Here is a 113,075-nt window from a genome sequence, read left to right as displayed (position 1 = left end):
CCGATGCGGGCGACGCATGGACGGGCCGCACGGGCTTCGTGCATCGCGCGGTGATCGAGGATGTGCCCGATCTGTCGGCCTACCAGGTGTACGCATGCGGCGCGCCGGTGATGGTCGAATCGGCGCTGCGCGACTTCACGCAGCATCACCAGCTGCCGGAAGACGAGTTCTACGCGGACTCGTTCACGAGCGCGGCCGATCTCGTGAACGCGGTCTGATTGCACGCCGGCAATTTCGCCCCGATGCAGCACCAGTGCAAATTCATGGTTTACACCGGTGCTTTTCTTATCGTATTCTTTCGCGCATGAACCGCATCCAGTCCGAACTCCGGCGTCGCCGCTCGCCGCTCCCCTAGGGACGCCGCTGGCTTCGTCACGGACTCGCGCCACACACAAACCTGGGCGCAAGCTGTTCGAATCATGAAAGCCACGGCATGCCGTGGCTTTTCTGTTTTTCCGGCCGCCGTTTTTATTGGCCAAACCGTCACCGTTTCTTCACCCTGCTCTTACCCTTTGCCCGGAGCCTGCCGACATGAATTTCAATGAGTATCCAATCGATTCGCTGATGTACATCACGAACCGGCCCGAAATCGTTTTCACGCACGGCAAAGGCTCGTGGATTTACGACAACAACGGCAAGCGCTACCTGGATTTCATTCAGGGCTGGGCAGTCAACAGCCTCGGCCACTGCAACGACGGCATGATCGAAGCGCTGAACAGCCAGGCCAAGCTGCTGATCAACCCGTCGCCGGCGTTCTACAACGAGCCGATGGCGAAGCTCGCGGGTCTGCTCACCCAGCACAGCTGCTTCGACAAGGTGTTCTTCGCGAACAGCGGCGCCGAGGCGAACGAAGGCGCGATCAAGCTCGCGCGCAAGTGGGGCAGGAAGTTCAAGGACGGCGCGTTCGAGATCATCACGTTCGACCACAGCTTCCACGGCCGCACGCTCGCGACGATGTCGGCCAGCGGCAAGCCGGGCTGGGACACGATCTATGCACCGCAGGTGCCGGGCTTCCCGAAGGCGGACCTGAACGACATCGCGTCAGTGGAAAAGCTGATCAACGCGAAGACCGTCGCGGTGATGCTCGAGCCGATCCAGGGCGAAGGCGGCGTGATCCCAGCAACCCGCGAATTCATGCAGCAACTGCGCGAGCTGACGAAAAAGCACAACATTCTGCTGATCGTCGATGAAGTGCAAAGCGGCTGCGGTCGCGCCGGCACGCTGTTCGCGTATCAGCTGTCGGGCATCGAGCCGGACATCATGACGCTCGGCAAGGGCATCGGCGGCGGCGTGCCGCTCGCGGCGCTGCTGTCAAAGGCGGAAATCGCCGTGTTCGAAGCGGGCGACCAGGGTGGCACCTACAACGGCAATCCGCTGATGACGGCGGTCGGCTACTCGGTGATCTCGCAGCTGACGGCGCCGGGCTTCCTCGAAGGCGTGCGCTCGCGCGGCGAATATCTGCGCACGAAGCTGCTCGAGCTGTCCGAGGAACGCGGCTTCAAGGGCGAGCGCGGCGAGGGTCTGCTGCGCGCGCTGCTGCTCGGCAAGGACATCGGCAACCAGATCGTCGAGAAGGCGCGCGAAATGCAGCCCGACGGCGTGCTGCTGAACGCCGCGCGTCCGAACCTGCTGCGCTTCATGCCGGCGCTGAACGTGACGACCGAAGAGATCGACCAGATGCTGGCGATGCTGCGCTCGGTTCTCGACTCGCTGTAATCAGCCACGGAGCGCACCGATGACGACGAACACGACGCTGTCGATCCGCCGCTTCGACGCGAGCGATACCGAAGCGGTGATCGCGCTATGGCAGCAGGTGTTTCCCGAATATCGCGACGTGACGCGACCGCAGCGCAATCCGCGTCTGTCGATCGCGAACAAGCTCGCGACGCAACCGGAGCTGTTCTTCGTCGCGGTGCTCGATCGCCGCATCGTCGGCACCGTGATGGGCGGCTATGACGGACACCGCGGCTGGCTGTATTCGCTTGCGGTCGACGCATCGCTGCGACGTCATGGCATCGGCACGCGGCTCGTCGCGCACGTCGAGAGCGAGCTGACGAAGCTTGGTTGTCCGAAGCTGAACTTGCAGGTATTGTCGTCGGCGTCGGCCGAAGTGCGCGCGTTCTACGATGCGCTCGGCTATCGCGCCGATGCGGTGATCAGCCTCGGCAAGCGGCTCGGCCAATACGCGGACGCAGCCCCGGCGGGTTGATTCGCGTCGTACACCTGATTAAAGAAGGCCGCATGCGCTGGTTGGCGCATGCGGCCTTTTTCATGGTTCTCTCACGTGCGGCGCACATATCGGCGGATTCGGACAAATAGCAGATGGCGGCAGACGGATTGCCTAGAATCGTTTACGCAAGAGACGACGCCGGGCTGGATGAGACGTTCGCGGCAGTTCGCGACGCTCCCCGCGGCGGCTCATGCATCTGAGTCCCAACGTGTTTGAATCCTAAGGGGAATCTTCATGGCGACTTATGTGGTGCTCCTGCAATTCACGGATCAGGGGATCCGCGCGATCAAGAACACAGCGCAGCGAGCCGGGCAGACGGCGGAGATGGCGAAAACTTTTGGCTGCGAGATGAAGCAGATCTACTGGACCTTGGGGGAATACGACATTGTCTCGGTCGTCGAAGCGGCAGACGAGCAGAGCTTCCTCGCCTTCGGCTTCGCGCTCGGCTCGGCCGGCAATGTCCGCTCGCAAACACTGCGTGCGTTCACCAAAGACGAAATCAGTGCGGTTATCGGGAAACTCCCATAATTCATGCACGGGTCAGCAAGAAAAAACGCGCCGCACGATGTTGCATCGTGAGGCGCGTTGCAAGAAGGAGGTGTGCGAGAAAACGGCACACGTCCAACTCATCAGCTACTTATTCACCGACTCGTTCACCCACTCATTCACCCAGGTAAGCGGCCCGAACCTTCGGATCGTCGAGCATCTGTTTCGCGTCGCCCGACATCGTGATCAGACCGGAGTCCATCACGTAGCCGCGATTGGCCGCCTGCAGCGCGAGACGCGCGTTCTGCTCGACGAGCAGCACCGTCATACCTTCAGCGGAAATCGAGCGCACCACTTCGAAGATCTTCTCGACCATGATCGGCGACAGACCCATCGACGGTTCGTCGAGCAGCAGCAGTTTCGGGCGCGAGATGATCGCGCGCGCCATTGCGAGCATCTGCTGCTCACCGCCCGACAGCGTGCCCGCGTATTGCGAGGCGCGCTCCTTCAGACGCGGGAAGAAGCCGAACATGCGCTCGACGTCCGACTTGATACCGTCGGCATCGTTGCGCAGATACGCGCCCATCTGCATGTTCTCGACGATCGACATACGCGCGAAGATGCCGCGACCTTCCGGCACCATCGCGAGACCGCGCTTGAGCAACTCGTGCGCGGGCAGGCCTTTGATCGACTGGCCCATGTACTCGATGTCGCCGGCCGCGTACGCCTTCAGGCCGGTGATCGCCTTCATCGTCGTGGTCTTGCCCGCGCCGTTCGCGCCGATCAGCGTGACGAGTTCGCCCTGCCCGACTTCGAGGTCAACACCCTTTACCGCCTGGATGCCGCCGTAGTTGACCTGCAGGCCCTTGATTTTCAACATTGCTTGCGTCGTGGACATCAGTGGACCCCCGCACCCAGATAAGCTTCGATCACCTTCGCATCCTTCTGCACGTCCTGCGGCAGACCCTGTGCGATCACCTTGCCATAGTCGAGCACCGTCATCTGGTTGCACAGGCCCATCACGAGCTTCACGTCGTGTTCGATCAGCAGAATCGTCTTGCCGTCCGCGCGGATCTTGTCGAGCAGCTTGGTCAGCTCGACTTTCTCGGTGGCGTTCATGCCGGCCGCCGGTTCGTCGAGCGCGAGCAGCTTCGGATCGGTCGCCAGCGCACGCGCGATCTCCAGACGACGCTGGTGGCCATACGACAGGTTGCGCGACGTGTAGTCCGCGTACTGCGTGATGCCGACGTAGTCGAGCAGTTCGAGCGCGCGCTCCTTGATCTCGCGCTCTTCCTGGCGTTCGGCCGGGGTCTGGAACACCGCGCCGAGCAGACCGTGTTTGGTGCGCACATGACGGCCGACCATCACGTTTTCGAGCGCGGTCATGCCGCCGAACAGGCGAATGTTCTGGAACGTGCGCGCAATGCCCGCCTTCGCGACCTGATAGACCGCGGTCGGCGTGTAGTTCTCGCCGTCGAGCTTGAACTCGCCCGAATCCGGCGTGTACAGACCCGTGATCACGTTGAAGAAGGTCGTCTTGCCGGCGCCGTTCGGGCCGATCAGACCGTAGATTTCACCCGCGCGGATCTGCAGGCCGACCTCGGAAAGCGCCTGCAAACCGCCGAAGCGCTTGTTGACGCCTTTCACCGACAGACGGATCGCCGCGTTGTTGCTTACGTTATCGCTCATGTCTTTTTCTCCACCGGACCTTATGCGCGCACCGGCTTCTTGCCGCTACGCTTCGCCAGCTTCGCAATCTTGTCTTCGTGCTTCGGCGCGGGCCACAGGCCTTCCGAGCGATACAGCATGATCACGACCATCGCCAGACCGTACAGCAGCTGACGGATCACTTCGGTATCGACGACTTCATGTCCGAAGATCATGTTCTGCAGCGGACCCATCGTGGAGCGCAGGAACTCGGGGAACACAGCGAGCAGCACCGCGCCGAGAATCACGCCGGGAATGTGGCCCATGCCGCCGAGCACCACACAGGCGAGCACCACGACCGATTCCCAGAACGTGAACGATTCCGGCGACACGAAGCCCTGGAACGCACCGAACATCGCGCCCGACAAGCCGCCGAACGACGCGCCCATCGCGAACGCGAGCAGCTTCACGTTGCGGGTGTTGATGCCCATCGCCTTGGCGGCAATTTCATCTTCGCGGATCGCGGCCCACGCGCGGCCGATACGCGAATGCTGCAGACGCGTACACGTCCAGATCACGAACAGCGCGCACAGCACGAACAGGTAGTAGTACAGGTACACCGCCGGGAACTGCATGCCGAACAGCGAGTGCGACTGCGCGAAGCTGAAGCCGCCGATCTGCACCGGAGCGATCCCGGTGATCCCCTTCGGACCATTGGTGATGTTCACCGGACGGTCGAGGTTGTTCATGAAGATCCGCACGATTTCCCCGAAGCCGAGGGTCACGATCGCCAGGTAGTCGCCGCGCAGACGCAGCGTCGGCGCGCCGAGCAGAATCCCGAACATCGCGGCCAGCGCCATCGCGATCGGCACGATGATCCAGATCGGCACGTTCAAGCCGTGCGGCGCGAGCGCCGCGATCCATTCGAATTGCGTCGACAGGTGCGGCGAGCTCAGCAGCGCGGCCGTGTAGGCACCGATCGCGTAGAACGCGATGTAGCCCAAGTCGAGCAGGCCGGCAAAGCCCACCACCACGTTCAGGCCCAACGCGAGCATCACGTACAGCATCGCGAAGTCGAGCACGCGGACCCAGTAGTTGCCGCCCGCCGCGCCGATGATCATCGGCGCGGCGATCACGAAGATCGTCGTAAGGATGCCGATGGTCAGCGTCTTGGTGCGGTTCTTTTCGGGGATGAGCGTTGTGGACGGCTCGATCGGTTGAATTGAGGTCATGATTGTTGACTCCTTGTGGCCCGGGATCAGGCGCGATCCGCGACACGTTCGCCGAGCAGACCCGACGGACGGAACACGAGCACGACGATCAGCACGATGAATGCGAACACGTCCTGGTAGTTACTACCGAACACGCCGCCCGTGAGGTTGCCGATATAGCCGGCGCCCAACTGCTCGATCAGGCCGAGCAGCACGCCGCCGACCATCGCGCCGCCGAGATTGCCGATACCGCCGAGCACCGCCGCGGTAAAGGCCTTCAGGCCAGGGATGAAGCCCATGTAGAAGTGCGCGTTGCCGTATTCGGACGCGATCATCACGCCGGCGAGCGCCGCGAGCGCCGAGCCGATCATGAAGGTCGCCGAAATCACGAAGTTCGGGCTCACACCCATCAGGCTCGCGACGTTCGGATTCTCGGCGATCGCGCGCATCGCGCGGCCGAGCCTGGTCTTATGCACGAGCAGCAGCAGGCCGCCCATCACGATGAACGCCACCACGATGATCACGATTTCGGTCATCGAGATCACGGCGCCGGGCGTCGTGTCGGTGGCCTTGATCACGTTGATCGGGTCAGTGGGCAACAGCTGCGGGAACGGCAGCGGATTGCGCGACCAGATCATCATCGCGAGCGTCTGCAGCAGAATCGACACACCGATCGCGGTGATCAGCGGCGCGAGACGCGGTGCGCGGCGCAACGGCCGGTAGGCCACGCGTTCGATCGTGTAGCCGACCACCGCGCAGACCGCCGCCGCGATGAGCAGCGCGATGACCAGCGTCAGCACGTTGCCGAGGCCGGGGAAGTGGTTCTGCAGCACACCTATGGCGGAGAGCGCAACCATCGCGCCCACCATCAACACATCGCCGTGAGCGAAGTTGATGATGCCCAGAATGCCGTAAACCATCGTATAGCCCAGTGCGATGATGGCGTAGACACTGCCAAGCACCAGTCCATTCAGGATCTGCTGGATGAAGATATCCATTTATTGCTCCTTAGCCCGTGCGACTGGATTCGCGTTTTTCATCTGCCGGTGGGCGGTGATGCACTACGAATCTCAACGGCACTGCGGGTACTGATGTAAAAGACCGGTAAGGGTTATCCGCTGCCGGCTTGCCCTGACGACCGTGATGCGGTCGCGAACTCCCCTTGGGCGGATGCAAAAACGGCACCGTTGGATGGTGTCGGTGCCGTCAGGCCGAACTTCCCGTCATCACATCTTTACGACGTCGAGCACTGCTTTCTTGCCGTCCTTGAAGTCGTAAAGTGTAATGGCGCCCTCTTTCAAATCACCCTTGTCGTCGAACGCGATGTGGCCGATTACCCCGTTGTAATCGGTCGAAGGCATCGCAGCCAGCACCTTGGGCGCCTCGATCGAATTAGCGCGCTTCATTGCATCGACGATCACGTACACAGCGTCATACGTGAACGGCGCGTAAATCTGCACCGGCGTGTGGAAGCGGTCCTCGTACTTCTTTTCGAAGTCCGCTCCATTGGTCATTTTCGAAAGCGCGAGTCCTGCTTCCGAACAGACCAGGTTTTGCACGGCGGTACCCGCCAGCTCACCTACCTTGTCGGTACACACACCGTCGCCGCCAAGGATTTTTGCCCTGATACCGAGCGCCGCCGCCTGCTTCGTAAACGGCCCGCCCGTCGCGTCCATGCCGCCGAACATAATCGCGTCCGGCTGAACACTCTTGATCTTCGTGAGAATGGCCCGGAAATCCGTGGCCTTGTCGTTCGTCGCCTCCCGCGCGACGATCTTCGCGCCGCTCGCCTCGGCGGTCTTCGCGAATTCGTCCGCGAGACCTTTGCCGTAGGCGGTCGCATCGTCCACGATCGCGATGCGTTTGGCGCCCAGCGCCTTCATCGCGTAATTGGCGAGCGCCGGACCCTGCTGTGCGTCGGTTGCGACCACTCGATAGGTCGTCTTGAAACCCTGCTGCGTATACGCCGGATTGGTCGACGACGGCGAGATTTGCACGATGCTCGCGTCGCTGTAGATCTTCGACGCCGGAATCGAGACCCCGGAGTTCAGGTGCCCGATCACCGCGACCACGTGATCGTCCACCAGCTTCTGCGCGACGGCGGTGCCGGTTTTCGGGTCCGCCGCATCGTCCTGCGCGTCGAGTTGCAGCTGGATCTTGCGACCGTCGATCGTCAGGCCCTGCGCGTTGATTTCCTCGACCGCGAGGCGCGCCCCATTTTCGTTGTCCTTGCCCAGGTGCGCGATGCCGCCCGTCAACGGGGCCGCGTGACCAATCTTTACGATAGTCGCTTCGCTCGCGGTGGCAACCGCAGCGGACGAAGCCGCCGATGCGCCCGCTCCCGCTTCGCCATCCTGTTTCTTGCCGCACGCGGTCAGCATCGCAACCGCGGCCGCGATGGACACGGCGTAAGCAAATTTGACTCGCATCAAGTAAGGTCTCCTGCGCCTTGCAAAATCCACTGTCCAGGACCTCAAGGCCTTGAGAACGCGCGCATTGTAACTCCAATTATGCGGGTGGCAATATTGTTGAACCGGTGGGGTTTTCCTGCATTGCAACCTGATATTGAACGCAAAGTCCGCGAAAAAGAGCAACCCGGTTGCGATCCGTTTGCGTGCATCAGTTGCACCGTCGCCGAACCCGATGGCACCAAGTGTTGCGGTCCCTCGGCGTGAATGCCGGCTAGGCCGGGGCTTGCGTCGGATATGTCCTTTTATCCCACGCGCGGCAAGAGCACCAATTCAGTGCATGATTAATTCGTCTTAAGCTCTTGGCCTAGATTAAAACAGGGGCACATCGCTCGAAAATCAATAAAACACCCGATCACAATTCCAAAATAGTTTGTGCGCGAGAGCACTGAAACGTGCGAATTCATTCGATCCGGCACCTAATTTTCTCAGTGCCCCACAGACTCGCGCCATAAAAAAAGCGCGCCCGAGGGCGCGCTTTCCTTTCAGCGATGCTAACGGATTGTCAGGCTGGCAGACCGAGCCCGCGCGGCAGCGGAAACGCGATGTTTTCCTCGATGCCTTCGAGCGCGCGCACGTTGCGCACACCCAGTTCACGCAGACGCGCGATCACTGCCTGGGCCAGCACCTCGGGCGCCGACGCACCGGCGGTCACACCGATGCGGCGCTTGCCCTCCACCCAGACCGGATCGATCTGATCGGGCGAATCGACCATGTAGGCCGGTACGCCGAGCTTCTCGGCGAGCTCGCGCAAGCGGTTCGAATTCGAGCTATTCGGACTGCCGACGACGATCACGACGTCGCACTTCGGCGCCATGAACTTCACGGCGTCCTGGCGATTCTGCGTGGCGTAGCAGATGTCCTGCTTCTTTGGCTCACGGATGGACGGATACTTGGCCTTCAGCGCGCCGATGATTTCGGCGGCGTCGTCGACCGACAGCGTGGTTTGGGTGACAAACGCGATCCGCTCGGGATCGGCGAGCTGCAGCGCCTGCACGTCTTCGATGTCCTCGACCAGATGCATGCCCTCGGCCGCTTGACCCATCGTGCCTTCCACTTCCGGGTGGCCTTTGTGGCCGATCATCACGATGTCGAAACCGTCCTGACGCATCTTGGCGACTTCGATATGCACCTTGGTCACGAGCGGACAGGTCGCGTCGTATACCCGCAGCCCGCGTGACTCCGCCTCCGAACGCACGGCCTTCGACACGCCATGCGCGCTGAAGATCACCGTGTTGCCAGCCGGCACTTCCTCCAGGTTCTCGATGAAGATCGCACCCTTCTTGCGCAGGTCTTCGACCACATAGGCGTTATGAACGATTTCGTGACGCACGTAGATCGGTGAGCCATACAGCTTGATGGCCCGCTCGACGATCTCGATCGCCCGGTCGACGCCGGCGCAGAAACCGCGTGGCTGGGCCAGCAGGATCTCCGCTTCGGCAAGAGTCGTATCCGTGATGCTCATGTTTACAAAATCCCGATGATTTTCACTTCAAACGCCAGCGCCTGGCCGGCAAGCGGGTGATTGAAATCGAACAGGGCCGACGTTTCGCCGACTTCCTTCAGCACGCCGGCGTAGCGCCCGCCGCCCGGCGCGTTGAATTCGACCAGATCACCCGGCGAAAAATCCTCGCCGATCATGCTGTTCTCCCGCAGCGTGGCGAGGGACACGCGCTGGATCAGGTCCGGATTGCGCGAACCAAACGCCTGCCCCGGCGGTAGCTGAAAGGTCGAATGGTGGCCCACCTTCAAACCCAGCAAAATATCTTCCAGCGGCGGCGCCAGTTGACCGGCTCCGAGCAGCAGCGTGGCCGGCTTGTCGTTAAACGTGTTGATCACTTCGGCGCCATCGGCAAGGGAAAGCCGGTAATGCAGCGTGACGTGTGAACCGGGTTTCACCTCGGAAATATCGATGATGCTCATGCAATGCTCGCTCAGTCGAAGCGCGCTGCACGCGTGCGCCGCGGGCGCAGTCGACGCGTGTGGCAAACCGTCGGGTGCCGTGCGCAAAGCGTCTATTGTAAGCCACCTAGCGGGCGCCGGCTTGAGTCCGTCGCGCGTGAGGGTGGCACGGCACTCCGGCGCGCTGCGCCGCGTGTGCGCCGTCAACCTTACGCGGAGGACTCTATATATATGGCTGATTTCGCCAGCACAATCGACGAAACACCTGCGGCAAAACTGCGACCGAAGGCGCGCCCACGCGCCACGGGCGGCGCGAAAGCCGCCTCCAATCGGTCGGCCAGGACTCCCTCAGAAACCGCCGACTCGGCGGTCCGCAGCCGGCGGCAACTGTTCCGGGGCAAATGGCTCCGGCGCGACATGCCGCGCGAGCGACTGATCGACCAGGGCCCCGACGTGCTGTCGGACACCGAAATGATCGCGCTCGTGCTCGGCTCCGGCCTGCCCGGTCACGACGTGTTCAGCGTCGCGCGGACACTGCTCGATCGCTTCGGCTCACTGCGCGCGATGCTCGACGCCACTTATCAGGATTTCGATGGCATTCGCGGCATTGGCCCGGCAAAAAAGGCGCAATTGCTCGCGATCATGGAAATGGCGCGCCGCTCCCTCGTGGACAAGATGCGCAAGCGCCAGCTGATGAATTCGCCCGAAGCGGTCGAAAGTTATCTGCGCCTTCTGATCGGCGGACAGCCGCAGGAGGTGTTCGTGTCGCTGTTTCTCGACGCGCGGCATCGGCTGATCCGCTGCGAGGAAAGCGCGCGCGGCTCGCTCACGCGGATGGCGGTGTATCCACGGGAGATCGTGCGGCGGGCGCTCGCCGCGAACGCGGCCAGCCTGATCGTTGCGCACAATCATCCGTCCGGCGCTGTCGAGCCGAGCGCGAGCGACTGCCGCCTCACGCAGACACTGCGCGACGCGCTCGCGCTCGTCGATGTGCAGCTGATCGATCATCTGGTGATCGGCGCGGACAGCGTATACTCGTTCGCCCGCGCCGGCTGGCCGGAGCTCGCACGCAAGCCCGCTGGAGCGCGGGAAGCGGAAGGGCCACCGCACGGCGCCGTGCCCCGCGTCGCAAATAAGGTTTGATTTTGCGGCTTTTTTTCTGCTAGAATTCCGGTTTGCCTATTTCCAACCCCCTGTTCCGAAGCCATCAAGGCGTTCCGCAAAGGTCAGGCGGCTGTGGTAGCGAAGTGCCTCGATGCAAATTCGGCGCAAGTTCGCACACTCTCAGCGCGGCTCTTTTCGGGAAACTTTCACGGCGTTCGAACTCAGAATTAGCGTATTAGGAGTGCTCTCATGGCACGCGTATGCCAAGTAACTGGGAAAGCGCCGATGAGCGGCAACAACGTTTCCCACGCGAACAACAAGACCAAGCGCCGGTTCCTGCCGAACCTGCAAAGCCGCCGTATCTGGGTGGAAAGCGAAAACCGTTGGGTGCGTCTGCGTATTTCGAACGCCGGCCTGCGCCTGATCGACAAGAACGGTATCGACGCTGTGCTCGCAGACCTGCGCGCACGCGGTGAAGCCTAAGGAGTAAATCATGGCGAAAGGCGCACGCGACAAGATCAAGCTGGAATCGACCGCAGGCACGGGTCACTTCTACACGACCACGAAGAACAAACGCAACATGCCGGAAAAGATGCTGATCAAGAAATTTGATCCGGTCATCCGCAAGCACGTTGACTACAAGGAAACCAAGATCAAGTAATCTTGGCTCTCCAGCCTGACGAAGGCAAAAACATGAAAAGCCTCGCATCCGTGCGAGGCTTTTTTGTTTTTGGGCGGGCTTCGCGATAGCGCAGCAATGCCCGCGTAAATCGCCCTATTCCGTTCGGGCTGCTTTCGCTAGTGCGTCGTGGCGCGTATCCTTTGTCGTTTTCGCGGCGTGCGGTTCGCACGCCGTCATCGCAAAACGAAAGACGGAGATGTGGGTAATGGAATTCGATGTGGCGATTGTCGGTAGCGGTCTGGCTGGTTTGAGCGTCGCGCTCAACCTCGCGCAGACACGGCGCGTTGCTGTGATCGCCAAGCGATCGCTGACCGAGGGCGCGAGCGACTGGGCGCAAGGCGGTATCGCCGCGGTGCTGGATTCCGCGGACAGCGTCGAAAATCACGTGCGCGACACGCTGATCGCGGGTGGCGGTCTGTGCGACGAGGCTGCGACGCGCTTTATCGTCGAGCATGGGCGCGATGCGATCGAATGGCTGATCGAACAGGGCGTGCCATTCACGAAAGACGACGCCGCCGAGCTGGGCTTTCATCTGACGCGCGAAGGCGGCCATAGCCATCGCCGGATCATTCACGCGGCCGACGCGACCGGCCATGCGGTCGTCGCCACGCTCAGCGAGCAGGTGCGCCATCATCCGAACATCACGCTGTTCGAAGATCATCACGCGATCGACCTGATTACGTCCGAACGCCTCGGCCTACCTGGCCGGCGCTGCCATGGTCTGTATGCGCTCGATCTGCAAAGCGGCCGCACCGTTACGATCGAAGCGCCGCATACGGTGCTCGCGACCGGCGGCGCGGGCAAGGTGTACCTGTACACGACCAACCCCGACACCGCGACCGGCGACGGCATCGCGATGGCATGGCGCGCCGGTTGTCGCGTGGCGAACATGGAATTCATCCAGTTCCACCCGACGTGCCTGTTTCACCCGTACGCGAAGTCGTTCCTGATTTCGGAAGCAGTGCGCGGCGAAGGCGGCATTCTGAAGCTGCCCGACGGCACACGCTTCATGCCCAATCACGACGAGCGCGCGGAGCTTGCGCCGCGCGATATCGTCGCGCGGGCGATCGACTTTGAGATCAAGAAACGCGGCATCGACTGCGTGTACCTCGACATCAGCCACCAGCCGGCCGCGTTCCTGCACGAGCATTTTCCGACGATCCTCGCCCGCTGCCTCGAGTTCGGCATCGACATCACGAAAGAGCCGATTCCGGTGGTGCCGGCCGCGCACTACACGTGCGGTGGCGTCGTAACCGATCTGGCGGGGCGCACTGACCTCGCGGGTCTCTACGCGGTCGGCGAAACGTCCTGCACCGGCCTGCACGGCGCGAACCGGCTGGCCAGCAATTCGCTGCTCGAATGCCTCGTGATCGGCCGCGCCGCTGCCGAGGCGATCGAAGCGGAAGGCTTCGCCGCCGCCGTGCACGCGCCGCTGCCGGCTTGGGACGAAAGCCGCGTGTCCGATCCGGACGAGGAAGTGGTGGTCGCGCACAACTGGGACGAACTGCGCCGGCTGATGTGGAACTACGTCGGCATCGTGCGCACCGACAAACGGCTCGAACGCGCGAAGCACCGGCTCGCGCTGTTGCGCGACGAAATCCACGAGTACTACGCGAACTTCAAGGTAAGCCGCGATCTGCTGGAGCTGCGCAATCTGGTCGACGTGGCGTCCCTGATCGTGGACGGCGCGCGCTCGCGGCGCGAAAGCCGCGGCCTGCATTTCAGTCGTGACTGGCCGGCCACATTGCCCAAGGCGCTGCCGACGGTGCTCACGCCAAAGTATGTCCGCAGGCCGAATGCCTGATGGCATCGCGCCGGAGCGTACGCTGAAACGGCGCCGCAAATAACAAGGCCATTGCCGGCAAACTCCGGCAATGGCCTTGTTCAGTCGTCATGGGCGTCGATCGATGCGCTAAGACGCGCGACGCTCAAACGATCCGCATCGAGTAGTCGGTCGCGCGCACGTCCTTGGTCAGCGCACCAATCGACACGCGATCCACGCCCGTCTCCGCGATCGTGCGCACGGTCTCGAAATTGACGCCGCCGGACACCTCGAGCACCGCGCGCCCGGCCGTGATGCGAACCGCGTCGCGCATCATGTCGAACGAGAAGTTGTCGAGCAGGATCGACTGCGCGCGATGCGCGAGCGCGGTTTCAAGTTGTTCGAGCGTTTCGACTTCGATCTGGATCGGCACGCCCGCATTCAACGTGAGCGCCGCGTCCATCGCCGCACCCACTCCGCCGGCCGCGGCAATGTGGTTCTCCTTGATCAGAATGCCGTCGTACAACGCGAGTCGCTGATTGGCACCGCCGCCGACGCGCACCGCGTACTTCTGCGCGAGCCGCAAACCCGGCAGTGTCTTGCGCGTATCGAGAACGCGGGTGCTCGTGTGGGCAATCGCGTCGACATAGCGGCGGGTTGCGCTTGCCACGCCCGACAGCAGTTGCAGGAAATTCATCGCGTTACGCTCGGCGGTCAGCAGCGCGCGTACCGGCCCGCGCAGATCGCAGACCGTCGTATCGGCGCTCATGCGGTCGCCCTCGCGGTAACGCCATTGAACTTCGATGCGCGGATCAACCGCACGCATCACCGCGTCGAACCAAGGCACGCCGCATAGCACCGCTTCCTCGCGCACGATGATGCGCGCGTTGCGAACGTCATCGGCAGGCACGAGGCGGCCGGTCTGATCGCCGCTACCGATATCTTCGGCGAGCGCATCGGCGACGTTGCGCGCGAGCGCAGCGTCGAACGCCTCGCCGTACTGCGCGTGAATCTCCGCGAAAAGCGGCGATATTGCGTTGGCCCCATCGCGCGCCACTGCCTGCTCAGGCGCCTCCTGCACCACCGTCATTACGCCGCTCCCACGTTCGAATAGAGTTGCGCGTCGCGCGCGAGATCGCCGCTCGCCTGCACGCGCTTCTTGTGACGCGCCGCGAAATCGAGCATACGGTCGATCGGCAGACGCGCCCGCTCGCCGATCGCGCGATCGACGAAGATCTCGTTATGGCCGCGCTCGAGCACATCGGCCAGATTCGCCAGGCCGTTCATCGCCATCCACGGGCAATGCGCGCAGCTCTTGCAGGTCGCGCTGTTGCCGGCCGTCGGCGCGGCAATCAGCGTCTTGCCGGGCGCGGCGAGTTGCATCTTGTGCAGGATGCCGAGGTCGGTCGCGACGATGAAGTGCGTCGCGTCGAGCTTCTGCGCAGCGTCGATCAACTGCGTGGTCGAGCCGACGACGTCCGCCAGCGCGACCACGTTGGCCGGCGACTCCGGATGCACGAGCACCTTCGCGTGCGGATATTCGGCGCGCAGCAGATCGAGCTCGATGCCCTTGAATTCGTCGTGCACGAGGCACGAGCCCTGCCACATCAGCATGTCCGCGCCGGTCTTGCCCTGAATGTAGCTACCGAGATGACGGTCCGGTGCCCAGATGATCTTCTCGCCGCGCGCATGCAGATCGGCGACGATCTCCAACCCGATCGACGACGTCACCATCCAGTCCGCGCGCGCCTTCACGGCTGCGCTCGTGTTCGCGTACACGACCACCGTGCGGTCCGGGTGTGCGTCGCAGAACGCCGAGAACTCGTCGGCCGGACAGCCGAGGTCGAGCGAACAGGTCGCGTCCAGATCCGGCATCAGAATGCGCTTGTCCGGACTGAGAATTTTTGCGGTCTCACCCATGAAGCGCACGCCCGCGACCACCAGCGTCTGCGCTTCGTGATCGCGCCCGAAGCGCGCCATTTCCAGCGAATCGGCCACGCAACCGCCGGTTTCGTCTGCGAGCTCCTGCAATTCAGCGTCGACATAATAATGCGCGACCAGCACCGCTTTCGCGCGCTTGAGCAATTCGCGGATGCGCGCCTTCAGCGCCCGCTTCTCTTCCGCGGACGGCGTCTCGGGCACCTTCGCCCACGCCTGCCCGATCCCGCAGGTTGTGCCCTGCGCCTGAGGCCGATCGAATTCGACGGTCCTGATCGCCTGCTGCTCCATCATCTCCTTTGCCCTCACCTGGCCGCCGCGGCTTGCCACTCGCGCAACACGCGCAATGCATTTCCACAGCCCAAAAAACGCAAAACCCCGCCAACGCGGGGTTTTGTGACGTCCTGAAATTTTAATAGATTTCAGGCATATCGACGCAGTCGCATCGCGAAGTCTTGCAGCGCCTTGATGCCGCTCTGCTCGGCGCGATGGCACCAGTCCTGCAATTGCGCCAGCAATTGCTCGCGCGACGCGTTGGAGCGCTCCCACATCGCCGCCAGTTCGTTGCGCATATCGATGTAGGTCTTCAGCTTCTGGCTGCTCGCAAAAATCTGCGGCAGCTGAAGCCTCTGCGGCTCGTTAAGGCCCGCCTCTTCCTTGTGGAACCAGCTACGCGCACCGCGCATCACCTGATACTTCTCGCGCGCGCCGACTTCCTTCAGATGCGCGAGCTCCTGACGGTACGCGCGCTTGATCGCCTTCGCGTAACGCTCCATCACTTCGTAGCGGTTCGCGAGCACGGCCTGCAGCGTGTCCTGATCGAGCACGAGCTTGCCGGTGGTCAGGCGCGGCGTCGGCGCGATCTTCTTCACCTTGGCCAGACGAAACGCCTGCATGATGCGGATGTACATCCAGCCGATGTCGAACTCGTACCACTTGTTCGACAGCTTCGCGGACGTCGCATACGTGTGGTGATTGTTATGCAGTTCCTCGCCACCGATGATGATGCCCCACGGGAAAATATTGGTGCTCGCATCCGACGAATTGAAGTTGCGATAGCCCCAGAAGTGTGCAAGACCGTTGACCACGCCCGCGGCCCAGAAAGGAATCCAGACCATCTGCACGGCCCAGATGGTCAGACCGACGACGCCGAACAGCGCGACGTTGATCACCATCATCAGGCTCACGCCGAGGATCGGGTATTTCGTGTAGACGTTGCGCTCGAGCCAGTCATTCGGCGTACCGTGACTGAACTTGCGCATCGTTTCTTCGTTTTTCGCTTCGGTGCGATAGAGTTCGGCGCCTTCGAGCAGCACTTTCCAGATGCCGCGTGTCTGCGGGCTGTGCGGATCTTCTTCGGTTTCGCATTTCGCGTGATGCTTACGGTGAATCGCCGCCCACTGGCCGGTCAGCATGCCGGTGGTCATCCACAGCCAGAAACGGAAAAAATGGCTCGCGATCGGGTGCAGATCCAGCGCGCGGTGCGCCTGGCAGCGATGCAGATAGACGGTCACGCCGATAATCGTGATGTGCGTCACGATCAGCGTGTACACGATGAGTTGCCACCACGAGAAATGCAGCAGTCCGTGGGCAAGGAAATCGAGCAAAGAATTCAACAAGGTAAGTTACCTGCAGAACGAGAGATACGAAGCACACGCGGCGCGCGTGTCATGAAAGTGAAAGCATACAGCGGGATAGGACGTTATTCTACTGGAAGCGTTCCAAGTGTTTGTAACAAATAGGGATTTTTTGTTCACTATCAAGCCGATAGCGATTGCCTCGGCACTGGCGCATCACTTGCAACGGCCAAAAGCTGGGTCTAACGATCGCCGCTGGCGGCCCCGTCGGCGCGCCCGAGCGCTGAATCGGTCGCGGCGTCGTGCGCCGGATCGGTCATTGCTGCCGGGTGCGGCATTGCGCCGCCTGCCCGAGCGACGATGCGCACCTCGCGTTGCGCAAGCGGAATCCTGATGCCGTGCTCGGAAAAGAGACGCCAGATGTTGCGGTTGACCGCAGAGAGCACGCCACGTGTGCCGCTCGCCGCGTCTTCGATCCAGAAGCCCAACTCGAGATTGACGCCGTCCGGGCCGAAACCGACCAGAAATGGCGTCGGCGCCGGCTCGCTCAACACCCGCGGCACGTCGGCGGCGGCCAGGGCGAGCAGCGTCATCGCCTGTTCGACGTCGGATGTGTAGGCGATCTGCACGGGCACCCTCGCGTGGCCACGAGTCAGAAACGACGACTGGTTCTGCACGACGTCGGTGATCAACTTCTCGTTCGGAATCAGCGTTTCGATACCGTCGAGTCCGCGCACGACGGTATAGCGCGTGCGGATTTGCGTGACGCGGCCCTGCAGGCCGCCCACGTTGATCGTGTCGCCGATCCGCAACGAGCGGTCGAGCAGGATGATGAAGCCCGACACGTAGTTGCTCGCGATCTTCTGCATGCCGAAGCCGAGCCCGACGCCGAGCGCGCCCCCGAACACACCGAGCACCGTGATGTCGATGCCGACGATCGACAGGCTCATCAGGAGCGCCGCGAGCACGAAGGCCGCGCGGCCGACGCGCGCGACCACCACCTTCAGATTCGCGTCGAGCGTCTTCGAGCGCATCAGGCGGTCTTCGAACGACGAGCCGAGCCACATCGCGACGATCATCGTGACCGCGACCCACAGCAGCCCAGTGATCAGCGACAGCAGCGTCATATGCGCATTGCCGACGCGGAAGCTCACGCTGTCCATCCATGCGATCACGGCGTTCTGAATGCCCAACAGCGTGAGCACCATGCCGACCCAAACGACCACCGACACGATTTTCTCGACCAGAAACAGCCACGGATGCTCGCCCCCTTCGCGGTTGAACACCCGCCGCGCGAAGAAGAACACGATGTAGATCAGCCCGATGCCGACGAGCGGCACCAGCGCCAGATCGAGCAGCGCGGTATCCATGAACTGGCCGGCGATCGCCCGCGCGAGCCACACGAGCGCCGCGCCGATCAGCGGAAAAGCCGCTCGATCCAGACTTTCCATGCCGAAGCGCAGGCTCTCGTAGCGCGGCGATTGCGACCGCTTGATCCGGCGGCGCAGCGTCCGCGCGAGCAGCCACGCGACGAGCAGCGTCCCGAGCAGGATCGCGACCTGCCACAGCATCACGGGCTGACCGAAGTCGCGCGCGATATCGCTGAACATATGGGGAAAAGTCGTGTGCATGGATGTCGCCGAAATCGCCCGCACGTGCGGATTATCCGCGCGCGCCGGCCTGCAGCCGGTTGCCTAGCTCTGGCGCTCGAGCACGGCGGCGAAGAAGCCGTCGGTCGCGTGGCGGTGCGGCCACAGCGACAGGTAGTCGCCCATCTCCAGCTCGATGCGCTGCTCGGCGAGCACGTCGCGCACGGGCACCAGCGCGAAATCAGTGTGGTCGGCGAGGAACTGCTGCACGACCGCCTCGTTTTCCGCGTCGAGAATCGAGCACGTGGCATAGACGAGCCGGCCGCCCTTCTTCACGAGACGCGCCGCGCTCGCGAGAATCGACGCCTGCTTCGGCGCCAGCTCGGCGATCGACTCCGGCGACTGGCGCCACTTCAGATCCGGATTGCGGCGCAGCGTGCCGAGGCCGCTGCACGGCGCATCGACGAGCACGCGGTCGATCTTGCCAGCCAGACGCTTGATCTTCGCGTCGTGTTCGCTGTCGATCAGCACCGGATTCACGTTCGACAGGCCGCTCCTCGCGAGCCGTGGCTTCAGCTTCGCGAGACGACGCTCGGAGATGTCGAACGCGTAGAGTCGGCCGGTCGAGCGCATCGCCGCGCCGAGCGCCAGCGTCTTGCCGCCCGCGCCCGCGCAGAAATCGACGATCATCTCGCCGCGCCGCGGCGCGACCAGCGAGCACAGCAGCTGGCTGCCCTCGTCCTGCACTTCGAGCCAGCCCTGCTGGAACGCGTCGAGCTTCGTCAACGCCGGCTTGCCGACCACGCGCACGCCGAGCGGCGCGAACGGCGTCGCGCCCGCCTCGATGCCGGCCTTGGACAGCGCGCCCAGCACGTCGTCGCGGCTCGCCTTGATCGGATTCGCGCGCAGATCCAGCGGCGCCGGGTAGTTCAGCGCGGCGGCCAGCTGCGCGAGTTCGGGACCCTCGAAACGCGTGCTCAAAGCCTGGCAGATCCAGTCGGGCAGATTCAGGCGAATCCGCAGCGGCAGGCTTTCCGGATCGATCTTCGACACGTGTTCGAGCCACGTCGCCTCGGCCTCGCTGACGAACGGCTTCAACGCCGAGCGTCCGACCGTCTGCATCAGGCCCAGCAGGGCCATGCGGCGCGCGGGGCTGCCGGTGCCGCTTTCGGCCAGATGCGCGAACTCCATCCGGCGGCGCAGCACGGCGAACACCGCCTCGGCGATCACACCGCGCTCGGCGTGGCCGAGCTTCGGATGCGCGCGGAAGAAGCGGCTCGTGGTGGCGTCGGCGGGGCCGTTCAGCCGCAGTACTTCGGCCAGCAGCGTTTCAGTTTGTCCAATCAGGAAACCATGCAATCTCATGCGCCCTCTCCGGCGGTGTGACCGGCAAAGAGCCATTGCGGCTCCGACGGCGTAAGCGTGACGCGCGAGCCGTCCAGAGCGAGACGCCCTTCGACGAACCAGCGCACCGCGCGTGGATAAATGATGTGCTCGGTGGCGAGCACGCGTGCGGCGAGCGTCTGTGCGGTATCGCCCGCCTCGACGGGCACGGCCGACTGCACGACGATCGGCCCGTGATCCAGCTTTGATGTGACAAAATGCACTGACGCGCCGTGGAACCGCACGCCGGCGTCGAGCGCCTGCTGGTGAGTCTTCAGGCCCGGAAAGCTCGGCAGCAGCGACGGGTGCACGTTCAGCATGCGCCCGGCGTAATGGTCGACGAAGCGCTCGGTCAGCACCCGCATGAAGCCCGCGAGCACGACGAGGTCCGGCGCGATAGCGTCGATCTGCTCGGCCAGCGCCGCGTCGAAGCTGTCGCGATCCGGAAACTGGCGGTGGTCGACCACCGCCGTGGCGATACCATGCGACGCCGCGAACGCGAGCCCCGCGGCATCGGGACGGTTGGCAATCACGGCGGCGACCCGCGCCGGCCAGCCTTCGCTCGCGCAAGCGCGCACGATGGCTTCCATGTTGCTACCCCGCCCGGAAATCAGGATGACGAGTTTTTTCATGCGCGGATTTTATCATTCGGCAATCGCCCGACCGCGACCGCGCAGCCGTCTATTGCGCCAAGCGTTTATAATCGATTGTTTTGCGGCACCCTGCCCGCGTCCCTATTGCAATCGCAGCAACCGCTGCAACCCGCTATCGTGAGAGTCTTCCGCGGTCTTCCCAATGCCGAGAGCCGTGCGCCGTGCGCGCTGACCATCGGCAACTTCGACGGTGTCCACCGCGGCCACCAGGCTCTGCTCGCGCACGTGCGCGCGGCCGCCAACGCGCGCGGCCTGCCCGTCTGCGTGATGACCTTCGAGCCGCACCCGCGCGAGTTCTTCAACCCGGCCGGCGCGCCGCCGCGCATCGCGATGCTGCGCGACAAGCTCGAGGCGCTGCGCACCAACGGAGTCGACCGGGTCGTCGTCGAGCACTTCAATCACACGTTCGCGAGCCAGTCGCCAGATGCGTTCGTCGAGCGGATCATCGTCAACGGCTTGCACGCGCGCTGGATCATGATCGGCGACGACTTTCGCTACGGCGCGAAGCGCGCCGGCGATTTCGCGTCGCTGCGCGAGGCCGGCAAGCATTACGGCTTCGAGGTCGAACAGATGGCGACGGTCGCCGATCCGTCGGGCGCGCGCATCTCGAGCTCGGGCGTGCGCGCGGCGCTGGTCGCGGGCGACCTCGACTCGGCGCGCGCCGCGCTCGGCCGCGACTATCTGATCAGCGGCCACGTTACCCATGGCATGAAGCTCGGCCGCGATCTCGGCTTTCCGACGCTTAATCTGCCGATCGCGCACAAGCGTCCGGCTCTGGCCGGCATCTTCGTCGTACAGGTGCACGGCATCGCCGAGCACCCGCTGCCGGGCGTCGCGAGCCTCGGCCTGCGCCCCACCGTCGACGATTCCGGCCGCGTGCTGCTCGAAGTGCACCTGCTCGACTGGCACGGCGACGCGTATGGCAAACTCGTGCGCGTCGAATTTCTGAAGAAGCTGCGCGACGAGGAGAAGTTCGTCGACCTCGAAACGCTGACCGCCGCGATCGCGCGCGACGTCGCCAACGCGCGCGCATGGTTCGCCGCGGTCGGCGCCGGCACGCCGGGCAGCCGTTCCACCGGTTTCGCCACCTCGGCCACCGACCGAATTAGATAACCGCCGCGTTCGGGCCGGCGCGCCGCGCCGCACGAACCGTCGCCGCGCATCGAAGGGCATCCGGGTTTCACGCGGAGCCGCCTGCCGGGCGCGCCCCGCTCCTCGCGCAGCGCGCAATCCGCGCGCCGCTACGCATAGAAACGAATTCACCGCCACCCACATCATGAGCAACAAGAAAGCCGATTCGAAACCGCAGTCCCGCTACCCGGTAAACCTGCTCGACACGCCGTTTCCGATGCGCGGCGACCTGCCCAAGCGCGAGCCGCAATGGGTCAAGGACTGGCAGGAACGCAAGGTGTACGACAAGATCCGCGCCGCCTCCAAGGGCCGCACGAAGTTCATCCTGCACGACGGGCCGCCGTATGCGAACGGCGACATCCACCTCGGCCACGCGGTGAACAAGATCCTGAAGGACATGATCGTCAAGGCGCGCAATCTGGCGGGCTTCGATGCGGTCTACGTGCCGGGCTGGGACTGCCACGGCATGCCGATCGAAATCCAGATCGAAAAGCAGTTCGGCAAGTCGCTGCCGGCGGCCGAAGTGATGCAGAAGGCGCGCGCCTACGCGACCGAGCAGATTGAGAAGCAGAAGGCCGGCTTCCGCCGCCTGGGCGTGCTCGGCGACTGGGACAATCCGTATAAGACGATGAACTTCGCGAACGAAGCCGGCGAAATCCGCGCGCTCGCGAAAATCATGGAAAAGGGCTACGTGTTCCGCGGCCTGAAGCCGGTCAACTGGTGTTTCGACTGCGGCTCGGCGCTCGCTGAAGCGGAAGTCGAGTACAAGGACAAGACCGATCCGACCATCGACGTGCTATTCAGCTTCGCCGAACCGGAGAAGACCGCGCAGGCGTTCGGCCTTGCCGCGCTGCCGCGCAACGAAGGCGGCATCGTGATCTGGACCACCACGCCGTGGACCATTCCCGCCAACCAGGCGCTGAACCTGCATCCGGAAATCGTTTACGCGCTCGTCGACACGCCGCGCGGCCTGCTGATCCTCGCCGAGGAACGCGTCGAGGCGTGCCTGAAGCTGTACGGCCTCGAAGGAAACGTCATCGCGACGACGCCGGGCGAAAAGCTCGTGAACCTGCGCTTCAACCACCCGCTCGCGTCCGCGCATCCGGGCTACAAGCGCACCGCGCCGGTCTATCTCGGCGACTACGTGACGACCGAAACCGGCACCGGCATCGTGCACTCGTCGCCGGCGTACGGCGTGGAAGACTTCGTGTCGTGCAAGTCGCACGGCATGGCCGACTCGGACATCATCAACCCGGTGATGGGCGACGGCCGCTACATCGAATCGCTCGCACTGTTCGGCGGCCTTTCGATCTGGGCGGCGAATCCGCAGATCGTCGAGGCGCTGCAAGGCGCCGGCGCGCTGCTGCGCACCGAAAAGTACACGCACAGCTACATGCACTGCTGGCGCCACAAGACGCCGATCATCTACCGCGCCACTTCGCAGTGGTTCGCCGGCATGGACGTGAAGCCGAACGACGGCGACAAGACGCTGCGCGAGACCGCGCTCGAAGGCATCGAGAACACGGCGTTCTATCCGTCGTGGGGCAAGCAGCGCCTCTTCAGCATGATCGCGAACCGCCCGGACTGGACGCTGTCGCGCCAGCGCCAATGGGGCGTGCCGATGGCGTTCTTCGTGCACAAGGAAACCGGCGAGCTGCATCCGCGCACGCTGGAGTTGCTCGAACAGGTCGCGCAGCGTGTCGAGAAGGAAGGTATCGAGGCATGGCAATCGCTCGATCCGCGTGAGCTGATCGGCGACGACGCCAACCTGTACGAAAAGAACCGCGACACGCTCGACGTGTGGTTCGACTCGGGCACCACGCACTGGCACGTGCTGCGCGGCTCGCACAAGGACGAGCTGCAGTTCCCGGCCGACCTGTACCTCGAAGGCTCGGACCAGCATCGCGGCTGGTTCCATTCGTCGCTGTTGACCGCGTCGATGCTCGATGGCCGCCCGCCCTACAACGCGCTGCTCACCCACGGCTTCACCGTCGACGGCGAAGGCCGCAAGATGAGCAAGTCGCTCGGCAACGGCATCGATCCGCATGAAGTGGCGAACCGCCTCGGCGCGGAAATCATCCGCCTGTGGATCGCGTCGACCGACTACTCGGGCGAACTCGCGATCTCCGAGGAAATCCTGAAGCGCGTGACGGAAGGCTATCGCCGTATCCGCAATACGCTGCGCTTCCTGCTCGCGAACCTGTCGGACTTCGACTTCGCGCAGCACGCGCGTCCGGTGGAAGACTGGCTTGAAATCGACCGTTACGCGGTGGCGCTGTCGGCGAATCTGCAGAACGACATCCTCGCGCACTACGAGAAGTACGAGTTCCACCCGGTCGTCGCCAAGCTGCAGACGTTCTGTTCGGAAGACCTGGGCGGCTTCTACCTCGACGTGCTGAAGGACCGCCTGTACACGACCGCGGCGGATTCGGTCGCGCGCCGCTCGGCGCAGACCGCGCTCTATCACATCGCACACGGCCTGCTGCGCGTGATGGCGCCGTTCCTGTCGTTTACCGCGGAAGAAGCGTGGAAGGTGTTCCAGCCGGACAGCGAAACGATCTTCACCGAGACTTACCACGCGTATCCGGCCGTACCGGACGCGGGCGCGCTGCTCGACAAGTGGACTCTGCTGCGCGCGGTCCGCGGCGACGTGACCAAGGCGCTCGAAGAGGCGCGGGTCGCGAACCTGATCGGCTCGTCGCTGCAGGCGGAAGTCGAAATCCGCGCGAGCGGCGCGCGTTACGACGCGCTCGCGAGCCTCGGCGACGACCTGAAGTTCGTACTGATCACGTCGGCGGCAACCGTCGTCAAGGTCGATAGCGAAGCGGACGAAGGTGTCGAAGTGATCGCCTCGAAGTACCTGAAGTGCGAACGCTGCTGGCACTATCGCGCGGACGTCGGCGCGAATGCCGAGCATCCGTCGCTGTGCGGCCGCTGCTTCAGCAATCTGTTCGGCAGTGGCGAAACGAGGAGCGCGGCATAATGGCGAGAACCATGTCGAAAACGTCCACCGCAAGCGGCTCGCTCGCACCCTGGCTCGGCATCGCGCTGATCGTCATCCTGTTCGACCAGCTGACGAAAATCGCGGTGCGCAAAGTGTTCGCCTACGGTGTGCCGCACGAGGTTACCCCGTTCTTCAACCTGATTCTCGTGTTCAACCGCGGGGCCGCGTTCAGCTTCCTGGCGATGGCGGGCGGCTGGCAGCGCTGGGCGTTCACCGCGCTCGGCGTGGTCGCGGCGCTCGTGATCTGCTACCTGCTCAAGCGGCATAGCGGGCAAAAAATGTTCTGCACGGCGCTCGCGCTGATTCTCGGCGGCGCGCTCGGCAATGTGATCGACCGGCTCGCGTACGGCCACGTGATCGACTTCCTCGACTTCCACGTGGGCGGCTGGCACTGGCCGGCGTTCAATCTCGCCGACAGCGCGATCACGATCGGTGCGATCCTGCTCGTGATCGACGAGTTGCGGCGGGTACGCGGCACACGCTAACGTCGCCGACGTGAGGCACGGCCGCGGTTGCGAGAGCCGCGCCTCACGTCCGGTTTGAAACGCGCGGCGACGGCGACGGGCAACGCCCTCGCGCCGCCTCGCGATCACGCTTTGTCGGAGGCTTTCGTTGGCAACCGCTGAACTCGCAGGCAAACATCTCGTCCTCGGCATGACGGGCGGCATCGCCTGCTACAAGATCGCCGAACTCACGCGTCTGCTGACCAAGGCAGGCGCGACCGTGCAGGTCGTCATGACCGATGCGGCCACGCAGTTCATCACTCCCATCACGATGCAGGCGCTGTCGGGCCGGCCGGTCTACACGAGCCAGTGGGACGCTCGCGTGCCGAACAACATGGCGCACATCGATCTGTCGCGCGAAGCCGATGCGATCGTGATCGCGCCGGCGTCGACCGACTTCCTCGCCAAGCTCGCGCACGGCATGGCCGACGATCTGCTGTCGACTCTGTGCATCGCGCGCGACTGCCCGCTGCTCGTCGTGCCGGCGATGAACCGGCAGATGTGGCAAAGCCCGGCCACGCAACGCAACGTCGCGCAATTGCGCGCGGACGGCGTCGAAGTGCTCGGCCCCGATTCGGGCCCGCAGGCCTGCGGGGAGATCGGCGATGGCCGCATGCTCGAAGCGGCCGCGACCTACGAGGCGATCGCGTCGTTCTTCGCGCCGAAGATCCTGTCCGGCCGGCGTGTGCTCTTGACCGCCGGGCCGACCTTCGAACCGCTCGACCCGGTGCGCGGCATCACCAATCGCTCGAGCGGCAAGATGGGCTTCGCGCTCGCGCGCGCCGCGCAGCAGGCCGGCGCCGACGTGCATCTGGTGGCTGGTCCGGTCGCGCTGGAAACGCCGTGGGGCGTCTTGCGCGAGGACGTGCAGACCGCGCAGCAGATGCACGACGCGGTGATGCGCGCGGTCGCCCAAGCGGACATCTTTATCGGCGTCGCGGCGGTGGCCGACTGGCGCGTCGACCACGTGAGCGATCAGAAGATCAAGAAGACCGCCGAGCGCACGCTGCCGAGCTTTTCATTCGTCGAAAATCCGGACATCCTGGCCGCGGTCGCCCGGCTGCCGAAGCCGCCGTTCGCGGTCGGCTTCGCCGCCGAAAGCGACAATCTCGAAGTCCACGGCGAGGAAAAGCGCGCGCGCAAGAACGTGCCGCTGCTGATCGGCAATCTGGGGCCGCAAACGTTCGGGCTCGACGACAATGAAGTGATTCTGTTCGAAGCAGGCCGCGCGACGAAGCTGCCACGCGCCGACAAGCAGACGCTGGCGCGCGCGCTGATCACGGAAATCGCGAAGCGTGTGCCGGCCGGCATCAGTCCGGTTGGCTGAACGAGCGAGCGGCGGTGGGCCCGTGTGGCCCTACCGCCTTTGCCCGGCTAGCCGACCGGAATCATCTGGAGCACTACTGCCATGACGCTACTCTCCGTGCTCGATCAAACACCGGTGATCGCCGGCCATTCGGTGGCGAACGCGATCGCCGCGACCATCGAACTCGCGCAGCTCGCCGACGACCTCGGCTACACGCGCTACTGGTGCGCCGAGCACCACGGCCTGCGCGGCGTGTCGAATCCCTGCCCTGAAGTGATGCTGGCGCGCCTCGGCAGCGTGACCAAACGCATTCGCATCGGCTCGGGCGGCATCATGCTGCCGTACTACAGCCCGTTCAAAGTCGCCGAGCAGTTCATGATGCTCGAGGCGCTATTTCCGAACCGCGTCGATCTCGGCGTCGGACGCGCGCCGGGCGGCGACATGCGCACCGCGCAGGCGGTCGCCGGCGGCGCTTACAATCGCGGCGAGATTTTTCCGCAGCAGGTCGCCGAGCTGCTCTGCCTCATGCACGGCGCGCTGCCCGACGATCATCTCGCGCAGGGTGTGCTGCTGCAGCCGCAGATCGATACGCGCCCGCAACTGTGGATGCTCGGCTCGAGCGAATTCGGCGGTCTGCTCGCGGCGCAGCTCGGCATCCGCTTCTCGTTCGCGCATTTCATCAACGCGCATTTCGGCAAGCAAGTCGCGCTGGCGTATCGCGAGCGCTTCCAGCCTGGCAACGAGGCGTCGCAGCCGTATCTGGCGGCCGCGGTCTTCGTGATCTGCGCGGATACCGAGCAGGAAGCCGCGGACCTCGAAAAAGCCGTCGATCTGCGTCGCGTGCAGATGGCGTATGGCCTGAACGAACCGATTCCGTCGATCGAGCAAGGCATCGCGCAGGAATATGGCGAGCGCGAACAGCTCGTGATCGACCGCGAAAAGCCGCGCAGTATCATCGGCACGCCTGAGCGCGTGACCGAGCGGCTCACGGATTTGCAGCAGCAGTTCCAGGCCGACGAGCTGATGGTGCTGACCGTCGCGGGCAGCTATCGCGCGCGCTTGCGCTCCTACGAACTGCTCGCCGACGCATTTCAGCTCGGCTCGAACCAGGCGGCTTGATCGCAGAGGTTTTGCCGGTCAGCCGTGTGCCCCTCCACCACCCCCCCCCCACTCTCGAACCTGAATGAAACTCGACCTGAAGATTCTCGATCAGCGCATGCGCGAACAGCTCCCCGCTTACGCGACGACCGGTAGCGCCGGCCTCGATCTGCGCGCCTGCCTCGACGAACCGCTGACGCTGAAACCCGGCGAAACTGCACTGGTGCCGACCGGACTCGCGATCCACGTCGGCGACCCCGGTTATGCGGCGCTGATTCTGCCGCGCTCGGGTCTCGGCCATAAGCATGGGATCGTGTTAGGCAATCTGGTCGGGCTGATTGATTCCGACTACCAGGGGCAACTGATGATTTCGACGTGGAATCGCGGCGAAACGACGTTCGTGCTGAATCCGATGGAACGCCTCGCGCAACTGGTGATCGTCCCGGTCGTGCAGGCCAGGTTCAACATCGTCGATGACTTCGAGGAAAGCGTGCGCGGCGCGGGCGGGTTTGGCAGCACCGGCAAGCATTGATCGATTGCTGCGACGCGGCGGCTGCGGCGTTCAGCGCGCGCCGCGAGCAGAAGATCAGAGCATAAAAAAACGGCGCGGGATAAAACCCGCGCCGTTCTGTTTTTGGCGTCTGGCCAGCTTAAGTCAACGCCGGCCTGACTGATATCACTCGACTTCCACCGCCTCCGGATTCGGATTACGCGGCGCCGGATGCTCGTCGAAGGTCAACTGCACCTTGTCGTCCGCATCGACGTCGACCGTCACGCGGCCGCCGTTCATCAGCTTGCCGAACAGCAGCTCGTCGGCGAGCGCGCGACGGATCGTGTCCTGGATCAGGCGCTGCATTGGCCGCGCGCCCATCAACGGATCGAAACCGTGCTTCGCCAGATGCTTGCGCAGCGCATCGGTGAACAGCGCATCGACCTTCTTCTCGTGCAGCTGATCTTCCAGCTGCATCAGGAACTTGTCGACCACGCGCATGATGATTTCCTCATCGAGCGCACGGAAGCTGATCGTCGCGTCCAGACGGTTGCGGAACTCCGGCGTGAACATGCGCTTGATGTCGACCATCTCGTCGCCCGCCTCGCGGCGATTCGTGAAGCCGATCACTGCCTTGCCCATCGCCTCGGCGCCCGCGTTCGTCGTCATGATGATGATGACGTTGCGGAAGTCCGCCTTGCGGCCGTTGTTGTCCGTCAGCGTGCCGTGGTCCATCACCTGCAGCAGCACGTTGAAGATGTCCGGATGCGCCTTCTCGATTTCGTCGAGCAGCAGCACGCAGTGCGGCTTCTTCGTGATCGCCTCGGTCAGCAGGCCGCCCTGGTCGAAACCGACGTAGCCCGGCGGCGCGCCGATCAGCCGGCTCACCGCGTGACGCTCCATGTACTCCGACATGTCGAAGCGGATCAGCTCGATGCCGAGCGTGAACGCGAGCTGCTTCGCGACCTCGGTCTTGCCGACACCGGTCGGACCGGAGAACAGGAACGCGCCGATCGGCTTGTCGAGCTTGCCGAGGCCCGCTCGCGCCATCTTGATCGCCGCCGACAGCGCGTCGATGGCCGGGTCCTGGCCGAACACGACGCTCTTCAGGTCGCGGTCGAGCGTCTGCAGCTTGCTGCGATCGTCTTGCGACACGCTTTGCGCCGGCACGCGCGCGATCTTCGAGATGATTTCCTCGATCTCGTTCTTGCCGATGGTCTTCTTCTGCTTCGACTTCGGCAGAATGCGCTGCGCCGCGCCCGCTTCGTCGATCACGTCGATCGCCTTGTCCGGCAAATGACGATCGGTGATGAAACGCGCCGACAACTCAGCCGCCGCCGACAGCGCACCCGACGAATACTTGACGCCGTGGTGCTCCTCGAAACGCGACTTCAGCCCGCGCAGGATCGCCACCGTCTGCTCGACGGTCGGCTCGGTCACGTCGACCTTCTGGAAACGACGCGACAGCGCCGCGTCCTTTTCGAAGATGCCGCGATATTCGGTGAAGGTGGTCGCGCCGATGCACTTCAGCGTGCCCGACGAGAGCGCCGGCTTCAGCAGGTTCGACGCATCCAGCGTGCCGCCGGACGCGGCGCCCGCGCCGATCAGCGTATGGATTTCGTCGATGAACAGAATGGCGTGCGGACGCTCCTTCAGTTCCTTCAGCACCGTCTTCAGACGCTGCTCGAAGTCGCCGCGGTACTTGGTGCCAGCGAGCAACGCGCCCATGTCGAGCGAATACACCTGGGCATCCGCGAGGATATCCGGCACTTCGCCTCGCGTGATGCGCCATGCGAGCCCTTCGGCGATCGCGGTCTTGCCGACACCGGCTTCGCCGACCAGCAGCGGATTGTTCTTGCGCCGGCGGCACAACACCTGCACCACACGCTCGACTTCCGACTCGCGCCCGATCAGCGGATCGATGCGGCCGTCCTTCGCCATCTGGTTCAGGTTCTGTGTGAACTGGGCAAGCGGCGTTTCCTTCTGCGCGGCGGCTTCGTCGGACTCGGCATTCGCGTCGCTCGCTTTCGCGGCGTCCGAACTGCTCGTCTTGGCGATGCCGTGCGAGATGAAATTGACCACGTCCAGACGCGTGACGCCCTGCTGCTGCAGGTAGTACACCGCGTGCGAATCCTTCTCGCCGAAGATCGCGACCAGCACGTTCGCGCCGGTCACTTCCTTCTTGCCGTTCGAGGTGGACTGCACATGCATGATCGCGCGCTGGATCACACGCTGGAAACCGAGCGTGGGCTGCGTGTCGACGTCGTCCGTGCCCGGCACGGTCGGCGTGTTGTCATGAATGAAGTTGCGCAGGTTCTGACGCAGATCCTCGATATTGGCCGCGCATGCGCGGAGTACCTCTGCCGCCGTCGGGTTATCCAACAGCGCGAGCAAAAGATGTTCGACCGTTATGAACTCGTGCCGTGCCTGGCGCGCTTCCATGAACGCCATATGCAGGCTGACTTCCAGTTCCTGGGCAATCATGCTTCCTCCATCACACACTGCAGCGGATGCCCGGCCTGCCGTGCGTGGGTAACGACTTGCTCGACTTTGGTCGACGCGATGTCCCGCGTATAGACCCCACAAACTCCCCTGCCCTCGCGATGCACCTTCAACATGACCTGCGTTGCGGTTTCACGATCCTTATTGAAATATTCCTGCACGATCATCACGACAAATTCCATCGGCGTGAAGTCGTCATTCAGCAGCACCACCTTGTACATGGACGGCGGCTTGAGTTTCTGCTCCTGCCGTTCCAGTACGGTGCCGTCCTGCTTGTCCGGGATAATCGCCATACACCCATTCTAAACAACTAGGACAGGCCCGCAATCCTGTCAAAACCCGGCCGCCCGGCCGATGAGCCCGTTCGCTGCCGCCCGGCTGTCACGACGCTGTCATGATCGGCGCGGCCTCTCGCGTTATCGACGGGCCGATTGCGGTGCCGGCCCCCATCCTGTCATGCACGGTGCGTGCTGCACCGCGGTCGGATCGAGTATCGCACAACCTGCCGGTACTGGCTGCGAGCGCTCGCAGCGCTGGGCGTCGGCGCCGCGGGCACAGTCAGCATGTGAGTCGATTATGCGACTTTTCAAGCCACGCCGCTTGCGCCACCGCACATACGGAAGCGGTAAAAACCCTGGAAAGCGACCTGTTTGCAACGCGACAACGACGTCTCAAAATTTTCTTGACACTCGAATAAAGAGCCCCAACAATCAAGCTGGCACTTTTTTCACTAAGCCATAATTTCGAAAAAATGCCGATGGTGAGCTTGTGAGGAGGGGACGACTGCCTCGCGCAGTCGTGGCTTTTCGAGGGCTCGTGGTAGTGACATGAGTTACAGGGGAAGTTGGAAATGGCAACTGGTACGGTCAAATGGTTTAACGACGCCAAAGGTTTCGGATTCATCACGCCTGATGAGGGTGGCGAGGATCTGTTTGCACACTTCTCGGCCATCCAGATGAATGGGTTCAAAACCCTGAAGGAAGGTCAGAAGGTCACCTTCGAGGTTGTGCAAGGCCCGAAAGGCAAACAGGCATCGAACATTCAGACTCCTGCCTGAGGCGGCTCTGCGGCGGTTCGTTACCCGTCCTTTTTGAAACCCGGCTTCGTGCCGGGTTTCTTTTTTGCGGTGGCTTTCTGTTGCAGCGGATTTTCCCGCCGGAAAATCGCGCGAAAATCCCGGGTATAAAAATACCCCGGCCGTTTGCTGGCGCCGGGGTATTTATGCAAACTGGATAATCCCGGCGCATCAATTACATATTTTCGATCATCACTTGGCCAAATGCGGAACACGACACCTGGGTCGCGCCTTCCATCAGACGGGCAAAATCGTAAGTCACGCGCTTTTGCAGGATCGATTTTTCCATCGAGCTGATTATCAGATCCGCCGCCTCGAACCAGCCCAGGTGGCGCAGCATCATTTCCGCCGACAGGATTTCCGAGCCGGGATTCACGTAGTCCTTGCCCGCGTATTTCGGCGCCGTGCCATGAGTCGCCTCGAACATCGCAACCGAATCCGACATATTCGCGCCCGGCGCGATACCGATGCCGCCCACCTGCGCGGCGAGCGCGTCGGAGATGTAGTCGCCGTTCAGGTTCAGCGTGGCGATCACGTCGTATTCGGCCGGGCGCAGCAGGATCTGCTGCAGGAACGCGTCGGCGATCACGTCCTTCACGACGACGTCGCCGCCGGTCTTCGGATTCCTGACTTTCATCCACGGACCGCCGTCGATCAGTTCCGCGTTGAACTCTTTCTGCGCGAGCGCGTAGCCGTAGTCGCGAAACGCGCCTTCGGTGTACTTCATGATGTTGCCCTTGTGCACCAGCGTCACCGAGCGGCGTTCATTCTCGATCGCATACTGGATCGCCTTGCGCACCAGACGTTCGGTCCCTTCGCGCGACACCGGCTTGATGCCGATGCCCGACGAATCCGGGAAGCGGATCTTCTTCACGCCCATTTCTTCGCGCAGGAACCTGATGATCTTCTTCGCCTGTTCGGATTCGGCCGGCCATTCGATGCCCGCGTAAATGTCTTCCGAGTTCTCGCGGAAGATCACCATGTTGGTCTTCTCGGGCTCACGCACCGGCGACGGCACGCCCTTGAAATACTGCACCGGACGCAGGCACACGTAGAGGTCCAGCTCCTGGCGCAACGCGACGTTCAGCGAGCGGATGCCGCCGCCGACCGGCGTGGTGAGCGGCCCCTTGATCGATACGATGTATTCCTTGACCGCCTGCAACGTTTCGTCCGGCAGCCATACGTCCGGGCCGTACACCCGGGTCGCCTTCTCACCCGCGTAGATTTCCATCCAGTGGATTTTCTTCTTGCCGCCGTACGCTTTTTCGACCGCCGCATCGACGACCTTGAGCATGACCGGCGTGATGTCCAGACCGGTACCGTCGCCTTCGATGTACGGGATGATCGGCTCGTCGGAAACGTTGAGCGAGAAGTCGGCGTTGACGGTGATCTTATCGCCACCTGCCGGAACCTTGATGTGCTGATACGGCATGATCGGACTCCAGTGAAAGCCGTGCAAAAGCTGATGGGAGACTGCGAAAGAGATACGCTCGCCACGCAATGCCGAACCGCCGCGAGCGGCCTGGCCGCTATTCTAGCCCACGCCCCAGGCACGACGCGGCCGCCGCGGGCTCCGTGTTTTCCCACATCGACGGCCCCTCGACCGCGCCACGCTCCTCTATAAGATACAAGAATCTGCTTGCCTATTTATGCATTATCATCGCGCCGTACCGCTCTGCCGTCTCGCTCTCCTATGCGCCTTCTCGCCCTCAACAAGCCGTTCGGCACCATTTGTCAATTTTCGCCACATGAGACGCGCGCGTCGCTTGCAGACTGGGTGAAGGTACCGGGTGTCTATCCGGCCGGCCGCCTCGACTCGGATAGCGAAGGCCTGCTGCTGCTCACCGACGACGGCGCGCTGCAGGCGCGCATCGCGGAGCCGCGTCACAAGCTCGTCAAACGCTATTGGGCGCAAGTCGAAGGCGCGGTCGACGACGCCGCGTTGAAACAGCTCGCACGCGGCGTCGATCTCGGCGACTACGTGACACGCCCATGTCAGGCGAGCTATGTCGAACCGTCTGGCTCGCTATGGACGCGCACGCCGCCGATCCGCTATCGCGCTGCGATCCCGACCACGTGGATCGAACTGTCGATCACAGAAGGCAAGAACCGCCAGGTGCGTCGCATGACGGCCGCGGTCGGTTTTCCGACGCTGCGTCTCGTGCGCGTCGGCATCGGTGCGCTTGACATTTTTTCACTCGGACTACAACCGGGTGAGAGCATCGAGTTGCGAGCGAACGCGCCGTGGGATGGCGTCGCCTGAACGCGAATCAGCCTGCACGTGATCACTGGAAACACGTTTCACGGCCGTGACAATCAACGCTAACTCGTTGTAGCAGCACACAAAACAATGCGTGAAACGCAAGCCCGAAATGCGTGAAACAAATGAGCTCGCGCGAGCCTGCGTGATGCAGTTCGATCGCGTGTGATGACGACAAAAATTTCCGCGCAATCCACGTCAACCGCCGTACAAGTCCACGCGTTATTCGACGCAGATGCCGCCGAAGCTATCCGGCATTCAGCCTTAAAGACCTTTGCATAAGCCGTTTTTGCGCGGCGAGTACGAAAGTCCGAACGCTAGCAGACGCGTCGAAAAATTTTGTTCGATGCGGCTGTCAACCGAAAGGTGGATGGCACGTTTACCGACATGACTCTACATTTGCCGGGTCATTTGGTTAATTAACTCAAGCTGAGGATTCACAAAATGAACAAACTGATCGCCGCTCTGGTCGCTGGCCTCTTCGCAACGGCAGCATTCGCACAAGCATCGGCACCGGAAGCAGCTTCGGCAGCTCCGGCAGCAGCAGCCTCGTCGGCAAAGAAGACCACCAAGCACGCTCACAAGAAGTCGCACAAGAAGGCAGCAGCTGCTGCAGCTTCGGCAGCTTCGGAGTAAGTTGCTTGTAAAAACGCAGTAAAGAACTAGCTTCATTGCCGTTCTTACGGCGTTGTAAGGCAGATCACCGCAAGGCGATCTGCCTTTTTGTTTTTGACACGCTCGCGTAACATGCGCGGGTCGATTTCAGCAAGGAGTCTTGTCGTGCGATTTTCCATCCGCTCGTCGGTGGCGCGTTTCGCCGTTGCCGTTGCATTGCCGCTCGCGGCGCTGTCGTTCGCCGCTACCACGGCTCCCGCCCTGGCGCAGCAGATGCCGCCGGGCGCCAAGCAGCCGGGCGAGTTTCCGCGGGTCAAGCTGACCGCTGGTATGTTCGTGATCGACGCGGCCGTCGCCGCCAACGACGCGGATCGCGAACAGGGCTTGATGTATCGCACGAAGCTCGGGCCGAACGAAGGCATGCTGTTCGTGTTCAACGAGAACGCGGGCCACTGCTTCTGGATGAAGAACACGCTGATTCCGCTGTCGATCGCGTTCATACGCGCCGACGGCACGATCACCGACATCGACGAGATGCAGGCCGAGACCACCAACAACCACTGCCCGACGCACAACGGCGTGTTCGCGCTGGAAATGCCCAAGGGCTGGTTCACGGCGAAGGGCATCAAGCCGGGCATGCAGATCCAGGGCTTGCCACCGGTGCCGGGTATCACGCAGTAAAGCGCCTCACCGCCGGGCTGCGCCCCTGCGCGGCGCCCCGCAGATGGCCTCTCCGTAAGCTGCCACTGGCCAGCCCGGCCGTCCCGCCCTGCTTTCCCGCAAAAACTGGCGCCTCAACCCGCGGCGCGCCGGTTTTTTTCCGCCCGCAGAGCCCCGCGCGGCCAGCCTTCGCGCCGGCTGGCAGGATTCATGCAAAAGACCAATCGAAGCGCTATCCTTGTAATCTCGATTTGGTAACGCCACATAAAGCACCACCCAGACTCCCCGGGCGGCTGACGCGGTCGCCCGGCATGCGTTTCAGGCGCGCCATTACAAGGAGATTCACGTGCCCCGCAAGACTCCCATCGAGCGCTACCGGAATATCGGCATCAGCGCTCACATCGATGCCGGCAAAACCACCACCACCGAACGGATCCTGTTCTACACCGGCGTGACCCACAAGATCGGCGAGGTTCACGACGGTGCGGCGACGATGGACTGGATGGAACAGGAGCAGGAGCGCGGCATCACGATCACGTCGGCGGCCACAACCGCGTTCTGGAAAGGCATGGCCGGCAACTATCCCGAGCATCGGATCAACATCATCGACACCCCCGGGCACGTCGACTTCACGATCGAAGTCGAGCGCTCGATGCGCGTGCTCGACGGCGCGTGCATGGTGTACGACTCGGTCGGCGGCGTGCAGCCGCAATCGGAAACCGTGTGGCGCCAGGCGAACAAGTACAAGGTGCCGCGCATTGCGTTCGTCAACAAGATGGATCGCGTCGGCGCGGACTTCTTCCGCGTCCAGCGGCAGATCGGCGAACGCCTGAAGGGCGTCGCCGTGCCGATCCAGATTCCGATCGGCGCGGAAGAGCACTTCCAGGGCGTGGTCGACCTCGTCAAGATGAAGGCGATCTACTGGGACGACGCGAGCCAGGGCATCAAGTTCGAGTATCGCGACATTCCGGCTGAACTCGCCGCAACGGCGAAGGAATGGCACGACAAGATGGTCGAGGCCGCGGCCGAGGCGAACGAGACGCTGCTCGAAAAGTACCTGGGCGGCGAGCATCACCTGAGCGAAGAAGAAATCAAGCAGGGCATTCGCGCACGCACGATCGCCAATGAGATCGTGCCGATGCTGTGCGGCAGCGCGTTCAAGAACAAGGGCGTGCAGGCGATGCTCGACGCGGTGATCGACTATCTGCCGTCGCCGGTCGACGTGCCCGCGATCACCGGTCACGACGAGCACGACAAGGAGATCGAGCGTCATCCGAACGACGACGATCCGTTCTCGGCGCTCGCCTTCAAGATCATGACCGACCCGTTCGTCGGCCAGTTGATCTTCTTCCGCGTGTACTCGGGCGTCGTCAATTCGGGCGACACGGTCTACAACGCGGCCAAGGAAAAGAAGGAGCGCCTCGGCCGCATCCTGCAGATGCATGCGAACGAGCGCAAGGAAATCAAGGAGGTCTACGCGGGCGACATCGCCGCGGCCGTCGGCCTGAAGGAAGCGACTACCGGCGACACGCTGTGCGATCCTAATCATGTGATCATCCTCGAAAAGATGATCTTTCCGGACCCGGTGATCTCGCAGGCCGTCGAGCCGAAGACCAAGGCCGATCAGGAGAAGATGGGCATCGCGCTGAATCGTCTCGCGCAGGAAGATCCATCGTTCCGCGTGCAGACCGATGAGGAATCCGGACAGACGATCATCTCCGGCATGGGCGAGCTGCACCTGGAAATTCTGGTCGACCGGATGAAGCGCGAGTTCGGCGTCGAAGCAACTGTGGGCAAGCCGCAGGTCGCCTATCGCGAAACGGTGCGCAACAAGGTCGAGGACGTCGAAGGCAAGTTCGTCAAGCAGTCGGGCGGCCGCGGCCAGTACGGCCACGCGGTGATCGCGCTCGAACCTTCCGAACAGGGCAAGGGCTACGAGTTCGTCGATGCGATCAAGGGCGGCGTGATCCCACGCGAATTCATCCCGGCGGTCGACAAGGGCATCCAGGAGACGCTGAAAGCCGGCGTGCTGGCGGGCTATCCGGTCGTCGACGTGAAGGTCACGCTGACCTTCGGTTCGTACCACGACGTCGACTCGAACGAAAACGCGTTCCGCATGGCTGGCTCGATGGCCTTCAAGGAAGCGATGCGCAAGGCGAAGCCCATACTGCTCGAACCGATGATGGCCGTCGAGGTGGAAACACCAGAGGACTTCATGGGCAACGTGATGGGCGACCTGTCGAGCCGGCGCGGCATGGTGCAAGGCATGGAAGACATCGCGGGCGGCGGCGGCAAGCTGGTGCGTGCGGAGGTGCCGCTCGCCGAGATGTTCGGCTACTCGACGTCGCTGCGCTCGGCCACTCAGGGCCGCGCGACTTATACGATGGAGTTCAAGCATTACGCCGAAACGCCGAGCAACGTCGCCGAGGCCGTGATCAACGCGAAGAAGCAATGACGCTGACGCGACACCGCCGAGTGTCTTGAGTCGAAGCCCGCTCCTTGTGAGCGGGCTTTTTTTTCGTGGCGCCCTTGCCATCATCACGCCACGCAGCCGTTTTTTGAACGTGCCAGAATGGCGAACAGGTACGCGGCACGCAAGCCAAGGAGGGGACACGATGAGCCAGGATCACGAACATCCGCATTACCGGGCCGAGCACGAGACCGCCGAAACCGGCGGGCAGATCGACTGGCGCGAGCACGGCGTGAAGGTCATCCGCGGCGATCAGCTCGATAGCAACACCGCGCAAACGCCGGGCATGAACCGCGCGGCTGCGATCAACGCGGCGCGCGTCGGCGCGCAGAAGATCTGGGCCGGCACCGTGACGATCCATCCGAACGCGAAGACCGGCGCGCATCATCACGGCGCGCTCGAAAGCGTGATCTACGTGGTCCGCGGCCACGCGCGCATGCGCTGGGGCGAGCATCTGGAATTCACCGCCGAGGCCGGTCCCGGCGACTTCATCTTCGTGCCGCCCTACGTACCGCATCAGGAGATCAACGCGAGCACCGACGAGCCGCTCGAATGCGTGCTCGTACGCAGCGACAACGAAGCGGTCGTCGTCAATCTGAACATCGATGCTGTCGAGCAGCCGGAAACGGTCTACTGGGTCGATCCGATCCACAAGCATCCGCACGATCACTGAGTCGCTCATTTGCCTGCTCATTCACCTGCTGACTGATCCGCCCGCGCCACATGACGCCTACCGCTTCGCTGCGCCGTCGCCTCGTCACGCTCTACGCGGCGCTGATCGCCGCCAACCTCGGCACCTGGCTGTGGGCGCTGATCGCGTTTCGCCACTACCCGCTGCTGCTCGGCACCGCGCTGCTCGCGTATGGCTTCGGTCTGCGTCATGCGGTCGACGCCGACCACATCGCGGCGATCGACGCGGTCACGCGCAAGCTGATGCAAACGGGCAAGCGGCCGCTCGGCATCGGGCTCGCGTTTTCGCTCGGACACTCGACCATCGTGATCGCGGCGACGATCGGCATCGCGTGGACCACGCATTCGCTGCACGGGCGCTTCGAGAGCCTCAAGGAACTCGGCGGCACGCTCGGCACGCTGGTTTCGGCGACGTTCCTGCTGGTGCTCGCGGCGGTCAATCTCGTGATCCTGCGCGATGTGTGGCGTCGCTACCGGCACGCGCAACACGATGGCGCCGTGGCGACCGCGTCAACCGATTCGCTCGCCCCAGCCGGGCTGCTGTCGCGTGCGTTCCGGCCGCTGTTCCGGCTGGTGACCAAAAGCTGGCACATGTACCCGGTCGGCGTGCTGTTCGGGCTCGGCTTCGATACCGCGACCGAGATCGGCCTGCTCGCGATTGCCGCGTCGCAGGCGAGCACCGGTCTGCCGCTCTACTCGATCCTCGTGTTCCCCGCGCTCTTCACGGCCGGCATGACGCTCGTCGATTCGACCGATAACTTGCTGATGGTGCACGCATACGGCTGGGCGATGGATGACCCGAAGCGCAAGCTGTACTACAACGCGAGCATCACGTTCGTGTCGGCGGTGGTCGCGATCGTGATCGGCGGCATCGAGGCGTTGGGACTACTGTCGGACCGCTTCGGCTGGAGCGGCGGCGTGTTGGATGCGATCGCCCGCATCAACGATCACTTTGGCGCGCTCGGCTATGCGATCGTCGCGGCCTTCATGGCGTGCTGGATCGGCTCGGTGCTGTTTCATCGCTGGAGACGGCCAACCGCGGCGACAGGCGCGGCAACAAGCGCGGCGCCCAAATGACTCGTTCCGGTATAACTCACTCGACCCATGCGAGGCGATCGGTAATGATTCCAGCGCGATGCCGTCATTCTGTCCGCTACGGCGGGCACCGCTCGCAAGCATGCATCGCGCAATCGTTGCGACGACGACACACCGCGCGCCGTTTATCGCCCGATCGGCTGGCGCGGTGCGCCGCCGGCGCGCCAGAGCCGCGAGCAATCGCTTACACTGAGACGGCTTTTCTCGCGCTGTCGCGCCGCTCGCGCGACGCTTCGGAACCGGCAACAGAACGGACTGGACACGCCATCGATGAAAACGCCAGCGGACCGACTTCTCGCATCTGACGCACTAAACACAGCCCGCCTCACCGCCGACGCCTACGGCAACCACGCCCTCGACGAATTCCTCGCCGGCCGCATCACGCGCCGCGAACTGCTGCGCTACGCGAGCGTGATCGGTCTTTCAGCCGCGGGCGGCGGCTTGCTCGGCGCGCCGCGAGCGAGGGCGCAAGGTGCGCCGGCCCCGTCGAACCAGACGATCCGCGTCGCGCATCTGACGCCGGCGGGCGCCGTCGATCCGCTGACGGTCACCGACGCCGCGAGCCTCGCGCTGCTGAACCAGACCGGCGAATTCCTGATCGATGACGACGGCGAGAAGCTGATGCTCAAACCCGCGCTCGCGCTGTCGTGGAAGCCGAACGACAAGGGCGACGTGTGGACGTTCAAGCTGCGCCCCAACGTGAAATTCCACGACGGCCAGAGCTTCGGCGCGAAAGACGTGGTCGCCACCTTCGACCGTCTCGCCGATCCCGCGAGCGGCTCGGCCGCGTTGTCGGTATTGAAGGGCGTGCTGTCCAAAGGCGGTGCGAAGGTCGTCGACGAACACACGGTCGAGTTTCATCTCGACGCGCCGATCGGCAATTTCCCCTACTACGTTTCCTCGGATAATTACAACGCGGTGATCCTGCCCGCGAACTTCGCGGGCAACTACGAAAAGAGCTTCATCGGCACCGGCCCGTTCAAACTCGAAAAGTATCAGCCGAAGGTCGGCGCGTCGTTCGTGCGCAATCCCGACTACTGGGGCGACAAAGCGTTACCGCAACGGGTACAGTTTTCGTTTTATGCGGACGAACAGGCGCAACTGCTCGCGCTGCAAGGCCACCAGGCCGACGTGATGGGCACCTTCACCGTGCAGGGCGGCGCGGCCATTCTGAACAATCCGGACTACAAGGCAGTGGGCGTGAAGTCGAGCGCGCATCGGCAGATCCATATGCGCAACGACAGCCCGCTCTTCAAGGACAAACGCGTGCGCCAGGCGCTCGCGCTGTCGCTCGATCGCGACGTGCTCGTGCGTGGTCTCTTCAAGGGTCGCGCGCAACTCGGCAACGACAGCCCGTTCGCGCCGGTGTTTCCGTCGTCGGACGCGGGCGTGCCGCAACGCAAGATCGATGTCGCGAAGGCGAAGCAACTGCTCGCGCAAGCCGGCGTGCCGAACGGTTTCGATGTCACGCTGACCACCGAAAAATACATGGAGATCCCCGACCTCGCGGTCGTCGTGCAGAACGCCGCGAAGGCGATCGGCGTGCGCATCAACCTGAAGGTCGAGAGCCAGTCGCTGTACTACGGCGCGGGCACGCCGGGCAAATCCGACTGGCTCGACTCGCCGCTCGGCATCACCGACTACGGTCATCGCGGCGTGCCGAACGTGTTCCTCAACGCGACGCTCACGAGCAACGGCACGTGGAATGCTGCGCACTTCAAGAATCCGCAATACGATCAACTGGTCGCGCAGTTCGTCGCGGCGATCGACCTCGCCACGCAGAAGAAACTCTCCGGACAGATCCAGACGCTGCTGCTCGACGAAACGCCGCTGATCATCCCGTTCTTCTACGATCAGCTGATCGCGATGCGCAAGGGCGTGAACGGCGTGCGCTTCACCGCGCTCGCGCAGCTGTATTTCGATCGCGCGACGCTGAGCGCGTAAGTACCGCGCTGCTCGAGGCACCTTTCGCAGGAGAACTCACGATGTCGGCTCCGGCGCCCTCTCCCGCCTCGAACGCATCGCGTTTCCCGCGTGCGACGAACGGCAACGCAGGCCGCGTCGCGCGTTTTCTGGCGACGCGCGTGGGTCTGTCGCTGATCACGCTGTGGCTGCTGTCGCTGATCGTGTTCGCGGGCGGCCAGTTGCTGCCCGGCGATATCGGCCGCGCGGTGCTCGGGCCGCTCGCCGATGCGCGCGCGGTCGCCGCGCTCAATCATCAGCTCGGCGCCGACCGGCCGCTGCTCACGCAATACATCGACTGGATCACGCATTTCGTGCGCGGCAACATGGGGCTGTCGTACGCGTATCGCGAACCGGTCGGGCCGTTCATCGCCGATGCGCTAGCGCATTCGGCGAAGCTCGGCCTCTTCGCGTTCATCGTCGTCGTGCCGCTCGGGATTGCGGGCGGCGTGTGGTCTGCGATGCATGCGGGGCGCTGGCTCGATCGCACGATCAGCATTGCCGGTTTGTCGGCGACCGTGGTGCCGGAGTTCGTGTCGTCGATCGTGCTGATCCTCGTGTTCGGCGTGTGGCTGCGCTGGCTGCCGATCGAGGCCTCGTTTCCGCCCGATGCAAGCGTGCTCGAACAGCTGCGGCATCTGGTGCTGCCGGTGCTGCCGCTCGTCTTCGTATTCTTCGGCTATATCGCGCGGATGGCGCGCGCGGGCACCGTCGAAGCGCTCGACGCCGACTACACGCGCACCGCGATCCTCAAGGGCCTGCCACGCCACGTCGTGATCTGGCGGCACGTGCTGCGCAACGCGCTGCTGCCGACGATCACCGTCGCCGCCACCCAGCTCGGCTACATGATCGGCGGACTCGTGGTGGTCGAAACGCTGTTCCACTACCAGGGGATCGGCTCGCTGATCTACAACGCCGCCAAGGCGAAGGACTTTCCGATGCTCGAAGCAGGCGTGCTGACGATCGGCGTCGTCTATACGCTCGCGAATCTGATCGCCGATGCGCTGCACGTGCTGCTCAATCCGCGGCTGCGGGTGAGGACCGCGGAATGAATCCGAGCGTGCCACCGGCTCCTTCGATGCCACCAGCGCCGGGCGCACCGGGCTCCGCGCCGCGCGCGCCCGCCGAGCCACGCTTCCCGCGCCTCCTGCTGCTTCTGAGTTCGCCGACCTTCATCGTGGGCGCGCTGATCGTCGCGTGGTGGATCGTCTGCGCGATCGCCGGGCCCTGGTTCGTGCATCTCGATCCGTACGCGTCCGATCCGCTCAATTCGCTCACGCCGCCCGATCGCACGCACTGGTTCGGCACCGATCAGCTCGGCCGCGACGTATTCTCACGCGTGATCGTCGGCGCGCGCGACATCCTGACCATCGCGCCGCTCGCGACGCTGCTCGGCACCGCGGCGGGCACCGCGCTCGGCCTGCTGGTCGGCTACTTCGACGGGTGGGTCGACGACGTGATCGGCCGCGTGATCGACGCGGTGCTCGCGCTGCCGCTCGTGATCATCGCGCTGCTCGCGCTCGCCGCGGTCGGCGCATCCAATCTCACGGTGATTCTCGTGATCGGCCTCACCTTCACGCCGATCACCGCGCGCACCGTGCGCGCCGCCGTATTCGCCGAGCGCCATCTCGACTACGTGGCCGCCGCGCAGCTGCGCGGCGAGCGCGCCCCGTACATCATGTTCGTGGAGATCCTGCCCAACGTGCTGCCGCCGATCGTCGTCGAAGCAACGGTGCGGCTCGGCTATGCGATCTTCGCGGTCGCGACGCTGTCGTTTCTCGGCTTCGGCATCCAGCCGCCGTCGGCCGACTGGGGGCTCGCGCTGTCCGAGTCGTACACGCTGATGGCGGGCGGCGCGTGGTGGACCGTCGTGTTCGCGGCGGGCGCGATCGCGTCGCTGGTGGTCGGCGTCAATCTGATCGCCGACAGCGTGCAGGGAGTGCTCGACCGATGAACGGCGCGCCGCCCTCCTCGTTCGCCGCGTTCGACGTGTCGAAGAGCGATCGCACCGATGCGCTGACCGTGGTCGGCCTGACGGTCACCTACCGGATTCGCGGACGCGATCGCGAAGTGCTGCAGGACGTGTCGTTTCGCGTGCGGCGTGGCGAGGCGTATGGGCTCGTCGGCGAATCGGGCTGCGGCAAGTCGACCGTCGCGATGGCGACGCTGCGCTACCTGCCACGCAACGGCAAGGTGAAGGCCGGCAAGATCGTGATCGCCGGCGCGGACGTGCAGAAGCTCGGCGCCGACGCGCTGCGCAGCATGCGGGCGACGACCGTCTCGATGGTCTATCAGGACCCTGGGCGCGCGCTGAACCCGTCGCTGACGATTGCCCGCCAGATATCCGAAGCATTCGAGGCGGCTGGCGTCGCACGCGACGAAGCGTTGCATCGCACGCTCGAGATGTTGCAGCGCGTGCGTATCGCGGCGCCCGAGCGCGTGATGGACAGCTATCCTCATCAACTGTCGGGGGGCATGCAGCAGCGCGTCGTGATCGCGATGGCGCTCGCGTCGAACCCCGCGCTGCTGATTCTCGACGAACCGACCACCGGCCTCGACGCGACCGTCGAAGCGGAAGTGCTCGACCTCGTCGCGCAGTTGCGCGAGGAGCTCGGCACCGCGGTGCTGTTCATCAGCCACAACCTCGCGGTGATCGGCCGCATGTGCGAACGCATCGGCGTGCTGTACGCGGGCAAGCTGGTCGAGGAAGGCGCGACCCAGGACGTGTTCGCGCGGCCGCGTCATCCATACACGGTCGGATTGCTGCGCTGCCTGCCGAGCGCCGGACGCAGCAAGGACCGCGAACGGCTCGATACGATCGCGGGCGGCCTGCCGCTGCCGGGCTCGGTCACGCAGGGCTGCATCTATGCGCAACGCTGCCGTCTCGCCGACGAACGCTGCCGCCGCGACGCGCCGCCGCCCTATCGGCTCGGCGCTCCGCATGGGGATCAGATGGCGCGCTGCCACTACCACGAGCGCGCGATCGAGTTGCCGCGGGCGGCATCGAGCGAGGAGCCGGTGGCGGCCGCATCATCCAACGCGGCGGCGCGCGCGTCCTCTGCGCCGGTCTTGCGCGCTCGCCACCTGTCGAAAACATTCCACGTATCCGGTGCGCCGCTGCGCGCGGTCGACGACGTGTCGCTCGAACTCGCGAGCGGCGAGACGCTCGGCCTCGTCGGCGAGTCGGGCAGCGGCAAGACGACGCTCGCGCGGCTGATGCTCGGCCTGCTCGCACCCGATGCCGGCGGCGTGCTCGAACTCGACGGCGCACCGCTCGCCGCGCGCGTCACGCGACGCAGCGACGAGCAGCTGAAGTCGCTGCAGATCGTGTTCCAGAATCCGGACTCGGCGCTCAATCGCGCGCATTCGGTCAAGCGGCTGATCGGTCGTGCGCTCGCGCGCTTCACCGCGCTGCGCGGACCCCAGATCGACGAAAGGCTCGGCACGCTGACGGACGCCGTGCGGCTGCCCGAGCGCTATCTCGACGCGCGTTCGCGCCAGTTATCGGGTGGGCTCAAGCAGCGCGTCGCGATTGCGCGCGCGTTTGCCGGTGAACCACGCGTCGTCGTGTGCGATGAGCCGACTTCGTCGCTCGACGTGTCGGTGCAGGCCGCGATCCTGAACCTGCTCGCCGATCTGCAGCGCGAGCGCGGCGTCAGCTACGTGTTCATCTCGCACGATCTGCACGTGGTGCGCTATGTGTCGGATCGCATCGCGGTGCTCTATCTCGGCCGGCTCCTCGAAATCGGCCCGGCGGCGGCAGTGTTCGATGGACCGCAGCATCCCTATACCGAGGCGCTGTTGTCCGCCGTGCCGACGCTGCCGGGCGAACGCGCGTCCGGCGAGGAACATCGACGTACGCGCATCCATCTGACGGGCGAGTTGCCCGGGGCCGGCGCGATGCCGTCGGGCTGCGTGTTTCACACGCGCTGTCCGCGCAAGCTCGGCGCGATCTGCGAGCAGCAGGACCCGCCGTTCCTCGACGCCGGCGGCGCCGCCGACTCGCCTTCCGCGCACCGGATTCGCTGCCATATTCCGGCCGCCACGCTGCGCGAGCTGCAATGCGAGCAGCGCGACGTCAACGCGGGCAACCCGGCGAACGGCGCCGCTTCCGACGACGCGTCGGAAAACGCCAGCTAGCGTCGACTCGGCCCTCATCGACGTCGCGTGACGCGGCGTCCCCCAGCACAGCGTCCCCTTTACGAATCCCGCGTCGGAACACGCTTTTGTGTCCGCGCGTTTCATCGTCGCAACGTTTTCAGGCGTTTTTCCGGCGTGCGCATCGTACATCCCGAGGTCGCCCGCGTCGCTTCAAGGCTCTGCGACGCGTGGCACGGATATCGCTAAATTTGCGGCCAGAGATTCGAAGCCAAACCGGGCGCGCAACGCCGCGCACATCCGCACGACGAGCGTCACCACGCGATGACGCGATATCAAGCGATCAGCACGGCAGCGACGCGCGGCCAACTTCGACACGACGGACTCGGGGTTCGACAAGACCCGCGTGCAGACTGTTCGGCCGCCGCTGTGGCAGCTGGAGACGCGCGATGAAAACCAGAAAGTCAGATCAGCATTACTGCGCAATGATGCGCCGCGCAGTGGTCCTCATCGGGGTCGCGGTGCTGGCGGGCGACGCCGCTTACGGGGCGTCGGCGGACGTGATCCCTCGCTCGACGGTGCTGGCCGACGCGTCGCGAGCGCCATCCGGCGATTCAGCGCCGCTGCTGCTCGCGCAGAACGACGATGCGGCGACCGGCGCCGAGGCCGGCGCCGCCACCGCCGCAGACGATGCCGCGTCGGTGTTCGCGCCGGTAGGCTGCGGCGGGCTCGGCGGTCAGGGCTGCGGCCGGCTCGGCGGCGGCAGTGGCAATGGCAGCGGCAGTGGTACTGGCGGCGCGGCGGGTTCGAGCAATAGCGGGGCTGGCGCAAGCGGTAACAGCGGCGCCGGGGCGGCGGGTTCAGGGAGCGGAAGTGGGAGTGGCGGTGCGGGCACGGGCGGTAAGGGAAATAGCGGTGGTGGAAGTAACGGTGCCGGTAGCAGTAGTGGTGGCGGAAACGGTGGGGGTGGCAGTAGCGGCGGTGGAGGCGGTGGAGGCGGCAGTAGCGGCGGTGGCGGTGCTGGCGGTGCTGGTGGCGCAAGCAGCGGTGGCAGCGGGAGCGGCGGCTGCGGTTGCGGAGGCTCCAGCGGTGGTCCGGGCGGTGGCTTTGGCGGTGGCGGCCCGGGTGGTGGTTTCGGCGGCGCGCATGGTGGTGGCTTTGGTGGTGGCTTGGGCGGTGGCTTCGGTGGCGGGTTCGGCGGAGGCTTTGGCGGAGGCTTCGGCGGCGGTCACGGAGGCAAGGGTGGCGGCAGCGGCGGCAGTGGCAACGGCGGCGGGAACGGGCACTAGGCGTCGCCCGTTGCCCCGGGTAGGGTACCCCCGCGCCCTACCCGCCGGCGACATGTCCCGGCATACTGTCCGCTATCCGCTGGCAACGGCGGTGGCGTCCCGATCCCCCGGTCGGGCGTCACCGCCGCAGGCCGGTCGGAGCGGCCCGCCCGCCTGCGGCGCGCGCTGACGGAATGGCCCGGAGAGTGCGCGAGCCGCGCCTCGCATCGTCGCGCGAACCGCACCGCGAGCGGCGGGAACACAACCTCCCCTGCGCGTGAGTGTCATGGAACCAATCCGAGACGACCGCCTCATATCAAATTCATCGTTCGATATGAGGGCCCACAACATGCATAGAAGTGTTCCCCCCTCCGCGACCCGCACGGCAGCCGCCGTGCTGATGGCTACCGCCCTGGGCCTCGCATCGCTCGCCAATGCGCAAACTCCCGCGCAGCCAATGGCGCAAACCCTGTCGCAAGCGGCGCCACCGGTCGATCCGAGCTTCTCCGCCTACTCGCTCGTACAGAGCTGCAAACAGCGCCACGACAACGTCGCGCAAGGGCAATGCGTCAGCGCGATCCGCGGCATCATCCACGGTTATCAATACGGCGTACTGTTCCTCGCCCAACGCGCCACCTTCCCCGCCAACGAAACCCAGCGCGTGTCGCTATGTCTGTCCGACGTGCCGGTGTCGTCGATCGTCGACGACTTCCTCGCCGATGCCGCTCAGGTACCGGACGACGCACTGCAGCACACCCCCGCCGAAGTCGCCGTGCTCGGCTCCGTGCATCAGCACCACCCCTGCACCTGAGCGCCGCGTCAGCGCGCGCGGCGTCATCCGCGCCCACCTCGCTCAGAGCCTCGCGCGCCGCCGCTCCGCAACGGACGGCGGCCGCGCCGGCGCTTACAACATCTCCAACGCACGCTTGCCGCGCGGCGGCTTGAAGTACGCGTCGAGCGCGGCGAGTTCTCCGGCTTCCAGCACCAGTTGCGACGCGCGATAGTTGTCGCGCACATGCTCGACCCGCGCCGCCTTCGGAATCGCGCACACATTGGGCTTGCCCAGCACCCACGCGAGCGCCACCTGAAACACGGAGACGCCGCGCGCGTCGGCGATGTCGTCGAGCGGCGAGCGTTTCGGCAGCCGCGCATGATCGATCGGGCTGTATGCCATCGCCGGCGTGCCGCGCTCGGCGAGCCATGGCAGCAGATCGAACTCCGGCCCGCGCCGCGCCACGTTGTACAGAATCTGGTTGGTCGCGCATGCGTCGCCGCCTGGCGTCGCGACGAGTTCTTCCATGTCGTCGGTATCGAAGTTGCTCACGCCCCATTGACGGATCTTGCCCGCGTGCCGCAGCGCCTCGAAGCCATCGACGGTGTCCGCGAGCGGCACCGAGCCACGCCAGTGCAGCAGATACAAATCCAGCCGGTCCGTCTTCAGACGCTTCAGGCTCTGCTCACACGCGGCGATCACGCCGCGCCGGCTGGCGTTGTGCGGATACACCTTGCTGACCAGAAACACCTTGTCGCGCAAACCGGCGAGCGCTTCGCCGAGCAGCGACTCGGTCGCGCCGTCGCCGTACATTTCGGCGGTGTCGATCAGCGTCATGCCGAGTTCGATGCCGCAGCGCAGCGCATCGATTTCCGCCGCGCGTCGTGCCCGCTGCTCGCCCATCTCCCACGTGCCCTGCCCCAGCGCCGGAATGCGCTCGCCGCCCGGCAAGCTCACGCTTACGATTTCGCTCGTCATGCTGACTCCTTCGAAAGTGGCTCGATCCGGATGCGATGCAATTGCGCGCGGCCTCACCGCGCAACGCATGCTACGAAAAACCTGGAGATGAGTTTAGCGGCTCCGCGGCCTCACGACGGCGCGCCAGGCAAAAGCCGGCTATAACGGGGCGCGCCGATGTTTTAAAATTGCCGCTTGCCCATCTTGCGTGAGCCCCATGACCTCTGCCTCGGAAGACCGCTGGCGCGACCTGCGCCCGGACCCGGAAAACGACACGCCGCTCTATCTGCAACTTGCCCGCAAGCTCGGCAGCGCGATCCACGAAAACCGCTGGAACGCCGGCGAGGCGCTCCCCTCCGAGCGGGTACTGTCGGAGGCGCTCGGCGTATCGCGCATCACGTCGCGTAAGGCGATCGCGCTGCTCGTCGAGCAGGGTTTGATTCGCCGCACCCAGGGCGCGGGCAGCTTCATCACGCCGCGCTATGAAGATCCGTTGTCGCGCCTGTCCAGCTTCAGCGAAATGCTGCGGCGGCGCGGCTTCACACCGAGTTCGAAGTGGCTGTCGCGGGAAATCTCGCCGGCCAATCGCGACGAGGTGATCCAGTTGGGGCTGTCGCCGGCCGCCGCGGTCACACGGCTGCGGCGGCTGAGGCTCGCCGACGGCATCGTGATGGCGGTCGAGAATTCGACGTTCCCCGCCGCGGTGATTCCCGATCCGCAAGCAATCGGCGACTCGCTGTACACGTACCTGGAGAACCGCGGACTGACGATCGTGCGCGCGCTGCAGCACTTTCGCGCGGTGAACGCGAGCGACGAGATCGCGCAGCAGATGAGCATCGCGCCGAACGAGGCGTTGCTGTTGATCACGCGCGTGGGCTATACGGCGGATCAGCGCGCTATCGAGTTGACGGACACGTACTGCCGCAACGATTACTACGACTTCGTGGCGGAGTTGAGGAAGTAGGCTGCGGCTCGGTGAATGGTCCCGCAGCCGGGCGCGCCGCGCTTCAAACTCCAACGCGGCGCACGCTACCCTGTTACGTCCACCGGGCTTCGTGCGCGCCGATGCGCGCCGGCGGCAGCGCATAAAACGCCGGCGTCTGTTCCAGTTCTTCGGCGGGCTGGACGCCCAGCACGCACCCAAACTCCGATTGCACGCTCGCGACGCAATCGCGCACATCGTCGAGCGACATCTCGGGCGCCTGCTGTCCATCGGCCAGCAGCCCGAACGACTGCAGCCAGCGCCCGGTCTGCGCAAGCGACACCTTCACATGCCAGCTGCCACCCTCGCGTGCCCGCCGCGCGAGCGCGACCATCGCGCCGAACGCGGCCAGATAGCCGGTCGCGTGATCGAGCGCCTGACACGGCAGATGCCGCGGCTCGGCCGAACCCGCCGCCGCGCGCTCCGTCCACGCGATGCCGCTCGCCGACTGCACCAGACTATCGAAGCCGCGTCGCTGCGCCCACGGCCCCGTGTACCCGTACGCGCACACCGACACATAGACGATGCCAGGCCGCAGGCGCGCCAGCTCGTCCGGCCCGAAGCCGCGCGCCGCGAGCGCGCCCGGACGATAGGCCTGCAGGAACACGTCGGCATCGCGCGCGAGTCCGCGCAACGTGTCGCAGCCAGCGGCGTCGCGCAGATCGACGAGCGCCGAACGCTTGCCGCGGCCGTTGTCGATCACGAGCGGCGCGATGTTCGGCAGATGCGGCCCGTTGATCGTCATCACGTCCGCGCCATGATGCGCGAGCGCGCGGCCGGCCACCGGTCCGGCGATGATCCGCGACAGATCCAGCACCCGCACGCACGCGAGCGGACGATCGACGCCCGGTTCGGCGTCGGCGTCGGCGTGGCGCGGCGGCTCGGCCGGCGCGTCGCCGATGCGCTCGATCTCGAACAGCGGCAAGCGCGCGATCGCTTTGGCCTGCTCGAGCGCGGCCCATTCGTCGGGCGTGCGAATCAAGGCGGCGCATAGGCCCGCGTCGGCGAGCGTTTGATCGAGCGTCGCGCCCTCCCAGCCGCGAATCGCGGCCGCCACCGACTCCCGGCCGTTGTCACAGCCGAGCACGTCGAGCACGCCCTTCAAGTGATGCGCAAAATTCGTGTGCAGCTGGATCCAGCGGCCGTCGCCCGTTTCGTAGAAGCCAGTGACCGCATCGCGCAGCGCGGGCGGCGGCCCATCGTCGATCCGCAGATAGCGTTCGCTGCGAAACGCCGCCAGCGCGCGATGCATCTGCACCGACACCCGTTGCCTGTGTCCGCTGCGCAGGTGCCAGTATTCGGCGGCCGCGAGGCCCGTCGCCGCGATGGTCGACGACGCGAGGCTGCCGACGCGATAGACCGATGGCAAGCCGGGGTCCGCGCCGGCAAGCGACACGGCGTGCAGCGCGACCGGATCGCAGCCGGCGAGGGTCCAGATGTGCTTGAGGGCGAGTTCGGGTGTCATGGCATCGGGCGCGTTGACCGCGCGCACAGGAAGCAGGTGCACCGAGTCTAAATTTGCGCCTTGCTGCAATCAATCTTGATTATGATAATCAACATATATTGATTTCTTCGGTTTTCACCCGCTTTCATGTCAGCCCCGATTTATCTGACCGCCGCCGAAGCAGCCGCGACGCTCGGCGTCAGCTTGCCGACGCTGTACGCGTACGTGAGCCGCGGCATGCTCGGCTCGTCGCCGGATGCGCAAGGCAGGCATCGCCTCTACGATGCCGCCGAGGTGCGGCGCCTTGCGCGTCGCAAGGCGGACGGCAAGCGAGCGGGCAAGGTCGCGCAGAAGGTGCTCGACTGGGGCGTGCCGGTGCTCGAATCGTCGATCACGCTGGTCGCGGACGGTCGGCTGCTGTATCGCGGGCACGATGCGATCGAGCTTGCACGCAGTGCGTCCCTCGAAGACGTCGCGGCGCTGCTGTGGCAATGCAGCGCGCGGCGCATCGCCGATGCGCCCGCCGTGCCGCTCGCCCCCGCGCAATGGGCCGCGTGGCTCAAGCTGTGGAGTGACAGCACGCCACTCGATCGCGCGCTCGTGCTGCTGCCGGCCGCCGCCGCGCAGATGCCGCGCGTGTGGGCGCTCGGCCGCGACGCCCAACTGGACACCGCGTGCGCCGTGATGCGGCTGCTGGCCGCCGCGATGCTGCCGGCGGCGCCGTCGAACGAACCGCTGCATCGGCAGATCGCGACGGCCTGGCGGGTGCGCAGCCGGCCGCAAAGCGGGCTGCTGCGCGCGGCGCTGGTAGCGTGCGCGGATCACGAGCTGAACGCGTCGACGTTCACGGTCCGCTGCATCACGTCGACGGGCACGCACTTGTTCGGCGCGGTCGCGGGCGGCCTCGCGGCGCTCTCCGGGCCGCGTCACGGCGGCGAAACGGTGCGCATTGCGGCCCTGCTCGATGAAGCGTCGCGCTCGCCCGATCTGGACCGCTATCTGGCGAACCGCCTCGCGCGGCACGAGCACGGCGCGCAAGGTCCGGTGCTGTCGGGCTTCGGTCATCCGCTGTACCCGGACGGCGATCCGCGCGCGCGGTTGTTGCTGACGATGCTCGACGACTGCGCGCCGGCCCGCTCGCCGCTCAACGAGGTGCTGCAGCTCGCACGTGCGGTGCGCGACACGACCGGCGCCGAGCCGACCGTGGATTTCGCGCTTGCGGCGATCGAGCGCGTGCTCGGCTTGCCGACCGGCGCCGCGTTCACGCTCTTTGCGCTCGGGCGGGTGGTCGGCTGGATCGCGCACGCGATGGAGCAGACGCGCGATGGCCGGTTGATCCGGCCGCGAGCGCGGTATATCGGGGAGTATGAGGCGGGAGGGGCTGCTTAGGGGCTACGTCGGGCCTGCAAAGCGGCGGCTCGCCGTTCGCCCCGCATCAGACCACGCCCGGTCGACGCGCCAGCCAAGCCGGTATCGGCCAGCCGAGTAGCAGCGCCGGCAGCTTGCGTTGCGAGCCGCTCGCCAGCGCGAAACGCGCCCCCTCCCGCCCTGCGCTGATCCATGCCACCGATCCGCGCGCCAACTCGATCGACTGCCCTGCCGCGAGCCAGTGATCTTCATGCTCGCCCTCGACGGTCAGCCAGACGTTGCCGCTGATCATCTTGAAAATCGACGGGCGCGCAACGCGCCAGGCCGTGACGGGCTCGCCATGTTCCAGTTCGAAAACTCGCACTTCTCGCATCGCCGTTCTCCTCGAAGAACTTTCTGTTGTACCGATTATTGGCATGCGATGATCGGAAACCCATGCACAGTTCCGAACACTTTCATCGGAACTGTTCAGTCAAAAAACCGAACAGTTGGCATGGCTCGCCCGACGCAGGTCAAAAAGCTTGCGCGCTCGCGGGCCGGCGACAGAAGGCAAGCGTATGAAACTCGAAATCCAGCTCGATCGGGACAACGGCGTACCGCTTACCGAGCAGATCGTCACCGGCGTTTCGGCGTGGATCCGTTCGCGCAATGCGCATCCTGGCTCGAAGCTGCCGTCGATCCGCCAGTTCGCCGCCGACTTCGGCGTGAGCCGCTTCCCGGTGATCGAGGCATACGACCGGCTGGTGTCGCTCGGCTATGTCGACTCGCGCCACGGCTCCGGCTTTTACGTCGCCGATCGCCAGCCGACGGACATGCGTTGCCAGGGCACGTCGGACCCGCGCCGCGCCGATGTCGAGTCGGACCATTTGCTCGAGCAATTCAACTTTCCGGGCGAGACGCTGAAGCTCAGCACCGGCTTCATTCCCGAAAGCTGGCGCGACATCGATGGCATTGCGCAGGCGATTCGCCACGTGTCGCGAACCGATCCGGCGAGCATGGTCGAATACGCGACGCCGCTCGGCAATCCCGTCTTGCGCGAACAGTTGCGCGGCCGTATTGGCCAATTGGGCATCCAGGCGGACGCGTCGCAGATTCTGATCACCAATGGCGCGAGCCAGGCGTTCGATCTGCTCGTGCGCTACATGCTGAAGCCTGGCGACACGATCTTTGTCGAGGACCCCGGTTACTACAACCTGTACGGCCTGTTGCGACTGCACGGCATGAAGCTGATCGGCATTCCGCGAACCGGCAGCGGTCCCGACCTCGATGCGATGCAGGCGCAACTGAAGCTGCACCGGCCCAGATTGCTGCTCATCAACACCGTGTTCCACAATCCGACCGGCACCACGGTCGCACCGCAGGTCGCGTTCCGTTTGCTGCAACTAGCGCGTGAGCATGGCTTCCAGATTATCGAGGACGATATCTACGCGGATTTTCAGACCGAGCTCACCGATCGCCTCGCGACCCTCGACCAACTCGAACAGGTGATCTACATCGGCGGACTGTCGAAGACGCTGTCGTCGTCGCTACGGATCGGCTGCGTGGTTGCGAGTCACGCGATCATCAAGGATCTGGTCGATATCAAGATGCTGACGAGCATCGGCGGCTCGCGGTTTGCCGAAGCGGTGGCGGTGTCGATGCTGGAGCGCGGCGCATATCGCAAATATCTGGAGCGACTGCGCCGCCAGATGCGCGGCGCGCTCGGCTCGACCGTCCAGACACTCGAAGATTCCGGCTGGGAGATTTTCGAAGAACCAGCGGGCGGCAAGTTCGTGTGGGCGCGCGTGCCCCATGTCGCGGACGCCGAGCGGCTCGTTGAATGCGGTGTGCCGCTCGGTGTGACGGTGCTGCCTGGACAACACTTCAGGCCGAATCGCGAGGCAAGCCCGTGGATCAGGATTCATGTGGCGTTTGGCAACGAGCCACGGGCGCAGGCGTTTTTTCAGGCGGCCGCGCAGTTGCCGGCTGATGTGTGAAGACGGCGCAGACCGCGGCCGAGCCGCAGCGCCGACACCTGCGCAAGACCGCGCCGCTTGCTGCGCCAGGACTCGCTTTTCCCTAGAATAGCGAGTCCCAGCCCGACCGAGCGCGCCCAGCCGCTTCATATGTCTACGACGCCGACTCCGCCCGCCCTCGCTCCCGACCTCCCCTCTGGCCCTTCGCCCCGCGCACTGACGGTGATGCTGTGGCTGGTCGCCACCGGCTTCTTCATGCAGACGCTCGATTCGACGATCGTCAACACCGCACTCCCCGCGATGGCGGCAAGCCTCGGCGAGCTGCCGCTGCGCATGCAATCGGTGGTGATCGCCTACTCGCTGACAATGGCGGTGATGATCCCCGTGTCCGGCTGGCTCGCCGACAGACTCGGCACGCGGCGCGTGTTCTTCAGTGCGATCCTCGTGTTCGCGGTGGGCTCGCTGCTGTGCGCGAACGCGCGCACGCTGAACCAACTGGTGCTCTTCCGCATTCTGCAAGGCGTGGGCGGCGCGATGCTGCTGCCGGTTGGGCGGCTCGCGGTGCTGCGTACCTTTCCGGCGGAGCGCTATCTGCCGGCGTTGGCCTTCGTGGCGATCCCGGGCCTGATCGGACCGTTGATCGGACCGACGCTCGGCGGCTGGCTCGTCAAAATCGCGTCGTGGCACTGGATCTTTCTAATCAACGTGCCGGTAGGCATCGTGGGCTGCATTGCCACGTTTATTTTCATGCCGGATAGCCGCAACGAACACACAGGCAAATTCGACCTCGGCGGCTACCTGCTGCTGGTGGTGGGCATGGTGGCACTTTCGTTCGCGCTCGATGGCCGCACCGAGTTCGGCATACAACATGCGACGGTGCTGGTGCTGCTGATTCTGAGCATGGCGTGCTTCGTTGCATATGGTCTGCACGCGGTGCGCGAGCCCGAGCCGATCTTTCCGCTCGAGCTGTTCAATATTCACACGTTTAGCGTCGGGCTGCTCGGCAATCTGTTCGCGCGGATCGGCAGCGGCTCGATGCCCTACCTGATTCCTCTGCTGTTGCAGGTGAGCCTCGGCTATAGCGCATTCGAAGCCGGGCTGATGATGCTGCCCGTGGCGGCCGCGGGCATGGCAACGAAGCGTCTCGTGACGACGCTGATTCAGAAGTACAGCTACCGGCGCGTGCTGATGGCGAACACGATTCTGGTGGGTCTTATGATGGCGAGTTTCGCGCTCACGAGCACGAATCAGCCGCTGTGGCTGCGGCTCGTGCAACTGGCGATCTTTGGCGGCGTGAACTCGATGCAGTTCACCGCGATGAACACGTTGACGCTGAAGGACCTGGGCACCGGCGGCGCGAGCAGCGGCAATAGCCTGTTTTCGCTCGTGCAGATGCTTTCGATGAGTCTCGGCGTGACCGTGGCCGGTGCGTTGCTGACGACCTTTACCGGCATCATGCAGCGTGTGACCGCCGCGAATTCGCTGCCCGCGTTTCATGCGACATTCCTGTGTGTCGGCATCATTACCGCATGTTCGTCATGGATCTTTGCGCAGTTGTCGCCGGAGATCCGCACGCCAACGAAGAAGACCGATCCTTCAGAGCGAACCTGAAAGCCGCGCGTGCCAGGACGACGCATCCTCGCGCGCTCACAAACGGATTTCCTGGCATCGCTCCGCGCGGCCTGCACGCAGCATCCTTGAACAGCGTCACCGACCCGCAACAGGGCGCGTGCCGCACCAGTGAAGTGCGTGTCGTCGCCTTCGTAGCGGAGCGGGCGCAGAACGTTTTCCTCGGAGCATTGCTGGTAGGCGCTCGAGCTCTGTTGGTACACGCGCATAGTTCTTGCTCGACTATCCTGTAAACTCTTAGTCTGCGCGTGCGAACTCCTGCCGAGCCCTGCAAGCGCCGCCATTTCCACACGACCGACATGATGAGCATGATCGAACTCGATCCTCCCGGCTTCCAGCCACCACGCCCGATGGCCGGCGACGAAGGCTCCCGCCGTACCGTTCTGTATGGCGGCTACACCGTTTTCAGCGTGTTTCAACCGGTCTTCTCGGTATCGCACCGGCGCGCGATCGGGTATCACGCGTCGCTGCGCGTGCACGACGAGCATGAGCAGCAAGTGCCCTCGCACGAAGTCTTTACGCAGGCCGCGCGACGCGGCGACTTGCTCGAACTCGGACGGCTGGCCGAATCGCTGCACCTTGGCAACTTCAACGCGTTCGACAGCCACGACGAATGGCTCTTCCTCAGCCTGCATCCGGCCGCGCTGATGGACACCAGCTACGGCGACGCGCTGCTTGCCAGCCTGAAGACGCTCGGCCTGCCGCCGCAACGCGTGGTGCTCGAAGTATCCGAACAGGCCGGCGGCGAAACCACGCGCTTCGCCGAAATCGTCGATTCGCTGCGCAAGTCCGGTTTTCTGATCGCGCTCGACGGCTTTGGCGCCAAGCATTCGAACATCGACCGCGTGTGGAATCTGCGGCCGGACATCGTGACGCTCGACCGCTGCATCCTGGCGCAAGCGAGTGAACACTCGCACATCGAACGCGTGTTGCCGGGCCTCGTCTCCCTGTTGCACGAGTCCGGGCAACTGGTGCTGATGGGCGGTCTGAGCACCGAGCGCGACGCGCTGATCGCGCTCGAATGCAATGTGGACTTCGTCCAGGGCGCATTTTTCGCGGGCCCGAGCGTCGAACCCGTCAAGCCTCAGGTTGCCGCTGGCCTGATGGATTCGCTCTCCGCTTCGCTGCGCGAACGCGTTGCTGCTCGAGAGAAAGCGCAATCCGCGCGGCTCGCGCCGTATGTCACCGCGCTCGAGGCTGCCGCAGCTCAGTTGATTGCCGGGGAATCGATCACGCAGGCGACCGCACCTCTGCTCGCGCTGGGAGAAACGGCGCGCTGCTTTGTCCTGGACGGATCGGGCCGGCAGATCGGCGACAACGTGCTGCCGCCGGGCCGCACATCGCAACGCGCAAAGCGCTTCAGCCCGCTGCTGCATTCCGAAGGCGCCAGTTGGGAGCGCCGCCCGTACTTCATTCAGGCGATGCGTCAACCGGGGCGGGTTCATCTAACACCGCCGTATCTGTCGATCAACGAAGCGCATCTGTGCGTCACGGCCTCGATTGCCGCGCATAACTCGCATGGTACGCAGGTGCTATGCGTCGACATCAACTGGGAAGTCGCGGCTCACCGCAGCTGACACCTCCGGATGGCCCTTGATGCGGGCAAGCAGTTTCTTGACCGCCTCACGGCCCAGCATTCGGTTGGCCGCCCGCAAATGCGCGGCGCTGGCCACGATGCGCAGCGAGACGATTCTCGCCGAAAGGTCCGTTGCGCCGTCCGTCACCACGTCGATTAGCCCGACGATATCGCCGTCGCAGAACAGTGCGATACACACCGCACCCGCCATCGACACCACCTCGGTATAGCTCGCCTGTTGCGCGAGCGATGTAACCACAGCGATCCACTTCGGACCTGAACCCGGTTCGCGGGCGCGCTGCGCTTCGGCTCCAGGTGTTGGCCCTTGTGCCCGAAGGGCCGGATTGGCCGTAGGGAATGGAGTGGGCGTAGCGTACAAAGGTACGTCGCTGATCAGTTGCGGCGCGTCGTTGAAAAGCTGCAGCAAGCCCGCCCGGTCTTGCGCTTCGAGCGCCGCGCGCAATCGCTCGACGATTCGCCCATGCACCGCTGGATCGGGCCGCTCCAACGGCGCGCCCGCCCGTTTCAGACGCTCCTTGGCGCGATGAACCATTTGCCGGCAAGAGGCCGGTGTGCGCTCGAGAATCGACGCGATTTCGGCATAACCGCACTCGAACGCTTCATGCAGGACGAACGCCGCGCGTTCGTCTGGCTTCAGATGTTCGAGCAGCAACATCACGCCATATGACATATCGGCCGCGCGCAATGCCAACTCCTCCGCCGATGGTGCGACCTCGTCGAGCCACGGCTCCGGCAACCAGCCGCAAGCCTGCGACGCGCGCTCGCGCTGCGCGTGCCGCAGACGGTCGATCGCCGTGCGGGTGGTGAGCGTGGTGAGCCACGCGACCGGCGTTTGCACCGCCTGCGTATCGGCCAGATGCCATTTGAGCCAGACGTCCTGCACCACGTCTTCGGCCTCCGCACGACTGCCAAGCATCCGATATGCGAGCGCCAGCAGACGGGCGCGCGCGGCTTCGAAACTGGATGCCTTGTCGATTCCCTGTTCCGTCATGCGTAGACCTCCCGATATTGCGTCGTGAAAAAGCGGCTGTACACCAGTGGCATGGGTCAGGCGCGCGTCATGTTCGGTATTCCTGAGCTTGACGCATGGGCAACGGGTGATGTGACAGCTCGGCGCAAAAAAATTTCTGTCACAACTCGGGTCGCTGCTTCGTCAAATGAGCAAGAACCGGCGCATGTCACGCGGCTTCTGCCCCGAGGCCGCCTGTTGCATCCCCGAATGCCCGTGCCATCCATCCTGAACGAGGAACCCATGCCTTCCAGTTACCCGTCTGTCTCCGCCTTGGGCCTCGTGCCCACGGTGATCGAACAATCCGGCCGGGGCGAACGCGCCTATGACATTTACTCCCGCCTGCTGCGCGAGCGCATCGTGTTTCTTGTCGGGCCCGTGAACGAGCAGTCAGCCAGTCTGATCGTCGCACAATTGCTGTTTCTCGAATCGGAGAACCCCGACAAGGATATTTCTTTTTACATCAACTCGCCCGGCGGCTCGGTGTATGACGGCCTCGCGATTTACGACACCATGCAGTTCATCAAGCCGGAGGTCTCGACCTTGTGCACGGGTTTTGCCGCGAGCATGGGCACTTTTCTGCTCACCGCGGGCCAACGCGGCAAACGGTATGCGCTACCGAATGCCCGCATCATGATTCACCAGCCTTCCGGCGGTGGTCAGGGCACCGCGGCGGACATCGAAATCCAGGCGAAGGAGGTGCTGTATGTGCGATCGCGTCTCAATGCGATGATGGCCGAGCGCACCGGACGCAGCATCGAAGATATCGCGCGCGATACCGACCGCGACAACTTCATGTCGGCGCTCGAAGCGAGGGAGTACGGATTGATCGATGACGTGCTGGAAGCTCGCGCGACGTGGAACAACGCAGGTCGTCGCGACACCCTGTAACGGAACTGACATGGAGCCGCTCGCTGGGCCGCCGGACAAACCGCTTGCTGCAAATTCCCATCCACCTATCGGTGCGAGCGCACCACAAAAGCTGCTCACCTTCGCTGGAATCGCTATCATGTCGCGATTCGTCGACTTCGACGACCGCTTCAATGGAGATACACATGGCGTCATCCAACGAAAACGTCAGCATGGCGCTGTTCTGCGACTTCGAGAATGTCGCGCTTGGCGTGCGCGACGCGAAATACGACAAGTTCGATATCAAGCTTGTACTCGAGCGCCTGCTGCTGAAGGGCAGCATCGTCGTCAAGAAGGCGTATTGCGACTGGGATCGCTACAAGAGTTTCAAAGGGGCCATGCACGAGGCCAATTTCGAGTTGATCGAAATTCCGCATGTGCGCCAATCGGGCAAGAATTCCGCCGACATTCGGCTCGTCGTCGATGCGCTCGATCTCTGTTATACGAAATCGCACGTCAATACGTTCGTCATCATCAGTGGTGATTCGGATTTTTCGCCGCTAGTGTCGAAGCTGCGCGAGAACGCCAAACAGGTCATCGGCGTCGGTGTGCAGCAGTCCACCTCGGATTTGCTGATTGCGAACTGCGACGAGTTCTTCTTTTACGACGATCTCGTACGTGAAAGTCAGCGCGCAGTCGCGAGGCGCGAATCGTCGCGCCAGCAGCAGAGCGCGCAGCAGGCAGCCAAACGTGCGGCTGATGAAGAGAAAGCCCCGCCGAAGGAAGATCTGGAGAAGCGTCGCAGCAAGGCCGTTGAAATTGCGGTGCAGACGTTCGACGCACTCGCTTCCGAACGTGGCGACAGCGGCAAGATCTGGGCGTCCGTGCTGAAGAACGCGATCAAACGGCGCAAACCGGATTTCAACGAAACGTATTACGGGTTTCGCGCTTTCGGCAATCTGCTGGAAGAAGCGCAGGCGCGCGGGCTGCTCGAATTCGGCCGCGATGAAAAATCAGGCGCGTACGTTTATCGAAGCACGGCTGTGAACGTCGCGAGCGAAGCGGCCAGTGAAACTATCGGCGAAACCGCGGCAGAGTCTGCCGAAACGGGGTCGGCTGAGTCGGCGTCGGCTGAACAGGCGGCCGAACATTCGTATCAAGCGCAGGCGGCGCAAGCGACCGCGTCCGAGCCGGGCGGCAAGCACAAGTCGCGTCGCAAGGACCGCGGCAACCGCAAGGCGGGGCGAGGTCAGGAGGCCCCGCACGGCAAGCGCGGTCACCACGAAACGACTGATGAAGAACCTGCGGCTGGCGTTCCTGCTCTCACCGAACACGCGCAGCCCGCCGAGCAGCTCCAGCGACAGGAGCCGCGTGAACACGCGCCGCTCCCAGATGAGTTCGTCGTTAAACCGATAGCTGAAGAGACCGAAGCTCGCGCTGTAAAAGCGGCAGCGGATACAGCCGCTGAACAAGGCGTCTTCGGTCAAGAAATCGAGCAGACCGCCGACAGCGACCAACTCGCACAGCGTGAAAGCGCCAAAAAGCGCGCATCCCGCAAAACGGCCGCGAAGAAAGTGAAGAAGAGTACGCCGCGCACCATCGAGGAAGTCCCTGAGATCGCGGCGCCGGCCGAGGCCCCCGCTCCAGCAGTCGATTCGGAAGAAGGATCTGAGGCCGCCAGGAAGGCCGCCCGTAAAACGGCGTCTCGCAGCCGTCGTCCGCGCAAAGCGGCGTCGACGGACAGCACGGAGTAAGAAGCGGCGCGGATTTGACGATCGTCGCTACAAGCTACCGCCCAACCGGGCAACGCATTGAAACCCGGTACCGGCCGACAATGCAAGACGAGCAAACCGGCCGGCCCCACTGTCACCGCTTAGTAAGCCGGATAAGGCGCATACATGACGGGCGGAGGCGGTGCGTAGTAGTACGGACGGGGCGCGACATACACCGGCTGCGTCGAATAATAAGGCTGCGGCTGAGCGATCGTCTCGCCCTTCGATGTCATGCACTGGGCGTAGGCGGTGTCATAGCGTGCCTGCATGCCGGCCGCCGAGTACTGAGCGCCATTCGCACCGTTCGCGCCACCGATCAGCAGGCCGCTGCCCGCCCCGATCGCCGCGCCCGCGCCGGCGTTGCCCGCCGCGGCGCCGAGCAGCGCGCCGACCGCCGCGCCGCCGAGCGTGCCGAGCGCCGCGCTGTTCACGCTGTTCGTGGTGGCAGCCTGCGCAGCGCCGGACGGATTCGTCGTTTGATTCGCGTAGTCACGACACGCGTAGTCGTTCTGTTGGAACTGGCTGAGCGGCTCGCCGGCCCGCGGCATCGCGGCTATGCTCGGGCCGCTCGGTGGCGCCACTGCGCAACCGCCTAACGCGAGCGCGATGACTGCGGCGGGAATCGCCAGGCTGATCGTTTTATTGCTGGAAATCATGGTGGTGCACTTCGGAGGATTGGAATTCAAACGTTAGGCTAATCGCAAAATTCCGTGGTTACGGCTCAGTTACAGAAAGTTTTTGCACGGCCGGCTGGCCTCGACCCGGCTGCGCGTCGTCGCGGCATTGGGTACGTTATATCAAGTGATGCTTGTAAATGCGCGGGCAATCAATTCACAACGAACGCCTCCCACACTCGCGTCAAACGATCCCCGCCGCCCAAGCCAATCGACCGCGCGGAGGCCGCCCCAATCAACCGGCTCATTCTGGCCGCCGCAGCAGCTTGCATTGCCTGCGGCGCGCCCGCCCCCGCCAGCTCGGCGAAGCCTACGGGCGGCGGCCGAGGTCCACTTAGCGCCCCGCGAAATCGCAGTTACCAACTGTGACAAACTTCTTTCAGAAGCGCCCCCTCCCGTTCCGATCGCCTCAGAAAAGGAAAAAGCCCTCGCGATGGAGGGCTTTCGTCTCTAGCTACCATCTTCAATCGCGACCGCAAGGATCACGACATCAGACGACGAGCTGCAACCGGTAATCTCAAGCGAAGTTCTTCGCCGCGAAGTCCCAGTTGACGATGTTCCAGTACGCTTCGACGAACTTCGGACGCGCATTGCGATAGTCGATGTAGTAAGCGTGCTCCCAGACGTCGATCGTCAGCAGAGCCTTGGCGTCGGTGGTGAGCGGCGTGGCGGCGTTGCTCGTCGACACGAGGTCGAGCGAACCATCGGCCTTCTTCACGAGCCATGCCCAGCCCGAGCCGAACGTGCCGACCGCGGTCTTCGCAAACTCTTCCTTGAATTTGTCGAACGAACCCCACTTCGCGTTGATCGCGTCAGCGAGCGCGCCGGTCGGTGCGCCGCCACCTTGCGGCGACAGGCTGTTCCAGAAGAACGTGTGGTTCCACACCTGAGCCGAATTGTTGAAGATACCGCCCGACGACTTCTTGACGATCTCTTCCAGCGACAGGTTCTCGAACTCCGTGCCCTTGATCAGATTGTTCAGGTTGGTCACATAGGTCTGGTGATGCTTGCCATAGTGAAACTCGAGCGTCTCTTCCGACATGTGCGGAGCGAGCGCGTTTTTCGCAAACGGCAGCGGCGGGAGCGTATGTTCCATGGTGCTTTCCTTCTCTATATCTGTTGTGGGGAGTCTGCGGATGACGCTATCGAGCACTCGATTGTAGGCGAGTTGGAATAACCCCGCAAACGACCGGCCTTTATGTCCGGCATGTCGAACACGCCGTGCGCAAGGCCCTTCGGAGGGGTGCGCATGGCGCGTGCCCGGGTCGTCGGCAGGCAGGACATGACAGCAGATGGGCGCCACGCGCCCACCGGCAAAACGTCAGAAGCCCTCGGTCAGACGCGCCTGCACGTCGGCGAGCGCGACGTCGGCCGAGCCTTCGGCGAGATGCATCGTCAAACGACGTCCGGGTTTCAGCGACGACGGCGTGCGAATCGCCCGACCGCTTTGCGCGTCGAGCACGGCCGCATAACCGCGCTCGAGCGTGCGCTGTGGACTCAGCACTTCGAGTCGCGCGCGGAGCATGTCGATACGCGCGACCTGACGTTCATGCTGGCGCGATAGCGCCGCATTCAGGCGCTGCGCCAGCGTGTCGACGCGCGTGCGCTCGGCCGCGAGATCCGGACGCCAGCGTTGCCAGCGCATCTGCAGCAGCGAGAAGCGCGCTCGAGCATCCCGCACCGGCCGCGCGCCCGCCGACGCGAGCCGCACGCGCAATTGCTGCAAATGCGTACGCTGCCGCGCGAGCCGCTCGGCCGGCGACACGAGCCGGCGCGCCAGCCAGTCGAGCTGCTGCGCGCGCCGCTCCATCATGCGGCCGAACGCGCGCGCGAGCGTCGCGTGCCGATGATCGAGTTCGCGCAGCAGCATGACGCGCTGCGGACTCACGAGTTCGGCGGCACCGGTTGGCGTCGGCGCACGTATGTCGGCGGCGAAATCGGCAATCGTGAAATCGGTCTCGTGGCCGACGCCGCTCACCACCGGTATCACGCTTTCCGCAATCGCGCGCGCGAGCACTTCTTCGTTGAAGGCCCACAGATCTTCGATCGAGCCGCCGCCGCGACACACGATCAGCACGTCGACCTCGCGGCGGGCGCCAGCCGTCTCGACCATCGCCGCCAGTTTCGCGCTGACACCCGAACCCTGCACCGGCGCCGGATAAACGATCACCGGAATATGCGGCGCGCGGCGCGACAGCGTCGTCAGCACGTCGCGCAATGCGGCCGCCTGCAACGATGTGACGATACCGATCGCGCGAGGATGCGTCGGCAGTGCGCGTTTGCGCTCGGCGGCGAACAACCCTTCGGCTTCGAGTTGCGCCTTCAACCGCAGGAACGCTTCGTACAGACGCCCCTGACCGGTGCGGCGCACCGCTTCGACATTCAGTTGCAATTCACCGCGCGGTTCGTACATCGTCACCAGGGCGCGCACTTCGATGCGATCGCCTTCGCGCGGCATGAATTCGGCGTACTGCGCGCGACCGCGGAACATCACACAGCGCATCTGCGCCTGCGCGTCCTTGATCGAGAAATACCAGTGACCACTCGCGGCGCGCGTGAAGTTCGACACTTCGCCCGCGACCCATACGAGTGGAAACGAGCGTTCGAGCATCGTGCCGATCGCGCGATTGAGCGCGGAGACGGGAACGACGACCTCACCGCCTGGTGTGGCCGCCGAAGCAAAAGGATTTTCGGGGTTCATGCGAGGAATAAATAGCGCTGGCCGGACAGACGATAGACCGAGCGACGAGCGGCGTCCAGCCGGAATCGCAGGATTGTTAAAAGTGTCCACATGGCGGGAACCGCCTGACGAATTCCGCCAGAACGCCCGCCAACGCCAGTAGATTCCTGGCAGACCCTTGATTTATATGGCGTTTGCATCTCAATAGAGAGCGAGCACTTCGATCCAAAGCGCACGGAATGGCCCTCCCGGACGATCGGATGGCAGGTTCTCCACAAAGTTATCCACAGACTGTGGGCGACCACACATAGCATGGACCAGCGTCCATCAAGCCCTGCGCGACTTGCCGGCCGGGACGCCCGCGCGCTAGAGTTGCGGGTTCGACGGCATGCCGATCGCGCAGCGCGCCAGGGAGCTTGCCGGCCTGAGGCCAATCAGCACGAGCCCTTTTGCCGCGCGGTTTGCACCTCATTTTTCGACCGTATTCGCATTCGATTGCCCGGAGAACCGCGTTGAAGTTGACCCCGCGTAGTGCGCACGGCACGCAGTCCTTGCCCGCAACCCGCCCATGAGCGAACTCAGCGACCGTCTCGCAGCGCGCCTCGCGCGCGAATGGCAGCAACGCGGCCCGCTCGCGTGGGCGCTGACGCCGCTCGCCTGCGTGTTCGGCGCGGTCGCGGCCGCGCGCCGCGCCGCGTTTTCGCAAGGCTGGCTGAAGTCGGTGCGCGTCGGCGTGCCGGTGGTGGTGGTCGGCAACGTGACGGTTGGGGGCACCGGCAAGACGCCGACCGTCATCGCGCTCGTCGAAGCGTTGCGCACCGCGGGCTTCACGCCTGGCATCGTGTCGCGCGGCTACGGCGCGCGCGTGAGCACGCCGACCCAGGTCACGCCCGGTTCTTCGGCGCGCGTCGGCGGGGACGAACCGTTGCTGATCGCGCGCCGCACCGGCGCACCCGTATGGGTCTGTCCCGATCGCGTCGCCGCCGCGCAGGCGCTGTGCGCTGCGCATCGCGACGTCGACGTGATCGTCAGCGACGACGGCTTGCAGCACTATCGCCTCGCGCGCGACGTCGAACTCGTCGTGTTCGATCACCGGCTCGGCGGCAACGGCTTCCTGCTGCCGGCCGGGCCACTGCGCGAGCCGTTGTCGCGCCGCCGCGACGCGACGCTGATCAATGATCCGTACGCGCGCACGCTGCCCGCGTGGCCGAACACGTTCGCACTGCAACTCGCGCCCGCCGACGCTTGGCATCTCGACAATCCCGCGCTGCGCCGCCCGCTCGCGCAATTCGCCGGTCAACGTGTGCTGGCCGCGGCCGGCATCGGCGCGCCGGAACGCTTCTTCGCGACGGTGCGCGCGGCCGGCATCGCGCCCACGACGCGCGCACTGCCCGATCACTACGCGTTCGAGCGCAATCCGTTCACCGACGCCGACGCAGACGCGATCCTGATTACCGAAAAGGATGCGGTAAAATTGGGGGCCTGGCACGACGCGCGCATCTGGGTAGTCCCGGTCGAAGCCGCGCTTGATCACCGCCTCACTGCATTAGTTGTGGAGAAAGTCCGTGGACGCTCGCCTGCTTGAAATCCTCGTTTGCCCGATCTGCAAGGGCCCGCTTAGCTACGACCGCGCCGCGCAGGAACTGATCTGCAACGCGGACAAGCTCGCCTATCCGATCCGCGACGGCATTCCCGTGATGCTCGTCGACGAAGCGCGGCAGACCGTCGAAGGCACGCCGGTCGATCTGAATCCCGGCTCGGTCGCCTGACCCGGCGCGGCGCGGCGCGGCGCCGCGTCGTCTCGCTCGCGCGCGGGTCAAGGGGCACAGGTTCGTCAACGCCAACGCCCGCCCGTATGTGCTCCACGATCGATCCGTAGCCGTTTTAGCCGCTCCGGCTTACGTCCGACTCTGCGCGCGCGTCGTGCGCGCAGCCTCTTCCTCCGGCCTGATTGCCGCCCGTTCCCGATCCGATGATCCACACCACCCCTTATCCGTTTATTGCCGTCGTGCCGGCCCGTCTGGCGTCGACGCGTCTGCCCAACAAGCCGCTCGCGGACATCGGCGGCAAACCGATGGTCGTGCGTGTCGCCGAGCGCGCGCGCGAATCGGGCGCGCAGCAGGTGCTGGTCGCGTCGGACGCGCAGGAAGTGCTCGACGCGGCGCACGACCACGGCTTCGACGCGGTCCTCACGCGCGCCGACCATCCGTCGGGCACCGACCGTCTCGCGGAAGTGGCGACGCGCTTCGGGTGGAGCGACGACACGATCGTCGTCAACGTGCAGGGCGACGAGCCGCTGATCGACCCGGCGCTGGTGCGCGGCGTCGCCGCGCATCTGGCAACGACGAGCGACTGCGCGATCGCGACGGCCGCCCATCCGATCACCGATCCCGCCGAAATTTTCAATCCGAACGTCGTCAAGGTCGTGCCCGATGCGCGCGGCGTCGCGCTGTATTTCTCGCGCGCGCCGATCCCGTGGGCGCGCGACGCATGGCAGCCGCACTGGCCCAACGTCGCGTCGATGCCGGCGCCGCCCGCACCCACCGCCGTATACCGGCACATCGGACTGTACGCGTATCGCGCGAAATTTCTGCGCACGTACCCGAGTCTCACGATCTCGCCGATCGAACAGGTCGAAGCGCTCGAACAGCTACGCGCGATGTGGCATGGCGAGCGCATCGCAGTACTCGTCACGCACGACGTGCCGTTGCCGGGCGTCGATACCCCCGCCGATCTCGCGCGCGTACGGGCTTTATTCGGGTCTTGAGCGCCGGAAGCCGTGGCATAATCGAACGGTTATGCGCGCCTCCCAGCGCAGGCGACACTCGGGTTATCCCGGTCGCGCCGTGCGGTTCTTGCAGCGCCGTCATTTCGACGTGCAGCGCGAACTAGCCAACGGTAGCCGATGCGGAGCCTGCGAGAATCGCCGGGAAGCCTGCTGCGTAAACAAAGAATTCACATAGATCTGGAGATATCCATGCGTTTGATCCTGTTGGGTGCACCGGGTGCTGGCAAAGGCACTCAGGCCAACTTCATCAAGGAAAAGTTCGGCATCCCTCAAATTTCGACCGGCGACATGCTGCGCGCGGCCGTCAAGGCTTGTACGCCGCTCGGCCTCGAAGCAAAGCGCTTCATGGACGCCGGCGAGCTGGTCACGGATGAGTTGATCATCAACCTCGTGAAGGAACGTCTGCAGCAGCCGGACTGCGCGAACGGCTATCTGTTCGACGGCTTCCCGCGCACGATTCCGCAAGCCGAAGCAATGAAGCAGGCCGGTGTCGCGATCGACTACGTGCTCGAAATCGACGTGCCGTTCGACGAGATCATCGTGCGCATGAGCGGCCGCCGCTCGCACCCCGCGTCGGGCCGCACGTATCACGTGACGTTCAACCCGCCGAAGGTCGAAGGCATCGACGACGTGACTGGCGAGCCGCTGATCCAGCGCGACGACGACAAGGAAGAAACGGTCAAGAAGCGTCTGGAAGTGTACGAATCGCAAACCAAGCCGCTGATCGAGTACTACAACAGCTGGGCGAAGAACGGCGATGCGTCGAGCTCGGTGAAGGCGCCCCAATATCGCCGCATTTCGGGCCTCGGCAGCGTCGATGAAATTCGCGCCCGTGCGTTCGATGCGCTGAAATAAGCTGGATTGATCTAAACATTTCCGCTGTTTGCGTTCGACCAAAACCCGCCCACATTGGGCGGGTTTTTTATTGGCTCAGCGCGCCAACCGCAACGGCAAGCGCTGTGTGCGGAGCGTCCAGCAGAACCAGTTGGTCTTCCATAGCGCTCGCATGTCCGCCGCCCACGTCGCTTTCCGCATCGCAGCACAGCCGCTACAATCGATCGTCGAAAAAATGCTTCGATCCAGACTGCACTGAACAACCGTAGCGAAGGAGAAGACATGGAAATTCGTGACAACGTGTTCCTGATCACCGGCGGTGCATCAGGGCTCGGCGCTGCCACCGCGCGCCTGCTGGTCGAGAACGGCGGCAAGGTCGTGCTCGCCGACCTGAATCTGGACGCGGGCGAGGCGCTCGCCAAGGAGCTCGGCGGCGTATTCGTCAAATGCGACGTGAGCCGGGAAGAGGACGCGCAACAAGCCGTCGAAGCCGCGACGAAGCTCGGCGTGCTGCGCGGACTCGTCAACTGCGCGGGCGTCGCGCCGGCCGCGAAGACCGTCGGCAAGGATGGCCCCCATTCGCTCGATCTGTTCACGCGCACGATCTCGATCAACCTGATCGGCACGTTCAACATGATCCGGCTCGCCGCCGCGCAGATGTCGAAGAACGAGCCGAACGCCAACGGCGAGCGCGGCGTGATCATCAACACCGCATCGGTCGCCGCGTTCGACGGCCAGATCGGCCAGGCGGCCTACTCCGCGTCGAAAGGCGGCGTGGTCAGCATGACCCTGCCGATCGCGCGCGACCTGTCGCGCAACGCGATCCGCGTGATGACGATCGCCCCCGGCCTCTTCGAAACGCCCATGCTGCTCGGCATGCCACAGGAAGTGCAGGACGCGCTCGGCGCAATGGTGCCGTTCCCCCCGCGTCTGGGCAAACCGGCCGAATACGCGATGCTCGCCAAGCAGATCTTCGACAATCCGATGCTGAACGGCGAGGTGATTCGGCTGGACGGCGCGATCCGTATGCAGCCGAAGTGAGGAGCGCCTGGCGATGAAAAAACGCCTGTACATGTGCGACATGTGCAGGCGTTTGCCTTTTATGCAGCGTGAAACGCGCGGCGCTATTCGCCGCCATCGTGCCGCGTGCGCTGCCGCAATTCATGCAGCTGCGACTCGACCACGGTGGCGTCTTCCGCATCGGGGCGATCCCCGAGGTAGCTTTCGAGGTCCTCGAGCGCGGGCCGCAGATAGTCGAGCCGCGCATACGCGAAACCGCGATCGCGCACTTCCTCGATATTGTCCGGCAGCAGAATGACGAGCCGCTGTTGCACCGCGAGCAGTCGTTGCCAACGCTCGGTTTGCAGATAGATCGCCTTCAGGTTGCGCAGCATCCGCGCGACGATCTCGCGACGCGTGGCCGGTTGCAGCAGCATGCGCAGCGCCCGGCCGACCGAATCCCCAGCCGACGCGACGTACGGTTCGAGCATCTCGACCATCTGCGCTTCGGACAGCGAATGACCGGTGGTCGGATCGAGCATCACGTCGCCGTCGGGCGTCGTCACGCGCAGCAGGAAGTGGCCCGGAAACGACACCCCGCGCACCGGAACGCCGAATTGCTCGGCCATCTCCAGATAGAGCACCGCGAGTGAAATCGGGATGCCGCGGCGACGTTTGAGTACGACGTTCAGATGACTGTTGTCGGGGTCGTAGTAATCGTTCAGATTGCTCGCGAAACCGAGTTCACGGAAAAAGAACCGATTGAGGATGCCAACCTTCTGACGGATGTCGGCGTCGTCTGGCATGCGGCGGCGCAGCCGCAGCACCAGCTCGTCGATCTCGGCGAGCACCGACTGCAGATCGAGGTCAGGATAGGCGTCCTGCGCCAGCGAGAGCGCCGTCTCGGTCAGCGGCAGGCTCTCGTCTTCGGCGACGAGCGTACTGAAATAATCGAGAACCCGCGACATGGTGATCACTTCACTCGCCTTTTGAAATACGCGTACTTGAAGCCCATCAGCCAAAGCATACCGAAATATAGCGCGGCGAACACCACGAGACACGCACCGAGCAACACCATCCGGCTGACCGGCTGGGTATGCATGCCGACCCAGTCGAAGCTGATCGCAAGCCAGCGCATCACGCCGGCAAGCACGAGGCACGCGCCGAGCAGCTGCACGAAAAACTTGAGCCAGCCGCTCGACGGCGTATAGATGCCGCGTCTGCGCAGACCGATGAACAGCAGCAACGCATTCACGCAAGCGCCGAGCCCGACGCTCAGCGTGAGACCCGCATGCGCGAACACCGGCACGAACGCGTAGTTGCACAGCTGCGTGACAACCAGCACGCCGATGCCGATCTTCACCGGCGTCTTGATGTCCTGCTTCGCGTAGAAGCCCGGCGCGAGGATCTTGATCAGGATCAGGCCGACCAGGCCGACGCCGTAAGCGGCGAGCGCGCGGCTCACCATCACGACCGCGGTGCCGTCGAACTTGCCGTAGTTGAACAGCACCGCTGTCAGCGGCTGGGCGAAAAAAAACAGCGCGATCGCGCTTGGTGCGGCGAGCAGGAACGTCACGCGCAGCCCCCAGTCGAGCAGCGACGAATACTCGTGCGAATCGGCATCGACATGCGCCTTCGACAGGCTCGGCAGCAGGATCGTGCCCAGCGCGACGCCGAGCAGCGCGGTCGGAAACTCCATCAGCCGGTCGGCGTAGTTGATCCACGACACCGCGCCGGGGCCGATGTGCGACGCGATGTTGGTGTTGATGATCAGGCTGATCTGCGCGACCGACACCGCGAACATCGCCGGCACCATCTTCGCGAGCACCCGTTTTACGCCGCGATGCGCGAGCGCGTGCAGCGGGTTCAGGCCGATGCGCGGCACCATGTCGATCTTCTTGAGGCCCGGCAGTTGCACCGCGAATTGCAGCACGCCGCCGATGATCACCGCCCACGCGAGCGCATAGACCGGCGTTTGCAGGCGCGGCGCGAGAAACAGCGCAGAGACGATGAACGAAACGTTCAACAGTACCGGCGCGAATGCGGGCAACGAAAAGTTCCGGTACGTATTCAGCACGCCCGACGCCAGCGACGTCAGCGAAATGAAAATGATGTACGGGAACATGATGCGCGTCATCGTGACCGCGAGCTGGTATGCGTGGCCCTCGCGCGCAAGGCCCGAAGCGACGACGAACACGACGCCCGACGCGCCGACCACGCCGATCACCGATAGCACGGCGAGCGCCCACGCGAGCACGGTCGAGGTCGCGTCGACGAGCGCCTTGGTGGCGTCGTGGCCTTGCTGGTTCTTGAACTCGGCGAGGATCGGCACGAAGGCCTGCGAGAACGCGCCTTCGGCGGAAATGCGGCGCAGCAGGTTCGGAATGCGAAAGGCGACGTAGAAAGCGTCGGTGTATTGACTGGCGCCGAACGCACGGGCGATCAGGGTTTCACGGGCCAGTCCGGTCACGCGCGACAGCAGCGTGAAGCCGCTGACCGTCAGCAGGGCTCGGAATAGATTCATGGGGCGCTTATTATACGGGTCCGCTAATGCGGGCGACGAGCCGGAACGCGATTCGGACCGATTTGCCGCGCGGACGTTCGCCGCAATCGGCTGGAAAGTGCGATTTTTGTATTTTCAGCGGCTTTCCGTGCTGCGCCAGCACTTCAGCGTCAACATGACGCCACTCCCGTCACTGCGACGCCGTCGCGCGTTTCCCGTTGTCACGTGCCTGATTTTGTTGCTATAATCGTCGGTTTCGAAGCTTGCTCAGTTTTCGCATGGTCTTCGGACGGGATTCTCAGGTTGGCGCAGCGCCGCTTGTCAATACATCCGGAAGCCTGGAAACACGGGCCCGCCTTCGCGTAGTTCGATCGATTTTTTCGACACTTTTGCGCCCTTGGGCAATCGCTTCCAAGGGTTCGGATCGAGAAGCAGCACCTCGCCTCATCGTTTAAGGCCGGGTACTGGAAACAGGAACAGGATAAGGAACCGTCATGGCTAACTCCGCACAAGCACGCAAGCGCGCCCGCCAGGCCGCGAAGGCAAACTCGCACAACTCGGCACTGCGCTCGAAATTCCGCACGGCTATCAAGGCTGTCCGCAAGGCAATCGACGCAGGCGACCAGGCTAAGGCCGCCGAAATCTTCAAGGCATCGTCGAAGACCATCGACATCATCGCCGACAAGAACATCATTCACAAAAACAAGGCAGCTCGCCACAAGAGCCGCCTCGCTGCAGCCATCAAGGGTCTGCAAGCGCCCGCAGCGCAGTAATTCCGGTCGGCCCGCTTCGGCGGGCTACCTCCTGTTTCCGCTGCACAAGAAGCCCGCTTTGGCGGGCTTTTTTGTTTTGGCCGGATGACCAGCCACAAAAAAACCCGCTGTTTGCGGGTTTTCGTTTTTTGTTTTTGGCGATCCGGCCAGCTTGCGTCAGATCGCATGCCGTTTGGCTTGAGGTGCAGGCGCATGCTCGAGTTCCAGTTCGCATGCCTCGGTGACGAGGAGGTCGTTGTCTTTCGCGAAGTTCATAACGAAATCGAAGGCCATTGGCTCGATGTCGCGCAGCCGCGAATCGAGAATCACGCATTTGAGATCGCCGATCATGGTCGGCCGCACGTACAGCGAGTACTGCATATAGGCGTTCGGCCCCTTCCTCACGCCGGGCCCGAACGACGACATGACGCCCGCGAGCCGCTCCGACCAGTCGCTCGGCCGAAATCTTTTTCCGGTCGACGTAATGCCCTGAATGAAATATTCGATTGGAGCTGCTTCGGCCATGTAGAAATACCTGTGTGACTGCCCAGCGGAATGATGACCAACCGGCGACACCGGTTGCACGCTCGAATTCACCGCAAGCGGCATGCACGGCAAGCGCTTGCAGCCACCTGCGACGTGCGTGGGAGCTTGGCGCTAACGCAACAATGACGAGCCGCACCACGAGAACCGCTGCGGCGAACCGGCTGAACCGCTCTGGCGCCTATCATGACGGCCACGCCGTGACAGACTTTCCGCGCCGCGCCAGCCGCGTTTCTTGATGCGAAACGCCGGCCTGCTGGGCTATGGGATAACCCTTAAATTATAGCGCAGCGGGCCCTTTTCCGCAGCGCACACAAGCACCGTCCGATGACCCCGCGCAGCCCAACACGATGCCTTCTAATAGCTTTCTGATCGCTTTCACAGCCTTCCAGCCGACTCGTCAAACAGGGCGAAATCCTTTATGCTGGGTTGAGTTACCACCAAACCCACGGCGGCACAGTCCGGCAACCCTGCCGGGTGAGACCGCCGTATTTGTTTCATGACCGCCAAGAAAATTCGCCACTACCTGCAGTTCAAGGACTTCTCGCTGGAAGACTACGAGTACGTGCTGGAACGCGCGCGCATCCTGAAACGCAAATTCAAGAACTACGAGACCTATCACCCGCTGCACGACCGCACGCTGGCGATGATCTTCGAAAAGAATTCGACGCGCACGCGCCTGTCGTTCGAAGCCGGCATCTTCCAGTTGGGCGGCCACGCGGTGTTCATGAGCACGCGCGACACGCAGCTCGGCCGCGGCGAGCCGATCGAAGACGCCGCCCAGGTCATCTCGCGCATGGTGGACATCATCATGATCCGCACGTTCGGCCAGGACATCATCCAGCGCTTCGCCGAAAATTCGCGCGTGCCGGTGATCAACGGGCTCACGAACGAGTATCACCCGTGCCAGGTGCTCGCGGACATCTTCACGTACTTCGAGCATCGCGGTCCGATCCGCGACAAAACGGTGGCGTGGGTCGGCGACGCGAACAACATGCTGTACACATGGATCGAAGCCGCACAGATCCTAGGCTTCAAACTGCGCCTATCCACGCCGCCCGGCTACAAGCTCGACCGTGCGCTCGTCTCGGCGGAAAGCGCGCCGTTTTACGAGGAGTTCGACGACCCGAACGAAGCCTGCGCGGGCGCCGATCTCGTCACCACCGACGTGTGGACCAGCATGGGCTTCGAGGCCGAAAACGAAGCGCGCAAGAAGGCCTTCGCCGACTGGTGCGTGGACGCCGACATGATGGCGCGCGCGAATCCCGATGCGCTCTTCATGCACTGCCTGCCCGCGCATCGCGGCGAGGAAGTCAGCGCGGAAGTGATCGACGGACCGCAGAGCGTCGTGTGGGATGAAGCGGAAAACCGTCTGCACGTGCAGAAAGCGTTGATGGAATACCTGCTGCTCGGCAAGCTCAATCATTGAGCGAGGCGTTCGCCCAGGCACCAACCGGGACCGCGTTACAAAAAAGGCGCCGGGAGGAAACTCCCGGCGCCTTTGTGCATTCGTCGACGGTGAAGCTCAGCGCGGCCAGTCAGCGCGAAAAGAGCGCGCTTCCGCTCATAGGCAAACCGGCTCCGCCTCCAGCTCCACGCCAAATTGCTCGAACACTTCGTGCTGGATCGCCCGCGCCAGCGCCAGCACTTCCGTGCCGCTCGCGCCACCGCGATTGACCAGCACCAGCGCCTGGCGTTCATGCACGGCCGCCGCGCCCATCGCGCGGCCCTTCCAGCCGCATCGGTCGATCAGCCAGCCGGCCGCCAGCTTGACCCGCCCGTCCGCCTGCGGATACGACACGATTTCCGGTTCGCGGCGCTTCAGCGCCTCGAACTGCGTGGCATCGATCACCGGATTCTTGAAGAAGCTCCCCGCGTTGCCCAGTTCGAGCGGATCGGGCAGCTTCGCCCGCCGCACGGCGACGACCGCATCGAAAATGGCCTGCGCGGTCGGCTGAGGGGCCGCACCATCGGCTTTCCCTTGGCTCGCCGCAGGACCCCGCGCCGCTAGCTCGCGCGCGAGATCCGCGTAGCCCGCGCGCGGCTGCCATGCCTTCGGCAAACGAAACGTGACCGACGTGATCACGAAGCGCTCGCGCCCTTCCCGCTTGAAGAAGCTGTCACGATAGCCGAACCGGCACGCGTTGGCGTCGAGTTCGACGACGTTGCCGGTCGCGAGCTCGATCGCCCGCAGCGACGCGAAGCGTTCGCACATTTCGAGCCCGTACGCGCCGATGTTCTGGATCGGCGCCGCGCCGACCGTGCCCGGTATCAGCGCGAGATTCTCGAGGCCGGGCATGCCCTGCGCCAACGTCCACGCGACAAACTCGTGCCACGGCTCGCCGCCGGCCGCCTCGACATACCACGCATGCTGATCCTCGCGCACCACGCGGCGGCCGCGCAGCGCCACCAGCAGCACGAGCCCGGCGAAGTCGCCGCTCAGCACGACGTTGCTGCCGCCACCGAGCACGAGGCGCGGCAGGCCCGCGACGCGCGGATCGCGCACCGCGGTGGGCAACTGCTCCTCGCGCTCGATCAGGCACGCGAACTGCGCGCGCACGTCGAAGCCGAACGTGTTGTGGGCCTTCAGCGAATAGCCGGCCAGGAGAGACGCGACGACGGGAGCGGCAAGAGCGGATTGGGGCATCGGAATGGCAGCAGGGCAACACAACGGGAAGCGACAGGAAACAACGACCAATGACGAGCCTGACGACACGAGCGGCGCCGCGCGGCGGCCTTGGGCAAAAGAGAGCGGCGTCGGTAAAATGACGTCCGGTCCGTGATTATAGCGAGTGCCTCGCGCGCAGCCGACCGGCCGCGTCGCGCACTGCCGCACTATTGGGAGAAAGCAATGCCATCGTTTGACGTCGTCTGCGAAGCGAACATGATCGAAGTCAAGAACGCGATCGAGCAGTCCAACAAGGAAATTTCGACGCGTTTCGACTTCAAGGGGTCCGACGCGCGCGTCGAGCACAAGGAAAACGAAATCACCGCGTACGCCGACGACGACTTCAAGCTCGGCCAGGTGAAGGACGTGCTGCTGTCGAAAATGGCCAAGCGCAACGTCGACGTGCGCTTCCTCGACTACGGCAAGATCGAGAAGATCGGCGGCGACAAGGTCAAGCAGGTCATCAAGATCAAGAAGGGCGTGTCGGGCGATCTGTCGAAGAAAATCGTGCGTCTGGTGAAGGACAGCAAGATCAAGGTGCAGGCGAGCATTCAGGGCGATGCGGTGCGCATCACCGGTGCAAAGCGCGACGATCTGCAAAGCGTAATCGCGATGCTGCGCAAGGACGTGACCGACACGCCGCTCGACTTCAACAACTTCCGCGACTAAGCGGCACGGCGCGCGAGGCTTGCAACGCAACGCGCCGCGCCGCGCGCAAAGTCTTCGAGCCGCTTCACCTCGGGCCGGGCGGCTCAGCCCACTTCAAAGATCGTTGCCCGCCGCCGGGCTGGCGGCCTTCTTCTTGTCGCCGATACGGCTCTCCTGCCCCTTCATCAGCTTCGCGATATTGCCGCGATGGCGCCATACGAGCAGCAGGCTCATCGCCAGAACCGCGAGCGCAACGATGCGCGGCCCGAACAGAAACACGTAGAAAAGCGGCGCGAACAGCGCCGAGCACAGCGCCGCCAGCGACGAATAGCGCGTGAAGAACGCGACGATGATCCAGGTCAGCAAGGTCGCGACGCCGAGTGTCGGGTTGATCGCGAGCAGTACGCCCGCGGCGGTCGCGACACCCTTGCCGCCCTTGAAGCGGAAGAAGATCGGATACAGATGGCCGAGAAACACCGCGAGCGACGCAATCGCGATCGAGTGCTCGTCGAGCCCGTAGCGCGCGCCGAAATTCACGACCAGCCACACCGGCAGCCAGCCCTTGAAGGCGTCGCCGATCAGCGTCAGAATCGCGGCCTTCTTGCTGCCGCTGCGCAGCACGTTGGTGGCGCCCGGGTTGCCCGAGCCGTACGAGCGCGGGTCGTCGAGACCCATCGCGGCGCTCACGATCACGGCAAACGACAACGAACCGATCAGATAGGCAACGACAGCGACGATCAGGTTTTGCATCTAGGACTCTTATAAGGATCGCGGTCTGACATTCGATACCCCAACCGCAACAGGGTACGCCCGTCGAAACAAGGCGGCGCACATTTTACCGAAGGCGTCCGCGCGAAAAACATTCAGGCAAACGTCAACTGGCGCGTCGGCGTCAGTCCACGCTCGCGCACTGCACCGGCTTCGCCGCAAGCAGATCCGTGAGCACCTTCGGCTCGATGCTGACGAGAAAGCCGCGCCGCCCTCCGTTCAGCCAGATTTTGTCCATCTCGAGAATGGTCGACTCGACATACAGCGGCATCTGCTTGCGCGTGCCGAACGGCGAGGTGCCGCCGATCAGATAACCCGAGTGCCGGTTCGCGACTTCGGGCTTGCACGGCTCGACGCGCTTCGCGCCGATCTGCCGCGCGAGGTTCTTGGTGCTGACGGTGCGATCGCCGTGCATCAGCACGATCAACGGCTTGGCGTGCTCGTCTTCCATCACCAGTGTCTTCACGACGTGATGCTCGTCGACGCCGAGCTGGCGCGCCGATTCCGCGGTGCCGCCATGCTCGACGTAGTCGTAAGGATGCTCGCCGAACGTGACGCCGTGACGGCGCAGCAGCTGCGTGGCGGGGGTTTCGGACACGTGTCTGGATTTGTTCATCGGCGCATTGTAATGGCGAGATTGCACAACGGCTATTTGCCGAACCGGCAATTGTGCGGGCTCGACGCTTGTGGCACGATCGTTCGAAATCATGCCGGCATGGTGCGAGATAGTGCGCGCAGAGCTAGGAGACAGCGTTGAACCAGGCTTCATCCATCCGTTCCACGATCGACATCCCCGCGCTGCTCGCCGCGCTGCCCGCCCGCATCAGCGACATTCCCGCGCTCGCCGCCGCGCGCGATCCGCGGCATGTCGCGCTGATCGAAGATGCGCGCCGCCTGACCAATGCGCAACTGCTAGAGGCCGTCGATGCCGCCGCCGCGCTGCTGCGCGAATGGGGCGTGCGCGGCGGCGATCGCGTGATGATCGTCGCGGAGAACAGCATCGCGCAGGTCGTGCTGCTGTTCGCGACCGCCAGGCTCGATGCGTGGGCGCTGGTGTCGAACGCGCGCCTCTCGGCGGCCGAACTCGATTCGATCCGCGCGCACGCGCAACCGCGCGTCGTCGCATATGCGGTCGAAAGCTCGCCCGATGCGTGCCAGCATGCTGAGCGTCATCGAGCGACACCGGCACCCACGCTGTCACCAGACATCGGCGCATGGTCGTATGCGTTGGACGGCAGCGTGCAGGCCGAAGCCGTCGAAGCCGCCAGCGACAGCCAATGCGCGGCACTGATCTACACGACCGGCACCACCGGCGCACCGAAGGGTGTGATGCTGTCGCATCGCAATCTGCTGTACATCGCGGCCGTGTCGAGCCGGCTGCGCCAGGTCGGGCCCGACGACGTCGTCTATGCGGTTCTGCCGATCTCGCATGTGTACGGCTTCGCGTCGGTATGCCTCGGCAGCCTGCATGCGGGCGCGACGTTGCGGCTCGCGCCGCGCTTCGTGCCGGAAGCGGTGCGCCGCGCCCTCGCCGACGAGCAGGTGTCGATCTTCCAGGGCGTGCCGGCGATGCACGCGAAGCTGCTCGAACATCTGCACACGCACGGCCACGCATGGTCCGCGCCGCGGCTGCGCTTCGCGTACTCGGGCGGCTCTCCGCTCGACGCCGCGTTGAAGGTGCAGGCGGAAGCCGTGTACGGTCTGCCGCTGCACAACGGCTACGGCATGACCGAAAGCAGCCCGACCGTATCTCAGACGATGGTCGACGCACCGCGCGCCGATTGCTCGGTCGGCGAAGTCATTCCGGGCGTCGAAGTGAAGTTCGTCGGACTCGACGGCGCGCAAGCCTCGCCGGGCGAGATTGGCGAACTGTGGGTGCGCGGCCCGAACGTGATGCTCGGCTACTATCGCAACCCCGAGCAGACCCGCGCGACCGTCACCGAGGATGGCTGGCTGAAGACCGGCGACCTCGCGCGCCGCGACGCGGACGGCGCCTTGCATATCGTCGGGCGCAGCAAGGAGCTGATCATCCGTTCGGGCTTCAACGTGTATCCGGCCGAGGTCGAGCACGTGCTGAACGCGCATCCGCAGGTCGTGCAGTCGGCGGTAGTCGGACGCGCGGTCGAGGGCAACGAGGAGGTGATCGCATTCGTCGAACTGATTGCCGGCGCGACGGTCGCTCCTGCGGAGTTGATCGCGTGGTGCGGCGAGCGGCTCGCGCCGTACAAGCGGCCGGCCGAGGTGATGGTGCTCGCGGCGCTGCCCGCCGCATCGACCGGCAAAATTCTTAAGCACCGGTTGCGCGAGTTGGTGTGAAGCGAGCGCAGGCCCGCGCGCTTCACGTCGCGCTCAGCCGCGCGGATGATGCTGCGCATGGAGCGATTTCAGACGCTCTCGCGCGACGTGCGTATAAATCTGCGTCGTCGAAATATCGGTGTGGCCGAGCAGCAATTGCACGACGCGCAGATCGGCACCGTGATTGAGCAGGTGCGTCGCGAACGCATGCCGCAACGTATGCGGCGACAGCGGCGCATGCACACCCGCCGCCTGCGCGTGTCGCTTGATGATGTTCCAGAACTGCTGGCGCGTCATGCCTTCGGCGCGTGCCGTCACGAATAGCGCGTCGGCCGCGCGCGGGCCGAGCAGCGCCGGGCGCGCCTCGCGAAGATAGCGCTCGATCCACGCGTGCGCCTCTTCGCCGAACGGCACCAGCCGCTCCTTCGAGCCCTTGCCGGTTACACGCACGACGCCTTCGTTGAGTCCCACCTCGACGGTCTTCAGCGTGACCAGTTCGGTCACGCGCAATCCGCTCGCGTACATCAGCTCGAGCATCGTGCGATCGCGCAAGCCGAGCGGCGTATCGAGGTCGGGCGCGCCGAGCAGCGCTTCGACCTGCGCTTCGCTCAACGTCGACGGAAAACGCGGCGGCTGCTTCGCCGAGCGGAGGCGCACCGTAGGATCGGCGGCCGCGCGATGCTCGCGCACCGCCCAAGCGTAATAGCGGCGAAACACCGACAGACGGCGGTTCGCCGAGGTCGCCTTGTCCTTTTGCCGCGCCGCGCTGTAGGCGCGCAGGTCGGCTTCGCTCGCGGTGTCGAGCGACGCATTGCGCGTGTGCGCGAGCCATTCGCAGAACAGGCGCAAGTCGCGGCGATACGCGTCGAGCGTGTTGCGCGACAGGCCGTGTTCGAGCCACAGCGCGTCGCAAAAGGCGTCGATCGATGCGGAGCTGGTCAGCAACAGCGGCGATACGGCGGCTGTGTCTTCGACGTTTTCAGCGGTATCGGGGCTCATGCTCATGCGTACGGCACACCTTCATGCGCGAGCAGCCAGCGCTTCACGTCGCGAAAGAAGCCGTCGCCGCCGTCGTGCGCGAAGCCGCCGATGCCGCTCGCACTCACCACGCGGTGACACGGAATCACGATCGGAAAGAAATTCGCGCCGCACGCCTGGCCGACCGCGCGTGGCACGCTGCCGAGCTGCTTCGCGAGTTGTCCGTAAGTCAGCACGACACCCGGCGGGATGTCGCAGATCGCCTGCCACACGCGCCGCTGGAACGCGGTGCCGCACTCGGCGAGCGGCAGCTCGAACTTCGCCGACGCGCTCTCGAAGTAACGCTCGATCTGTTCGGCCGCCTCGCGTGCGAGCGGCGTCTCGGGCGCGACGTTGCGCGTCGAGTCGGGCAGATAGACGATCTCGCGCACCGCCTCGCCTTCGAGCCGGATGCCGACCTTGCCGAACGGCGCATCGATCACTGCGTTGAACATGATTGCCTGCTCCTCTAGCGTGCCGGATTGCCGGCACCGAATTGCCACGACTTTACGCCGCTTCCAGCGCCCACTCCACATGCTCGCGCACGAGCGCCGACGGATCGTCGGCTCGCTGCTTCAACGCCCGCACGATCGCATCGCGCGCGTCGGCGTCGAGAGCTCCGGGCGCGGCGCGCAACGCGTTGCCCATGCCGACGGCGAGATTGCGCAGCCAGCACTCGTAGCCGATGCGGCGAATCGCGCTGCCCTGCATGCGCGTATCGAACTCCTGCGCGCTCCACGCGAACAGTTCGACCAGCGACGCGCGATCGAGCCCGTGCCGCACGTCGAAATCGGCGACCGGCGCGGCCTGCGCGAACTTGTTCCACGGACACACGAGCTGGCAATCATCACAGCCATACACCCGATTGCCGATCAGCGGCCGCAGCTCGCGCGGAATACTGCCCTTCAGCTCGATCGTCAGATACGAGATGCAGCGCCGCGCGTCGACCTTGTACGGCGCGACGATCGCGCCGGTCGGACAGGCGCCGATGCAGCGCGCGCAGCTGCCGCAATGCGAGCCCGGCGTTTCGGGCGCGGCCTCGGGCGAGGTTTGGGCGTCGGTCGGCAGCGGGATGTCGACGTAGATCTCGCCGAGGAAAAACAGCGAGCCGGCGTCGCGCTGCAGCAGCAAGGTGTGCTTGCCGCGCCAGCCGATGCCGGCCTTCTGCGCGAGCTCGACTTCGAGCACCGGCGCCGAATCGGTGAACACGCGATAGCCGAACGGCCCGGTCGCCGCTTCGATCCGGTCGGCCAGTTGTTGCAAGCGCTGACGCATCACCTTGTGATAGTCGCGGCCGCGCGCATAGATCGACACGACCGCCGTCGATGGGTCCGCGAGCCGCGCGTGCTCGGCCGCGCGCCAGTCGCGCGCGCGGGGTGTCGCGCGTGAGGGGGGTGGCCTTACGTCTTGCGGCATGCTTTCAGGCGCGCGTTCATGCGCCCCTTCATACGTCTCTTCAGCCGCCTCTGCTTCCAGCGTCCGCGCAGGCAAATAGGCGATGCGCACGGTGATCACGCGTCGCGTGCCGGCCACAAGCTCGGCGGGCCTCGCGCGTTTCATGCCGTGTTTGGCCATATAATCCATCTCGCCGTGGCAACCCGCTTCGAGCCACGCTGCAAGCGGCGCTTCGGCGGCCGACAGATCGGTATCGCTAATGCCGATCGCCCCGAAACCGAGTTCACGGCCCCACGTCTTGATGTCGAGCGCGAGCGCACGAAGCGCCGCCTCATCGAAACGGGACGTTGCATCAGAAGCTCGCACGGCATCATCGGCCGATGCGGGCGTGCAGGAAACAGGGGACTTCGGACTTCGGTTCATCACGCCATTTTACGAGAATGCCCGTCAATCCCGATCACGCGACCCTACCGTCCGCTCCGGTGCTGCTCGAACGCTCTTTCGCGCTCGCGGACGAAGCCGCCACGCAGACGTTCGGCGCGCGCTTCGCACAGGCGATCGAAAGCGTGCGCGCGGCATCGCAGCAGGCACAGTCAGCACAGCCCGGCGCCGTAAGCGACCTCGCATTCCACGGCCTGCAAGTCCAACTCGTCGGCGATCTCGGCGCCGGCAAAACCACGCTCGTGCGCGCGACCTTGCGCGGCCTCGGCCACACCGGCCGCGTGCGCAGTCCGACCTACACGCTCGTCGAACCGTATGTGCTCGCACGGCCCGCTGGGGAACTCGCGCTCTATCACTTCGATCTGTACAGATTCTCCGATCCGGCCGAATGGGCCGACGCGGGCTTTCGCGAATATTTCGATAGCGGCGCGGTCTGCCTCGTCGAATGGCCGCAACGCGCGGGACCGCTGCTCGGTGTGCCGGATCTCGTCTTCTCGCTCGGGCTCGTCGGCAACATGGACGCAAACGCGGACGCACGCACACTCGTCGCACGCGCTTATAGCGAATCAGGAAAGGCATGTCTCGAAAGATGTTAATCAAACCGTTCCATTCGATCGAATCGGCAGCGGGCGCAACGCATAACTGGCGGCGCCGGCAGATCCTGCGCGCGGGCGCGTCGACGCTGGTGCTCGGCCTCGTCGCGCCACGTCTCGCGTTTGCGAGCTCGGTGCTCGGCGTGCGTGTGTGGCCCGCGCGCGACTACACGCGCGTGACGATAGAATCCGATCAGCCGCTGCAGAACACGCAGCAACTGCTGCAGGGACCGGACCGGCTCGTCGTCGATCTGAACGGCCTCGATCTCGATCAGGCGCTCAAGGAACTGGTGTCGAAGATCACACCGAACGATCCGCAGATATCGTCGGTGCGGGTCGGGCAGTATCAGCCGCACGTGGTGCGAATGGTGTTCGACCTGAAGGGCTCGGTGAAGCCGCAGGTGTTCGCGCTGCCGCCAGTCGGCGCGTACAAGTACCGGCTCGTGTTCGACCTGTATCCGGCAGTCGCGCCCGATCCGCTGATGGACCTGCTCGCGCAGTCCGAGCGCAAGCAGCAGGCGCTCAACGAAGAAAACGGCGCGCCGCCGGCGACGCTTTCCGGCCCCGGCACGCCGCCGCCCGTCGACAACAGCGAGGCGTTCTTCGAGCATTACGCGCAGAACGGTGGCGCGGGTAGTGGTGCTGGCAATGGCGCCGCGGGCGTACCGCGTCCGCCCGCGCGCGGCACGCCGGCGCCGTCCGCACCCGCCATTGCCGGCAGGCAGCCCACACCCTCTGCGCCGTCCGCGCCGCCCAGCGTGATCGCCCGCAACAAGGGTGGCAGCGCCAACGGCAACGACACCGCACGCGGCCTCGACAGCAACAACGACAACCTCGGCGACAACGGCGACACCTACGCATTCACCACGCCGAAGTCGGGCCGCAGCAACACCGTGCGACTGCTCACCGTCGCGATTGATCCGGGTCATGGCGGCGAGGACCCGGGCGCGATCGGTGGGTCAGGCACCTACGAGAAGCACGTCGCGCTCGACATCGCGAAGAAACTGCGCGCGAAGATCGACGCGCAGCCGAACATGCGCGCGATGATGACGCGCGACGCCGACTTCTTCGTGCCGTTGAACGTGCGCGTGCAGAAGGCGCGGCGCGTCGGCGCGGACCTGTTCGTGTCGATCCACGCGGACGCGTTCACGACGCCCGAGGCGAAGGGCTCGTCGGTTTTCGCGCTGTCGGAGCACGGCGCGTCGAGCGCGGCCGCGCGCTGGATGGCGAACAAGGAAAACTCGTCGGACCTGATCGGCGGCATCAACATCAAATCCGACGACGCCACCGTAAACCGAGCGCTATTCGACATGTCGACCACCGCGCAGATTCGCGACTCGATGCGCTACGGCAACTTCGTGCTCAAGGAGATCGGCGACATCAACAAGCTGCACAAGGGCTCGGTCGAGCAGGCCGGCTTCGCGGTGCTGAAGGCGCCGGACATTCCGTCGATCCTCGTCGAAACCGCGTTCATCAGCAATCCGGATGAAGAGCGGCGCCTGAATGACGACGCGTATCGCGACAAGATGGCCAACGCGATTCTGACCGGCATCAAGCGCTATTTCGCGGCGAATCCGCCGCTCGCCAAGAGCCGCATGACGTGATGTCGGCAGCGATTGGATGCACGTCAAAGCTCAAAGGTCAACGAATCGTGGCAACAAATCCTGATCTGCCAGACGCATTTCGATATCGTTAGCCGCCTTGACGTGATCGCGGTTGTTCACGTCGAATACCTCGTCCGTCACGCTGACAATGATCGTGCCTTGCTGCTTGTCTTCGCGCTTGACAGGGATCAGGGCGCGCGCTTCTGGCACTTGGGCGGCTGTGAGAGTATGGGGTAAGTAGAGCATCCAGCTAACGCCAGGACGATCTTCAAACACTTTTTCCTTGAAATAGAAGTACGGGCCGAATGTGATGTAGAACGACCCATAGATTTCCACAATTTTAGAAAGAACCTCTGCTACAGAGTTATAGTCGCCCAGGCGGGAATTCCGATTTCCCATCTTCTCGTTAAGGGATATGTCAAGCGATTTTGAAAAAATCTCTCCGCCATCAATCTCGACTGTTATTGATGCGCCAACCTGATCTGATCTAACCCCATTCCATATTCCGATTGATTTTGGATCGTCTTTGCTTTTCCCCGCGTACTCTTTCGAAAGAGCATCGATTGCAGTCGTTGATGGAACTTTGTCGTCATAGGCGCGATGCTGAAGTGCCTCTTGCTCGCTCTCGCCCTGTAGATACCATTCGCTCAACTCCCTATCTTTGCGTTTCAGTAGGTCGATGACAGGCCGCAGGCGACTCAAGTGAGTTTGCCAATCTGCATTGGGTAAATCAGTCCGATCATGATGTTGTTCTGACAGGTTCATTATTTTCTCACGGCTGGAAAACGGAAGAAACGCCAAATCTCTGCAGTGGTGGCAACATAAACTCTCTGGTTCGCACAGCCAATCTATGACTGCCGGAATCTAGAAAAACTCCGGCGAACGCTATTTTTCCAGAACACATCCGACGAATTAATCATCTAAAACGCGACACCGTCAACGACTTTAAATTGAGATAAAAACCGCTTTGACGGATATTCGCAGTTGCTCTGCCATCTTATTTTCAGGTGCATTTCTCCAACATCACCGTCCAAAAAAAGCGGCATTGAGCCGTATGCCGTCCAATTAAGGTCTCTTTTGAGAACGCGAATGGTATAGCGAAACGGTCTGGATTTGACGATCCGAGCGCAGGTGCGCCCGGGCCGTTTCTCATTGGGAAGTTGCTTGAGAGCGCTCGCAAGCGCCTGAGCAACGCGGGCGGTTTGCCGTACGAGCGCGTCACGTCCGCCTAGGCCATTTCGTACTGAATGGTATGCAACGCGCGGATGAAGCTCAGTGCTTCGGGTGCGTGCCTGGCGTGCGGGTAGCCGACGCCGCCGTCCCCGTTTACAACTGCTTTGCGCCAAAAAAACGAAATGCCGTTCAGTCGCTTGACCGAACGGCATTAGGCCTCACGGCCGTTTTTCTATTCACGCGCGCAACGCGTGGCGCAACGGTTGCTCAGCGCGCCGGCATCAAGCGTTGCACGACCCAGTCACCGAACACGTTGACCGCGAGCCCCGCCATCACGAGCAATGCGCCCGCCACCTGCATCGCCGACAGTTCCTCGCCGAGCAGCAGCGACGCCGACGCGAGACCGACGATCGGCACCAGCAACGAGAACGGCGCGACCTGGCTCGCCGGATAGCGCGACAGCAGACGGCTCCACAAGCCATAGCCGACCAACGTCGCGATAAACGCCAGATAGACGACCGCGAAGATCGACAGCGCGGTGATACCGGTCAGCGCGGCGGCGATCTCGCGCGGCCCTTCGAACACGAACGACGCGGCGAAAAATGGCAGCGGCGGAATCAGGCTGCCCCACACGACGAGTCCGACCAGATCGACCTTGCCGACCTTCTTCGTGACGATATTGCCGAGCGCCCACATGCACGCGGCGCATAGCGTCAGCAGGAACCCGACGAGCGACATCGTGTGGCCGCCTTGCAGGCCGATCACCGCGAGCCCCGCCGCGGCGATCAGCAGACCCGCGACGTTCGGCAAACGGAAGCGTTCGTGCAGAAACAGCGCCGCGAAAATCAGCGTGAAAAACGCCTGCGCCTGCAGCACCAGCGACGCGAGCCCCGCCGGCATGCCGACGTACATCGCCGAGAACAGGAACGCGAATTGCCCGAACGAGATCGTCGCGCCGTAGGCGAATAGCCACCGCCAAGGCATCTGCGGCCGCTTGACGAAGAACACCGCCGGCACCGCGGCGAGCGCAAAGCGCAGCGCGCCGAGCAGCATCGGCGGCACGCCATGCAGGCCGACCTTGATCACGACGAAATTGACGCCCCACGCGACCACGACGATCAGCGCGAGCAGCAAGTCCCTGGGCGACATCCAGGTCTCCAATGAAATGGTTCGATCCGGCAGTGTAGCCGAGGCTGCGACCCCGGTTCGTTGCGCCCGCCGATGGCGAGCGTGCACCGTTGCCGTCGGCCGCGCGCGACGCGCAGTAGAATCGTCCATTCGAGCTTTCTTCTTCCACTTTCCCGTCGAGCCTGCCCATGACTTCCTCGATCAAAGCCGTCCTCACACCGCACCTACGCGACATCGGCAATCTGGCCGTGCGACGCGTGCTGCCGGCGATGGCGGCGCGCCTCGTCGGCCCGTTCATCTTCTTCGACCACATGGGCCCGGCGACCCTCGAACCCGGCACCGGCCTCGACGTGCGCCCGCATCCGCATATCGGCCTCGCGACCGTCACCTATCTGTTCGACGGCGCGATCATGCATCGCGACAGCCTCGGCTCCGAGCAGAAGATCGTCCCCGGCGACGTCAACTGGATGACGGCCGGACGCGGCATCGTCCATTCGGAGCGCACGCCGGCCGAAGATCGCGCGCGCGGCCAGAGAATTCACGGCATCCAGACCTGGGTCGCACTGCCGCTCGCAGATGAAGACGCCGAGCCGTCGTTCGCGCATCATGCGGCGGCGACCTTGCCGGTCGTCGAGCGCAATGGCGTGACGCTGCGCGTGATCGCGGGCACCGCGTTCGGCGCGGTGTCGCCGGTCGCGACGTTCTCGGGCACGCTGTACGTCGCCGCCGACTTCACGCCGGGCAGCGCGTTCGCGCTCGAACCGGAGCACGAGGAGCGCGGCGTATATCTGGTGGAAGGCGATCTGGAGATCGACGGCGCCACGCTCGAAGCCGGCCAGATGGCCGTGCTCGCGCTGGACGAAACCGTCACGCTCGCGAGTACCCACGGCGCGCGCGTGATGCTGCTCGGCGGCGAGAAGCTCGACGGCGAGCGCTTCATCGAATGGAATTTCGTCGCGAGCTCACGCGAGAAGATCGAAGCCGCGAAGCTCGCATGGACGAATCAGGAAATGGGCCACGTGCCCGGCGAAACCGAATGGATTCCGCTGCCGCAGCGCAAGTAACGGCGCCGGGGCCGCATGCGCAGGACCGCATTGAAATCGCGCGATTCGGCCCCAGCTAGCCACAAACCGTTTCTATCGACGAGGACGCAATGGACACCACTCTGGCCACTTTCGAACAGGACGTCATCAAGGCGTCGATGCTGGCCCCCGTGCTGGTCGATTTCTGGGCGCCGTGGTGCGGCCCCTGCAAGAGTCTCGGCCCGATGCTCGAAAAGCTCGAAGCCGAAGCCGCCGGCAAATGGAAACTCGTGAAGGTCAACGTGGACGAGAACCACGAACTGGCCGCGCACTTCCAGGTGCGCAGCATTCCGCACGTGATCGCGTTCGCCGACGGCCAGGCCGTCGATCAGTTCATCGGCGTGCTCACGGAAGGACAGCTGCGCGAGTTCCTCGACCGGCTCGTGCCGCAGGGCGCGCCGGGAGCGCGCATCGAAGCGCAGACCGCGCTCGCCGAAGGCCGCCGCGACGACGCCTACGACCTGCTGCAAGCGGCGCTTGCGTACGACCCGGGGTTCGACGACGCGCGCATGGACCGCATCGAGTTGCTGCTCGAAGACAACCGTATCGACGAGGCGCGCAACGAAGTCGATTTGCTGTCGCCGAAAACCACGCAAGGCATCGACGCGCGTTTCAACGCAATCAAAACCAGGCTCGACGCGGTGGACGCCGCCGCGGACCTGCCGCCCACCGATGCGCTCGAAGCGCGCGTCGCGGGCAATCCCGACGATCTCGAAGCGCGCTTCGATCTCGCAAATGCGTTTATCGCGCGGCACAAATATGCGCAGGCGCTCGAACATCTGCTCGCGATCGTGCAGCGCGACCGCGCGTTCCGCGAGGATATCGGCCGCAAGACGATGTTGTCGGTGTTCGATCTGGCCGCGCATCAGCCGGAGCTGGTGGCGCAGTGGCGGCGCAAGCTGAGCGCCTCGTTGAATTGATCGTTCGTGATGTTTTGCCCGATGGCGGCCTGGGTCAGAGCGGTTGAAACCGCCGCCCAGGCTGTCACCTAAACCGTCGCCCTCTTCGCCAGCTCCCGCAACACATACGCCGCAGCCGCAAAACCAAAGCTCGCGGTCACGCACACGCTGGACCCAAACCCCGCGCAGTTCAAACCGACCGGCCCCGTATGTCCGGGCGACGTGCTCACGTGCTCGGCTTCTTCATCGATGTCGCAGACGGCCGCTTCCGGATAGATCAGCGGCTCGTCGGAATACACTGCGCTCACCTTGAACTTCGCTTTCGGCCCGCGCGGAAAGCCGTGCTGCTTGCGCAACTGCCCGCGCACCTTCGACAGCAGCGGGTCCTGAATCGTCAGCGCCAGATCGTCGATGCGGATACGCGTCGGGTCGAGCTGACCGCCCGCGCCGCCGACCGTGATCAGCGGCTGCTTGCGCTCGACGCACCACGCGATCAGCGCGGTCTTCGTGCGCACGCTGTCGATCGCGTCGATCACATAGTCGAAGCCGTCGCCGAGCGTCGCCGCGAAATTGTCCGGTTCGACGAAGTCTTCGATCAGCCGCACGTCGCAGTATGGATTGATCGCCGTGATGCGCTCGGCCATCGCTTCGACCTTCGGTTTTCCGTAGTTGCCGTCGAGCGCGTGAATCTGCCGGTTAGTGTTGCTTTCCGCGACGTTGTCGAGATCGATCAGCGTCAGCGTGCCGAGCGCACTGCGCGCTAGCGCCTCCGCGACCCACGACCCTACCCCGCCGATGCCGATCACCGCGACGTGCGCCCCCTCGAACGCGGCGAGCGCGGGCGCGCCATACAGACGGGCGATGCCGCCGAACCGGCGAGCGCGGTCGGCGGTTTCGTTCGCGTCGAGGCTGGTAGTAAGATCGGATTGCGCGGTGGTGCTGGACATGATGGCAGGGCTCGAAAACACAGGCGGAACGTAACAGGCGGCGGCGCGTTGGCAATTCGCTTTGGCCAATCAGGCGCGCAGCCCGTATTTTGCCTGAACACGTGAAAGCAGCCGCGCAGGACCCCGAGCAGCGACGCAACGTTGCAGGCTTGGCGCTCGCAATATGCGCCCGCCATACGTTGATCCGCTCGCGCGCAAAAACCTGGTGCCTTAGCTATACTTGGCCCACTGTAGCGTTCGCATAAGAACATGATCTCACTCGCCGAGCTTCGAAAAAACTACTCGCTGGGCTCACTGGACGTTGCCGACGTCAACCACGATCCGTTCCGTCAATTCGACACGTGGTTCCAGCAGGCCATCGACGCCAAGCTGCCCGAGCCGAATACGATGACGCTGGCCACGGTCGACGCGCGCGGCCGGCCTTCGGCACGCATCGTGCTTATCAAGGGGGTCGACGAGCGTGGTTTCGTGTTCTTCACCAACTACGAGAGCCGCAAAGGCCGCGAACTGAGCGCGAATCCCTACGCGAGCCTGCTGTTTTACTGGATCGAACTCGAACGCCAGGTGCGCATCGAGGGCCGTGTCGTCAAAACGAGCGAGGCAGAAAGTGACGCGTATTTCGCATCGCGTCCGCTCGGCTCGCGGATCGGCGCATGGGCATCGAATCAGAGTCAGGTAATTGAAAGCCGCTCGCAGCTCGAAGTACGCGAACGCGAAATCAGCCTGCAATACGGCGAAAATCCTCCGCGTCCGCCGCACTGGGGTGGCTACCGTCTGGTGCCCGACGCGATCGAGTTCTGGCAGGGGCGGCCATCGCGGCTGCACGATCGTCTGCTTTATACGCGCGCGGAAGAAGGCGCCAACTGGCTGATCGCACGCCTGTCGCCCTGACCGGACGATGATGGGACGAATGACGCCGGCCGTGCCGCCATCGTAGCGGCGCGCGTCGGCGGGATTGCGTTGCGCGGCCCGCGGAATGCGCCGCGCCCTATCGCGATCCACACAGCTTTGCTTTAAATCAACGAACACGGAGAGATCACATGTTCTGGGAGAAAAAGCTGGCGCAGTGGGTTGAAGATGTCAAAGCCACAGCTAACCTGCCCGCACGCCTCGTGCTGTGGGACGGTCAGCAACACGACTTCGGGCAGTTCGCCGCGCCCCAGGTCACGCTACACGTGAAGAGCGCAACCGCGCTGCCCTATCTGCTCGAACCGAGCCTCGACAATCTTGGCGAAGCCTATGTCAAAGGCAAGATCGACATCGAGGGCAAGCTGTCGGACATCATCAATATCGGCTATCAGCTCGCACGCAGTACCGTGACGAGCGCCGGCAAGCTCGCGCGCGTGCGGCGCTACTTCAATCATTCGAAAACGTCGGATAAAAAAGCCATCCAGTATCACTACGACGTGTCGAACGAGTTCTACAAGCTGTGGCTCGACGAGAACATGGTCTACTCGTGCGCGTACTTCGAGACCGGCACCGAAGACCTCGCAACGGCGCAGCTGAAGAAAATCGATCACATTCTGACCAAAATCCAGCTGCAGCCCGGCCAGCGTCTGCTCGACATCGGCTGCGGCTGGGGTGCGCTCGTGCTGCGCGCCGCGCAGAAGTTCGGCGCGAAGTGCGTCGGCGTCACGCTGTCGCAGAACCAGTTCGATCTCGCCACCGCGCGCGTCAAGGCGGCGGGCCTCGAGAACCAGATCGAAATCCGCCTGCAGGACTATCGCGACATCCCGGGGCAGTTCGACCGCATCACGAGCGTCGGCATGTTCGAGCACGTCGGCCGCAAGAACCTGCCCGGCTATTTCCAGAAGATGCACGATCTGCTCGCCGACGACGGCATCGCGATGAACCACGGCATCACGTCGAGCGACGCCGATAGCGGCGAAACCGCGCTCGGCGGCGGCGAGTTCATCGACCGCTACGTGTTTCCGGACGGCGAGCTGCCGCATATCAGCCTCGCGCTCGAATCGATGCAGCGCGGCGGACTCGAGCCGATTGACGTCGAAAGCCTGCGCCGTCACTATGCGCACACGCTCGATATCTGGGCGGAAAATTTCGAAGCCCACGCGGATCAGGCGCGCAAGCTTGTCGACGACGAAAAATTTCGCATCTGGCGCGTGTATTTGGCCGGCTGCGCGTATGCGTTCGAAAACGACGACGTGTCGATCTTCCAGGTGGTGTGCCGCAAAGCCGGCCGCAGCGCGAAAACCCTGCCGTGGTCGCGCCGCTACATGTACGAAAAACCGCTGTGACCGTGCTGTGACCGGTTACGCTGCGGCGGCGTGCATGAAGCGCGCGCCGCGGCGCAATTCTGATCAACAGCAGGCCGGACATTGATGGACCACAGCAGGACGAGTGACGTTGAAGAGCCGTTGAACGGCAACGACGGCAGCACGGACGATGCGGCGCACGACGCCACGCAGCAGTTCGATCTGTTCGGGATGCCGGTGGAGGCTGCCGTAGAAGCGCCGGCCGTGTCCACGAGCGAGGCCGACTCCATCGCAAGCGCTGCCGCGCAGCCAGAGCGCAAGCGCGCGCCGAAGCCCGCAAAGGCCAACGCTGCCGCGTCGCTGTTCGAAGACGACGCCCCGCCCGACAGCCCCGCTGCTGAATCAGACTCCGCACCCGCCCCCACCGACGCCCCGAAGAAACGCCGCGGCCGCGACGTGCTCGCCGTGCCGCCGTCGCCCGAACTGCTCGCGCTCGCGGCGCAATTGCCGCCGCAGATCCACCTCGGCACGTCGACATGGTCGTTCCCGGGCTGGAGCGGCATCGTCTACGGCGACGACTACAGCAACAGCAAACTGTCGCGCGAGGGCTTGAGCGCGTACGGCGCGCATCCGCTGCTGAAGACGGTCAGCATCGACCGCTCGTTCTACCAGGCGCTGACGGTCACCGAATACCTGCGCTACGCGCAGCAGGTGCCCGAGCACTTCCGCTTCATCGTCAAGGCGCCGATGACGATCACCGACGCCACCGTGCGCGCCGAGCGCGGCGAGCCGGTGTCGTTGAACCCGTGCTTTCTGAACGCGCAGATGGCGATCGACGACTTCGTCACGCCCTGTGTGGAAGGCCTCGGCGCAAAGGCCGGCGCGCTGGTGTTCCAGTTCTCGCCGCTGCCGGATCAGATGCTCGCGCAGCCGGCGGTGTTCATCGAGCGTCTGAGAGAGTTTTTCGGCGCGCTGCCGAGGCTGCCCGACGGCAGTTGCTATGCGGTCGAGATTCGCGACGCGAGTCTGCTCACGCCACGCTTCATCCGCATGCTGAAGACGGCGGGCGTGCGCTACTGCGTCGGCATTCATGCGCGGATGCCCGATCCGCTGCGTCAGGCCGCGGCGCTCGCGCTGCTCGACGGCGAGCCGGCCGGTCCGTTGATCGTGCGCTGGAGCCTGCACGGCGGCTTCAAATACGAACAGGCGAAGGCGAAGTACGAGCCGTTCAACCGGCTCGTCGACGAAGATCCGGCGACGCGCGCGTCGCTCGCCGAGCTGGCCGCGCGCTACGCGCTGGCCGGTCAGCCGGTTGTGATCGCGGTCAACAACAAGGCGGAGGGATCGGCGCCGCTCAGCTGCGTGAAGCTGGCCGAAGAGATCGTCGAAGCCTGCGTGCGTGTCACCCAGGGACGCGGGAATGATGGCGCCGGCGCTGATGATGCGCGATCGCAGGCACAGGAACCGCAGTGACGAGCAGCAGCGGGCGGCCTTGAGTATCCGCCCGCTGCCGACTCCATCCTCGCGCTGCGCCGTTAGCGCGCCTTGATCCGATGCGCGAACTTCTGGCGGAATTTCGCGACCTTCGGCGCGACCACGAACGAGCAGTAGCCCTGATTCGGGTGCTGCGCGAAATAGTTCTGGTGGTAAGCCTCGGCGGGCCAGTAGTTGTCGCCGAGCGGCAGCACCTCGGTCACGATCTTGCCGTCGTAGATGCCCTGTTCGCCGATCTCGCGAATCGCCTGTAGTGCGGTTTCGCGCTGCGCATCGGAATGCGTGAAGATCACCGAGCGGTATTGCGTGCCGACGTCGTTACCCTGCCGGTTCACCTGGGTCGGATCGTGGATTGCGAAGAAGATGTCGAGAATCTCGCGATAGCTGATCTTCGCCGGATCGAAGTCGACCCTGACCACTTCCGCGTGACCGGTGTCGCCGTCGCAGACCTGCTCATAGCTCGGACGGCGCGTGTGACCGCCCGCGTAACCCGACTCCACCGCGTTGACGCCCTCGACGTCCAGATACACCGCTTCGAGGCACCAGAAACATCCACCGCCGAGCGTTGCCGTCTCGTTCATAAGCTTCACCCCAGGATCAGATCCACACAATGACCGGCAGTCGGCCTGCGTAGCGCCGCCGGGTCTGCCACCGCATCCGAATATATGGCCGAAAACGCGGACTAAAAGGCACAACTGATGCACCCGTCGCGCGGCGCCGTTTGCAACGCGTCGCGCCATTCCACGCGAATCCCGCAGTGCAGATATCGAGTATAGAAAGGGCGTCGCGCGACGGGTGAATAACCATGCAGCACAACAGCAAGCGCCGCGCCCAGGCGAACGCGTGTTCAGCGAAGCGAAGCGAAAAATGCGGCGAGACGAAGCATGACGATCGGCGTGTCCGCACGAAACACGGCGGCCGGTTCGTGCTCGACTGTGAACGAGCGAACGCCGGATTGCGCACCGTACGCAACGTCGTGCGGCGCGCGCGGCGATTACAGTTAAAATTGGCGGAAATCGATGATTTTCACCATGACTTTCGAAACATCCGCTGCCAGCCGCACATATCCGCGTTGTTATCCGCGCCTCGATTCGCGCTTAAGTCCGTCTTTCACACGGCGCGCGCCGGGGACCCTGCCCCGATGAAGAGCGCGAGCCCACCCAACTTCGACCAGTCCGCGTTTAGACAGGCGCTCAGCCAGTTCGCGACCGGCGTCACCGTGATCACGACACGCGCCGCGTCCGGCCAGCTGATCGGCATCACGGCCAGCTCGTTCAACTCGGTGTCGCTCTCTCCGCCGCTCGTGCTATGGAGTCTCGCGACGCGCTCGGCATCGATGCCGGTGTTCCGTGCCAACAGTCACTACGTGATCAATGTGCTGTCTTCGACGCAGCTCGATCTGTGCAAGCGCTTCGCGACCGTGAAGGGCGACCGCTTCGAGGGCGTATCGCACGCGGCGGGCGACACCGGCATGCCGGTGCTCGACGGCGCGCTCGCGTGGTTCGAATGTCATAACCGCAGCCGCTACGACGAAGGCGACCACGTGATTTTCGTCGGCGAAGTGGAGCGCTGCGGCGTGCACGAAAATGCCGCGGAGATGCTGCCGCTGGTGTTCCAGAGCGGACAGTTCCACGGCCTGAAGCCGCTTTGAGCGGCGCGGCGCGCCCCTCGCGCCGGTAGTGCTTGTCGGTCGGACGCGCCAAAAACGGCGCGCCCCCTCGTCATCGTCAACGGTCGCTATGTGTGGCCCCGTGCCCGCTGTTCTTCTTCACGAGCGACACCGGCACGCCCGAATCTTCCTTCAGCGTTTCGAGCACGATGTTCGAGCGGATGTCCATCACGCCCGGCGCCTTGTACAGGCGGTTGAGCACGAAATCCGAATAGTGTTTGAGGTTGTGCGCGAGCACGCGCAGCAGGTAGTGGGTTTCGCCGGTCACGACGAACGCGCCGACCACTTCGGGCCAGTCGCGCAACGCCTCGGCAAAGCGCTCGTGCCAGTTCTGCTGGTCGTTGCGCATGGACACCTGCACGAACGCTTCCAGCTCGAACCCCAAAACTTCGCGGTTCAGACACGCGCGGTAGTGTTCGATGACGCCCTGCTCTTCCAGCAGACGCAGGCGTCGCAGACAGGCTGATGGCGACAGCGAGATGCGCTCCGCCAGGTCGAGATTGCTGATCCGTCCTTCCTGCTGAAGCACCGTCAAGATACGGCAATCGGTGGCGTCGAGCGAGATCGCGTTCATATTCGGTCTCCCTTTCCGGTTTGGCTCAAATTATGTTCCAAGACACGGCTCGTTAGGAGATTTTTTCGCAATCACATTTCACGGCTTGACCTCTATCATTTAGAGATAGTCACCTTCCGTCGAAACCGTCATGCGAGCACTCTGGGACATCACCCCCGCCGTCGATCCCGCCACGCCCGTCTGGCCGGGCGACACGCCGGTCGGCATCGAACGCGTCTGGCGCATGGAGGCTGGCTCGCCGGTCAATGTCGCGCGTCTGACGATGTCGCCGCACACCGGCGCGCATACCGATGCGCCGCTGCACTACGACGCCGACGGCGCCGCGATCGGCGACGTGCCGCTCGACGCGTATCTCGGTTTATGCAGAGTGATTGACTGTATCGGCGCGTCGCCTGTTGTGACGCCACAACACCTGACCGGCTCGCTCGACGATCTGCCGCCGCGAGTCTTACTGCGCACTTACAGGAATGCGCCGACGCGCGAGTGGGACAGCGCGTTCTGCGCGGTCGCGCCCGAGACCGTCGATCTGCTCGCCGCGCGTGGCGTGAAGCTGATCGGCATCGATACGCCATCGCTCGATCCGCAGGAATCGAAGACGATGGACGCGCATCACCGCATTCGCGCGCACCGGATGGCGATTCTCGAAGGCATCGTGCTCGACGCGGTCGAACCCGGCGACTACGAGCTGATCGCGCTGCCGCTGAAGCTGACCACGCTCGACGCGAGCCCGGTGCGCGCGGTGCTGCGCGCACTACCCGGCTCGCGCCTGGCCACGCCCGCGGCGAGCTACTGACCCGACAACCCAACCCATCGAACGACCATGAACCATCGTGACGAAGCCGTGGCGCTCGACAGCGCCGACCCGCTCGCAGCGCTGCGCGACCAGTTCGCGCTATCGCCGACGACTATCTATCTCGACGGCAACTCGCTCGGCGTACCGCCGGCCGCCGCCGCGCAGCGCGCGCAAACCGTGATCGCCGCCGAATGGGGCGAAGGGCTGATCCGCAGCTGGAACAAATCCGGTTGGTTCGTGCTGCCGCGCCGGCTCGGCAACAAGCTCGCGCCGTTGATCGGCGCAGCCGAAGACGAAGTCGTGATCACCGACACGATCTCGATCAACCTGTTCAAGCTGCTGTCGGCCGCGCTGCGGCTCGCGAATGCGCGCGATCCGCAGCGTCGCGTGATCGTGTCCGAGCGCTCGAACTTCCCGAGCGATCTGTATATCGCGCAGGGTTTGATCGAACAGCTCGATCGCGGCTACGAGCTGCGCCTCGTCGACGATCCGTCCGAGCTGCCCGACGCGATCGGCGCGGACACCGCGATCGCGATGATCACGCACGTGAACTACCGGACTGGCTATATGCACGACATGGCCGCGCTGACGAAGCTGATCCACGACAGGGGCGCGCTCGCGCTATGGGATCTCGCGCATTCGGCGGGCGCGGTGCCGGTCGATCTGAACGGCGTCGGCGCCGACTACGCGGTCGGCTGCACCTACAAGTATCTGAACGGCGGCCCCGGTTCGCCCGCGTTCGTGTGGGTGCCCCAGCACCACCAGAACGAGTTCGCGCAGCCGCTGTCGGGCTGGTGGGGGCATCGCGCGCCGTTCGAAATGAATCCGACGTATCAGCCCGACAACGGCGTAGGCCGCTTCCTATGCGGCACGCAGCCGATGGTGTCGATGGCGCTCGTCGAATGCGGGCTCGACGTGTTCCTGCAAACCAACATGCAGGCGGTTCGCGAGAAGTCGCTCGCGCTGACCGATCTGTTCATCGAACTGGTCGAGACGCGTTGCAGCGAATTTCCACTGAAGCTCGTGACGCCGCGCGAGCATGCGCAGCGCGGCTCGCATGCGAGCTTCGAGCATCCGCACGGCTACGAGGTGATGCAGGCGCTGATTGCGCGTGGCGTGATCGGCGACTATCGCGAGCCGCACGTGCTGCGTTTCGGCTTCACGCCGCTGTACACGCGTTTCGTCGACGTCTGGGACGCCGTCGAAACCTTGCACGACGTGCTCACCCGCGAGGCCTGGAAAGCTCCTGAATTCGCCCAGCGCGGCGCCGTTACCTGAGGACGACAGAATGACCGATCACATGCACACGCCGGGCTTGCCAGAAGAAACGGCGGCACAACGCTGCCCGTTCGGGCACGCACAGACGGCTTCGGCGCCGGCATCGAGCACGACCGATAGCGGCTGGCACGACGCGCAGCTCGACTTCTCGGAGTCGATGAGCTACGGCGATTATCTGTCGCTCGGCACGGTGCTGGACGCGCAGCATCCGTTGTCCCCGGATCACAACGAGATGCTGTTCATCATTCAGCATCAGACGAGCGAGCTGTGGATGAAGCTCGCGCTGTACGAGTTGCGCGCGGCACTCGCGGCCGTGCATCGCGACGAGCTGCCGCCCGCGTTCAAGATGCTCGCGCGCGTGTCGCGGATCATGGAGCAACTGGTGCAGGCGTGGAGCGTGCTCGCGACGATGACGCCATCCGAATACACGGCGATGCGGCCGTACCTCGGCACTTCGTCGGGCTTCCAGTCGTATCAGTACCGGCAGATCGAATTCCTGCTCGGCAACAAGAACGAGCAGATGCTGAAGCCGCATGCGCATCGCGCCGACGTATACGCGCAAGTGAAGGCATCGCTCGAAGCGCCGTCGTTCTACGACGAAGTGGTGCGGCTGCTTGCGCGTCGCGGCTTCAAGATTTCGCCCACGCGGCTCGAACGTGACTGGACCAGGCCGACGGAACATGATGCGTCGGTGGAAGCGGCGTGGCTAGAGGTGTATCGCAATCCGTCCGAGCATTGGGAGCTGTACGAGATGGCGGAAGAACTCGTCGATCTCGAGGATGCGTTCCGCCAATGGCGCTTCCGCCACGTGACGACCGTCGAGCGCATCATCGGCTTCAAGCAGGGCACCGGCGGCACTAGCGGCGCGCCGTATCTGCGCAAGATGCTCGATGTCGTGCTGTTCCCCGAGCTTTGGCATGTGCGGACGATGCTGTAACGGTTGGCGCGGGCCGCGATAAATTCGGAGTCGTCCGAGACTTAAGAGATGATCAGAATGGCAGCATCAGAGCCCCATAAAAAACATAATTGGTGGGTATTGGTGCATGAAATATTATGATCTGGGCCAATTGATCCTTGGCTACTTCAATGAAGATTTCGACTGCTGGGGAAACACAGTTGAAGAATTGGTCCGGGCATGTGCAAGCGGATGCACGCCAGAAATGATTAGCGCGACGGTGGCCGACATAGACCGGTTCAAGAGCGATGATGCCGGAAATCTTGACGCGGCCTTCGAGGAGGAATTTGGCCACCAGTGCGATCCGACGGCGTGGGAGCAGACCACTGAGGACTTCCTTGACAAGATTAAGCGTCTTCTTCTGAGCGAGTAGCGTGCGTTTGCTCGCGTCGGACCACCACACACCGCCTGGTTCGGTCAATGATTTTGAGTGAACATCGATATCTGAGATACGGCAATCTGGAACAATTGATCGGAGTCTACTTCAATGAAGATTCCGACTACTGGGGAGACACAATTGAAGAGTTGGTGCGGGCTTGCGTAAGCAGATGCACGCCAGAAATGATTAACGCCAAGGTGGCCGACATAGACCGATTCAAGAGAGATCACGCTGGAAATCTTGACGCTGCCTTCGAGGAGGAATTCGGCAGGCAGTTCGATCCGACGCTGTGGGGTCACACCACCGAATCTTTTCTTGATGAGCTTAAGCGTCTCCTTCTAAGTGAGTAAGCCTGCGCCTCAACGGACGGCCCTCGACGTCGCGTCGCTCAGCGTTGATTCCGCATGGACTTCGATTTATGAGATACGAAAATTTGTATCAATTGATTTGTGGCCGTTTCCATGAAGATTTCGACTTGTTCGGAAACACAATTGAAGAATTGGTTTTGTCCTTTACATGCGAATGCACATCGGAAGAAATTAAGGCGACGGTGGCCGAGATAGACCGCTTCAAGAGCGATCATGCGGGAAACCTTGACGCAGCGTTTGAGGAAAATTTTGGCTATCAGTGCGACCCGACAGTGTGGGACCAGACCACTGAGGCTTTTCTCGACAAACTTAAACGTCTTCTTCTGAGTGAGTAGCCTGCACTTCCGCCCGCCGGACGGCCCCGCCGTCTGGCGGGGCTTACGTCTACTTTCATTTCACCAGGCAATCGACGGCCCCTGACACCCCCTAGCGCGCGGTATAACCACCATCAATCGGCAAACACACCCCGCTAACCATCGCCGCCGCATCGCTCAACAAAAACAGAATCGGCGCCGCGACCTCGGCGGATTCAGCAAAGCGCCTGAGCGGAATCGCCTGCAACGCAGGATCGCGTTTGACGGGATCGCTCCAGGCCTGCACCGCCATCGGCGTCAGCGTGATCGTCGGGTTCACGCTATTCACGCGAATCCCGTGCGGTCCCAGCTCGATGCACAACGCGCGCGTGACCGCATCGAGCGCCGCCTTCGACGCCGAATAGCTCAGATGATCGTCGAGCGCGACGAGCGCCGCCTGACTCGAAACGTTGACGATGCTGCCCGCGCGCCCCGCGCCGAGCATGCCACGCGCGACGTGCTTCGCGACCAGCACCGCGCCGCGCGTATTCACCGCCATCACGCGATCGAAGCTCGCGGCCGTGGTATCCACCGCGCGTTCGAGCAAGGCGATGCCCGCGCAATTGACGAGACCGTCGAACGGTTCGAGCGACGCGAATGCTTCGTCGATCGCGCCTTCGTCGCTGACGTCGAGCTTCAACGGCTCGCAGCCGGTTTCCTCGGCGAGCCGCGCGAGCTCGTTCACGTTGCGCGCGGACGCGACGACCGATGCGCCGCTCGCGCACAGCGCCTCGACCGTCGCGCGGCCGATGCCGCTGGAGGCGCCTGTCACCAGAATCGAGCGTCCGGAAAAATCGAAAGTAGCGTTCATGATGATTGCAAGCGATGCATGACCGGCTTCAACGCCGGATAGAGATCCACGTAGACGCCGAAGCGCTGCTCGTATAACGCCATGCGCCGTGCGTCGGGCTGCGCGCGCTCGATCAGCGTGACCCAGCCGCCTTGCGCCGCTTCGCGCGACACGAGGCCGACGCCGAGCGCGGCGAGCAACGCCGCGCCCATCGCGGCTTCTACATCTTGCTCGATCGTGTAGACCGGATAGCCGGTGACATCGGCGATGATCTGCATCCACAGGTCCGAATGCGCGGCGCCGCCCACGACGATCAGCTTGTCGTCGAGCGATTGCGCGCCTTTGCGCCCCGCCTCGATGTTGTGTTTCAGCGCGAACGACACCCCTTCGAGCACCGCGCGATACAGATGCGCACGCGTATGAAACAGCGACAACCCGACGAACGCGCCGCTCGCCTTCGCATCCCACACCGGACTTCGCTCGCCCATCAGATACGGCAGGAACAGCACGCCGTCGGCGCCGGCCGGCACTTGCGCGGCCGTTTCTTCGAGCAGCCGATGCGGATCGCCATGCGGTGTCGCGCGCGCGGCCTCGATCTCCGCGTGACAGAACTGCTCGCGATACCAACTGACCGACGCGCCCGCGGTAATCGCGCCGCCGAACACGTAGATGTCGTGCTGCCCGTTGAAAACGTGCGGCATGCTGACCAAACCGTGGCGTGCGTCGACACGCTGATTGATATAGCCCCAGCACATGCTGGTGCCGATCATCGCGACGTGCTGCCCGGCGCGCGTGACACCGGCCGCGAACGTCGCCATCGCCGCATCGACGCCGCCCGCGACGATCGCCGTGCCTGCATCGAGCCCAAGCTGCGCGGTCCATTGCGACAACAAGCCGCCCACCACCTCCGACGATTCGACGAGCCGATCCGGCATCATCGTCGCGGGAATGCCGAGCATGTCGAGCGCTTCGTCCGACCAGTCGCGCCGCGCGATATCGTAGACGCCGCCGATATTGCCAGCCGAGCTGTGATCGACGGCGACCTCGCCGGTCAGCGTGTAGATCACGTACGCGTTCGGCGGCAGGAAATAGCGCGTATGCGCCCACACGTCCGGCTCATTCTCGCGCAGCCACAGCATCTTCGTGTAGCCGTAGTAGCTGTCTAACCCATTACCTGTGATCGTATGGAGCCGTTCGAGATCGACGTTCTCGCGCACCCAGTCCACCTGCGCGGTCGCGCGCCGGTCCATCCAGATCAGGCACGGCGCGAGCGGCCGCATGTCGTTGTCGACCGGGATGCCCGAGCCGCCGTACAGGCTGCTCACGCACAGCGCCTTGATCGCACCCGGCGCGATGCCGGCCGCCTTCGCGTCGCCGACGCACGCGGCCACGCATTCGACCACGGCCTTCAGCCACACCGCGGGCCACTGCTCGGCCCACAACGGCTTCGGCGTATCGGGTTGATAGCTCGACGCATGCTGCGCGACGATCGCGCCGTGCTCGTCGACGAGCAGCGCTTTCGTGCTCTGCGTGCCGATATCGACGCCGATGACGTAGTTCATAGAGTCTCCGTTGAAACGCCGCACACGAGATTCATGCGCGCGGCTTCATCAGCACCTTGATCGAGTCGAGCGAATTCGCGATCCTGATCGCTTCGTCCCATTCTTCCAACGAAAAGCCGTGCGTGACGATGCCCTTCGACGTGACAAGTCCACGCGCGAGCAGATCGATCGCAATCGGATAGCAATAGGGGCCAAGGTGCGCGCCGCGCACGTCGAGCTCCTTGCGATCGCCGATCACCGACCAGTCGAGCGTCGTATCCGCGCCGAACACCGAGAATTCGACGAAGCGCCCGAGCTTGCGGATCAGGTCCATCCCCTGGTTCACGCCGATCGGCGCGCCCGTCGTTTCAATATAGACGTCGCAGCCGTAGCCGTCAGTCAGCGAACGAATGATCGTGAGCGCGTCGTCCTTCTGAGGATTGATCGTCACGTCCGCGCCGTATTCGCGCGCGAGCGCGAGCCGTTCTTCGACGAGATCGATCACGACGAGCTTCTTTGGCGTCTTCAGATGCGCGACCTGCGTCATCATCAGACCGAGCGGCCCCGCGCCCGCGATCACGACGACGTCGTCGAGTTGCAGATCGCCGCGATTGACCGTGTGAATCGCGCACGCGAGCGGCTCGATGATCGCGGCGTCTTCAAGCGAGATGCCGTCGGGAATCTTGTGGACGATCGCGGTCGGGGGAATCCGCATGTACTCCGCCATGCCGCCGTCCGCGACCTCGCGCTGAAAGCCGAAGATGTTGTGCACTTCGCACATCCAGTACTGGCCTGATTTGCAGTAGCGGCACTTGCCGCACGGCACGATCTGCTCGGCGATCACGCGCTCGCCTTTTTGCACGCCGAAATGCTCGGCCGCGCCCTCGCCCAGTTCCTCGACATAGCCAAAGAACTCGTGGCCCGGAATCACCGGCGCCTTGACCCACGGGCTCGGGCCGCCCCAGAACATCTTCGCGCCCGAATGGCATTTGCAATCGCTCGCGCAGATGCCGCACGCGGCGATGCGGATCACCAGTTCATGCGCGCGGGCGCGTGGCTTCTGTACCTGCTCGACGCGATAGTCTTTCGGTGCATGACAGACGATGGCGGTCATGTTCTGCTGGTCGGATTGAGTCGTCATTGCATGGTCCTGCAAAAAAAGATGTGGGGAAGTGAGCGTTACTTTCTGCGGTCGCGGCTGATATAGATCGCGAGCAGAATGATTCCGCCCTTGATCACGTTCTGCACGTATGGATTGACGCCGACCATGTTCAGGCCGTTATTCAGCACACCGAGCAACAGCGCGCCGATCAGCGTGCCGATGATCGAGCCGCGTCCACCGGAGATCGACGTGCCGCCCATCACGACGGCGGCGATTGCGTCGAGTTCGAAGCCGACGCCCGCGTTCGGCTGGCCGCTCATCAGACGCGCGGTCAGCACGATTGCGGCGAACGCGGACGTCAAGCCGGCGATCGTGTAGACGATCAGCTTCACGCGCGCGACACGCACGCCGGACAAGCGCGTCGCCTGCTCGTTGCCGCCGATCGCATACACGTAGCGGCCGAACGGCATCCGTTCGAGCAGCACCCATGCGATCACATAGATCACCGCCATGATTACGACCGGCGCCTGGATGCCGAGTATCTTGCCGCTGCCGAAGAAGCTGACCCAGTCGGGCAGACCGTCGATCGGGTAGCCGCCGGTGTAGATCAGCGCGAGGCCGCGCGCGATGCCCATCGTCGCGAGCGTGACGATGATCGGCGGCATGCCGGCGAACGCGACGAAAAAGCCGTTGGCCGCGCCGAAGCCGAGACCGACCGCGAGGCCGATCGCGAGCGCGGCCACCGCATTCATGCCGGCGACCATCAGCCCGGCCGACAGCGTGCCCGCGAGCGCCATCACCGAGCCGACCGACAGATCGATGCCGCCCGTCAGGATCACGCAGGTCATGCCGACCGCAATGATCGCGTTGATCGACACCTGGCGCAGCACGTTCTCGATGTTCGCGGCCGACAGAAAGCTGTCGCTCGCGAACACCATCACGATGCAGACCACCAGCAAGCCGATGAACGGATAGAACAGCGTCGAGCGTTTCAGCGCGGCCCAGGTGAAGCGCACCGGCGCGCCCGGCGTGTCGCTGCTGACGCTCGATGTTTTCGGCGAAGAGGAAGGATTAGGCATGTTCATGAGAAGCTCCAAGCGAACCGGCGGTCGCATAGGTCATCACGGCGTTCGATTCGATCGCATCGCCTTCGAGCAGCGCTTCGATGCGGCCTTGGCGGAACACGGCGACGCGGTCGCACATGCCGACGATTTCCGGCAACTCGGACGAGATCATGATGATCGAGTAGCCGCGCGCGGTCAGTTCGCGCATCAGCAGATAGATTTCGGCCTTCGCGCCGACGTCGATGCCGCGTGTCGGTTCGTCGAAGATCAGGATGTTGGTGTGGTGATTGAGCCAGCGCGCGATCACGACCTTCTGCTGATTGCCGCCCGACAGCGTCGCGACTTCGGTGTGCATCGTCGGCGCCTTCACGCCGACGCGCTTCATGATGTCGGCGGTCGCGCGCGCTTCGCTGCGCTGGTCGATGAAGAAACGCAGCGACCGGTACTTGCCGAGGTTGTTGATCGAGATGTTCTGCTTGATCGAGAAGTCCGTAATGAGCCCTTCCGTCTTGCGGCTCTCGGGCAGAATGCCGACGCCCGCGCGCAGCGCATCGGCCGGATCGGCGAGCTTCGCGGCCGTGCCGTTCACGCGAATTTCCTTCACGTACGCGCGCTCCGCGCCGATCACCGCGAGCGCAGTCTCGGTGCGCCCCGAGCCGACGAGTCCCGCGAAGCCGAGAATCTCGCCTTCGCGCAGCGTGAAGCTCAGCTCGGGGCTGTCTTTGAACAACTGCAGGCGCACGACGTCGAGCACGATCTTCGCATCGGCGCGCGGCGCCGGCTTCGGCGGAAAGCTGCTTTCGATGCGGCGTCCCACCATCATCTGCACGAGCCGGCTCACGTCGGATTGCGCGACCTCGGTCATGCCGACGTACTGGCCGTCGCGCAGCACCGTGATGCGGTCGCACACCTCAAAGATCTCTTCGAGGTGGTGCGAGATAAAGATCATCGCGACGCCCTGCTGCTTCAACTCGCGCATGATCGTGAACAGATGCGCGGCTTCGGCGGGCGTCAGCGTCGCGGTCGGTTCGTCGAGAATCAGCACGCGAGCATCGAGCGACAACGCCTTGCCGATTTCGACGAACTGCTGCTGCGCAACCGACAGCTCCCGGATCGGCACCGACAGATCGATCGCAACGCCAAGCCGCTGAAAAATCGCGGCACCCGCGCGCCGCATCCTGGCGCGTTCGAGCAGGCCGAAGCGATTGCGCATTTCACGGCCGAGAAACATGTTCTCCACCGCGTTCAGATACGGAATCAGGCTGAACTCCTGAAACACGATACCGACGCCCGCGGCCACCGCGTCGTGGTAGTTCGCGAAGTGGCGTTGCTCGCCGTCGAGCGTGATCGTTCCTTCGTCCGGCTGATAGATGCCGCACAGAATTTTCATCAGCGTCGATTTGCCCGCGCCGTTCTCGCCGAGCAGCGCGTGAATCTCGCCACGCGCGATCTCGAGATGAATGCCTTGCAGTGCCTTCACGCCGGGAAAACTCTTGCTGATGTTGTCGAGCTTCAGAAGCGTATCCATCGCGAGTTCCTTTGCTGCGCACCGCCGCGCATGATCGCCACGCGCGGCGGCCTGCGCTTGCGTTACCAGCTGAAGCCCTTCGCGTTGCTCCTGTCGATCATTTTCACGTCGACCGGAATCGCTTTCGGCACATTGGCGCCCCACTTCTTCGCGAGCGCGATGCCGAGCGCGATGCGTACCTGGTCGGCCGGGAACTGCGCCGACGTCTCGACGAATTTCGAATCCGGCTTCTGAATCGCGGCGATCGCCTCAGGCGCACCATCGACGCTCGTCAGCTTGATGTCCTTGCCCGACGATTCGATCGCCGACAGCGCACCCATCGAACCGCCGTCGTTCACGCTGAACACGCCCTTCAGATTCGGATGCGCCTGGATCATGTTCTCGGTGACGGACAGCGCGGTCGCGCGTTCCTGCTTGCCGTTCTGCGTATCGACGAGCTTCACGCCCGGCGACTTCGCGAGCGCCGCCTTGCAGCCACGCACGCGTTCGAGAATCGGCACGACCGGAATGCCGTCGAGAATCGCCACTTCGCCGCTGCCGCCGATCGACTTCGCGAGGTAGTCGCAAGCCATCACGCCCGCGTCGTAGTTCTTCGAGCCGACGAACGAATCGACCGGCCCGTTCGCGTTCGCATCGACCGCGACCACGACGACGCCCGCCTTCTTCGCCGACGTGACTGCCGACTGGATACCGGTCGAGTCGGTCGGATTGACGAGCAGGATGTCGATCTTCTTTTGCAGCATGTCTTCGACATCGCTGACCTGCTTGCTGACGTCGTGATGCGCGTCGGTGACGACGACGGTCGCGCCGGTCGACGCGGCCGCGTCGTTCAGCGCTTTTTGCATCGTCACGAAGTACGGGTTGTTCAGCTCCTGAAACGTCATGCCGATTTTCAGCGGCGCGGCCTGCGCGGTCTGCGCAGCCGACACGGCGACGAGCGACAAACCGAACGCGAGCGCGGAGATGCGGCGCGCGAACATCGTCGAAGAATTGAGCGAAAGAGTAGACGGCTTCATGGTTGTCTCCATTTTTTGAAGTGAGCACGCCCCCTCGCGCTGTGGGCGCACAGCGCGATCGATGCGTGTTGAAACGCGAGTGGACTAAAACAGCGGACTACCGGGCGGGCACTATGTGACCGGATACGCGACGCCGCTACGCGGCAAGCCCGGCGCGAGCACGATCGCCGGCGCGTTGTCGATGCCCCGGCCACGCGCGGCCGCTTGCTCGGAAGCGTCGCGGCTCGCATCGTTCAGTTGCTGATAACGGCGGAACGTCGATGGCGCCATGCCCTTCATGGCCAGAAACTGCCGGTTGAAATTCGACAGGTTGTTGAAGCCCGCCTTGAAGCAGATGTCGGTCACGCTCAGTTCGCCGTCGGTCAGCAACTGGCACGCGAGATTGATGCGCATGCGATTCACGTACTGCACGAAAGGCAGCCCGGTATGGCGGCGGAAATAACGCGAAAACGCGCTGACGCTCTGGCCGGCGAGTTGCGCAAGCTCCGACTCGCGCAATTCGTTCGAGAGGTTCTTGCCGATATACGCGAGCACATGATTGATGCGGGTCGCCGCGAAACTGGTCGGATCGGCCTGGTATGCGGGACTCGCGAGTGTGTCGCGATCCGGCGCGTTCATCAGGATCTCGAGCATCGACATGAACAGCACGAGCCGACGCAGTCCGCGCGCCCCGAGCAGTTCGAGAAAGAGTGGCTTGATTTGCGCCGAGGTCTCGTGACCGAACGACAGGCCGCGACGCGCATCGGCGAGCAGCGCCTCGACCTGCCGCCACTCCGGAAAACTCTCGAGACAGTTCGACACGAACTCCTGGCCGAATTGCACAACCAGATTGCGCTGCGCGACGCTCTCGCCTTCGGGCACGTCGCTGACCCAGTTGTGCGGCAGGTTCGGCCCCATCAGCACGAGATTGCCGGGCGCGAAGCTGCCGATGTGATCGCCGACGAACATCTTGCCGGTCGTCGCGACGATCAGATGGATCTCGTACTCCGGATGAAAGTGCCAGCGCACCGTGCGATACGGATAGCCATGCGACCACACTTTGAACGACTCGTCGTGGCGTACGGCCACGATTTCGAGATCAGGTTGCACTGTCTGCCTCCATGGAACGGCACGGTGAGGCGCCGCCGATCTTGATCTTGTAAAGCGAAAAGTAACCGCCAAAGGCGTTGGCGACCACTTAAAAAGAAACCGCGGACCGATACTTTTTTGCACTGGGGTTAATCCGGACGCGCGCGAGGTCAAATTTGACGCAATGCAATATGAAGGGCGCAGCGCGTGTTCCAGCCTCGGACACTGCTCGCTGCCGCCCGCGCATCCAGCATGCCGCGCTGCGCCATCAAAACCCCGCTCCGTTGCCTTGACTTTCGTTTCGCCGGGTACGATCATTCGCTCACATACAGAGCAAATGCTCTACACGCACAAAACGCGCGTCACGAGCGCGGTGGACGTTTGCAACTACGTGGCATGGGACCAGAGTAAGCGCTGAAGCGCCAACTCTGGCCGACATCGGAGACACGACATGAACAGCGGGCAAGGCAGCGGCGCGGCCGCACACGTGATCCTGCACATCGGCGCGGGATCGTTTCATCGCGCGCATCAGGCGTGGTATCTGCATCGGCTGCACGAAGCGAGCGCGGCCAGCGAGCCGCACTGGTCGCTGACCGTCGGCAATATTCGCGGCGACATGAACCCGGTGCTCGAAGCGCTCGCTGCGCAGAACGGCGTCTACACGCTCGAAACGGTCACGCCGCAAGGCCAGCGCGCCTACGAGACGATCCGCTCGATCGAGCGCGTGCTGCCGTGGAGCGAAAGCCTCGACGGATTGATCGAAGCGGGTGCCGATCCGGCCTGCAAGATCATCGCGTTCACCGTGACCGAAGGCGGCTATTACCTCGACGAACACGACCGGCTCGACACCGCGAATCCGGATCTCGCCGCCGACCTCGCCGGCGGTCACACGACGATCTACGGCGCGCTCGCGGCGATTCTCGACGCGCGCGTGAAGCGCGGCGCGGGACCGGTCACGCTGCAGACCTGCGACAACCTGCGCAGCAACGGCGAGCGCTTTCATGCGGGCATGAGCGAGTTTCTCGAACGACGCGGCGCGAACGAACTCGCGCAATGGTTCGACGACAACACCTCGTGCCCGTGCTCGATGGTCGATCGCATCACGCCGCGTCCGACGCCCGACGTGCGCGAGCGCGTGAAGGCCGCGACCGGCGTCGACGACGCGAGCCCGGTGATGGGCGAAGCGTTCATCCAGTGGGTGATCGAAGATCGCTTCATCGCGGGACGGCCGGCCTGGGAGAAGGTCGGCGCGGAACTCGTCGATTCGGTGCTGCCGTACGAAGAAGCGAAGATCCGCATCCTCAACGCGACGCATAGCTGCATCGCGTGGGCGGGCACACTGGTCGGCCTGAACTACATCCACGAAGGCACGCTCGACGCCGACATCCGCCAGTTCGCATACGACTACGTGACCGAGGACGTGATCCCGTGTCTGACACCGAGCCCGCTCGATCTCGAACGCTATCGCGACGTCGTGCTCGAGCGCTTCAGCAATCCGCATATTCTCGACACGAACCAGCGCGTCGCCGCCGATGGCTTCTCGAAGCTGCCCGGCTTCATCGCGCCGACACTCGCCGAATGCTTCGAGCGCGGCGTCACGCCGGCGGCGACCGCGATGCTGCCGGCGTTGTTCTTCCGCTTTCTGGAGCGCTGGCACACGGGCAAGCTGCCCTACGCGTATCAGGACGGTGTGATGGACGAGCGCGTCGCCCACGGCTTTTTCTCGACGCCCGATCCGCTGCGCGCGTTCGCGGCCGACCGGCTGCTGTGGGGCGGCATGGCGCAGACGCCCGAGCTCGAAGCGGCGCTCGCGGGCGCGCTCGCGCGTGTCGACGCTTGGCTCGCGAAACGCGGCGCGGCTTGACGAACCAGGCTTAATGCGCATGACAGCGCGCGCGATGTGCGGATAAAGTAGCGCATCCCCAACGACGAAGGTTTCGCTCCCATGTACCTAGGCATCGACCTCGGCACGTCCGAAGTGAAAGTTCTGCTGCTCGCCTCCGATGGCCGCGTGATCGGCACCGCAGGCTCGCCGTTCACCGTTTCGCGTCCACACCAGCGCTGGGCCGAGCAGAATCCCGAAGACTGGTGGGCGGGCACGCGCAGCGCGCTCGCCGCGTTGCGCGAGCGTCATCCCGACGAGTTCGCGCAGATTCGCGGCATCGGCCTGTCGGGGCAGATGCACGGCGCGGTGCTGCTCGATGCGGAGAATCGTGTGCTGCGGCCCGCGATCCTGTGGAACGACATGCGCAGCGACAAGGAATGCGCGGAGCTGACCGAGCGCGCGCCGGATCTGCACAGCGTCGCCGGCAATCTGGCGATGCCCGGTTTCACCGCGCCGAAGCTGCTGTGGGTCGCGCGTCACGAACCGGAGATTTTCGCCAGGACTGCCTGCGTGCTGCTGCCGAAAGACTATCTGCGCCTGCACCTGACGGGCGGCAAGGTGTCCGATCCGTCGGACGCGGCCGGCACGTTGTGGCTCGACGTCGCGAAACGCGATTGGTCGGATTCGCTGCTCGCGGCCTGCAACATGACGCGCGCGCAGATGCCGGCGCTGCGCGAAGGCAGCGCGCCGGCCGGCACGCTGTTGCCGGAACTCTCGCGCGAATTCGGCCTGCGCGACGACGTGATCGTCGCGGCCGGCGGCGGCGACAATGCGACCAGCGCGATCGGCATCGGCGCGACGCAACCGGGCGACGGCTTCGTGTCGCTGGGTACATCGGGCGTGCTGTGCGTGGTCGGCGACAGCTTCCGGCCGAACCCGGCCTCCGCCGTGCACGCGTTCTGTCATGCGATCCCGGACCGCTGGCATCAGATGAGCGTGGTGCTGTCGGCGGCGAGCTGTTTGCGCTGGGTCTGCAAGCTCACGTCGACCGACGAGCCGACGCTGCTCGCCGAAATCGAGGCGCTGCCCGCCGAGGCGTTGACCACCGCGCCGCTCTTCTTGCCGTATCTGTCGGGCGAGCGCACGCCGCATAACGACCCCTACGCGCAGGGCGTATTCTTCGGCATGACTCACGCCACCGACCGCGCGCTGCTCGGCTACGCGGTGCTCGAAGGCGTGACGCTCGCGCTGACCGACGGCCTCGATGCGCTGCGCGCGGCCGGCACCGAAGCGAAAGTGCTGTCGCTGCTCGGCGGCGGCGCACGCAGCGATTACTGGGCCCAGTTGCTCGCCGATGCGCTCGACACCGCGACCGTCAAGCATGGCGGCGGCGAAACCGGCGCGGCACTCGGCGCGGCGCGTCTCGGCTGGCTCGCCGCAGGTGGCGAGCCGGCCACCGTGCTGACCAAGCCGCCCGTCGAAAAGGAGTTCACGCCGAATCCGCGCCGCCACGCGGAATTGCGCACGCGCCTCGAAGCGTATCGCGCGCTGTATCGCCACGTACGGCCGCTGTTCGATCCCGCCCGCGCACCGCTCGCCTGAGCGTTATCCGCGGCCGGCCTGCGCGACAGACGCGCCGCCGGCCGCTATCATCGGCACACTTCAAGCGAAATCTCATCGTGCCCAGGTCCACAGAAAAACTCGATCTCGCCACGCGCGCCGCGTGGCTTTACTACGTCGCGGGCAATACCCAGAACGAAATCGCCGAGAAGCTGCAGGTGTCGCGGCCGGTCGCGCAGCGGCTCGTCGCATTCGCGGTCGAAAAGAACCTGATCCGCGTGCGGGTCGATCACAAGCTCGCCGATTGTCTTTCGCTCGCCGATCAGCTGTCGAAACGCTACGGCCTCAGCATGTGCGAGGTCGTGCCGATCGACGGCGATACACCCGAGGAACTCGACCGCAAGCTCGCGGTGGCCGGCGCGCAGGTGATGGAGCGTTATCTGACAGCGGAAAAGCCGATGGTCGTCGCGGTCAGCAGCGGGCGCACACTGAAAGCCGCGGTCGATCAGATCGCGCAGCTGGACCGTCCGCAGCACCGGTTGGTATCGATGGTCGGGGCGATCGCGCAGGACGGCTCATCGAACCGCTACGACGTCGCGCTGCACATTTCTGAAAAGACTGGTGGCAAGCATTTTCTGCTGCCCGCGCCGCTGCTCGCCGACAGCGAGGCCGAGCGCGCGCAGTGGTGCAATCACCGTCTTTATCGGATCGTCGAGTCGCTGTCCGCGCAGGCCGACGTGGCGTTCGTCGGCATCGGCAACATCGGCATGACCTGTCCATTGCACGAGGACGGCTTCATCACGGAAGGCGAGGTGAAGGAGTTGATGCACAACGGCGCGGTCGCCGAAATGCTGGGCCTGCCGATCGATGCGGCCGGCGCGCACGTCGAATCGCCGACCGGCCGGCGCGTGACGAGCATCGCGCTCGACGCGCCGCCGCGCCGGCCGACCATCGGGTTTGCGGGCGGACAGCGCAAGCGTGAGGCGTTGATTGCGGTGCTCAAGGGTGGGTGGTTGTCGGGGCTCGTGACGGATGAGTTGTGTGCGCGGGCGGCGTTGGAGGCGTGATTGGGCTGCGTTTAGATGACGCGCATGAATGGCATGGAGAGGGGCCCGCAGACAAGGCGGGCCTTCCGTTTTTTAACCTACTGAGCGATTGGTTACTCACTCGTCAAATCAATCTTCATCTTCAAACCAGCTACAGAAATATTGCCCATCTCCACTACTTATAAGAACACCCGAGTCGAATGTTGAGTCCGCAAAACCATTCCATGAACCGGATGACGGCGATTCCTTGTTTGAAAAGTATTTGCTGTCTTTTGACTCATTTCCCGCAATTATTTCTTCAGCTAGCCCTTCCGCTCTACCCCCGTCCATGCGTTCATAATCATAAGCCTGTCCTTTCCATAGCAAATTCGTGAGAATAGCAATGGCCCTGGCTCTATTCTGAGGCATAAGCATCGTCTCGTCGGGAGTCAGGCCGAATTTGGACAGCACCAAAGACAAGTCATCTGAATAGTCCAGCACATTAGAAACTCTGACCATCGTTGAGCCTCTCGCCGCAAGGATATCGGCAACTAAACTCATTTTCATTTCCTTCAATTAAACACCCAGATAAGCGATGAGAAAGATAACCGGGGGATTCGCGGTCCGGCTATGGGCAATGGATGATTCGGCGAAGAAAGCGCTGTCCGGCGGCCAATACCGGGCCGCCAAAGCCGCTCCACGCTGACCGACAGTCAGACGGCACGGCGCTCGCACTATCTGTAGCTCCGTTACGACGAAACCGTCGCAGCGAGCGTAATGCTTTGGCTATTCCAGCTTCACGCAAAACAGGCACCGCGCATCCGACTACGGAAAATTCGGAGTTGTCCCAACCTTG

General features: G+C 64.1%; 105 protein-coding genes (1 of these 105 only partly in view). 60 read left to right on the top strand and 45 right to left on the bottom strand.

What is annotated here, in order from left to right:
- The 4 genes from AB3X96_RS28530 to AB3X96_RS28515 form a co-directional block, all read left to right on the top strand.
- A protein-coding gene (locus AB3X96_RS28530) for a CDP-6-deoxy-delta-3,4-glucoseen reductase (RefSeq protein ID WP_368592348.1) crosses the window boundary here: on the top strand, positions 1 to 218 show its final stretch. The gene continues 814 nt to the left of window position 1, outside the view; 218 of the gene's 1,032 nt are visible here — the last part of the coding sequence; the start codon falls outside the window, past its left edge; it ends in the stop codon at positions 216 to 218.
- A 313-nt stretch (positions 219 to 531) separates the two neighbouring features.
- The gene (locus tag AB3X96_RS28525; protein ID WP_368592347.1) at positions 532 to 1,716 is read left to right on the top strand and encodes an acetylornithine transaminase; all 1,185 of its coding nucleotides are present in this window, start codon (positions 532 to 534) and stop codon (positions 1,714 to 1,716) included.
- A 19-nt stretch (positions 1,717 to 1,735) separates the two neighbouring features.
- A complete protein-coding gene (locus tag AB3X96_RS28520) occupies positions 1,736 to 2,209 on the top strand; it encodes a GNAT family acetyltransferase (protein ID WP_368592346.1) in 474 nt (157 codons plus the stop codon).
- A 255-nt stretch (positions 2,210 to 2,464) separates the two neighbouring features.
- A complete protein-coding gene (locus AB3X96_RS28515; RefSeq protein WP_176105256.1) occupies positions 2,465 to 2,758 on the top strand; it encodes a GYD domain-containing protein in 294 nt (97 codons plus the stop codon).
- Positions 2,759 to 2,891: 133 nt separating this feature from the next.
- Here the strand turns inward: AB3X96_RS28515 and AB3X96_RS28510 are convergent, their stop codons facing one another.
- The 7 genes from AB3X96_RS28510 to AB3X96_RS28480 all read right to left on the bottom strand — a co-directional run bounded on the left by AB3X96_RS28510 (position 2,892) and on the right by AB3X96_RS28480 (position 9,965).
- Positions 2,892 to 3,614, bottom strand: a complete 723-nt coding sequence (locus AB3X96_RS28510; RefSeq protein WP_176105255.1) for an ABC transporter ATP-binding protein — start codon at positions 3,612 to 3,614, stop codon at positions 2,892 to 2,894.
- Positions 3,614 to 4,405, bottom strand: a complete 792-nt coding sequence (locus AB3X96_RS28505) for an ABC transporter ATP-binding protein (RefSeq protein ID WP_027198609.1) — start codon at positions 4,403 to 4,405, stop codon at positions 3,614 to 3,616. Before AB3X96_RS28505 ends, AB3X96_RS28510 begins: the two co-directional genes overlap by 1 nt.
- 20 nt (positions 4,406 to 4,425) lie before the next feature.
- A complete protein-coding gene (locus AB3X96_RS28500; RefSeq protein WP_368592345.1) occupies positions 4,426 to 5,595 on the bottom strand; it encodes an ABC transporter ATP-binding protein in 1,170 nt (389 codons plus the stop codon).
- A gap of 26 nt (positions 5,596 to 5,621) precedes the next feature.
- Positions 5,622 to 6,572 carry a branched-chain amino acid ABC transporter permease gene (locus AB3X96_RS28495; protein ID WP_176105253.1) on the bottom strand — a complete coding sequence of 317 codons (951 nt, stop codon included), beginning with the start codon at positions 6,570 to 6,572 and terminating at the stop codon, positions 5,622 to 5,624.
- A 228-nt stretch (positions 6,573 to 6,800) separates the two neighbouring features.
- A complete protein-coding gene (locus AB3X96_RS28490; protein ID WP_368592344.1) occupies positions 6,801 to 8,003 on the bottom strand; it encodes a branched-chain amino acid ABC transporter substrate-binding protein in 1,203 nt (400 codons plus the stop codon).
- A 544-nt stretch (positions 8,004 to 8,547) separates the two neighbouring features.
- Positions 8,548 to 9,507 (bottom strand): 4-hydroxy-3-methylbut-2-enyl diphosphate reductase, encoded by a 960-nt coding sequence (gene ispH, locus AB3X96_RS28485; protein ID WP_176385394.1) that lies wholly within the window; start codon positions 9,505 to 9,507, stop codon positions 8,548 to 8,550.
- Positions 9,508 to 9,509: 2 nt separating this feature from the next.
- Positions 9,510 to 9,965, bottom strand: a complete 456-nt coding sequence (locus AB3X96_RS28480; RefSeq protein WP_368592343.1) for a peptidylprolyl isomerase — start codon at positions 9,963 to 9,965, stop codon at positions 9,510 to 9,512.
- Between the two features lie 210 nt (positions 9,966 to 10,175).
- Between AB3X96_RS28480 and radC the strand changes: the two genes are divergently transcribed.
- The 4 genes from radC to nadB all read left to right on the top strand — a co-directional run bounded on the left by radC (position 10,176) and on the right by nadB (position 13,534).
- Positions 10,176 to 11,087 carry a DNA repair protein RadC gene (gene radC, locus AB3X96_RS28475; protein WP_176105250.1) on the top strand — a complete coding sequence of 304 codons (912 nt, stop codon included), beginning with the start codon at positions 10,176 to 10,178 and terminating at the stop codon, positions 11,085 to 11,087.
- Positions 11,088 to 11,297: 210 nt separating this feature from the next.
- Positions 11,298 to 11,531 carry a 50S ribosomal protein L28 gene (gene rpmB / locus AB3X96_RS28470; protein WP_006050117.1) on the top strand — a complete coding sequence of 78 codons (234 nt, stop codon included), beginning with the start codon at positions 11,298 to 11,300 and terminating at the stop codon, positions 11,529 to 11,531.
- A gap of 10 nt (positions 11,532 to 11,541) precedes the next feature.
- A complete protein-coding gene (gene rpmG / locus AB3X96_RS28465; protein ID WP_008919555.1) occupies positions 11,542 to 11,709 on the top strand; it encodes a 50S ribosomal protein L33 in 168 nt (55 codons plus the stop codon).
- Between the two features lie 226 nt (positions 11,710 to 11,935).
- Entirely contained in the window at positions 11,936 to 13,534 is a 1,599-nt protein-coding gene (gene nadB, locus AB3X96_RS28460; protein WP_176105249.1) for an L-aspartate oxidase, read from the top strand.
- A gap of 124 nt (positions 13,535 to 13,658) precedes the next feature.
- Here nadB and nadC read toward each other — a convergent pair whose 3' ends face one another.
- The 6 genes from nadC to purN form a co-directional block, all read right to left on the bottom strand.
- Positions 13,659 to 14,582, bottom strand: a complete 924-nt coding sequence (gene nadC / locus AB3X96_RS28455; RefSeq protein WP_368592342.1) for a carboxylating nicotinate-nucleotide diphosphorylase — start codon at positions 14,580 to 14,582, stop codon at positions 13,659 to 13,661.
- Positions 14,582 to 15,721, bottom strand: coding sequence for a quinolinate synthase NadA (gene nadA, locus AB3X96_RS28450; RefSeq protein WP_368592369.1), 1,140 nt, complete (start codon positions 15,719 to 15,721; stop codon positions 14,582 to 14,584). The genes nadC and nadA overlap by 1 nt, the downstream gene beginning before the upstream one ends.
- A 131-nt stretch (positions 15,722 to 15,852) precedes the next feature.
- The gene (locus tag AB3X96_RS28445; protein WP_368592341.1) at positions 15,853 to 17,049 is read right to left on the bottom strand and encodes a fatty acid desaturase; all 1,197 of its coding nucleotides are present in this window, start codon (positions 17,047 to 17,049) and stop codon (positions 15,853 to 15,855) included.
- A 200-nt stretch (positions 17,050 to 17,249) separates the two neighbouring features.
- Entirely contained in the window at positions 17,250 to 18,638 is a 1,389-nt protein-coding gene (locus tag AB3X96_RS28440; protein ID WP_368592340.1) for a mechanosensitive ion channel family protein, read from the bottom strand.
- 63 nt (positions 18,639 to 18,701) lie between these two features.
- The gene (locus AB3X96_RS28435) at positions 18,702 to 19,961 is read right to left on the bottom strand and encodes an RsmB/NOP family class I SAM-dependent RNA methyltransferase (RefSeq protein ID WP_176105246.1); all 1,260 of its coding nucleotides are present in this window, start codon (positions 19,959 to 19,961) and stop codon (positions 18,702 to 18,704) included.
- Positions 19,958 to 20,611, bottom strand: a complete 654-nt coding sequence (purN, locus tag AB3X96_RS28430; protein WP_018437862.1) for a phosphoribosylglycinamide formyltransferase — start codon at positions 20,609 to 20,611, stop codon at positions 19,958 to 19,960. The genes AB3X96_RS28435 and purN overlap by 4 nt, the downstream gene beginning before the upstream one ends.
- A 138-nt stretch (positions 20,612 to 20,749) precedes the next feature.
- Here purN and AB3X96_RS28425 point away from each other — a divergent pair, with 138 nt between their 5' ends.
- From AB3X96_RS28425 to dut, 6 genes are all read left to right on the top strand, one after another.
- On the top strand, positions 20,750 to 21,745 hold the full coding sequence (locus AB3X96_RS28425) for a bifunctional riboflavin kinase/FAD synthetase (protein WP_176105244.1): 996 nt from the start codon (positions 20,750 to 20,752) through the stop codon (positions 21,743 to 21,745).
- Positions 21,746 to 21,908: 163 nt separating this feature from the next.
- Positions 21,909 to 24,746 (top strand): isoleucine--tRNA ligase, encoded by a 2,838-nt coding sequence (gene ileS, locus AB3X96_RS28420; RefSeq protein WP_368592339.1) that lies wholly within the window; start codon positions 21,909 to 21,911, stop codon positions 24,744 to 24,746.
- Positions 24,746 to 25,252, top strand: coding sequence for a signal peptidase II (lspA, locus tag AB3X96_RS28415; RefSeq protein ID WP_013090301.1), 507 nt, complete (start codon positions 24,746 to 24,748; stop codon positions 25,250 to 25,252). Before ileS ends, lspA begins: the two co-directional genes overlap by 1 nt.
- Before the next feature lie 127 nt (positions 25,253 to 25,379).
- Positions 25,380 to 26,597 carry a bifunctional phosphopantothenoylcysteine decarboxylase/phosphopantothenate--cysteine ligase CoaBC gene (coaBC, locus tag AB3X96_RS28410; RefSeq protein WP_368592338.1) on the top strand — a complete coding sequence of 406 codons (1,218 nt, stop codon included), beginning with the start codon at positions 25,380 to 25,382 and terminating at the stop codon, positions 26,595 to 26,597.
- 81 nt (positions 26,598 to 26,678) lie between these two features.
- Positions 26,679 to 27,695, top strand: coding sequence for an LLM class flavin-dependent oxidoreductase (locus AB3X96_RS28405; protein ID WP_368592337.1), 1,017 nt, complete (start codon positions 26,679 to 26,681; stop codon positions 27,693 to 27,695).
- Positions 27,696 to 27,759: 64 nt separating this feature from the next.
- Entirely contained in the window at positions 27,760 to 28,206 is a 447-nt protein-coding gene (gene dut, locus AB3X96_RS28400) for a dUTP diphosphatase (RefSeq protein ID WP_176105240.1), read from the top strand.
- A gap of 144 nt (positions 28,207 to 28,350) precedes the next feature.
- Here the strand turns inward: dut and clpA are convergent, their stop codons facing one another.
- Positions 28,351 to 30,648 carry an ATP-dependent Clp protease ATP-binding subunit ClpA gene (gene clpA, locus AB3X96_RS28395; RefSeq protein ID WP_176105239.1) on the bottom strand — a complete coding sequence of 766 codons (2,298 nt, stop codon included), beginning with the start codon at positions 30,646 to 30,648 and terminating at the stop codon, positions 28,351 to 28,353.
- Positions 30,645 to 30,959 carry an ATP-dependent Clp protease adapter ClpS gene (clpS, locus tag AB3X96_RS28390; RefSeq protein ID WP_008919570.1) on the bottom strand — a complete coding sequence of 105 codons (315 nt, stop codon included), beginning with the start codon at positions 30,957 to 30,959 and terminating at the stop codon, positions 30,645 to 30,647. The genes clpA and clpS overlap by 4 nt, the downstream gene beginning before the upstream one ends.
- A gap of 557 nt (positions 30,960 to 31,516) precedes the next feature.
- On the opposite strand from clpS, the gene cspD reads away from it, so the two are divergent.
- On the top strand, positions 31,517 to 31,723 hold the full coding sequence (gene cspD, locus AB3X96_RS28385) for a cold shock domain-containing protein CspD (RefSeq protein ID WP_176105238.1): 207 nt from the start codon (positions 31,517 to 31,519) through the stop codon (positions 31,721 to 31,723).
- Between the two features lie 193 nt (positions 31,724 to 31,916).
- On the opposite strand, the gene icd is transcribed toward cspD, so the two are convergent.
- Positions 31,917 to 33,173 carry an NADP-dependent isocitrate dehydrogenase gene (gene icd / locus AB3X96_RS28380; protein WP_368592336.1) on the bottom strand — a complete coding sequence of 419 codons (1,257 nt, stop codon included), beginning with the start codon at positions 33,171 to 33,173 and terminating at the stop codon, positions 31,917 to 31,919.
- 261 nt (positions 33,174 to 33,434) lie between these two features.
- On the opposite strand from icd, the gene AB3X96_RS28375 reads away from it, so the two are divergent.
- From AB3X96_RS28375 to AB3X96_RS28320, 12 genes are all read left to right on the top strand, one after another.
- Entirely contained in the window at positions 33,435 to 34,004 is a 570-nt protein-coding gene (locus AB3X96_RS28375) for a pseudouridine synthase (protein ID WP_368592335.1), read from the top strand.
- Positions 34,005 to 34,445: 441 nt separating this feature from the next.
- Positions 34,446 to 34,637: a hypothetical protein gene (locus AB3X96_RS28370; RefSeq protein ID WP_082194658.1), complete on the top strand. Its 192-nt coding sequence runs from the start codon at positions 34,446 to 34,448 to the stop codon at positions 34,635 to 34,637.
- Positions 34,638 to 34,781: 144 nt separating this feature from the next.
- A complete protein-coding gene (locus AB3X96_RS28365; protein ID WP_176105234.1) occupies positions 34,782 to 35,297 on the top strand; it encodes a DUF192 domain-containing protein in 516 nt (171 codons plus the stop codon).
- 325 nt (positions 35,298 to 35,622) lie between these two features.
- Positions 35,623 to 37,731: an elongation factor G gene (gene fusA / locus AB3X96_RS28360; RefSeq protein WP_368592334.1), complete on the top strand. Its 2,109-nt coding sequence runs from the start codon at positions 35,623 to 35,625 to the stop codon at positions 37,729 to 37,731.
- Between the two features lie 160 nt (positions 37,732 to 37,891).
- Positions 37,892 to 38,419 carry a cupin domain-containing protein gene (locus AB3X96_RS28355; protein WP_368592333.1) on the top strand — a complete coding sequence of 176 codons (528 nt, stop codon included), beginning with the start codon at positions 37,892 to 37,894 and terminating at the stop codon, positions 38,417 to 38,419.
- Positions 38,420 to 38,469: 50 nt separating this feature from the next.
- Complete coding sequence (locus AB3X96_RS28350) at positions 38,470 to 39,513, top strand: HoxN/HupN/NixA family nickel/cobalt transporter (RefSeq protein ID WP_368592332.1); 1,044 nt, start codon at positions 38,470 to 38,472, stop codon at positions 39,511 to 39,513.
- A 288-nt stretch (positions 39,514 to 39,801) separates the two neighbouring features.
- Complete coding sequence (locus AB3X96_RS28345; protein WP_368592331.1) at positions 39,802 to 41,475, top strand: ABC transporter substrate-binding protein; 1,674 nt, start codon at positions 39,802 to 39,804, stop codon at positions 41,473 to 41,475.
- Between the two features lie 41 nt (positions 41,476 to 41,516).
- On the top strand, positions 41,517 to 42,545 hold the full coding sequence (locus AB3X96_RS28340) for an ABC transporter permease (protein ID WP_368592330.1): 1,029 nt from the start codon (positions 41,517 to 41,519) through the stop codon (positions 42,543 to 42,545).
- Positions 42,542 to 43,447, top strand: a complete 906-nt coding sequence (locus AB3X96_RS28335; RefSeq protein WP_368592329.1) for an ABC transporter permease — start codon at positions 42,542 to 42,544, stop codon at positions 43,445 to 43,447. Before AB3X96_RS28340 ends, AB3X96_RS28335 begins: the two co-directional genes overlap by 4 nt.
- Entirely contained in the window at positions 43,444 to 45,633 is a 2,190-nt protein-coding gene (locus AB3X96_RS28330; protein ID WP_368592328.1) for an ABC transporter ATP-binding protein, read from the top strand. Before AB3X96_RS28335 ends, AB3X96_RS28330 begins: the two co-directional genes overlap by 4 nt.
- A 407-nt stretch (positions 45,634 to 46,040) precedes the next feature.
- Positions 46,041 to 46,880: a hypothetical protein gene (locus tag AB3X96_RS28325; RefSeq protein ID WP_368592327.1), complete on the top strand. Its 840-nt coding sequence runs from the start codon at positions 46,041 to 46,043 to the stop codon at positions 46,878 to 46,880.
- A 328-nt stretch (positions 46,881 to 47,208) separates the two neighbouring features.
- A complete protein-coding gene (locus AB3X96_RS28320) occupies positions 47,209 to 47,670 on the top strand; it encodes a Rap1a/Tai family immunity protein (RefSeq protein ID WP_176105225.1) in 462 nt (153 codons plus the stop codon).
- 93 nt (positions 47,671 to 47,763) lie between these two features.
- On the opposite strand, the gene AB3X96_RS28315 is transcribed toward AB3X96_RS28320, so the two are convergent.
- Complete coding sequence (locus AB3X96_RS28315; protein ID WP_368592326.1) at positions 47,764 to 48,609, bottom strand: aldo/keto reductase; 846 nt, start codon at positions 48,607 to 48,609, stop codon at positions 47,764 to 47,766.
- A gap of 196 nt (positions 48,610 to 48,805) precedes the next feature.
- Between AB3X96_RS28315 and AB3X96_RS28310 the strand changes: the two genes are divergently transcribed.
- Complete coding sequence (locus AB3X96_RS28310) at positions 48,806 to 49,552, top strand: GntR family transcriptional regulator (RefSeq protein WP_013090333.1); 747 nt, start codon at positions 48,806 to 48,808, stop codon at positions 49,550 to 49,552.
- Positions 49,553 to 49,625: 73 nt separating this feature from the next.
- Here the strand turns inward: AB3X96_RS28310 and AB3X96_RS28305 are convergent, their stop codons facing one another.
- Complete coding sequence (locus AB3X96_RS28305; RefSeq protein WP_368592368.1) at positions 49,626 to 51,035, bottom strand: CoA transferase; 1,410 nt, start codon at positions 51,033 to 51,035, stop codon at positions 49,626 to 49,628.
- Between the two features lie 126 nt (positions 51,036 to 51,161).
- Between AB3X96_RS28305 and AB3X96_RS28300 the strand changes: the two genes are divergently transcribed.
- The gene (locus AB3X96_RS28300) at positions 51,162 to 52,403 is read left to right on the top strand and encodes a citrate/2-methylcitrate synthase (RefSeq protein ID WP_368592325.1); all 1,242 of its coding nucleotides are present in this window, start codon (positions 51,162 to 51,164) and stop codon (positions 52,401 to 52,403) included.
- Between the two features lie 46 nt (positions 52,404 to 52,449).
- Here AB3X96_RS28300 and AB3X96_RS28295 read toward each other — a convergent pair whose 3' ends face one another.
- Complete coding sequence (locus AB3X96_RS28295) at positions 52,450 to 52,755, bottom strand: DUF2917 domain-containing protein (protein WP_368592324.1); 306 nt, start codon at positions 52,753 to 52,755, stop codon at positions 52,450 to 52,452.
- Between the two features lie 184 nt (positions 52,756 to 52,939).
- On the opposite strand from AB3X96_RS28295, the gene AB3X96_RS28290 reads away from it, so the two are divergent.
- The 3 genes from AB3X96_RS28290 (at position 52,940) to AB3X96_RS28280 (ending at position 57,543) form a co-directional block, all read left to right on the top strand.
- On the top strand, positions 52,940 to 54,358 hold the full coding sequence (locus AB3X96_RS28290) for a PLP-dependent aminotransferase family protein (RefSeq protein ID WP_176121691.1): 1,419 nt from the start codon (positions 52,940 to 52,942) through the stop codon (positions 54,356 to 54,358).
- A 204-nt stretch (positions 54,359 to 54,562) separates the two neighbouring features.
- On the top strand, positions 54,563 to 55,948 hold the full coding sequence (gene mdtD, locus AB3X96_RS28285) for a multidrug transporter subunit MdtD (protein ID WP_368592367.1): 1,386 nt from the start codon (positions 54,563 to 54,565) through the stop codon (positions 55,946 to 55,948).
- 320 nt (positions 55,949 to 56,268) lie between these two features.
- On the top strand, positions 56,269 to 57,543 hold the full coding sequence (locus AB3X96_RS28280) for an EAL domain-containing protein (RefSeq protein WP_368592323.1): 1,275 nt from the start codon (positions 56,269 to 56,271) through the stop codon (positions 57,541 to 57,543).
- Here the strand turns inward: AB3X96_RS28280 and AB3X96_RS28275 are convergent.
- Positions 57,499 to 58,554 (bottom strand): sigma-70 family RNA polymerase sigma factor, encoded by a 1,056-nt coding sequence (locus tag AB3X96_RS28275; RefSeq protein WP_368592322.1) that lies wholly within the window; start codon positions 58,552 to 58,554, stop codon positions 57,499 to 57,501. The genes AB3X96_RS28280 and AB3X96_RS28275 overlap by 45 nt on opposite strands.
- Positions 58,555 to 58,815: 261 nt before the next feature.
- On the opposite strand from AB3X96_RS28275, the gene clpP reads away from it, so the two are divergent.
- Both clpP and AB3X96_RS28265 read left to right on the top strand, forming a co-directional pair.
- Complete coding sequence (gene clpP / locus AB3X96_RS28270; RefSeq protein ID WP_368592366.1) at positions 58,816 to 59,463, top strand: ATP-dependent Clp endopeptidase proteolytic subunit ClpP; 648 nt, start codon at positions 58,816 to 58,818, stop codon at positions 59,461 to 59,463.
- A gap of 164 nt (positions 59,464 to 59,627) precedes the next feature.
- Entirely contained in the window at positions 59,628 to 61,175 is a 1,548-nt protein-coding gene (locus tag AB3X96_RS28265; protein ID WP_368592321.1) for an NYN domain-containing protein, read from the top strand.
- Positions 61,176 to 61,294: 119 nt separating this feature from the next.
- On the opposite strand, the gene AB3X96_RS28260 is transcribed toward AB3X96_RS28265, so the two are convergent.
- From AB3X96_RS28260 to xseA, 3 genes are all read right to left on the bottom strand, one after another.
- Positions 61,295 to 61,849, bottom strand: a complete 555-nt coding sequence (locus AB3X96_RS28260) for a glycine zipper family protein (protein WP_176385111.1) — start codon at positions 61,847 to 61,849, stop codon at positions 61,295 to 61,297.
- Positions 61,850 to 62,384: 535 nt separating this feature from the next.
- A complete protein-coding gene (gene sodB / locus AB3X96_RS28255; RefSeq protein WP_013090345.1) occupies positions 62,385 to 62,963 on the bottom strand; it encodes a superoxide dismutase [Fe] in 579 nt (192 codons plus the stop codon).
- Positions 62,964 to 63,188: 225 nt separating this feature from the next.
- Positions 63,189 to 64,568, bottom strand: a complete 1,380-nt coding sequence (xseA, locus tag AB3X96_RS28250) for an exodeoxyribonuclease VII large subunit (RefSeq protein WP_368592320.1) — start codon at positions 64,566 to 64,568, stop codon at positions 63,189 to 63,191.
- A gap of 547 nt (positions 64,569 to 65,115) precedes the next feature.
- Between xseA and lpxK the strand changes: the two genes are divergently transcribed.
- The 5 genes from lpxK (at position 65,116) to AB3X96_RS28225 (ending at position 69,210) form a co-directional block, all read left to right on the top strand.
- Positions 65,116 to 66,132: a tetraacyldisaccharide 4'-kinase gene (gene lpxK / locus AB3X96_RS28245; protein WP_368592319.1), complete on the top strand. Its 1,017-nt coding sequence runs from the start codon at positions 65,116 to 65,118 to the stop codon at positions 66,130 to 66,132.
- Positions 66,113 to 66,316, top strand: a complete 204-nt coding sequence (locus AB3X96_RS28240; RefSeq protein ID WP_007180583.1) for a Trm112 family protein — start codon at positions 66,113 to 66,115, stop codon at positions 66,314 to 66,316. Before lpxK ends, AB3X96_RS28240 begins: the two co-directional genes overlap by 20 nt.
- A gap of 203 nt (positions 66,317 to 66,519) precedes the next feature.
- Positions 66,520 to 67,314: a 3-deoxy-manno-octulosonate cytidylyltransferase gene (gene kdsB, locus AB3X96_RS28235; RefSeq protein WP_368592318.1), complete on the top strand. Its 795-nt coding sequence runs from the start codon at positions 66,520 to 66,522 to the stop codon at positions 67,312 to 67,314.
- Between the two features lie 210 nt (positions 67,315 to 67,524).
- Positions 67,525 to 68,190, top strand: coding sequence for an adenylate kinase (gene adk / locus AB3X96_RS28230; RefSeq protein WP_368592317.1), 666 nt, complete (start codon positions 67,525 to 67,527; stop codon positions 68,188 to 68,190).
- Positions 68,191 to 68,451: 261 nt separating this feature from the next.
- Entirely contained in the window at positions 68,452 to 69,210 is a 759-nt protein-coding gene (locus AB3X96_RS28225; protein WP_176105210.1) for a 3-hydroxyacyl-CoA dehydrogenase, read from the top strand.
- Positions 69,211 to 69,293: 83 nt separating this feature from the next.
- Here the strand turns inward: AB3X96_RS28225 and AB3X96_RS28220 are convergent, their stop codons facing one another.
- Together AB3X96_RS28220 and murJ are read right to left on the bottom strand one after the other, a co-directional pair.
- A complete protein-coding gene (locus AB3X96_RS28220) occupies positions 69,294 to 70,136 on the bottom strand; it encodes a SirB1 family protein (RefSeq protein ID WP_176110260.1) in 843 nt (280 codons plus the stop codon).
- Between the two features lie 5 nt (positions 70,137 to 70,141).
- Positions 70,142 to 71,692 (bottom strand): murein biosynthesis integral membrane protein MurJ, encoded by a 1,551-nt coding sequence (murJ, locus tag AB3X96_RS28215; protein WP_368592316.1) that lies wholly within the window; start codon positions 71,690 to 71,692, stop codon positions 70,142 to 70,144.
- Between the two features lie 473 nt (positions 71,693 to 72,165).
- On the opposite strand from murJ, the gene rpsT reads away from it, so the two are divergent.
- Positions 72,166 to 72,444 (top strand): 30S ribosomal protein S20, encoded by a 279-nt coding sequence (rpsT, locus tag AB3X96_RS28210; protein ID WP_013090353.1) that lies wholly within the window; start codon positions 72,166 to 72,168, stop codon positions 72,442 to 72,444.
- Positions 72,445 to 72,600: 156 nt separating this feature from the next.
- On the opposite strand, the gene AB3X96_RS28205 is transcribed toward rpsT, so the two are convergent.
- A complete protein-coding gene (locus AB3X96_RS28205) occupies positions 72,601 to 72,948 on the bottom strand; it encodes a DUF3579 domain-containing protein (protein ID WP_176105208.1) in 348 nt (115 codons plus the stop codon).
- Positions 72,949 to 73,465: 517 nt separating this feature from the next.
- Between AB3X96_RS28205 and argF the strand changes: the two genes are divergently transcribed.
- Positions 73,466 to 74,395: an ornithine carbamoyltransferase gene (gene argF, locus AB3X96_RS28200; RefSeq protein ID WP_176105207.1), complete on the top strand. Its 930-nt coding sequence runs from the start codon at positions 73,466 to 73,468 to the stop codon at positions 74,393 to 74,395.
- A gap of 135 nt (positions 74,396 to 74,530) precedes the next feature.
- Here the strand turns inward: argF and murB are convergent, their stop codons facing one another.
- Complete coding sequence (murB, locus tag AB3X96_RS28195) at positions 74,531 to 75,613, bottom strand: UDP-N-acetylmuramate dehydrogenase (protein WP_368592315.1); 1,083 nt, start codon at positions 75,611 to 75,613, stop codon at positions 74,531 to 74,533.
- Between the two features lie 204 nt (positions 75,614 to 75,817).
- Here murB and AB3X96_RS28190 point away from each other — a divergent pair, with 204 nt between their 5' ends.
- The gene (locus AB3X96_RS28190; protein WP_018421633.1) at positions 75,818 to 76,303 is read left to right on the top strand and encodes a YajQ family cyclic di-GMP-binding protein; all 486 of its coding nucleotides are present in this window, start codon (positions 75,818 to 75,820) and stop codon (positions 76,301 to 76,303) included.
- 93 nt (positions 76,304 to 76,396) lie between these two features.
- Here AB3X96_RS28190 and plsY read toward each other — a convergent pair whose 3' ends face one another.
- On the bottom strand, positions 76,397 to 77,032 hold the full coding sequence (plsY, locus tag AB3X96_RS28185; RefSeq protein WP_368592314.1) for a glycerol-3-phosphate 1-O-acyltransferase PlsY: 636 nt from the start codon (positions 77,030 to 77,032) through the stop codon (positions 76,397 to 76,399).
- Positions 77,033 to 77,174: 142 nt separating this feature from the next.
- Positions 77,175 to 77,666, bottom strand: a complete 492-nt coding sequence (ybaK, locus tag AB3X96_RS28180) for a Cys-tRNA(Pro) deacylase (RefSeq protein ID WP_368592313.1) — start codon at positions 77,664 to 77,666, stop codon at positions 77,175 to 77,177.
- A 137-nt stretch (positions 77,667 to 77,803) separates the two neighbouring features.
- Between ybaK and AB3X96_RS28175 the strand changes: the two genes are divergently transcribed.
- Positions 77,804 to 79,366 carry a class I adenylate-forming enzyme family protein gene (locus AB3X96_RS28175; RefSeq protein ID WP_368592312.1) on the top strand — a complete coding sequence of 521 codons (1,563 nt, stop codon included), beginning with the start codon at positions 77,804 to 77,806 and terminating at the stop codon, positions 79,364 to 79,366.
- Positions 79,367 to 79,399: 33 nt separating this feature from the next.
- Here AB3X96_RS28175 and xerD read toward each other — a convergent pair whose 3' ends face one another.
- The 3 genes from xerD to queG are packed head-to-tail and all read right to left on the bottom strand — an operon-like array spanning position 79,400 to position 82,180.
- On the bottom strand, positions 79,400 to 80,350 hold the full coding sequence (gene xerD, locus AB3X96_RS28170) for a site-specific tyrosine recombinase XerD (protein WP_176105202.1): 951 nt from the start codon (positions 80,348 to 80,350) through the stop codon (positions 79,400 to 79,402).
- Complete coding sequence (locus AB3X96_RS28165; RefSeq protein ID WP_176105201.1) at positions 80,347 to 80,817, bottom strand: methylated-DNA--[protein]-cysteine S-methyltransferase; 471 nt, start codon at positions 80,815 to 80,817, stop codon at positions 80,347 to 80,349. Before AB3X96_RS28165 ends, xerD begins: the two co-directional genes overlap by 4 nt.
- A 52-nt stretch (positions 80,818 to 80,869) precedes the next feature.
- Positions 80,870 to 82,180, bottom strand: a complete 1,311-nt coding sequence (gene queG, locus AB3X96_RS28160) for a tRNA epoxyqueuosine(34) reductase QueG (RefSeq protein ID WP_368592311.1) — start codon at positions 82,178 to 82,180, stop codon at positions 80,870 to 80,872.
- Between the two features lie 17 nt (positions 82,181 to 82,197).
- Here queG and tsaE point away from each other — a divergent pair, with 17 nt between their 5' ends.
- Both tsaE and AB3X96_RS28150 read left to right on the top strand, forming a co-directional pair.
- Positions 82,198 to 82,794, top strand: coding sequence for a tRNA (adenosine(37)-N6)-threonylcarbamoyltransferase complex ATPase subunit type 1 TsaE (gene tsaE, locus AB3X96_RS28155; protein WP_368592310.1), 597 nt, complete (start codon positions 82,198 to 82,200; stop codon positions 82,792 to 82,794).
- Complete coding sequence (locus tag AB3X96_RS28150) at positions 82,776 to 84,395, top strand: N-acetylmuramoyl-L-alanine amidase (RefSeq protein WP_176121710.1); 1,620 nt, start codon at positions 82,776 to 82,778, stop codon at positions 84,393 to 84,395. The genes tsaE and AB3X96_RS28150 overlap by 19 nt, the downstream gene beginning before the upstream one ends.
- 30 nt (positions 84,396 to 84,425) lie before the next feature.
- Here AB3X96_RS28150 and AB3X96_RS28145 read toward each other — a convergent pair whose 3' ends face one another.
- Both AB3X96_RS28145 and AB3X96_RS28140 read right to left on the bottom strand, forming a co-directional pair.
- Positions 84,426 to 85,160: an immunity 52 family protein gene (locus AB3X96_RS28145; RefSeq protein ID WP_368592309.1), complete on the bottom strand. Its 735-nt coding sequence runs from the start codon at positions 85,158 to 85,160 to the stop codon at positions 84,426 to 84,428.
- A gap of 675 nt (positions 85,161 to 85,835) precedes the next feature.
- On the bottom strand, positions 85,836 to 86,717 hold the full coding sequence (locus AB3X96_RS28140) for an EamA family transporter (RefSeq protein ID WP_368592308.1): 882 nt from the start codon (positions 86,715 to 86,717) through the stop codon (positions 85,836 to 85,838).
- A 167-nt stretch (positions 86,718 to 86,884) separates the two neighbouring features.
- Between AB3X96_RS28140 and AB3X96_RS28135 the strand changes: the two genes are divergently transcribed.
- The gene (locus AB3X96_RS28135; RefSeq protein ID WP_368592307.1) at positions 86,885 to 87,760 is read left to right on the top strand and encodes a pirin family protein; all 876 of its coding nucleotides are present in this window, start codon (positions 86,885 to 86,887) and stop codon (positions 87,758 to 87,760) included.
- 89 nt (positions 87,761 to 87,849) lie between these two features.
- The gene (gene trxA, locus AB3X96_RS28130) at positions 87,850 to 88,698 is read left to right on the top strand and encodes a thioredoxin (protein ID WP_176385075.1); all 849 of its coding nucleotides are present in this window, start codon (positions 87,850 to 87,852) and stop codon (positions 88,696 to 88,698) included.
- 68 nt (positions 88,699 to 88,766) lie between these two features.
- Here trxA and tcdA read toward each other — a convergent pair whose 3' ends face one another.
- Positions 88,767 to 89,624, bottom strand: a complete 858-nt coding sequence (gene tcdA, locus AB3X96_RS28125; protein WP_368592306.1) for a tRNA cyclic N6-threonylcarbamoyladenosine(37) synthase TcdA — start codon at positions 89,622 to 89,624, stop codon at positions 88,767 to 88,769.
- 249 nt (positions 89,625 to 89,873) lie between these two features.
- Here tcdA and pdxH point away from each other — a divergent pair, with 249 nt between their 5' ends.
- The 3 genes from pdxH (at position 89,874) to AB3X96_RS28110 (ending at position 93,310) form a co-directional block, all read left to right on the top strand.
- A complete protein-coding gene (pdxH, locus tag AB3X96_RS28120; RefSeq protein ID WP_368592305.1) occupies positions 89,874 to 90,515 on the top strand; it encodes a pyridoxamine 5'-phosphate oxidase in 642 nt (213 codons plus the stop codon).
- A gap of 149 nt (positions 90,516 to 90,664) precedes the next feature.
- Positions 90,665 to 91,879: a class I SAM-dependent methyltransferase gene (locus tag AB3X96_RS28115; protein WP_368592304.1), complete on the top strand. Its 1,215-nt coding sequence runs from the start codon at positions 90,665 to 90,667 to the stop codon at positions 91,877 to 91,879.
- A gap of 84 nt (positions 91,880 to 91,963) precedes the next feature.
- The gene (locus AB3X96_RS28110) at positions 91,964 to 93,310 is read left to right on the top strand and encodes a DUF72 domain-containing protein (RefSeq protein ID WP_368592303.1); all 1,347 of its coding nucleotides are present in this window, start codon (positions 91,964 to 91,966) and stop codon (positions 93,308 to 93,310) included.
- A gap of 62 nt (positions 93,311 to 93,372) precedes the next feature.
- On the opposite strand, the gene msrA is transcribed toward AB3X96_RS28110, so the two are convergent.
- Positions 93,373 to 93,912, bottom strand: a complete 540-nt coding sequence (gene msrA, locus AB3X96_RS28105; RefSeq protein WP_368592302.1) for a peptide-methionine (S)-S-oxide reductase MsrA — start codon at positions 93,910 to 93,912, stop codon at positions 93,373 to 93,375.
- Between the two features lie 560 nt (positions 93,913 to 94,472).
- On the opposite strand from msrA, the gene AB3X96_RS28100 reads away from it, so the two are divergent.
- A complete protein-coding gene (locus tag AB3X96_RS28100) occupies positions 94,473 to 94,982 on the top strand; it encodes a flavin reductase family protein (protein ID WP_368592301.1) in 510 nt (169 codons plus the stop codon).
- A 76-nt stretch (positions 94,983 to 95,058) separates the two neighbouring features.
- Here AB3X96_RS28100 and AB3X96_RS28095 read toward each other — a convergent pair whose 3' ends face one another.
- Positions 95,059 to 95,574, bottom strand: coding sequence for an Lrp/AsnC family transcriptional regulator (locus AB3X96_RS28095; protein WP_013090375.1), 516 nt, complete (start codon positions 95,572 to 95,574; stop codon positions 95,059 to 95,061).
- Positions 95,575 to 95,704: 130 nt separating this feature from the next.
- Between AB3X96_RS28095 and kynB the strand changes: the two genes are divergently transcribed.
- From kynB to AB3X96_RS28065, 6 genes are all read left to right on the top strand, one after another.
- Positions 95,705 to 96,367 (top strand): arylformamidase, encoded by a 663-nt coding sequence (kynB, locus tag AB3X96_RS28090; RefSeq protein ID WP_368592300.1) that lies wholly within the window; start codon positions 95,705 to 95,707, stop codon positions 96,365 to 96,367.
- A 27-nt stretch (positions 96,368 to 96,394) separates the two neighbouring features.
- Complete coding sequence (gene kynU, locus AB3X96_RS28085) at positions 96,395 to 97,645, top strand: kynureninase (RefSeq protein ID WP_368592299.1); 1,251 nt, start codon at positions 96,395 to 96,397, stop codon at positions 97,643 to 97,645.
- A gap of 10 nt (positions 97,646 to 97,655) precedes the next feature.
- On the top strand, positions 97,656 to 98,582 hold the full coding sequence (kynA, locus tag AB3X96_RS28080; protein WP_368592298.1) for a tryptophan 2,3-dioxygenase: 927 nt from the start codon (positions 97,656 to 97,658) through the stop codon (positions 98,580 to 98,582).
- A 106-nt stretch (positions 98,583 to 98,688) separates the two neighbouring features.
- Entirely contained in the window at positions 98,689 to 98,973 is a 285-nt protein-coding gene (locus tag AB3X96_RS28075; RefSeq protein WP_368592297.1) for a contact-dependent growth inhibition system immunity protein, read from the top strand.
- Positions 98,974 to 99,044: 71 nt separating this feature from the next.
- Complete coding sequence (locus AB3X96_RS28070) at positions 99,045 to 99,329, top strand: contact-dependent growth inhibition system immunity protein (protein ID WP_368592365.1); 285 nt, start codon at positions 99,045 to 99,047, stop codon at positions 99,327 to 99,329.
- A gap of 68 nt (positions 99,330 to 99,397) precedes the next feature.
- On the top strand, positions 99,398 to 99,682 hold the full coding sequence (locus tag AB3X96_RS28065) for a contact-dependent growth inhibition system immunity protein (RefSeq protein ID WP_368592296.1): 285 nt from the start codon (positions 99,398 to 99,400) through the stop codon (positions 99,680 to 99,682).
- 91 nt (positions 99,683 to 99,773) lie between these two features.
- On the opposite strand, the gene AB3X96_RS28060 is transcribed toward AB3X96_RS28065, so the two are convergent.
- From AB3X96_RS28060 to AB3X96_RS28030, 7 genes are all read right to left on the bottom strand, one after another.
- Entirely contained in the window at positions 99,774 to 100,511 is a 738-nt protein-coding gene (locus AB3X96_RS28060) for an SDR family oxidoreductase (RefSeq protein WP_368592295.1), read from the bottom strand.
- Entirely contained in the window at positions 100,508 to 102,052 is a 1,545-nt protein-coding gene (locus tag AB3X96_RS28055) for an FGGY-family carbohydrate kinase (protein WP_368592294.1), read from the bottom strand. The genes AB3X96_RS28060 and AB3X96_RS28055 overlap by 4 nt, the downstream gene beginning before the upstream one ends.
- A 31-nt stretch (positions 102,053 to 102,083) precedes the next feature.
- On the bottom strand, positions 102,084 to 103,172 hold the full coding sequence (locus AB3X96_RS28050) for an alcohol dehydrogenase catalytic domain-containing protein (protein WP_368592293.1): 1,089 nt from the start codon (positions 103,170 to 103,172) through the stop codon (positions 102,084 to 102,086).
- A 38-nt stretch (positions 103,173 to 103,210) separates the two neighbouring features.
- On the bottom strand, positions 103,211 to 104,218 hold the full coding sequence (locus tag AB3X96_RS28045; protein ID WP_368592292.1) for an ABC transporter permease: 1,008 nt from the start codon (positions 104,216 to 104,218) through the stop codon (positions 103,211 to 103,213).
- Positions 104,205 to 105,725, bottom strand: a complete 1,521-nt coding sequence (locus tag AB3X96_RS28040; protein ID WP_368592291.1) for a sugar ABC transporter ATP-binding protein — start codon at positions 105,723 to 105,725, stop codon at positions 104,205 to 104,207. The genes AB3X96_RS28045 and AB3X96_RS28040 overlap by 14 nt, the downstream gene beginning before the upstream one ends.
- A gap of 62 nt (positions 105,726 to 105,787) precedes the next feature.
- On the bottom strand, positions 105,788 to 106,741 hold the full coding sequence (locus tag AB3X96_RS28035) for a substrate-binding domain-containing protein (protein WP_368592290.1): 954 nt from the start codon (positions 106,739 to 106,741) through the stop codon (positions 105,788 to 105,790).
- Positions 106,742 to 106,852: 111 nt separating this feature from the next.
- Entirely contained in the window at positions 106,853 to 107,830 is a 978-nt protein-coding gene (locus AB3X96_RS28030) for an AraC family transcriptional regulator (protein WP_368592289.1), read from the bottom strand.
- A gap of 430 nt (positions 107,831 to 108,260) precedes the next feature.
- On the opposite strand from AB3X96_RS28030, the gene dalD reads away from it, so the two are divergent.
- The 3 genes from dalD to AB3X96_RS28015 all read left to right on the top strand — a co-directional run bounded on the left by dalD (position 108,261) and on the right by AB3X96_RS28015 (position 112,261).
- On the top strand, positions 108,261 to 109,673 hold the full coding sequence (gene dalD / locus AB3X96_RS28025) for a D-arabinitol 4-dehydrogenase (protein WP_368592288.1): 1,413 nt from the start codon (positions 108,261 to 108,263) through the stop codon (positions 109,671 to 109,673).
- 81 nt (positions 109,674 to 109,754) lie between these two features.
- Positions 109,755 to 111,236, top strand: a complete 1,482-nt coding sequence (gene xylB, locus AB3X96_RS28020) for a xylulokinase (RefSeq protein ID WP_368592287.1) — start codon at positions 109,755 to 109,757, stop codon at positions 111,234 to 111,236.
- A gap of 77 nt (positions 111,237 to 111,313) precedes the next feature.
- Entirely contained in the window at positions 111,314 to 112,261 is a 948-nt protein-coding gene (locus AB3X96_RS28015) for a sugar-binding transcriptional regulator (RefSeq protein ID WP_176105172.1), read from the top strand.
- Between the two features lie 108 nt (positions 112,262 to 112,369).
- On the opposite strand, the gene AB3X96_RS28010 is transcribed toward AB3X96_RS28015, so the two are convergent.
- Positions 112,370 to 112,780, bottom strand: coding sequence for a hypothetical protein (locus AB3X96_RS28010; protein ID WP_368592286.1), 411 nt, complete (start codon positions 112,778 to 112,780; stop codon positions 112,370 to 112,372).
- Between the last annotated feature and the right edge of the window lie 295 nt (positions 112,781 to 113,075).

The sequence above is a fragment of the Paraburkholderia sp. BR13439 genome (assembly GCF_040948805.1).
GTDB classification, from domain to species: domain Bacteria; phylum Pseudomonadota; class Gammaproteobacteria; order Burkholderiales; family Burkholderiaceae; genus Paraburkholderia; species Paraburkholderia youngii.
The sequence above is the reverse complement of the archived record's forward strand: the minus strand, read 5'-3'. Positions and strand labels throughout refer to the sequence as shown.

What these genes read in the sequence shown, in the direction of transcription:
- AB3X96_RS28275 (WP_368592322.1), bottom strand. Translation starts at nt 58,554, where the DNA reads ATGACGGAACAGGGAATCGACAAGGCATCCAGTTTCGAAGCCGCGCGC.
- tcdA (WP_368592306.1), bottom strand. Translation starts at nt 89,624, where the DNA reads ATGTCCAGCACCACCGCGCAATCCGATCTTACTACCAGCCTCGACGCG.
- AB3X96_RS28345 (WP_368592331.1), top strand. Translation starts at nt 39,802, where the DNA reads ATGAAAACGCCAGCGGACCGACTTCTCGCATCTGACGCACTAAACACA.
- AB3X96_RS28375 (WP_368592335.1), top strand. Translation starts at nt 33,435, where the DNA reads ATGCGCCTTCTCGCCCTCAACAAGCCGTTCGGCACCATTTGTCAATTT.
- radC (WP_176105250.1), top strand. Translation starts at nt 10,176, where the DNA reads ATGGCTGATTTCGCCAGCACAATCGACGAAACACCTGCGGCAAAACTG.
- AB3X96_RS28040 (WP_368592291.1), bottom strand. Translation starts at nt 105,725, where the DNA reads ATGGATACGCTTCTGAAGCTCGACAACATCAGCAAGAGTTTTCCCGGC.
- AB3X96_RS28405 (WP_368592337.1), top strand. Translation starts at nt 26,679, where the DNA reads ATGACGCTACTCTCCGTGCTCGATCAAACACCGGTGATCGCCGGCCAT.
- AB3X96_RS28310 (WP_013090333.1), top strand. Translation starts at nt 48,806, where the DNA reads ATGACCTCTGCCTCGGAAGACCGCTGGCGCGACCTGCGCCCGGACCCG.
- AB3X96_RS28370 (WP_082194658.1), top strand. Translation starts at nt 34,446, where the DNA reads ATGAACAAACTGATCGCCGCTCTGGTCGCTGGCCTCTTCGCAACGGCA.
- kynA (WP_368592298.1), top strand. Translation starts at nt 97,656, where the DNA reads ATGACCGATCACATGCACACGCCGGGCTTGCCAGAAGAAACGGCGGCA.
- AB3X96_RS28100 (WP_368592301.1), top strand. Translation starts at nt 94,473, where the DNA reads ATGAAGAGCGCGAGCCCACCCAACTTCGACCAGTCCGCGTTTAGACAG.
- kynB (WP_368592300.1), top strand. Translation starts at nt 95,705, where the DNA reads ATGCGAGCACTCTGGGACATCACCCCCGCCGTCGATCCCGCCACGCCC.
- AB3X96_RS28075 (WP_368592297.1), top strand. Translation starts at nt 98,689, where the DNA reads ATGAAATATTATGATCTGGGCCAATTGATCCTTGGCTACTTCAATGAA.
- AB3X96_RS28110 (WP_368592303.1), top strand. Translation starts at nt 91,964, where the DNA reads ATGGACCACAGCAGGACGAGTGACGTTGAAGAGCCGTTGAACGGCAAC.
- xylB (WP_368592287.1), top strand. Translation starts at nt 109,755, where the DNA reads ATGTACCTAGGCATCGACCTCGGCACGTCCGAAGTGAAAGTTCTGCTG.
- nadA (WP_368592369.1), bottom strand. Translation starts at nt 15,721, where the DNA reads ATGGAGCAGCAGGCGATCAGGACCGTCGAATTCGATCGGCCTCAGGCG.
- xseA (WP_368592320.1), bottom strand. Translation starts at nt 64,568, where the DNA reads ATGAACCCCGAAAATCCTTTTGCTTCGGCGGCCACACCAGGCGGTGAG.
- AB3X96_RS28335 (WP_368592329.1), top strand. Translation starts at nt 42,542, where the DNA reads ATGAATCCGAGCGTGCCACCGGCTCCTTCGATGCCACCAGCGCCGGGC.
- lspA (WP_013090301.1), top strand. Translation starts at nt 24,746, where the DNA reads ATGGCGAGAACCATGTCGAAAACGTCCACCGCAAGCGGCTCGCTCGCA.
- AB3X96_RS28325 (WP_368592327.1), top strand. Translation starts at nt 46,041, where the DNA reads ATGAAAACCAGAAAGTCAGATCAGCATTACTGCGCAATGATGCGCCGC.
- AB3X96_RS28515 (WP_176105256.1), top strand. Translation starts at nt 2,465, where the DNA reads ATGGCGACTTATGTGGTGCTCCTGCAATTCACGGATCAGGGGATCCGC.
- purN (WP_018437862.1), bottom strand. Translation starts at nt 20,611, where the DNA reads ATGAAAAAACTCGTCATCCTGATTTCCGGGCGGGGTAGCAACATGGAA.
- AB3X96_RS28190 (WP_018421633.1), top strand. Translation starts at nt 75,818, where the DNA reads ATGCCATCGTTTGACGTCGTCTGCGAAGCGAACATGATCGAAGTCAAG.
- pdxH (WP_368592305.1), top strand. Translation starts at nt 89,874, where the DNA reads ATGATCTCACTCGCCGAGCTTCGAAAAAACTACTCGCTGGGCTCACTG.
- AB3X96_RS28280 (WP_368592323.1), top strand. Translation starts at nt 56,269, where the DNA reads ATGAGCATGATCGAACTCGATCCTCCCGGCTTCCAGCCACCACGCCCG.
- mdtD (WP_368592367.1), top strand. Translation starts at nt 54,563, where the DNA reads ATGCTGTGGCTGGTCGCCACCGGCTTCTTCATGCAGACGCTCGATTCG.
- AB3X96_RS28330 (WP_368592328.1), top strand. Translation starts at nt 43,444, where the DNA reads ATGAACGGCGCGCCGCCCTCCTCGTTCGCCGCGTTCGACGTGTCGAAG.
- msrA (WP_368592302.1), bottom strand. Translation starts at nt 93,912, where the DNA reads ATGAACGAGACGGCAACGCTCGGCGGTGGATGTTTCTGGTGCCTCGAA.
- trxA (WP_176385075.1), top strand. Translation starts at nt 87,850, where the DNA reads ATGGACACCACTCTGGCCACTTTCGAACAGGACGTCATCAAGGCGTCG.
- queG (WP_368592311.1), bottom strand. Translation starts at nt 82,180, where the DNA reads ATGAACCGAAGTCCGAAGTCCCCTGTTTCCTGCACGCCCGCATCGGCC.
- AB3X96_RS28480 (WP_368592343.1), bottom strand. Translation starts at nt 9,965, where the DNA reads ATGAGCATCATCGATATTTCCGAGGTGAAACCCGGTTCACACGTCACG.
- AB3X96_RS28320 (WP_176105225.1), top strand. Translation starts at nt 47,209, where the DNA reads ATGCATAGAAGTGTTCCCCCCTCCGCGACCCGCACGGCAGCCGCCGTG.
- AB3X96_RS28060 (WP_368592295.1), bottom strand. Translation starts at nt 100,511, where the DNA reads ATGAACGCTACTTTCGATTTTTCCGGACGCTCGATTCTGGTGACAGGC.
- AB3X96_RS28260 (WP_176385111.1), bottom strand. Translation starts at nt 61,849, where the DNA reads ATGATTTCCAGCAATAAAACGATCAGCCTGGCGATTCCCGCCGCAGTC.
- clpP (WP_368592366.1), top strand. Translation starts at nt 58,816, where the DNA reads ATGCCTTCCAGTTACCCGTCTGTCTCCGCCTTGGGCCTCGTGCCCACG.
- AB3X96_RS28300 (WP_368592325.1), top strand. Translation starts at nt 51,162, where the DNA reads ATGTCAGCCCCGATTTATCTGACCGCCGCCGAAGCAGCCGCGACGCTC.
- AB3X96_RS28435 (WP_176105246.1), bottom strand. Translation starts at nt 19,961, where the DNA reads ATGAGATTGCATGGTTTCCTGATTGGACAAACTGAAACGCTGCTGGCC.
- clpA (WP_176105239.1), bottom strand. Translation starts at nt 30,648, where the DNA reads ATGATTGCCCAGGAACTGGAAGTCAGCCTGCATATGGCGTTCATGGAA.
- cspD (WP_176105238.1), top strand. Translation starts at nt 31,517, where the DNA reads ATGGCAACTGGTACGGTCAAATGGTTTAACGACGCCAAAGGTTTCGGA.
- adk (WP_368592317.1), top strand. Translation starts at nt 67,525, where the DNA reads ATGCGTTTGATCCTGTTGGGTGCACCGGGTGCTGGCAAAGGCACTCAG.
- nadC (WP_368592342.1), bottom strand. Translation starts at nt 14,582, where the DNA reads ATGACGGTGGTGCAGGAGGCGCCTGAGCAGGCAGTGGCGCGCGATGGG.
- kdsB (WP_368592318.1), top strand. Translation starts at nt 66,520, where the DNA reads ATGATCCACACCACCCCTTATCCGTTTATTGCCGTCGTGCCGGCCCGT.
- AB3X96_RS28150 (WP_176121710.1), top strand. Translation starts at nt 82,776, where the DNA reads ATGTCTCGAAAGATGTTAATCAAACCGTTCCATTCGATCGAATCGGCA.
- ileS (WP_368592339.1), top strand. Translation starts at nt 21,909, where the DNA reads ATGAGCAACAAGAAAGCCGATTCGAAACCGCAGTCCCGCTACCCGGTA.
- AB3X96_RS28525 (WP_368592347.1), top strand. Translation starts at nt 532, where the DNA reads ATGAATTTCAATGAGTATCCAATCGATTCGCTGATGTACATCACGAAC.
- nadB (WP_176105249.1), top strand. Translation starts at nt 11,936, where the DNA reads ATGGAATTCGATGTGGCGATTGTCGGTAGCGGTCTGGCTGGTTTGAGC.
- AB3X96_RS28055 (WP_368592294.1), bottom strand. Translation starts at nt 102,052, where the DNA reads ATGAACTACGTCATCGGCGTCGATATCGGCACGCAGAGCACGAAAGCG.
- AB3X96_RS28220 (WP_176110260.1), bottom strand. Translation starts at nt 70,136, where the DNA reads ATGTCGCGGGTTCTCGATTATTTCAGTACGCTCGTCGCCGAAGACGAG.
- AB3X96_RS28510 (WP_176105255.1), bottom strand. Translation starts at nt 3,614, where the DNA reads ATGTCCACGACGCAAGCAATGTTGAAAATCAAGGGCCTGCAGGTCAAC.
- AB3X96_RS28520 (WP_368592346.1), top strand. Translation starts at nt 1,736, where the DNA reads ATGACGACGAACACGACGCTGTCGATCCGCCGCTTCGACGCGAGCGAT.
- AB3X96_RS28045 (WP_368592292.1), bottom strand. Translation starts at nt 104,218, where the DNA reads ATGAACATGCCTAATCCTTCCTCTTCGCCGAAAACATCGAGCGTCAGC.
- tsaE (WP_368592310.1), top strand. Translation starts at nt 82,198, where the DNA reads ATGCCCGTCAATCCCGATCACGCGACCCTACCGTCCGCTCCGGTGCTG.
- plsY (WP_368592314.1), bottom strand. Translation starts at nt 77,032, where the DNA reads ATGCAAAACCTGATCGTCGCTGTCGTTGCCTATCTGATCGGTTCGTTG.
- AB3X96_RS28500 (WP_368592345.1), bottom strand. Translation starts at nt 5,595, where the DNA reads ATGACCTCAATTCAACCGATCGAGCCGTCCACAACGCTCATCCCCGAA.
- AB3X96_RS28355 (WP_368592333.1), top strand. Translation starts at nt 37,892, where the DNA reads ATGAGCCAGGATCACGAACATCCGCATTACCGGGCCGAGCACGAGACC.
- ybaK (WP_368592313.1), bottom strand. Translation starts at nt 77,666, where the DNA reads ATGAACAAATCCAGACACGTGTCCGAAACCCCCGCCACGCAGCTGCTG.
- lpxK (WP_368592319.1), top strand. Translation starts at nt 65,116, where the DNA reads ATGAGCGAACTCAGCGACCGTCTCGCAGCGCGCCTCGCGCGCGAATGG.
- AB3X96_RS28115 (WP_368592304.1), top strand. Translation starts at nt 90,665, where the DNA reads ATGTTCTGGGAGAAAAAGCTGGCGCAGTGGGTTGAAGATGTCAAAGCC.
- murB (WP_368592315.1), bottom strand. Translation starts at nt 75,613, where the DNA reads ATGCCCCAATCCGCTCTTGCCGCTCCCGTCGTCGCGTCTCTCCTGGCC.
- sodB (WP_013090345.1), bottom strand. Translation starts at nt 62,963, where the DNA reads ATGGAACATACGCTCCCGCCGCTGCCGTTTGCGAAAAACGCGCTCGCT.
- ispH (WP_176385394.1), bottom strand. Translation starts at nt 9,507, where the DNA reads ATGAGCATCACGGATACGACTCTTGCCGAAGCGGAGATCCTGCTGGCC.
- AB3X96_RS28140 (WP_368592308.1), bottom strand. Translation starts at nt 86,717, where the DNA reads ATGTCGCCCAGGGACTTGCTGCTCGCGCTGATCGTCGTGGTCGCGTGG.
- AB3X96_RS28305 (WP_368592368.1), bottom strand. Translation starts at nt 51,035, where the DNA reads ATGACACCCGAACTCGCCCTCAAGCACATCTGGACCCTCGCCGGCTGC.
- AB3X96_RS28065 (WP_368592296.1), top strand. Translation starts at nt 99,398, where the DNA reads ATGAGATACGAAAATTTGTATCAATTGATTTGTGGCCGTTTCCATGAA.
- rpmB (WP_006050117.1), top strand. Translation starts at nt 11,298, where the DNA reads ATGGCACGCGTATGCCAAGTAACTGGGAAAGCGCCGATGAGCGGCAAC.
- murJ (WP_368592316.1), bottom strand. Translation starts at nt 71,692, where the DNA reads ATGAATCTATTCCGAGCCCTGCTGACGGTCAGCGGCTTCACGCTGCTG.
- AB3X96_RS28050 (WP_368592293.1), bottom strand. Translation starts at nt 103,172, where the DNA reads ATGACGACTCAATCCGACCAGCAGAACATGACCGCCATCGTCTGTCAT.
- rpmG (WP_008919555.1), top strand. Translation starts at nt 11,542, where the DNA reads ATGGCGAAAGGCGCACGCGACAAGATCAAGCTGGAATCGACCGCAGGC.
- AB3X96_RS28440 (WP_368592340.1), bottom strand. Translation starts at nt 18,638, where the DNA reads ATGCACACGACTTTTCCCCATATGTTCAGCGATATCGCGCGCGACTTC.
- AB3X96_RS28035 (WP_368592290.1), bottom strand. Translation starts at nt 106,741, where the DNA reads ATGAAGCCGTCTACTCTTTCGCTCAATTCTTCGACGATGTTCGCGCGC.
- AB3X96_RS28495 (WP_176105253.1), bottom strand. Translation starts at nt 6,572, where the DNA reads ATGGATATCTTCATCCAGCAGATCCTGAATGGACTGGTGCTTGGCAGT.
- rpsT (WP_013090353.1), top strand. Translation starts at nt 72,166, where the DNA reads ATGGCTAACTCCGCACAAGCACGCAAGCGCGCCCGCCAGGCCGCGAAG.
- AB3X96_RS28010 (WP_368592286.1), bottom strand. Translation starts at nt 112,780, where the DNA reads ATGAGTTTAGTTGCCGATATCCTTGCGGCGAGAGGCTCAACGATGGTC.
- clpS (WP_008919570.1), bottom strand. Translation starts at nt 30,959, where the DNA reads ATGGCGATTATCCCGGACAAGCAGGACGGCACCGTACTGGAACGGCAG.
- kynU (WP_368592299.1), top strand. Translation starts at nt 96,395, where the DNA reads ATGAACCATCGTGACGAAGCCGTGGCGCTCGACAGCGCCGACCCGCTC.
- AB3X96_RS28505 (WP_027198609.1), bottom strand. Translation starts at nt 4,405, where the DNA reads ATGAGCGATAACGTAAGCAACAACGCGGCGATCCGTCTGTCGGTGAAA.
- AB3X96_RS28095 (WP_013090375.1), bottom strand. Translation starts at nt 95,574, where the DNA reads ATGAACGCGATCTCGCTCGACGCCACCGATTGCCGTATCTTGACGGTG.
- argF (WP_176105207.1), top strand. Translation starts at nt 73,466, where the DNA reads ATGACCGCCAAGAAAATTCGCCACTACCTGCAGTTCAAGGACTTCTCG.
- icd (WP_368592336.1), bottom strand. Translation starts at nt 33,173, where the DNA reads ATGCCGTATCAGCACATCAAGGTTCCGGCAGGTGGCGATAAGATCACC.
- AB3X96_RS28225 (WP_176105210.1), top strand. Translation starts at nt 68,452, where the DNA reads ATGGAAATTCGTGACAACGTGTTCCTGATCACCGGCGGTGCATCAGGG.
- AB3X96_RS28315 (WP_368592326.1), bottom strand. Translation starts at nt 48,609, where the DNA reads ATGACGAGCGAAATCGTAAGCGTGAGCTTGCCGGGCGGCGAGCGCATT.
- xerD (WP_176105202.1), bottom strand. Translation starts at nt 80,350, where the DNA reads ATGAGCATGAGCCCCGATACCGCTGAAAACGTCGAAGACACAGCCGCC.
- dalD (WP_368592288.1), top strand. Translation starts at nt 108,261, where the DNA reads ATGAACAGCGGGCAAGGCAGCGGCGCGGCCGCACACGTGATCCTGCAC.
- AB3X96_RS28145 (WP_368592309.1), bottom strand. Translation starts at nt 85,160, where the DNA reads ATGAACCTGTCAGAACAACATCATGATCGGACTGATTTACCCAATGCA.
- AB3X96_RS28490 (WP_368592344.1), bottom strand. Translation starts at nt 8,003, where the DNA reads ATGCGAGTCAAATTTGCTTACGCCGTGTCCATCGCGGCCGCGGTTGCG.
- AB3X96_RS28295 (WP_368592324.1), bottom strand. Translation starts at nt 52,755, where the DNA reads ATGCGAGAAGTGCGAGTTTTCGAACTGGAACATGGCGAGCCCGTCACG.
- AB3X96_RS28205 (WP_176105208.1), bottom strand. Translation starts at nt 72,948, where the DNA reads ATGGCCGAAGCAGCTCCAATCGAATATTTCATTCAGGGCATTACGTCG.
- AB3X96_RS28165 (WP_176105201.1), bottom strand. Translation starts at nt 80,817, where the DNA reads ATGTTCAACGCAGTGATCGATGCGCCGTTCGGCAAGGTCGGCATCCGG.
- AB3X96_RS28340 (WP_368592330.1), top strand. Translation starts at nt 41,517, where the DNA reads ATGTCGGCTCCGGCGCCCTCTCCCGCCTCGAACGCATCGCGTTTCCCG.
- AB3X96_RS28135 (WP_368592307.1), top strand. Translation starts at nt 86,885, where the DNA reads ATGACTTCCTCGATCAAAGCCGTCCTCACACCGCACCTACGCGACATC.
- AB3X96_RS28290 (WP_176121691.1), top strand. Translation starts at nt 52,940, where the DNA reads ATGAAACTCGAAATCCAGCTCGATCGGGACAACGGCGTACCGCTTACC.
- dut (WP_176105240.1), top strand. Translation starts at nt 27,760, where the DNA reads ATGAAACTCGACCTGAAGATTCTCGATCAGCGCATGCGCGAACAGCTC.
- AB3X96_RS28350 (WP_368592332.1), top strand. Translation starts at nt 38,470, where the DNA reads ATGACGCCTACCGCTTCGCTGCGCCGTCGCCTCGTCACGCTCTACGCG.
- AB3X96_RS28265 (WP_368592321.1), top strand. Translation starts at nt 59,628, where the DNA reads ATGGCGTCATCCAACGAAAACGTCAGCATGGCGCTGTTCTGCGACTTC.